This window comes from Methylocaldum szegediense (assembly GCF_949769195.1).
In the GTDB taxonomy this organism is placed as follows: Bacteria; Pseudomonadota; Gammaproteobacteria; order Methylococcales; family Methylococcaceae; genus Methylocaldum; species Methylocaldum szegediense.
Window position 1 is genome coordinate 1,211,100 of the sequence record NZ_OX458333.1, and the last position, 115,343, is coordinate 1,326,442.

Below are 115,343 nucleotides of genomic sequence, written 5' to 3' on the forward strand. Positions count from 1 at the left end.
CAAGGAGGGAGCATTCCCCTAGCGGTTCCCGAGGGGAAACTCCCGAATCCGCCGCGAACGTTGGGTCCAACCGAAGCCCGTTATCGGCAGGGAATCAGAAGAAGCGATGCGGCATCATGGAGACAATCACGTCCATGTTCCCCGTTTCCGCAGTCCCGTTAATGTCAGAAGCCCCGTGAGGAAGAACCACACCGCAGCAGGAAGGGGGACGGGCGACGCCTGTAAGTAGCCGTCAATACTCACGTCGACGTACAAACCTCCCGAGTCATTCGGGCCTAGGACGAACAGCACTGGATCGGATTGAAATGACGTTGCCTGATGATTCGGGCCGACTGCCGAGGCGGTGGCGAACGCGAAGCCCAAATAGGGAGAAACATCCATCCAGCCCGGCAAGGAAAAGTCGTAATCATAGGTCCGGTAGTAATCGAGAAAAATACTGGTGTCCGCAAACTGGCCGCTAGCAGTAGCACTCAGATCGAAGTCCAACGTGACTTCGATGGAATAGCTGTCGCTGCTCAGATTGTTGAACTCGAGACTGAACCATCCGAGGTAGTGAGAGGCGACCGTTCCATCGCTCGCGTTGCCGCTTACTGCAAATGTCCGACTGAAACTGCTTCCGACGCTAATCGGGCCGACGGTTGGATTGTTAGCCGTAACTGCCCCGTCACCTGTGGTCGATACATAGGAATCGGGAGCGCCCGGCTGTTCGAAAGAACCGAGAATCTCAAGTCCTAAGAGGTCGCCAGGATTGCTGAGGTTGGTGATGCTGTTAACGGTATAGGTGACCGTCGCGTAGCTGCTGAAGGCGCTGGCTGCCCAAGCCGTGTGGCCGGAAGACAAACTCGCCAGCGCCAAGATGGCAAATAGCTTTGGGGTCCTGATCTTGATCAGTGACGTCATGGTGGTTTCCTACATTTTAGCGGTCGATGTGGACGGTGAGCCGAGCGTTCAATGAAGGCCCGGCTTACCTCGGTGTAACCCCGGTCGGTATCGGCCCGATTAGGGATCTAGATAATCCTCGAATGGACGAATCGGATCCGGCCGACCGTTTGCGCCGACCGCCGGTATCGTCAAAGTATCGTCCGCGGCCAAACTCGGATGCACGGGATTACCCGCGGCCACCGATTGGTGATCCCCTGTGTGTCCATTGGGAATGAAGATTTCCGGGTGATCGAACGGCGCCCTTTCGTAGCGTACGCGGTCGTCGGTAAAGGTTTTCAAGAAGGCAACCAAGTTGGCGCGATGGGTAGGACTGGGAGCCAAGTTTATGGCGTTCACGAAGGATTGCTTATCCGGATTGTCAACATTGCCGTGACGCGCGTAAAACTCGATTACTTCCTCCAAGGTCGCCATGCTGCCGTTATGCATATAAGGTCCCGTCAGTTCGACGTTACGTAAGCCTGGTATCTTGAAAACCGCTTTCTTGGCCACGGCCAGCTTGGCGGGGGCCGAAACGAGAGCGGCGTTCGCGGCTGCAATGGTAGGAATATAGCTACGGGTTGGGTTGAGGCAGTTTTGATTGCGCAAAACGCCTTCTCTGCTGCCGTCAAGCTCAATTCCGTCGGGTGCGGTAAAGACCGTGGGAACGACGGTATTGACGTTGCCTGCCAATGGCGACAGAAAATCGCAGCTGCGGACGGTATCGATACCGGGGTCGACGATTTCAGAGTAATTGCCCAGTAGGTACTGCACGTACTGATCGGCATACGACAAAGGATTGCCGAAATCGTCGACGCCGCCGACGCCGGGATCCTCATCCGGGTCGCGCACTCCGGTATTGGCGAATCCCATGTCGATCAGGCGTTGACCGCCCGCCATGGTATCGCGGGTTACGAGATTGACATACCGGTTGATACCGGCAGCTGCAGCTCCTCCCATAAAACCCAGAGCATCCGGGCCGTACGGGATCAGGTGATGATCCGGACCGAAAAACTTGCCGGGTGTTGGCGTCACCAACATGCTATTCGTGACTAGCGCGGCGGTCGTCATGGTCGGTCCTCCATGACACAGGTTGCAGTGGTTGCTGAGAAAGGCATTGAATCCATCTTTTAACGCAGCGATTTCCTCCGGCGTTTTGCCCATGCCTTCCCAGGTAGGCTCATGTGTCACTGGGTCACGAGGGGTTAGATCGATCGGCGCCTGATCCGATATCAGCGTGGATTCATAAAGCTGAATCGCTATGCCGAAAAACATGGCAAAGTTGGCTTCCATCTGGTTGTACGGCATTTGCCCAGGCGGTCCGCCGAATGGACCGATGCCGGTGTAAGACCAGAATTTCGGGTTGAACGCCTGCATGATCATGTTCTTGTAAGTGGTGTTCAGACCCGGCTTAAGATTTCCCTCCGAACTGAGGCTGAAGGGCCCCAGAACGCTGTCTTCGTGATGCACTTTCTGATACTGCAAAGGCTGGCGCAGCAATAGTTTTCTTCCGATGTCGGGCCAAGACCGCTCCCTGCAACCCATTTCGGAATCGCTTAAAGGCGGCGCCACCGCCTGCGAGGCGAGTGAGGAGTTTTCCAGGCGCAAGCGTTGCTTGACCACGGTCCGGGCGTTGACTTTTATCCAGACGCCGGCGTCGGGGTCGCGATCGCCCCATGGGCTGCTGCCGTTGAAGATGTTATTAGCGCGACCATCCCAGAAATTCCGGTGGTTGAATACGGCGTTGATGACGGTGGGCGTGTTCCGCGGCTCGACCCGTCTCGTCCGAACGTGGTTGACGTGAAAAGCGGGGTCGTCGCTTGGGATGCACTGGTCGTTGGTTCCGCTGAATGTCGAAGCGCCGGTAAATTTGCCGCTGAACGTGCCGGATGAAGAAACCACATCGTCGGTCGAGAACGCGACTCCGCTTTCCTGATTCAAGGGATCGTTGAACCGGAAAGTCGGGAAGTCCCGGCGAGTCAAAGTGTAATTGGGCCCCCCGGAGCCTGACGGCAGCGCTTCGAACGTCTGACCGGTCGGCTTGCTACTCTTGTCCCCGGGATTGAGCTGGTTCTTGACGCGCCGGTCCGCTCCGGCATGGAAATGACACGAGGCACAGGCCATGCCGTCGCTGCCGACGTTCATATCCCAGAAAAGCGCCTTGCCAAGGGCGATCGCCATGTTTTTATCGACGACTATGGGATCGGGACCGTCCAAAAGACCCGGTACAGGGGGAATGGGTACCTTTTGCAATGGTAAGGGCTCGGGTCCGTGGGCCAAGGCTGAGTGCGCCGCAAACAGGAATCCTCCCAATACGATGTAATCGCTAATTCGCATTTTTCACCTCGAAGAAACCAGCGCCCGGGACCCCCCTCCAAGTTCCGTCGCTCGAAAGGCCTAGCGATGTTCAAAAAAAGCGGGGTAGGGAAGACAATCCCTAACCCCGGCTCGGGTAGCTCGGATGTAGCGAAACGGGATCTGGCGGTGTTTCCTCGGATCCCATTCAATCGCCCTTATTCGGGCTACCCGCTCTTTGTCAAATCAGGCGTTTGCTGCGCCCGCTTTCCGTCTGCCGAGCGATACCAGACCCATTAGCCCGGTACCGAACAGCCAAACCGCGGCGGGAATGGGGACGGCGCTGACGGGAGCGCCCAACACGATGTTGTCGAGCTCCATGGCAAATCGTTTCCCGTCCGCCGGGGTCAGCGGATAGCCCTTGTAATGGATCCAGAAGGCGTTGATATTGTTAAACGCCTCGTCCAGCTCCAACGTGCCGTCGAAGCCGTTGGCGACCGTTTGATAAGCAACCCGGGTGGGATAATTGGTGCCGTCGCCGGATGCGAGGTCCGGATTCAATGCGGTGTTGAAACCGAGGATTTCCCAAACGTCATCGGGACCATTGTCGCGATTCCCAGCCCTGAGGGGGGCGTGGAAATCTAAGGACTGGAGGCTGAACGCGCTGCCGTCGATAGCGCGGATGTAAATGCCCGACGAATCGGCATGGTAGCCGAGCAGGAAACTAAAGTCCTCGGCTTCGTTTTGATGCACATGAGCGATCGGATTGGTCGGATCGGCTACGATGCCGATGGCAAAGCCGTCTTCGTAATAGCATCCATTACCGCCGGCTCCGGGGCAGTTGCCGCCGGCGACGGGCTCGATGTTGGCATGACCGGCATAGGACCCGAAGGCCATGCCTTCGAAATCTATGGTTACGGGATCAACTATAGCGGCGCTAGCGCTGCCGGTAGTCAAGGCCAGCGCCGAAAACGCCAACCCTAAGATTGTTTTTGACGTCGTCATTTAAATCTCCTGTAAACCTGTGGTTGTGAATCCGGTATCTCCGTTCGGCAGAGGCGCACGACTCTCCAGGAACCACGGAATTTCCGGGCGACAAATGCCAAACGGACATTCGGTCCATGGAAGCGCCGATACAGCCGGCTTTAGGCTGAATCAGGCGAGAGTGCCGCCGTGTTTGCTCCTTCTACAGCTACAGCGGTCGACCTCCGGCGCAGTAACGAGCAAATTACATACCACGCACCAGTGCTGCTCGTCGTCTTAGCATCCATTTCACCCAAACACCGTAAACCTCATGATTTGTACGACATTCTCCCGAGCATCGGTCTTGGCCGCACGGTCAGGCGTGGGTGTGGCATTTCAAGCGTTTTGATGCGTGATAAGCCTCAGACAGAAGCATCGGCAGTTCACCCGCGCCGAACAAGCCGACGACGCGTGAAGCCTCCGGTAGGTACGCTGGAGTGTGAATTTGAAAGCAAAAACCGTCCGGTATCGGTGTCGAGGATATGTGCGCGGAACCGATGGCACGGTCCGTGCTGAAACGGGCGACGGTGAACAGTCCGTTACCGGGGATTTACGCACAGAACAATGAAAAGACACCTCTTATCGATTCTTCTGCTGCTCGGGAGCAGCGCATCGGTTCATGCCGTTCAACAAGGAATGTCCGTGCCCGAATGCCCCGCGGTATTACCTGGGAATAGCGAAAAGCTGAATCTCGGAGCTTACCAAGGAAAAGTTTTGCTGATCGATTTCTGGGCCACCTGGTGCCCTCCCTGCAAGAAGTCCATGCCCTTTTTTAACGGATTGCGCAACCAACATCTGAAAGACGGATTCGAAGTCGTCGCCATCAATGTCGACGAGAACACCGAGGACGCTCTGCGATACCTCGAAGCCCACCCCGTGAATTACGTCACGGCGTTCGATTCCTCGGGCGAATGCCCGCGCATATTCGATGTCAAGGCCATGCCGTCCTCGTACCTCGTCGATCGGCAAGGCAAGGTCCGCGTGGTTCATCTTGGCTACCGCGACGAGGATCAGGATTTCCTCCGCAAGCAAGTGAACACGCTCTTGGGAGAGTGAGATGAAGGTCTTCCGGACGCTTCGGTGTTCGCATCTTGGAACACCGATCCTTTTTCTTGTCTTCGGTTTCTGCCAAGGCTGCACCAGCGTGGCTCCGTGGGAAAGGGGTACCTTGGCCAAGGAGCAGATGTCCATTACCCCGGATCCAAATCTGACTCGACTGCGAGACCATATTTTCAGCAGCAAGGAAGCGTCCCAAGGTGGTCACGGCGGCACCGGGGGCGGCTGTGGCTGTAACTGAACCGTTTTCGCCGTCGCTCCGCCGGTTTGTTCGCCGCGCTGCGCCAGCGGGACAGTCCTTCTGCGGGAAAAGGAGGTATCCATCTCGCCTGTCGTATCAGCCTGGTTCAAGCGGTGTCTGCAAGGGAAGGCCGGCCTTCTTGCAGTTCGTCCGACGTCGGCTCGCTCTAGCTCGGCGATTCTTTGTTGGCGACCTTATTCTCACCGTCCTACCGACGAAAAGGACGTGAGCAATGCGTGTCAAAACGGAAAAGCCGAAAGCGTTGCTCGCCCTGACGACTGCCGCTCTCGCTCTACCAGGCATGGATGCTTCCGCTGCGGTCCCGGTCTCCCAAGCGCAGGCAAACGTCCATTTCGGATATTACGAAGAAAGCGATAATCGGATGCAGGTGGAAGTCACTCATGGCGACTTTGTCATTCCGATTTCCGACCGCCTCGAGTTCACCTTCAGCATCGATCGCGATACCTACAGTGGGGCAACGCCGGCGTTCAGCATGCCGGCGACCATGGCGGATCAGCCCAAGTACAAACAAAACGCGGACGGAACCCCTGCTAGCACGCCGACGCCGGCCGATGTTGTTTCGGCTGCCTCAGAAGGCGTTACCGCAGGTGGGTTGACGATCCTCGGAGGACTCAACGCCTTCAAGAAATTCGTGGATACGGGACAAGCCCTAGCGCCGGAAATGGACGCGGCGTTAGAGCGTTGGAAGGTAGAAAACCCGGAGCCTCTCTCTCCGCCATCGCCGCCTACGATTCCCGGAACGGTGACGATCGATTTCGAAGACATGATGTTCGGGTCCTATGCCGGTCATGCCAACATCAAGCCCGTCGCCGACGGCAACGAGCCCGTCGCCGGCGGCAACTGCCCCGGAACCGCCGGTAATGGATGCTATTACGAAGACCGCTTTGCCATCGGCATCGTAGCCGATCCGACCAATCCGATCGCTCATCTGCATCAAAACGAAGCCGAGGACCCTGAGGACCCTGAGAAACCTGATTTCAGGCTTGGCTACCATGCCGATTCGTCGGGCATTTACATCCGCGCTATCGACGGCAGCGCGTTCAGTCTCGATTCCATGGATTTCCTGGCTCCTCTCAGGGCTGGGAATCGCGACAATGGTCCCGATGACGTTTGGGAAATCCTTGGCTTCAACACCGCACTGAATCCGGACCTCGCCTCCGGCGACGGCACCAATTATCCCACCCGGGTCGCCTATCAAACGGTCGCTAACGGCTTCGACGGCCGATTGGAGCTGGACGAGGCGTTTAAGAATATCAACGCCTTCTGGATCCATTTCAAAGGCTATCCGCTGACCCCGACGGACGGGAAACGATTTGCCATGGAGCTCGACAACATCAAGCTCTCCGGGGTCACCCTGCCGACCGAACGAACTCCGGAGCAACAGGCTTGGGATGCTGCGTTAGCAAAGGAAATCCAGCGACTCTTCCGACTCGTCGCCATAGAGCAGTTCCGCTCCGTACTCAACACCATGGTTCCTAAGGGCACTAAAACGGTTCAAAGATTCCAGAGGCAGCCCCGAGAAACTCGGACCATGCCGGTGTTCGGTGCCAAGTATTATTTCGACGATGCAACCCTTGCGGTCTCAGGAGGCTATTCGCACGAACCTGATTTCAAGTCGACCTTCGGCACGATCAATCTAAGCCACGAGTTCAATCAGAAACATACCACCGTGTCCGTCGGTTACAGCTTGACCAGCAATGAGATTACCCGAGGCGTCGTTCATTCGGCGGAGGATGGTCACTCACATAGCGGTGATGATTCGCCCAACTACCCTGATTTGCGCGAGGAGAGCGTTTTCCACGGTTTCAGCGCCAGCATCGCGCAGATCCTGGACAAGAACACCTTGTTTCAGTTTTCCGCTAACTATACCAACCAGAGCGGTTATCTGACCAATCCATATAAGTTCGTATATATACGTGGGGAAATCACGCCCGAGGAATACTATGACCTGTGGCAGGCTAAGGGCAAGATCGACTGGAAATCGATAACCGATCTCGAAGTAGTGGGAATTGAGCTGTTTCGCGAGAGACGTCCGGACGAACGCAATCAATGGTCGTTTTCAGGCCGTTTGAACCGCCATATACCGGCACTGGATGCGTCCTTGCATTTCGATTACCGATACTATTTCGACGACTGGGGCATCGATTCCCATACCTTCGAGTTGAAGTGGTATCAGCCGCTGCCGTTCGGGATCATGGCGATGCCGAGCATCCGTTATTACTCGCAATCACAGGCCGACTTCTTCGCCCCCTATTTCCTTGCGCCGCGAGCCGACGGCTATTATTCGAGCGATTTTCGCCTGTCCGGGTTCGGCGCCTTGAGCGGCGGGATCACGTTCAGCAAGCAGTTCACCAAGGGCATCCGGCTCGAAGCGGGATTCGAGTATTACAGCCACGCAGGGGATTTGAAACTCGGAGGCGGCGGTGCGGGCGACTATGCCGACTTCAATTACTTCCTGGCTCATGCCGGCCTCAATGTCAATCTCTCCGCGCCCGGTTCGTTCGCGAGCGGACATCACGATCACGGCTCGCACCATCACGGGAGTCACATGCCCGCCGGTATCATGGTCGGCCACATGATGGATCAGGCCGACAGTCTCATGGTCGGGTATCGCTATATGTACAGCAATCAGTCAAGAAACATGTTGAACGGTAACGGGACGGTCGGAAACGAGACGCTCATCAGCCGGGCCTGCGGCGATCTCGGATGCCTTTCCCGGCCGAAAGACATGACCATGCACATGCACATGCTGGACGTCATGTACGCGCCGACCGACTGGTTGACTTTAATGGTCATGCCCCAGATCGTCGACATGGATATGGAACTGAAGCAACTGCCGGGGGCTCGGGAAGACGACGGGCACGGCGGCGGGCACAGTAGCGACGGCTTCGGCGATACTTTGATGGTGGCGTTGATCAAACTGTTCGGTACGTCAGGCCATCGCCTCAACCTAGGCTTGGGGCTGAGCGCGCCAACGGGCGACGTCGCCATGACCGTGGACGGCGGGGCGACGGAGGACGGCGAGTTGCTGGATTACGGCATGCAGCTCGGCAGCGGCACCTGGGATTTCAAGCCCAGCTTGACCTATCTCGGACAGGCGGACAAATGGTTCTGGGGCGCGCAGGTGAGCGGCATCAAGCGGCTCGAAGGCAGGAATGAACTAGGTTATGCCTTGGGCGATATGTTCCAGACTACCGCTTGGGGCGGCTATAGCTTTTCGGATTGGCTGTCCGCTTCTGTGCGCGGCGTCTACACCGTTCAGGGCTCGATCCGTGGCCAGTTCAACCGCAAGCATGCGACCAGCGCGTCGGTCGACTTCCCCACCAATTACGGTGGACATTATTGGGATATAGGGTTCGGTCTCAACCTTTCTGTGCCCCACGGCGATTTCGCTGGTCACAGTCTCAGCGTTGAATGGCTGCAGCCGCTGTCGGACGATGTCAATGGTTTCCAGTTGGAGCGTACTGGGACCTTGGCGGTTACCTGGAACTACACATTTTGATGGGCCGGATGGGTTGTCGTCTTGTCGGGGCTGCCAAAGCTCATAGGCCATGCCCATCGTTCGAGACCGAAGTGAGCCCGTTTAGCTTGGTACGTCCTAGGTGGTGCTGGGTATAGGACGTGCCGACGAAGCAAGCGCAGGACTGGGCAAGCCCTTCTGGAAAAGCCTTGAATTCCGACGAAAAGTATTTTCGCTTTCCCTTCAAAGCGATGGGTAGCCCATGCGAAATCCAGCTTTTCGCTGAAACCTTCGCCGAGGCGAAGCGGATTTCAGATTTGGCGATTACCGATGTGCGTCGCTTGGAAGCGCGCTATTCGCGCTATCGGAGCGATAGCCTGTTGTCCGCCATCAATAGGGTTGCCGCCGAAGGCGGTCGGATTACAGTGGATGAGGAAACGGCAGGCTTGCTGAATTATGCAGCGACCTGTTACGAGCAGAGCGACGGACTTTTCGACATCACCTCCGGCATTTTGCGCCGGGCGTGGCGCTTCGAACAGGGTAGTTTGCCGGACGATACCCAGGTGCGCGGCTTGCTTGAGCGGATCGGCTGGCACAAGCTGCGCTGGGAGCCGCCGGTGCTCGAATTTCCGGTACCCGGCATGGAGCTCGATTTCGGCGGGATCGTCAAGGAATACGCGGTCGATCGGGCGGCGGCCTTGTGCCGGAGCGCCGGTGTTCGCCACGGCGTCATCAACTTGGGCGGCGACATCAAGCTGATCGGCGCGCGAGCGGACGGTCATCCATGGCGCGTCGGAATCTCTCATCCGCGAAAAAAAGGTTCGATGATCAGGACGCTGGCCTTGCGCGATGGCGCGGTCGCGAGCAGCGGCGACTATGAGCGCTGCATCGTCGTGGAAGGCGTCCGATTCGGGCATGTGCTGAACCCCAAAACCGGCTGGCCGGTGCGACATCTCGCTGCCGTCAGCGTCGTGGGCGATTTCTGTGTGGTGGCGGGCAGCGCGTCGACCATCGCCATGCTCAAGGAAAAGGACGGTCCCGCCTGGCTCGAAGCCATGGGCTTGCCGCACCTTTGGGTGGATGTCGACGGCAACGTGGGTGGGCCGTTGGCGGCTTCAACTGAGGACTCAAAGTAGAGCGACCATCTCCTGCCGATAAACCTCGGTCAAAGGCCGGTTGGCGTCGGAAAAAGGAATTCCTAACTATCAAGACCGCATTTCTGCAACCGGCCCCTCCTCGCGCGACTTTCACTCCATGAGTGTTATGCCGCTAAACGCTGGGGCAAATACCTCATTTTCCGTGTCGGCGCAGCTTGCAGACGCGTGAAAGCTTTGTGTCATCTCGATAGGCACACTGGCATGACACTTGTTAACTGTCCCTTGCATTCGACCACCATGTCTCTTTTGTGCCGCGGCTGAGAGCGTCCGGGCAGTGAGGCGTGAAGGTTGGCAGCAACCTATCCCAAATTTCAACGTGCGGGAATCCTTATGAAAAAAACCAGACTAGCCAAAGCGATCGCGACGGCCGTTGCCGGCTCGGTGCTCTCCTTAGCAGCTGTTGACGCGGCATCGGCACACACCATGTACAACACTTACAACGCGGGAACCGCTCCTGACGAAGGAGGTACCGACGGCTGGGTCTATGGCGGCCCGAATAACCCGACTTATCCGGTTGCAACGCCCGGGTGGGTCGGAACGGCCAGCCCAACGACGCTGCCGTTCGGTTATTCAGGGCGGGCGGCACTGAATTGGGCGGCGGAACTCCATGCTGCAGGCGACTCGCTGGAAATTTCGAGAGCGGACGCGCTAGCGAGGTACGGCGTTGCTGCGGACATCGATACCGGCAAAGGGGCCTGGCAGGACGCGTCCGCGACCCCGCAAGGTTGGTCGCATAACACCGATATCGGACTATTCAGATCGCATGTCGATGCATACGTCACCCTGAATCTCTCGGGCGTCAACTCGGTCATCGCTAATTTCGGCATCACCATTTTCGAGGGCATGGACCTCGGATTGGACAACGGTACGGAAGACCCGTACTACAGCCATCACGCCGTGTGGAATAAACCGAGCGACCTTCTGGATTTCACCGCCGACAATCCATTCGGAACCACGGGCCTAACTTACCTGACTCATAGTGCAAACGTCGATGCGGTCAATGGTCTGACGTTCTTCGCGGAGGCAGGCAAGATTTATTCGATTTTCCTAGGCGGAAGCGGCGGAAGATCGTGGATGTTGGACAGGGACGAATACGTGCTGACCATAACATCTTCCCCGGTACCCATACCCGCCGCGTTCTGGTTGTTCGGCAGCGCATTGCTCTCACTGAGATTTTTCGGAAAGCGGTTTAAGGACGTTGGCGCCTAACTCGTCAAGAGACGAACACGATACGCTTCGTCGAATGCCCCTGGTTCCGGCTCAGCATCTGCGGGAATACCCGGAGCCGAACTAAGGGAAATAACACAGTGTTTGAGTTCAAATCATAGAAATACTTGCAAATCAAAAACATAGATATGGCACTGTCATTGCTGCCGATTTAGGGTCTTTTCGAATTCCAATTCAGATTCGGATGGACTGCGTGCTACGGGAAACCCGGATATCGATGCCGGAGGAGTGGATGTCGGACCGTAGCGGGACGGAGTGCCTTTTTGCGCCTGCCACCCCCGCCGTGAGGCGGGTTCGGAAAGCCACGGGTCTCGGTGCCCTGAAGTATTCGAGACGGCCGGGCCGCCTCCCTGGGTGATGGGGAGACCGCAATGGCTTCCGCTTTCGTCGGAAGCATTGTGGACATCGCTGCCTATGTGAAACAGAGACAAAACTCCATAGAACAGCATGAGGGAATTGCAATGTCCTATAACAAAAACAAATTAGCAAAGGCGGTAACTACAGCTCTCGCCGGTACCATCCTATCCGTGGGCGCCGTTTCTGCCGAGGCGCATACCATGTACAACACCTTCACCACTACCGATCCTTCGGAGACGGATGGCTGGGTGTATGGCGGCGTAGGAAACCCGTCTTATCCGGTCGCGTCACCCGGATGGGTGGGAACCGAAAGCCCGACCACGTTGCCTTTCGGTTATGCCGGCAAAGCTCATCTCAACTGGGCGGCCGAGCTTCATAACGCGGGCGACTCGCTGGAAATCTCGAGCGCGGACGCGCTAGCGAGGTATGGCGTTACTGTGGAAATCGATACCGGCGCAGGGGCTTGGCAGGATGCCAGCGCAACGCCGACCGGCTGGAAACATCAGACCGATATCGGTTTGATCATGGCGCACGAAACCATGTGGGTGACCCTGAACCCCTCGGTCGTGACGGGGACCGGTTACGACATTCAAAATTTCGGCATCACCGTTTTCACCGGCATGGATACCAATACCGGTAGTTATTCCCACCATGGCGCCTGGAATTGTCCTGAATGTGCGACGCCGAGACCTTACGAAGCCGATAATCCGTTCGGCACAGTTGGTTTGACCTATCTGACGCACGATGGCACCGTCGACGCTGTAAACGGTTTGACCTTTCTGGCCGAGGCGGGTCAGGTTTACTCGATCTACTTGGGTGGGGCCGGCGTCGGGCATTGGGGATCGAATATCGCCGAATACAGGCTGCTGATCAGCACCGCTCCGGTTCCTATTCCCGCCGCCGTTTGGTTGTTCGGCAGCGCGCTGGCCGGCATAGTCACGATCGGATATCGCCGCAAGAACGGCACGCCTAGCCTCGCCTGAGTAAACGCGGCAATGACGGACGCGTCCATCATCTCCTCTAGCATCTAAAACAACCGGGCGAATTGTGTGGAATCACCTATCGCTTTGTGTGTTTTGCCCTGGTCGTGGCGTTTGAATGAGGTTTATATGGCTGATTTAACGTCACTTTTTCGTGGCATGTTTGTTGTTTTGGATGTCAGTGCGAAGTTCGCTGCATGGCGGGCTCGAGTCTGAGCGTGATAGCAAGGATCGGTAAGGATAAGGAGTCGACCGGCACGGAGTGCCCGAAGGACCGTTGTCGGACGGACCGTTATGGGTCCGTTCCAATCGCCACACCCGCCGCGAGGCGGGGTCGGAAAGCTTCGGGTCTCGACGCCGAGAAGCGTTCGAGATGGCCGGGCCGCCTCCCGTGTGATGGGGAGGACTGCGGCGCAGCTCCATTGGCACGGTGAGGCGCCGCGGACATCACTGTTAACGAGTGTTTCGGACGAGACCACTAACAGTGACGGGGACGAATCATAATATGAAAACCACCGTAACAGTACTGGCCTTGATAGGCGCAGTAGGTGGCGCAGTGTCGACTACTTCGGCGCACGCTCACGCCACGTTCAATATCGCGGGTTACGGCGACGGCGCAGCCGGCAGCATCAACGGCAACGATGGTACGCCCGGTACTGATGCCGGCGGGGTCTGGACGAACGGAGGCGTCGGTTATACCGGAGCGCTGCCGGTCATGTGGTACGCCGGAATGCACAGTGCGACCAGCACTCGCACCATCGAAACCGGTACACCGACGTCAGCCAACGGCAACAGCCTACAGCGGCAGATCGCCGATTTTAACGCGAGTAACGATTCGGACCTCCCTACGGACCGAATGCTCCGGGTCGGGGGTTCGTCCTGGTCCGATCCGGCCAACGGCGGACAAGGTTGGGGACATGGTTTGGATTTCGGGCTGATCCATTGGTCCTGCGGCGGAAGTGTGCAGGGCTGTCTCGATGCCGGCATCTCAGGCTTTAAGCTCACTTTGGCAGACGACCTCGCTGATGGCGGCGCTAATCTCAAGCTTGGCTACGCGCTTTACGGCGGTTGGGATAGAGGATCCGAGGCGTTCAGGCATGACACCTTTGTCACCTCGCCGGTCCCGGTAAGCAATCCACTCGGCTCCAACGATCTCACCCTCATTGGTTGGGGGGTGGCATCTGCGGTCGGGGAAACCCTGTCGCAGACATTCGACCTCAATACCCACCACGGCGGCGAGTACACCGTCATCATCGGCGCTTTGGGGGGCGTAGACGGCAACTATCAGCTGACCATAGAACCAGTGGTTCAGCCGGTTCCGATTCCGGCCGCCGTTTGGCTCTTCGGTAGCGCCTTGGTAGGCGTAGTCACTATCGGGTGGCGCGCGCCACGACCGACCGCGACATAGTTGGACGCGCGGAGCTTGAACTCGCCCAGGCGGAACGGCTCCCCGGGCGTACCTGAGCAATTTCTCCGAGGACCAGTCGAAATGCCCCGTTTCATCAGACCACGAGCTGCACTAGTCCAGGGCGGCACAGGCGGCATTTTCGGGCGTTGGCGTTTTTGCCGGGTGTTGCAGCCGTACTTGAACGAAAAACACGAGCGTAACGACAGGATCGTCGAATGCCGGTGGAGTCGGATACCGATACGTCCTTGCGACAGACGCAGCATTACCACCGCATGGGGCCTGGCGGTTGGTGTATCCACCGCCGCGTGGTCGGCATAGCCGTCCGGCAGCTACGCTCGCCCTTAAGATCCGATCCTGGTACAAGTCCGTGAAGAACAAAAAAATTCTTTTCCCGATTGTTTTGGCGCTTCTCGTTGGAAGTGCGATTCCCTATCTCCCGATTACTGGTAGCGACGATTCGGAACCGGCGTGGGCGACCGGCCACGGTGATATCGAAACCCTGAAGCGGATATATGACCGCTGGAAAGCGAACTATGAGGCTAGCGGTGGCGACCGAATCCTGACGATCCCACTGGCCTATTCGAAGGCTCTTTCCGGTGAATTCAGCCGGGCAAGAGGTCGGATGCGGCTAGACCTTTTCGATGGCTGGCTGACCGTCGAAGTCAAAGGGCTCGACGCCGGAGACTACGCGGTCTGGTTGATCGACAACAAGACCGGATGGCCCCGAGCGACGGCAAAAGACAAAGGGAACAACCAGCTGAACCTGGGACAACTTGAGCTAGCCGCCGACGGAAAGCGAGTCTTAAAGACTCGACTCGATGGTCTCGGCATGAGCGGATTCACCCTCGACCTGGTTGCAATTACAAGAGGGGATCGCGAACCCGAAAAAGGCGGTGTGCTGTACGGCACCCCCAGCTTCATGCAACGGCTTTATTACGGGGACAAACCGTGGACTGTGACCCGTGTGGGTAACGTGTCGGAGATTCAGCTGGCTAACGCGGCGAAACCATTCGAATTCCTGCTGCCTAAGATCGCTCATGCCCGCGTAAACGGAATCGATCAAGCCCTCGGAAATAAGACCAAAAAGAAGAAAGAGAGCGATCTGGATGCGGTCCTCGGCGCGCAGATAGCCCGCGGTCGAGAGATTTTCGTGAACGAAACCTTCCGCGGTAACGGACGCACCTGTGCCACCTGTCACCGCCCGGACAACAATCACACGATCGATCCCAAATACATTCTCAAGCTTCCGAAGACGGACCCTCTGTTCGTGGCCGAATACAACCCGGCACTAAGGAACTTGGAGAAACCGGAACTGCTCCGCCAGTTCGGTCTGGTGCTGAGCAATGTGGATGGCTTCGACCGGCCCGGCGTGATGCGCGGTGTGCCTCACACATTGGCGCTGGCGACCTCCATCGGAACCGAGCTTCTGGAAGACGGCGGCGAATTCGCGGAGGACGCGCAATTTGCCAACGCAGTTGGCTGGTCTGGAGACGGCGCACCGGGAGACGGTTCGCTGCGGCTATTTACACAGGGTGCCATCGCCCAGCACATGACCCGGACGCTGAAGCGGGTTCCAGGGGTGGATTTCCGGCTCGCAACCGACGAGGAATTGGACGCGTTGGAGGCCTACCTGTTGTCCCTGGGCCGTAGCGAGGACCTTGTGTTGGCCGATCTGAAGTTTACGTCCCCGCTGGTGGAGCGAGGAAAGCAGTTGTTCGACACCAAGGAGAATCCTGTCGACGCCAACGGCAAACCCATTTTCGGTCAGACCGCCAACTGCAATGGCTGCCATGAAAACGCCGGTGCTAACAGTTCGACGACCAAGAAAAATCCCACCCGTGACACCGGCGTGGAGAATATGCGCGATCAGCCTGCGCGTCTGGTTGACGCGAGCGTTCCCTACGATGGCGGATTTGGCAAGGAGGCGCACCACGCGAGAACAGATTGCGGCCCGGATTATGACCAGCCTTGCTACGGAGACGGGAGGTTCAACACGCCGTCGTTGATCGAAGCGGCCGATACGGCGCCGTTTTTCCACAACAACAGCGTCAGCACCATCGAGGAAGCGGTGGCTTATTACACCACCGATGCTTTCAATCTCTCGCCGGGGTCGTTGACTTCGTCTGGCAAGAACCGGCAGGTCAAGCTCGATTCTTCGCAGGTCGTGGCCGTAGCGATGTTCCTTCGCACTCTCAACGCGCTGGAAAACATACGGAGTTCCAATCGACTGGATCAGCAAGCGCTGGCATTGGGGGATAAAAACGCGACAGAGGTCATTCGGCTGGCCGCAGCCGATACCAAGGATGCCATCGAAGTTCTGACGGAGGGCGTTCTGATCGTATATCCCGAAGCCGTGAATTACCTCCGTCAGGCATTGAAGCTTGAGAGGAAGGCCGCCTCCGGACGTGCCTGGGGTCAACGCAACGAACTGTTAGCTAGAGCGATCCAGCTAAAGGAAAAAGCGCGCGACTCGATGGTTACCCGGCCAGAGGAAGGCATCTCTGTGGCAGCGGCGGGCCACGCGCCCTCTCGGGAGCGGAAGAAGTAGGGTACGAGCACGTGTGTTCGGCACACCGTTCCAATATTAGCAAGGAGTAGGGCGCGATGGTTGTAGGCCGGTGCGTTCTGCATCCTGCATGTGAGGGATCCTGGCACGAGACGGACACAGTTCTTTGTCTGTGGCCGTCATCCCTGGATTTTGTTTGGGGCTGTGCGTTGCTCACCCCATCCCTGGGGTTCGCCCCATGGGCCCGCCTGTGGCGGTCCAAAACCGTTCCCGACGGTTTTGTGCTCACCCCATCCCTGGGGTTCGCCCTACGGGCCCGCCTATGGCGGTCCAAAACTGCGCTCGACCGGTTTTACCTATCCAAGGTTCTGCCCGTGTGGCGGCTTGGCGACAGAGTTTGGAGCAGGTGGGCCGAATGTTCTTTCTTGAGATAGGCAGGTAAGGAAAACGTTTAATCACAGCCTCTAAGCGGCGAAGGAAAGGTTGATCGTGAAAAAAGTAGCGTTAATCACTGGCACAACCGGGCAGGACGGGGCGTATTTGGCGGAGTTTCTGCTGGAGAAGGGCTATGAGGTGCACGGCCTCAAGCGCCGGGCCTCGCTGTTCAACACGGACCGTATCGACCACCTATACCAGGACCCGCATGTCGAAGGCCGTTCCTTCATACTCCACTACGGCGATCTGACCGATGCGACCAACCTGATCCGCGTGGTACAGCAGGTCCAGCCTGACGAGATCTACAACCTCGGCGCGCAGAGCCATGTGCAAGTCTCGTTCGAAACCCCGCTGTATACCGCAGATACGGATGCACTCGGCACGCTGCGGTTATTAGAAGCGATCCGCATTCTCGGATTGGCGGAGAAGACTCGGTTTTACCAAGCTTCCACTTCGGAACTGTACGGCAAAGTCCAGGAAATCCCGCAGACTGAAACCACACCGTTCTACCCGCGCTCACCGTACGCTGCGGCGAAACTCTACGCCTACTGGATCACCGTCAACTATCGCGAGGCTTATGGCCTGTATGCGTGCAACGGAATCCTGTTCAACCACGAGTCGCCTCTGCGCGGAGAGACTTTCGTCAGCCGAAAGATCACCCGGGGATTGTGCCGAATCAAGCTCGGCCTGCAGGACCGCCTGTATCTTGGCAACCTGGACGCGAAACGCGACTGGGGCCATGCCAGGGACTATGTCGAAATGCAATGGCTTATGCTGCAACAGGAGGCTCCGGACGACTATGTCATCGCGACAGGCGTTCAGTACAGCGTGCGCGACTTCGTGACGCTCGCCGCAGCAGAACTCGGAATTGATTTGGTATGGAAGGGAAGCGGGTTAGGCGAACGAGGCATCGACGCCGCGACCGGCCGAACCCTGGTGGCAGTCGATCCGCGGTATTTCCGGCCGACGGAAGTCGACACCCTGCTCGGTGATCCGAGCAAGGCACGGGAGAAGCTTGGCTGGAAACCTCGTATCAGCTTCGAGAATCTGGTCAAGGAAATGGTCCGAGAAGATCTGAAGGAAGCGGAACGCGATGCCTTGTGTCATAAAGCCGGTTACCGGGTGTTGGGGTACCATGAATAAACACGCCAAGATCTATGTTGCGGGGCACCGCGGGTTAGTCGGCTCGGCCTTGGTTCGGGCCTTAACCACCAAGGGCTATTCCAGGCTTGTCACCCGCACTCGGCAGGAACTCGATCTCACCGAGCAAGCCGCCGTTGAGCACTTCTTCAAAACGGAACGGCCGGACGTCGTGATCGACGCAGCCGCCAGAGTGGGCGGTATTCACGCGAACAGTGCTTATCCGGCGGAATTCATTCGCGACAACCTGTCGATGCAAACCCATCTCGTCGACAGTGCTTACCGAAGCGGTGTCAAGAAGTTCGTTTTTCTCGGCTCGTCCTGCATTTACCCCAAACACGCGCCGCAGCCCCTAAAGGAAGACTATCTGCTCACCGGCCCTTTGGAGCCGACCAACGAATGGTATGCGGTGGCCAAGATCGCAGGTATCAAGCTGTGTCAGGCCTACCGGCGGCAATACGGATTCGACGCTATTTCCCTGATGCCGACCAATCTCTACGGATCGGGCGACAACTTCAGCCTGGAAAACTCACACGTGCTGCCGGCACTCATCCGAAAATTCCACGAGGCCAAGTGGGCGGGAGCGAAATCGGTGACCGTTTGGGGCACAGGCACTCCGCGCCGGGAATTTCTGCACGTGGACGACCTCGCGGAGGCGGTGGTGTTTCTGATGGAAAACTACTCGGCGGAGGACATCATCAATGTCGGAGTCGGGGAGGACATCAGTATTCGCGAACTGGCGGAGACCATTCGGGAAATCGTGGGTTTCGAAGGCGACTTGGTATTTGACCCGGAAAAACCGGACGGAACACCTCGGAAGCTGTTAGACGTTTCGAAGCTCCACTCGCTAGGCTGGCGGGCGCGTATACCGTTGAGACAGGGAATCGAAGAAACGTATCGCTGGTTCTTGGCACATCAAAACGAGTTTCGGAGATAGAAGCGCAAGGTAAGTCGAATCTGCTTGACGCGAAGGCACACCGCCGGACCGGGCGTAAAGGAGACAACCGCGGTTTTGTGTACTTACCGATGCATACTTAGGAAGCAACTGACGACATGACTTCGAATTTTCCGCGCGCTGAACATTCTTCGCGTCCGAGTCTATCCGGGGATTCCCGAGGAATCAGGGACCGTATCTCCACCTGCGGGAATGCCGGATGATCAAGAAGATATTTTCACTGGCGCGCTATTCGTTTCTCACGGGTGTCGGCATATTGCTGGGCTTCGTGCGGGAATTGGTGGTCTCGTCCCATTTCGGTCTCAGCAAGGAACTCGACGTCTACATCGCGATGGGAGGCTTCTTTCTGTTTTTAGGGCCGCAGGTCGGAAATGCCCTGGAAATGGTGTTTATCTCGAAGACGGCTCAGCTCGACACTGCTGCAAAACTCACGCAACGCTTGATGCAGGGTCTGAGGGTGATGCTCGTGGTGGACGTGGCTGTGGTGGGCATCCTCCTCAGCACAGCGAGCTATCTGGTTGCCTGGATTTTTCCTGGTTTCTCGGAAGAGCAACGCGAACTGGGAGTGGCATTTGTGGCCCATTTATGTTTGGCCATCGTGTTCGCAAACCTAGCAGGGCTGATTCGGGCTAGCCTGAACATCATGCGTCGTTTTAGCCCTGGTTTGATTGCCGGTTCCATCGTTTCTGTATTCAGCATTGCGACAGTGGTTGTTTACGGTGATCGCTATGGTGTACGAGCACTGTTGTACGGGTTCATATGCGGCCATGCCGCGGTGCTCGTTTTGAACACGGTGATGTTCTTACGCTTTGCTGATTTCAGCTACCGGGGTAATAAGGAACAGCGTTCGAGATTACCTTCGTTTTGGGGACCTGTTTTTCTGGTGCTACTGCTCGAGGCGTTTTTCCAGGCACGTAGCATGACTGAGCGAGGGTTTGCTTCCACTCTTGAAACCGGCACCGTATCGGCTTTTTTCTATGCCTCGACGCTGATTACTCTTCCTGTGTCCTTGGTTGTCACGCCGTTATCGACGGTGCTGTATCCGCGTTTGGCGGAAGCGTTCGCTGAGGATCGTCGACGTGGTTACAGTATGCTCAAGCGTTACGGCGGAGGACTGTTCGTCTTCGCCGTCATTATCGCGCTGATTATTTCAGTAGCGTCCGAAGAAATCGTCAAAGTGGTTTTTCTGCGCGGTCGTTTTACTCCGGATGATGCTTCTAGGACCGCACATATTCTTTCAATTGTCAGCCTTAATTTGCCTTTGCTGAGCGTAACGCGATTAATTCGCTACTCGCTGTACTCAATGTCGAACTATACGGCTCCCTGTGTTGCCCAGGTTATCGGCTGGTTGATGATGGCGTCGGCCGGAATGGTGCTGCTACCGAGATACGGTATAGACGGACTGGCGTACTCGTCTGTATTGGCTTGTGGGTCAGTCGGTTTGGCCTTGTTCGCGTCCTTACATTTGAGTTTCCTGAAGTATGACGGTCGTCAACGCGTTGTCGAAACAGCCTGATAGGCCACGGTCGTGGGTCAGCATCATTTTCGGGCTATGGTGCGGCACACTGTATTCCGTAGTGATCGGGAGCAAGCTGTTGCTTCCCGGTGAGGGTGAGAGCACATCTCAGATTGCCGCGCTGGTCGCCGCTATTGTTTGGCCTCTAGGTTACTTCTTATTCAGTCGTAATCGTTCAGTGGCGGCGAGAATTCGTGGTGACTTTCTGGCGGCGCTCTATGTGTTCTCATTATTTTGTTTATTGTCATGTTTCAATAGCCCGATTGCCTTGAAATCAATTGCGTATACCGGACTCACGCTCGTCGGTGTTTGGATCGCCGTTCAATTCATTTTCCGCATGGAGGCGAGACAGTTTGAAACGGGCCTGAAAATCTATGCCCTAATCAATATTCCGGTCCTAGTAAGTTTTGCCGCCTACGACTACGTACCAGGCGTTCGACTGGGCCTGGGCAAAGACATTCTCAATCCGAACGCCATTGCTATGGTTTCCTTTTCCGCTGCGCTGTCCACAATGGCTTTTCGCAACTGGTTGACACGTTATGCATTAATGGCACCTGTGTTCGTAATACTCTACCTAACAGGTTCACGTGCTTCTACAGTTGCTACGTTGATCGGCTTGTCGATCATTGCTTACGAGCGCACGCGATTGAGTACTTGGAAGACAAAGGTTTTCATGTTTTTAACTCTATCGGTGGCACTATCCGCCATTTTGTTTAATTGGGAGACGGTATGGTCGTCGGTAAAGGATTTCTTACAACTGGAAAGCCGCGATCGAGGGTTCGAGTCGGGCGCTTCAGGACGGACGGTAGTGTGGAACGCAACTTGGGAGCTTTTTTGGGATAACCCTGTTCTAGGAATTGGCTTTCGTGCCCACGAAGTTTTGCTGGGCATTTCTTCTCACAACGGCTATCTCGCGATGCTGGCAGAAATAGGTCTTATAGGTTTCGTCGCCGTGATCTATATCATTTTGATTGGCGTTTTTCTACTCTGGCGGAAAGTACGTCACACGGAGTTAACTTTCAGTCATAGCATATTGTTCGGACTAAGCTGTGGCTACCTATTTCTCGCGATGTTCGAAAGGTTCTTGATCAATGTAGGTAATCCAACCTCTCTGTTATTCCTCATTGCTACACTGATGTCTGCAAAGGTAACGTCCAGACAACGTATCTCTCTGGTGAGGCATGCGAATGTTTCTATTAGGCAACCTGGATTAAAAGGGTTGAAATATACGAGCATGTAATGAATCAAGACCGAAGCCATTATTGCGATCGATAAAACTGCGCGATTAACCTGAATAAGATAACGAGCGAATCTGCTTATCTAAAAATCGTATCGCCTTCCGGAATTTACGTCTAATACCTTTGTATCCTCTACCGTCACAGCACTTACTTCGTTTTCTCGTTCATTTGTGAATTGGGCAACTAGTTGCGTGTATACGACAAGGAGAATGTGTTGAAATAAGGCGATAAAAATTTCATTATTTAAAGAAGGAGTCAATATCGTCTAGGGCAGTTTTCCGGAGATATTTTTCTTATTTCTTTTCTAGGCGGATTGAAGTGAAAAATTTAACTTTCAGAAGTGTTCTTGTTTCACTACTTTCGCGCAACTACCCAAGGACATATATGACGATTAGTTATATTTATAATAGAAGAAGGGTGCCAAGCTTCACTCGCCCGAAAGACCTTAGCGAAAAAATCATCGCGCGCATGTTGAGCCGGGAGATGGAGCAATATTCTCATCTTGCAGACAAATATAAGGTTCGAAAGTTCGTCGAGGAAAAGGGATTAGGACACCTTTTGCCTAAGTTATTTGGAGTTTGGACTGATCCAAGTGAAATAGACTTTAATATGTTGCCAGATAAATTTGTTCTAAAAACCAATAATGGCTGCGGATACAATATCTTTTGCTTGGATAAAAATAAACTAGATGTAACGGCAGCCTGCTCGCAATTGAGAAAATGGCTTCGCTCAGATTACAATCACGTCGAAACACATTATAAACTTATCGAGCCGCGTATCATATGCGAGGAGTTTATTCCGGGTGATCGGGCGGTTTTCCCCGTCGATTATAAATTTATGTGTTTTCATGGCGAGCCCCATTGTATTTTGGTGTGTACAAATAGGGCGGAGAATGTGAAGCTAACAACAATGGATCTTGAATGGACGAGGCTTGATTATCTGACGTCAGCCTATACGCATGATACGGTGATTGAAAAGCCTCGTAATCTCGAATCTATGATAGCGTATGCATCAAGGTTATCCGAGGGCCTAGACTTCGTTAGAGTCGACCTATACGACGTTGGTGAAAAAGTATATTTCGGTGAATTAACATTTACCCCACAAAAAGGGATTATGAGTTATTTTTCAAATCGAGCAATAAGAATTATGGGTGGGCTTATGTAATTAGGTATGGCGAAAAGAATTGTTATGGGGAGGACTGTCAAGAGCTATGTCGTATTTCTTTTGCTTGTTATATATGGCATTTTAAATTCGAAAACGTCCTGCGCGGAGTTCGAAGTATTTGATGCTACTCTTTATTTAGGTAAACCGAAATATCTTGCTCCCGGGATTAAGCCAATTCGAGTGGTTTATAGAAGTGAGATATGGGAGCAGCGGGATCCAGGGGAGCTTCCAGATCCTGCGATGATAAAAAAAATCATGGAGCGGATGAGCGATAAGGATGTGCCTATTGTAATTGATATTGAACACTGGCCGTTAACGGGAAAGAATGATAGGGGGGTTCAGGAGAATCTTGGTAAGTATAAAAAAATAGTTTCTTGGTTCAGAGAGTTTGCGCCGCAGGCGAAAATCGGCTTTTATGGACGTGTTCCGATTGGGGATTACTGGCGCGCTATAGATGGAAGAAGAAAGGGCGAGTTTGAACAATGGAAGGCGGAGAATACACGTGCCCAATCTCTCGCAGACGCCGTCGACGCTCTTTATCCATCACTCTATACGTTCTATAGGGATCGAGAAGGGTGGGTGAGGTATGCAAAGGCACAAATTGCTGAGGCCCGCAGGCTCGCAAAAGGAAAGCCAGTTTATGTGTTTCTTTGGCCGCAATATCACGAATCGAATCGTATTTTAGGATTGAAGTATATTGCTCCAGACTATTGGAAACTCCAACTAGAAACAGCAAGACAGTATGCAGATGGGGTAGTGATTTGGGGAGGGTATAAGCAGAAGTGGGATTGGAACGCGAAGTGGTATGTCGTAACAAAACAGTTTGTGGAGAATTTGCGGGCCACGGAGAAATCTCGATAAGGGATGGTTGGGTGGGCTGGATGCTGAGCTTAGGTTGAGGGAATCGGCAGTGGTTTTGATTTGCGAGGGGGAACGTGAGAGGTCGGTTTCGATTCGTCCAGATGGCGAGCGTCCGAGTTTGCTACGAGTGCAGTGTAAAAGACGGGGCAAGCTGGGAGAACGTCTGTGTCGCCCGGGGAGGTCGGTGATGCGTGTCGCGATTTGTCAGCCTCGCGTTGCGAAGTATCGAGTTCCCGTTTTTGAGCGCCTGGGTGGAATCCCTGGCATCGAGCTTAGTGTGTTCGCCGGGAAAAGTTCAAATGTACTTGAAGGCGTCGAGTCGGGAGCGAATTTTCGCTTCGTGCCGGCGCCTGTCATCAACCGAAGGATGGGCCCGGTTGAATACCGATACCAGGCCGCTCAAATACAAGTCGTGAAATCCGGTCGTTTTGACGCCGTGATACTGCCCTGGGATTCTCATTATTTGTCGCTGGGGCCGGCGATCTTTGCGGGTCGATTATGCGGGGTTCCGGTTTTGCTCTGGGGACACGGTTATTCCAAGAAGGGAATGGGGTTTCGTGACAGCCTGCGCAATTTTTATGGCAAGCGCGCCAACGCGGTACTGCTTTATTCTCAGACGGTTGCCCAGCGACTGGTACGAGAGAGTCGATTTCAAGGGGAGCGTGTTTTCGTGGCTCAGAATGCCATTGACCAAGCTCCAATTCAGGCAGCAAGGGATACATGGAGTAGGGAAACGGCACGCTTAGCATCGTTTCGTCGGGAACACGAATTAGACCCACAGTTTACCGTGGCATTCGTGTCACGCTTGCTTCCGGACAATCGAATTGAACTCTTGGTCGAGGCTTTTGCGTTGGTTCGCCGGGAACAGCCGAACGCCAAGCTGGTGATTATAGGAGACGGACCCTGTCGTCGTGACCTCGAGTCATTGGCACTTCGGCTTCATCTCGGCAATTCCGTTATCTTTGCCGGAGCAATCTTCGATGAAAACAATATTGCACCCTGGCTCCTGAGCTCGACGGTATTTGTCTATCCCAGGAATATCGGCCTGAGCTTAATGCATGCTTTCGGTTACGGTCTACCCGTAATCACCAGCGATAATCTCGCTTCCCACAACCCAGAAATAGAGGCGCTTGTAGCTGGCGAAAATGGCCTTTTATACGAGGACGGCAATGTCGAAGATATGGCTCGAAAAATTTTGACCGTCTTCAGAAATCCCAATCTAAGAGCCTCTATGGCTGAGAAAGCTCTGCGCCAAGTGCATGAGGTTTATACAGTGGAACGCATGGTCGACGGTTTTCTGGAAATTCTCGATTTCGCAAAGCATTGTCGAAAAAAAAAGAATGAAATATGAGGACTCGGTCGAGACGTCTGAGGTTTTCTGCACGCTTTTCAAAAAATCGCGGCAGCCACATAAGACCGGAGCTAAGAAACGACTCGGTGACGGTGGATTTATGGAATTGGCCGAGTAAAGAGTGGAGAAACGCGGCCCAAAATTAAACGAATATTTCAATATGAAAATAATTCAAGTTGTATCCGGAATCGATAATCTGGCTGCGGGCCCTTCGTATACCGTACCGCGACTATGCGAGATTTTGGGTGAAAAGAATTGCCATGTAGAGCTTCATACCCTCGAACCGTTACCTAAATCGCTCGGTACAGCCGGTTACGAGATTCAGGCGTATCGAAGAACGAGGTTACCAATCATGGGTCGATTCGGCTTATCGCCTGCGATGGTATCAGGTTTGACGCGGGCGGCAGGATCGGCAGATATCGTTCACAACCATGGCTTGTGGCTTTTGCCCAATCTGTACGCTTACCAGGTGGCCCGCAATAAGCGGATCCGTTTTGTGGTTTCTCCTCGCGGGATGCTGTCGTCATGGGCACTAGCGCACTCGAAATGGAAAAAGCGCTTGGTATGGCACTGGAAGCAACAACGGGCGCTGGGAGCAGCGGCATGTTTTCACGCTACGGCGGAAAGCGAGCTGGAGGATATTCGTCGCTTGGGTTTTTCAGCTCCCGTAGCGGTAATACCTAACGGCGTAGACGTGCCCAAAGCTCAGCGGAAGCCTTCGCAAGGCTTGCGAAGATTACTGTTCCTCGCCCGAATCCATAAGAAAAAAGGCGTGGACATTTTGCTCAACGCGTGGCGCCGCCTGGAAGAGCGTCATCCACACTGGGAATTGACCATAGCCGGTCCTGACGACGGGGGCTACTTAGACGGCATGAAACAATTGGCGGCTGCTCTTCAGCTCAGGAGAGTCGAATTCACCGGACCGGTGTACGGTGAGCAGAAGAGCAGCTTGCTACAGTCGTCGGATCTCTATGTGTTACCGACGCACTCCGAAAATTTCGGAATGACCGTTGCGGAGGCATTGGCCCACGGGGTTCCTGCGGTCGTTACTAAGGGCGCGCCCTGGCAGGGACTCGAAGACCACCGGTGCGGCTGGTGGATCGATTTGAGCGTGGATTCTCTTGCCGCCTGCCTCGACCAGGCGATGAGGAAAGGCGATCGGGAGCTTCGCGCTATGGGTGAGCGCGGGCGAACTTGGATGCTGCGGCAATATTCGTGGTCGTCCGTTGCCGAGAAAATGGAGCGTACCTATGCGTGGCTAGTCTACGGAGGGGACCGACCCGCGTGGGTAAGTTGTACATAAAAGCATGGCGCTCAGACTCGGTTAACTCGAACCTTCCGTGTATTCGTACTCATTGCAACCAGTCACTTTCCAGCGGCACCGTTCATTATGTCGAGCTCTGTTGTTTTTGTTCGCCGTTCTAGCCCCCACTCGCTGAAAAATCGCGCGTTACGAGCGCTATGGGGTTGGGTGTGGCTGCTATTGTTCCGTCCGAGCCCCAGAACGTTCCATGCATGGCGGCGGGTCTTGCTGAGGCTGTTTGGGGCTCGTATCGGCAGAGGGGTTTACGTGTATCCCTCCGCCAAAATTTGGGCGCCGTGGAATCTCGAGATGGAGGACTACAGTTGCCTGGGAGATCACGTGGATTGCTATTGCGTGGACAAGATTCGGCTCGGTGCGTATTCCACTGTCAGTCAATATAGCTATCTATGCAGTGCCAGCCACGATTACACGCGGGTCGACTTGCCTTTGATAACCGCGCCAATATCGGTCGGAGCGGGGGCTTGGATAACCGCGGACGCCTTTGTAGGGCCGGGCGTGGTCATCGGCGAAGGTGCGATTGTCGGGGTCCGGTCTACCGTGCTGAAGGATGTCGAACCGTGGACGGTCGTTGCGGGGACCCCGGCTCGGAAAATCAAGGATCGACTGGTGCAAAAGTGATGTGTTTTACAGTCGTTGGAAGCCGGCGTTTCGGCCGCCGCGAGCGAGTTTTGCAACCGTGGCACACGCGAGTGTTTCAACCTCACGGAACCGCATTTCGCCCGTGCCGTGCAACAACAAAAGGAAAAGCGCGCGATTAGGAATGCGAAATGGCTAACCATAAGATTATTTTCGTCAATCGATACTTTTATCCCGATCATTCTGCCACCAGCCAGATGCTGAGCGATCTTGCATTCGACCTCGCGCGCGCGGGCTATTCGGTCAGTGTCGTTACGGGTCGTCAGCTTTACGACCGTCCCGATGCAGCGTTATCGGAAAACGAAAGCGTAGGTGGCGTCAAGATTTTGCGAATCTGGACCACGCGCTTCGGTCGAGGGGGATTGCTTGGGCGCGCTGTGGATTACGCGAGTTTTTATCTGTCAGCGTTTTCGATGCTGTTGCGGTTGACAGCCAGCGGCGATGTGATCGTAGCCAAGACCGACCCGCCGCTGATCTCGGTGGTCTGCGGGTTGGTCGCGCTCATACGCGGCGCCGTATCGGTGAACTGGATTCAGGATCTGTTCCCGGAAGTGGCGGCGGAACTCGATGTGAAAGCGATAGGACCGATTATTCCCTTAGCGCGCTGGCTGCGGAACTGGTCTCTGCGGAGGGCTGCATGCAATGTGGTGCTTGGGGACTTGATGGCGGAAAGACTAGCGAAAGAGAAGATCGGGATGGAAGGTATACGAGTCATTCCGAATTGGGCCGACGGCGATCAGATCAAACCCGTGGCGCCGGAAGGTAACAAACTGCGCCGCGAATGGGGGCTCGAAAATAAGTTTGTTGTCGGTTACTCCGGGAATCTCGGGCGGGCACATGAGTTCTACACCATTCTTCGGGCAGCGGAGATTCTTCGTGACCGTGACGACTGCGTCGCGTTTCTCTTTATCGGCGGCGGTGCCCAACGCGCTGCCTTGGAGCAATGGATCGACACCCATGGCCTGACGAACGTACTGTTCCGGCCGTATCAGCCGAAAGAAATGCTCGGATTGAGTTTGAGCGTTCCGGATGCGCATCTCGTTTGCCTCAAGCCTGGCCTCGAGGGACTGATCGTTCCGAGCAAGTTTTACGGCATCGCGGCAGTTGGCCGGCCCACGTTGTTCGTGGGCGATCCCCATGGCGAGATTCCGAGAGTGCTGAATACAGTGAATTGCGGGTACACCGTTTCCGCCGGAGATTCGGAGGGGTTGGTTCGGTATATAGAGGTCTTGAAGTCCAATCCGGATATTTGTCGAGCGATGGGACAGAGGGCGAGAGCTGAATTCGAGCGGCGCTTCAGTCGTGTCGGGGCCGTTGCGGCCTGGAAAGATCTACTGGAGTCTCTCGGATTTGCGGCCCCGCCCGAACATATCGGTTCAGATTTTTCGACGACTTTTTGACTCTGGGGCGATCAATTCTAAGGTATTTCGATAAACGGTTCGGCGGCCACGCTAACAGTTTTTGTTGCCGAGTGTCTCGGCTCGCTTGGTAGGGTATCGATTTTTCTCATCGGGTCGATTTTCGCCGCGAGGGATGTAACTTTCTTCTTAGCTTAAAGAGATCAAGAACTTTTTTATTACTCGTTAAATATGTTTGAGTTGCTTTCGTTCCCGCTTTTCGTTCGGGAGCCTTTATTGAAGCTCACGCCTATCGATTCACCTGCGGTTTCGGGAAGGCAAAGCTTTTCGGCGCCAACGGAAGGAGCCGTTTGCGATTGGGGAAGAAGCAAAGGCGTAATAAGCCCTCAATAGATAAGGCCGGATCTAATGATTGCAACAGACTCGAAAACTGAATTGTGGGATATTGGGCTTAAGTTTTGGGGATGGTTCGGCTTATTAATCGGGATATCGGTATTTATATTTTTTGACGGGCTTAAACTCGTCTTTGGAAATTGGACGACAAGCGAGGAGTACAGTCACGGTCTTCTGATTCCCTTCATCACCGCTTTCCTAATCTGGCAGAAAAAAAACGAGATTGCCCGGCTGCCGTTCGAGGGATCGTGGGCGGGCGTCGGTGTCGTTGCCTTGGGGGTGGGGCTTTATTTTCTGGGCGAATTGGCGACGCTCTACATCATTGTTCAGTATGCCTTCTTGGTGGTTTTGTTCGGTCTGGTGCTCGCGGTGACAGGGACCAAGATATTCAGGCAGATTTGGATACCGCTGTTCTTTTTGTTTTTCGCGATTCCTTTGCCGAATTTTCTCTATCAGGGGCTATCGAGCAAACTTCAGCTCCTTTCCTCGGCACTCGGCGTCTCGTTCATCCGCGCCTGCGATATCAGTGTTTATCTCGAAGGCAATGTTATCGACCTTGGTTCGTACAAGCTTCAGGTGGTGGAGGCCTGCAACGGACTGCGTTACCTCTTTCCCCTGATGAGTCTCGCGTTCATGTGCGCCTATTTCTTCAAGGGGGCGTTGTGGAAAAGGGCGGTGATCTTTTTATCGAGTATTCCGATCACGATTCTGATGAACAGTTTTCGCATCGGTATCATCGGCGTCATGGTCGAGTACTGGGGACAGTCGATGGCGGAAGGGTTTCTGCACGATTTCGAGGGCTGGGTGATCTTCATGGCTTGCACGGGGTTGTTGGTAGGGGAAATGTGGCTGCTGGCTCGTATCGGGCGGGAGCCGCGTCCCCTTTTGGAAGTGTTCGGTTTGGTGTTTCCGGCGCCGTCCCCCAAGGATGCACTGTTCCGGGAGCGCAGCCTTCCGCGTCAATATTGGCCGGTGCTTGGATTGTTGGTAGCGGCCTTGGCGGGTGCCCAACTCCTGCAGCATCGGGAAGAAATCGTCCCGTCCCGTGCCGAGTTCGTTGATTTCCCCATGCATCTAGCCGATTGGACAGGTCGGCGCGAGACCTTGGAGCAGCACTATATCGATGCACTCAAATTCGACGACTACATTCTGGCCAACTACGTCCGCGATGGGGGGATCCCGGTCAATTTTTACTCGGCTTACTACGCGTCCCAGCGCAAAGGCGAGTCGATACATTCTCCTCGCTCCTGCATCCCGGGCGGCGGCTGGGAGATTAAATCACTGGAGACAGTGGACGCAGACGTTCCTGGCGAGGGCGGACACCCGCTCCGAATCAACCGCCTAGTCATTCAGAAAGGCGAGGATCGTCAGTTGGTTTATTACTGGTTTCAACAGCGAGGGCGCAATTTGACCAATGAATATGCCGTGAAATGGTACCTATTCTGGGATGCACTGACGCGCAATCGTACCGACGGTGCCCTGATCAGGCTCACGACCTATCTTCCCCAAGGTGCGGATATCGCAACTGGCATCGAGCGGCTCGACGCCTTCCTGAGAGTCCTCAAGCCGCAATTGGACCGCTATATCGCGGACTAAGCGCATGGGCTCGATTTCGCCGAAAGGATATCGATAGGCTCTTATGCAACTTTTCGTGCTGTTTTTGACCACGTTGTTTTTGGCCATGGTGCTTGTGGCCGGGCTGATCAAGCTGTCGGCGCCGCTAGGCCTAGTCGACGTGCCTGATGCGCGGAAGGTTCATGCATCCACGATTCCGCGGGTGGGCGGGATCGGCATGGTGGTTGCGACGATCGTCGCGCTGCTTTTGGAGTTCGAACTCGATGCCCAGTTCCGGGAGTGTCTCCTCGGAGTGGGCATCCTTACCGTTTTCGGGCTGCTGGACGATCGTTACGACTTGAATTACAAAATCAAGTTTCTCGGACAGTTCCTGGCGGTGTTGGTGGTGGTCGTCTTCGGCGATATCGTGATCCGCCGGCTATGTTTCCAAGATTGCGGAACTTTGCCCGACGCCGTGGCTTATCCGCTGACGGTATTCTTTCTTCTCGGCGTGACAAATGCGATGAATCTAGCCGACGGTTTGGATGGACTCGCGGCAGGAATCAGCATTCTGAGTCTTGCATGTATCGCGTTTCTTGCCGACTTGGCGGAAGGCTATCAGATGGTCGGCGCGGCCGTAGCCATCGTGGGGGCAATCCTGGGCTTTCTGCGCTACAACACCCATCCCGCCATCGTGTTCATGGGAGACACGGGCAGCCAGTTTCTCGGTTTCTCGGCAGGCGTTCTCGCCGTTTTGCTCACACAGAAGGTCAACACGGCCCTGAGCGGTTCTTTGCCATTGCTGATCTTAGGATTGCCGATCATCGACACCCTGCTTGTGATGGGCCACCGGATACTTCGGGGTGTATCGCCGTTCAAGCCGGACCGCAATCACGTCCATCACAAGCTGCTGTCGTTGGGGTTCGACCATTACGAAGCGGTGTTGGCGACCTATGTGTTCCAGGCGTTGTGCATTCTGCTGGCCTATTTTCTGCGATACGAATCGGATCTCCTGATTATGGCGGTCTATCTGGCGCTGTTTGCGCTGATTGCAGTGTTTTTTCCATTGGCAAACGCATTCCATTGGCGTCTACGCAACGCCGACCTCGACCGAGTTTCATTCCTTACCCGAAAATTGAATTTGGTTTTGGAGAGAGCATGGCTCGATAAGGGAGCCTATCAGATCGTCCGCTTCGCTGTGCCTTTATTCCTGGTAATAACAGCCATGACGACGAGGATGGAGGATCCGGACGAGATTGCTGTGTTTGCGGCAGGAGTTCTCGTGTCTTGGGTAGTTTGGGTTGGCGCCCGCCTTCCCGGAGCCGGCTTCGTCGAGCGAGTGGCCGTTTATTCGAGTGTGATCATGGTGGTTTATCTTGCACAGACAGCAGGTTTTGAGCATTCGGAGGCGGCTCGCTGGTTCAATTACCTTATCATCGTGCTGGCAGTCGTCGTGGGGGTAGGCGTTCGATTCTCCGGCCGTTACTTCAGTCTGACACCCTCAGACTTCCTGGTCATGTTCGTATTGCTGGCAGCGGCTAACTTGCCGGTCTTCAATCAGATCAATTACGCTAAGATCGCGGCCCAATCTGCGATTCTTATGTACGGTATCGAATACATCCTTCGACGTGGCAACGGAACCGTATGGGCGGTACGGAGCGGAGGAATTCTCGCTCTAATTGCGCTCGCCCGTTGGGTGGTTGTGTGAGCTTGGTTTCTTCCAACGCATGACGAACGCGGTTCGATCGTGCAAACCACCAACAGGCCTTTGACTGAGCTCAGCACAGGTCCCTCACCAGCCTCACCACACACCCTGCGCAACCCATCGATGCGAGGTTGCTCGCTGGGCCACGGTTTGACGCTCTAACTCGCCCTAGGAAAATCAATTCCTTGTTGAAAGCGATCTGGAATTGTTCGTCAGCGTTGCTAAAGCAATTTGGGCCAGGTTGTTCCATTGGTCGCGTGCCCAGTAGTCGAGATAACGCCTGAACTGGCGCTGGGTCGAAAGAACCGGGAACGCATCGGCGTCGAGCAGGCGGAGCATTTCTTCGCAGTATTTCCGGATGTCCCTTTCCGCCTGGGCGGTCCGGAATCGCTGCCCCCCGTAGGCAACCCCCAGCAGCGAAAGTTCCGCGAGCGTGGCCAGTATGTAGGCGCGCTGTTCACCGGTCGCATTGCAGAGCTGCCATTCGGAGAACAGGCGGGCGGTTTCCCACCACAGGCCGTAGTCCTTCGCAAGCGAATTCCAGGTTTCAGGGGTGTCAGCGAGAATCGGCGTAGCCAACATCGAGAGATATTGAGTGATCAACCAGGGATTGTATGGTTCGACTTCCAGCGCTTCGCGATAGAGATCGCGAGAAGACTCATACGCTTTCCTGCCTTCCATCCGTTTCTCGTGAGCCGCTTCGTCATCTCCGGTATCGCTATTGGCGATGAGGAAATAGGCGATGCCGATGCGCTTTTCGCTGGCCGCAGCCATTCCGAGACGTTCTGCCTTCGTCCTGGGCAATTTCTCAGTGATGGGTTCCGCGCACCAAGCCTTAAGTTCGGTGCGGATCGAAGCGCACAAATCTTTCAATTCTTCGTCGCGCCGAACGGGATTGCGCATTGCGGAAGACTTCCGGCCATCCGCGTTGACACCGACCAGTTCGTCGATGCGGTCGAATTTTACGTCTAGCCGTCTGCGGATGCGTTCGTCGCGGAAAGCCTCCACCTGCTGCTCGAAATTCCAAGGCACAGTGGCGTAGCAGACGATGCTGGCCCAATCATGGGTGCCGGGCGAATCGGTGCGCAGCCGCTGGCGCAGATCGTAGAGCACCCAGCGCGGATCATCGCCCCTTAGGAGTCCGCTGTATATGATTTCCGCGGCGATAGAGGAGGCCCGCATCCAAAGCGGGAATTGCGAAGCGAAGACCCAGGGAATACCGGCCGCATGCAGCTCGTGGGCAATGCTACCACCGGGTGTCAGTACAGAATTGATATTGCCAGAGTCGCAGGTCGCAAGGGTGACGACACTGGGGCGAGACTTGGTATTGCCGGAGGCGTCCCGCGCCGTGAGCACGATTGCCAGGCGTTCGCCGTCGACCACATCGATTAGGTCGGGATCGGCATCGCTGCACAGCAGGACGCCGTAGCGGCGGTCTACGGCTTCGAAGAGCGGTGCACCATGGGCCAGGATGTGTACGTGCGTGTACGGAGTGGTGCTGCAAGCCTCGCGAATCTGCTCCAGACTGGCATTGGGCAGCACTGTCAGGATTTTTTTGACTTCAGCAATGCGCTCTTCGTCGGTGTCCTTGATTTTGACCCAGGGCTCGATCGCGCGCCGCAGAGCTTCCAAATGGTCTTGCGCAGGTACTTCCGGAATGTCGCCAGGCGAAGCGAATGCAAACAGGATGCGCGGCGGGCGATTCCACTCGACCGGCAGCGGCCGGCCACGCCTGACCTCACGGGTTATCACGATCGGGGTGCGCGACTGCAGAAACAAGGGTGAGCCAGAGCCAGGGAACCCATCGGGCGCGATGGCCGTTTCGAAAGGCACCATGCCCAGTTCGAATGCAGATAGCGAAAGCCGTAGGTGCACCAGTTTTCCGCCATCGCCTCGCGGATCGGAAAGTTCCGACAGTAGCGACGGAATCTGCCCGAGTACTTTGCCGATCGCCTCGCCCATTTCCCGCACTTCGGCTTCCCGCTGCGTTGGGGAAACGGTCGTTCCGTCGATTTCGTAGCGCAAGCGCTCCAGCCGATTGAGCAGTTGTCGCTGCTCGAATGGCATGTACACGGTTGTCGGACCGTCGGCCCCGCATAGCGCGAGGTACGGGGTCAGTGGTGATAGTAATTGATTGTGGGCAGGGCCTGGCCGTAGCAGCTCGAGCTTGACGTTGTGGATATCCTTCATATCACGGCCTCGCGAACTGTTTGATAACCTTGGGCGCGTCGCTGCCGTCGCCCTCGACGTGGGTCAGGCGGCCTACGGTTTTGCCATCTTCCAGCGTGATCGACACCGCGCTGGTCTGATCCAGCACGAATGGTTCGCCACCGAACATCGCATTATCAATGGCCGCCATCGTGCCGTCCGTAAGCACTTCATAGACCGGCTTGAAGGACGCCGTGTCCTTGAGCATAGCCTCAGTGAACCGCATCAGGCGGATCCAGGTTCCACAGTTGAAGTAATAGCGCGAACCGCCCATGTCGATAGCGCGTTCGAGATGGGTGTGGCCGTTGACGATAAAATCGGTGGAAGCACCTACCGAAGCCGTGACCTGCTTGTAGGTGTCGTCCTGGTTGGTGATATCGAAGGTCTTGTCCTCGGCCAGCCAATCCTTCAGCGCCCGCCGCAGTGCTTCATCCTTGCCGACCCCGTTGATCCAGCCGGTGAGGCGGTCCCAGATCAGTCCGCCGGTGCCGAGAGTCTGGTTCGGCGGTGTCACGGGAGCACCGCGATGTCGGAAATTTTTCTCGGCGGCTAGCAGCATGTCGTCGGCATTCCGGGTGCCAGGAGAAGCACCAAACCTTAGGCCAGCGGCAACATTGGGTCCCAGCAACTGATCGACCGTGACGGCGGGTGCGCCGGTCTCCTCGCGGGGCCGGAATCCTTCCGCCGACAAGCGTTGGTCGACTTGTTTGCTACCTTTTTGCCGCTCGCCCAGGATGGACAGCAAATTGTTGATTTTGACCACCTGGGATGGATCGAGTACCACCAGCGTGCCGACGGCGGCAGAAGTTTCGGGTTTCAGCAGATCGATCCACGCGTAACGGCGCTTCACGTCGTTCATGACCTCCTTGACCATGCGGGTGCCGGCGTTCGGATACCATTCCTTTGGATCGAGCGTAAGGCCCGCATTCAAGCGGCGCGCGACGCGCGCCAGGTCCTCGTAACGGTTGTAGTTCCAGGCGTCGACCTCATTGCCGTGGGTGCAGAACACGCGGGTGTTGCCAACCAAGCAAGTGTAGCCGGCACCGGTGGTGGAAAACTCGATTCGCGCCCGGGCGTCGAGATCTTCACCCGCGAGCCGGGACTGAATCAGCCGTTGCACAGGAGGAAAGGACACTTCGATATCGTGGTTGCCGATGACGATCACCAGCGTGCGGCCTTTCGTCTTTACGAAATCCGCAAGAGCGTCCCAAATGCCGGAAAAAGATGGGTCGTTCATGATCCGCGTCAGGGTGGCGGTCGCCTCGTCGACCGCGACGTAGCCCCGGATGTCTTCAGCCAGGGTGTCGAACACGTCGCCGTTCAGGACCAGCGCGACGCGCCCGCCGGGGCGCTGGGCCGCCACCCATCGAATATAGTTGGCGAGACGGGCCGTTTTGCCCAGAATCTGGAAACCGGGCTTTCCGCCCATGTGGATATCGGAGATGACATGCACCTCGTCGTAAGCCGGGAACTCGCTCATGTTCCTTTCCCCCCACAAGAGTCCGAAGTGTTGGTAGGACTGCCGTCGCCGATGATAAGCCCAAAGCGACGGTTTCATAAAGGTACCCCATGGCATCGTAGCGGGACGCTGGCTGGACAGTTATCGGGCGCCTATTCGGGGACAATCGCCGATCGCTTCGGATCCAAAGAAAAGCGGGGTGTTAACGGACTCTGTAACAAAAATAGCCATAAACCCCGTTGCTCGGCGCCAAAGCGGTTGGTGCAACACCGCTTCGCTCTTCGTTGTAAGAATTGATGACCTCGAAAACCCTCCAGAATAGGCCGCCTACCTTAATCTCTCATCCAGAACTTTCGAGCATGACTCGCAAGCTCGCGAAGGCAGGTCAGGATGGAAGGCCGAACGATAAGGTGCGAGTGGATAAACAGACCAAATCGCTGTGAGCGGTTTTGAGCAGCCGGAGGCTGGTCCACAGGGCGGACACCAAGGCTGGAGTCCGCAATAGCAATTGGCGTCTGTCGAGGACGCTGACGACCCAAACCGAGATGACCAACCGAGCGCTGATCTCGTTGCGTGATCAGTGGATGGATGCCCATGGTTGTGCGTATATCGTTATATACTCCCTTCTCGTGAACCGCCCGGTGTGTACCCGCATGCCGTGGTTGTGCGGGGACTGGGGGTAAGACTCCCGGTTACCAGATTATGCCGACTGCCACAGCCTATCATTGGACCACTCCTTGGGTATTTGCTCAGCCACGAAATCTTTGGTTTGGAGCGTTTTAACTGCGAATGTATTTGCCAGGTAGAAATCGTGTTACTGCATCTGTGAAGATTGGAAGCAAACGCTCAATTTCCGAGAGCCCATCACATCACCCGAACAAGATCGGGAAGGCCGGATTTCAATTCTCTTTTTTTATCAGCTGGTCGCGCTCTCCAACTCGTCGGCTATTCCTATGCCTCGTCAAGGTGCATTACCGTCCAAGGATATGCGTTTCCGCAGTTGAAACAGTTTGAAGGGGCGTAATCGTTGGAAAAGCCGATAACGACGGAGACATGGTAGTAACCGCGTAGGCTGGTCCGCCTTGCCGGACAGTGTCCTCTTGACGGAAGGGTTAGGCATCGTTTCTGCGGACAGAACTTCCCGCCGAACGAACGTATTGAAGTCTTAGGACCAACTGCTGCATTCGGCCTCCCAAAGGGAACGTAGATAGGGATATTGACTGAACTGTTTGCACATTGAGTTTTTGATGGATGCCCAAAACGACTTCGGTAATACATGCCAAAAGATGAGCACTCGTGAATTCCGGTAGTGGTAAGCCTCTTCAAACAGGTTGAGGTAAGCAACTGCTAGGCAATGGCCTATCGGAGGTGATTTGGCTGCATCGTATGTTGAGCCGGAAAGGGTTTGGTGAGCTCCCGCAGTGTCTCCGAACTCGAAGAGGAGTGATTGCCACCTCGAATAAATTTGATTCAAACGGAGGCTCGCATCGAGACTAGCGTAGCGACCAAACCCAATAGACTCAAAAGGCCAAGAATGCTGATGAAAAGTTGCACTGACTGAAGAGGACACTCAAGCAGTTCTTTGTGAAGCCGGTGTAAGAACTCGTCCAAGAAGGAACTGTTTATATGAGTCTCCCTTCGATTTGCGATGCAGAACGTGAAGTCGACGCCTAAAAGGCACCGAACATTACGCTATGTGCGGGGTATAAACTGATTTCGCTTTTAAGAACCGCCCAAATCTCAAGGCTTTATCGTCTGTCTTTAACGGGTCGGTCGTCGTTGGTTTTATACACCGACCCATCTGGTCGAACAAGCCGATTCGAGCGTACAGTAGAGACGTAAACGCTCTAGCCGGCGGTGTTAGGAATCGAACGGTCCTGGCTGGAGAATGTGACGCGGGACAAGAAGCCCCCCTGCGTTTCCCACCTTTCTCATCGAGTGTGAACTCCCAGACCGCATGCTGCTCGAGATCAGCTACGGTAAGCTCGCAGTCGTGCTTGCGAATACGCGAATAGCTCATGGCCGACGCCTAACCGCGCCGTTAACCCGGAGCGCGCGAATGAATTGTTAGGCTATGGACTTCTAGCTACGAACTGCCGCTTCGATTTCGGCAATGTCGATCTTCTTTTGCTTCATCATCGCCGAGATCGCCTTGGTCGACACACTCTTGTCGGCACTCAAGGTCAACTCTGTCAGCCGCCTCGGGAAAACCTGCCAGGACACCCCATAGCGGTCCTTGAGCCAGCCACAGCGGCCTTCCTCGCCGCCATTTGCGGTTAACGCTGTCCAAAGCCTATCGGTCTCCGCCTGATCATCCGTCTCAACCGAAATCGACACGGCCTCGGTTAGGGTGAACATCGGGCCTGCATCGAGGATCTGATACGGCACCCCGCCTAGCGTGAAGTTGATTAGCCAAGAAGTGCCATCTCCGGAGATGTCGAAGACCTCCTCCACCCGACTTCCCGGAATCAGAGAACAGTAAAACTCTGCGGCCTCACGACCGCGACCGTCATGGAACCAGAGGCAGGTACGTATAGAACTGCTCATCGCGTTGCTCCCGGTGTAAGTAGGTTGAAATAGCGACTTTGTGCGGGCTAAGGTCGTCGTTAACCCGGAACACGTGTTTCGGCGCGATCGGTCAAACGGCTTGTTATGCTCGGCCACCTCGGTTGAAGGACAGATTTTGTTGTTTCATAGCAGCCGAAGCAAACGAATACATAGATCATCAAATAGTCGGCGAGATCGACCTCGTCATCGACCGAATCGAACTGACCATAAAACGTCATCGCCTTCCGGCAGCGACATCGTGGCGTCGCATTACCCCGAATCCAGGCGGGCTCGCCGCTGAGCTGGCTAGCCGTATCGATGTGCTCGTCAGTGTAATGGAAACCGATTGCGGCCGATGCTTTTTCTAACAGAGATTTCAATTCGGAGCGAAGTCGGGAAGTTACATTGATCCATCCTCTCGCAGCGTAACGCCCGTGCTTAGGCGCGGCTTAAAGTGGCTGAGCGAGGACCATCACTTGGAGCGAACGGTTGGACGATACTGTTTGGGCTCCACAACCAGCCATAGAATCGCGTCGTACGGCAACTGTGGACCATTTGTGGAAGAGTGAAGGAGTCAGACATTTATTATTTGATTTCCGCTTCTTTGGTTTCAGTACGGAGTTGCGTCTGAGAAATAAATCTAAGGCAAATAACGAAAGCCTGACCCCTTTACACACAAGCTTTCACTCCACCACCAAGGACGATGGCCACAAGAAATATGGGCCGAACCGCTTGCTCATTCTGAACTCTCCGCCCACGGCCTTGCCCGACTCAGTGAGGTAGTACTTTCCCTCTTTCAGTTCGAGGTGACCAACGGCAATCAGCCTATCGAGGAGATCTTGCGTTCCAAGCCCCAGCTTCTTGGCCAGTTTTGAGGACGTAAGTTTGTCCGAATCCGACCCTTCCTCCCCTTCCGATCCCGCAGAAGGATTTTCTTCCTTGGTGACTTTTTCCAAGGACATTCGGACTTCGTCGCTGATACGGATAATACGTTGAGCCTCTTCGTAGGCTTCTCGGTACAGCTCCACATCTTCAGAACGACTAAGCGCAACCCCCATCTCGTTGTTATTGACCTGGCTAAATTCGTAAAGATTGAGGCTGGTGATGATGCAGCTTTCTTCGTTCAGATAACACTTAGCATGGAGGTTCTTGCAAAAGCTTGTGCGAACATAGGTTAGCTCACGAAGCCAATTAATTTCTTCCGGCTGCAGCTCGTTCTTGCCGTAAACGATCCGAACATCGATTTTCAGCCGATTCTTGTCTTGCAGCAGTTCCTTGATCCGGTCGTTCAGTTTCAAAAATGGACTGATAAGAATGAGGCGATCCGATGCATTCTTTATCAATTCTTCAAGGAAATAGTTCGTGGCGCTGGTATTCAGAAATTTGGCCAAGGGTGAAGCCTCCGATTCTTGGTGGAACGTAGGGTAAAGGTACGAATCCTTCTCTTACAAGCTAACGACTTGCGTAACCGGCCGCCGGAGCGCGAAGCGCGCAGGGAACCCGCCAGCCCCGCTGGCGGGTGGTCCGGTTCACGCAATGGTTATGCATCTACTCCCCACCGAAGGTAAATGTGAACCTCCGACCGCCCAAGTCACCGTAACCGGTTCCTCGCGTTCCAGTCGAAACGAATTGAAATGGTCCTGACCGCCCGTCATCGCACTTAAAGACCCCTTCACCGTTTCGGCGCGTGACATAAACGAAGTTTCCAGTACATTTGACCCCGGCAGTCGAAACTATTGTGAGATCGCCGCCGCCATCCATATATCCAGTTGCCACGCCAGTGAATGACTCATTTGTTCCTTGAACTTGACCTCTAACGGGAAGCGTCATACTGCAACCCGAAGCAAGAAAGGTGGCTCCTACCGTAACGTACAAAACAGCTTTTTTCACAATCACCATCTCCACCGATTATCAGATGCATAACGCCGCAGTTCAGCGGCGGCGCGCTGCCGCGTGGCGTCGCCGCGATGCTGTATGACCGTCCGCTGCAACTGCTTGTTAGGCGCCGTCGTATTTTTCATTCCATTCGATGAATTCTGAGAGTGTCCGCGCTCTTAACAGTCGCGCTCCATGATTGATAAACGCCCTGACATCCAATGCCGCTCGCCAGTGTTTACGAGCCTGGACTCCATAGAGGTATAAGTATGGCCGATACCAATCATGCCGCCCATCTCTTGGCGTTCTCTGCTCCGACGAACATTTGTCATAGTTCATGCGTCGGGCGTGAAGAATCTTATTGCAGGCTTCTCGGAGTCCAAGCGGTTCCGAACCGCCGTCTAGTTCCAGCGTTCCGCAGATAAATGGATTTCGCTCATCGCGATCCGCTTCTGACTCGTCATCCAGAATGCGTAACACGATCGCAGACTGCAGTAGCACACGGCTTACTTCGTCTTTGAAAAATTCCTTCGGGAGATCCGGAATATATTCGTCTTCAGACGCGTTCCCGTTTGTCTCCCGGCCCACGAGATGACGACTCGCCTCGAAGTAGCACGCCAGCCGATAGAGATCGAGCCGGATCTGCTTAAGATCCAGCGCATGGCCCTTCAAGAAGTGCGGGTTATCTTCCTCGGACATGTCCGCTCACGCTGTCGCTGGAAAAGGCGCCTAACGCCTGAGTTAAGCCGCGCCACGAAGTGGCGTCGGCTTGAATGAATTGTTAGCTGGCACTCCGCGGCTGCCGTCGAGCAGAAGTGCCTGTCCTTGCAATCCAACCTCAGGCATAGAGAATTCTCGAAGGCACGACGGTTCTAGCCGCCTGCGAAGTAGCGTTAGTAAGTACGCCTCTTAATTTCGGCATCAACGCAAGTTGATGCGACGTATGACTCCATGGCCCTGCGCAGCCGCGACTGAGCATCCTCAATAGCTTGATTGGCTGCGGCCTCATCTCCAACGCGTTGATATTCTTGCGCGGCCGAGATGGCCGTCAAGGTGTCTTTAGCGTGCACGTAAGCTTCTGACCTAAAACTCACTCTATCAAGCCAAAGCCCAATCCGTGTCGAGCCATAGATCCCTCGAATTCGATAGTTCGGACTGCTTCTGCAAAACTGAGCATCGTACATGGCTGAGGAGAACTTCCCACCGGGCAGTTCGATGTCTTCAATTCTGCTTGATCTATAAAACTCCAGCGCAAAAAGCCATGCGTACACGAGCAATACGATTACCCCGAATAATTTAAACAAGGCGCCAATACCGGAGATCCACTCTTTCGGTGTAAGGCTGTTTGTATCTCGCTCGCTCATGTCTTCCTCGCGATCATCGAAAGTGCCAGCTAACGCCTGAATTAAGCCGCGCCGCGAAGCGGTGTCGGCTTGAATGAATTGTTAGGCAGCGACTGGCCGAGACGCCATGCTGCCACAACCCGATTGAACTGGCCGGAGTGTGCCACAAACCTGGCCGATGTGTTGACGCTTGACCCGCGATGCTTCTGGCGTGAACTGTCCCACAGACGGAGTGCAGCCCGCTCTGAGGCTGCACGGAGTCTGTGGCCGAGGCTTTGAATGCAACTGCGATCAATCTCCAGTTTCCCGAACCCGAACAGCAAAAACTTTGGTCCAGCGCTGCCTAACGCCTGAGTTAAGCCGGGCCGATTTGCGGCCTTGGGCAAGTGAAACTTGCAAGAACTTGCACGAGGCCGCGAAGCGGGCTCGGCTTGAACGAATTGTTATGCGCGTGGGGCTAAGGGCTTTTCTGTAAAAGGTGATCAAATGAAGTTGTCAGCTCTGCGACTTTCGGCTCCAGCTTGCCAGTCGAGACATTGTATTCATTGATGATTTTGCAATGAGCAACACCCAGAAGTGTGCGGTTTGAGAAGTTGGGTCCAGGGCCATCATATAGACCTGCCCAATGCTCCCAACCATAGTCCCTCTTGCCGCCAGATACATACCGTGAACTGACGCGGCCATCAAGGCGTTTGCTAATTTCCGCATAGCAGGCTGACGAAGCCTCATACGGTACCTTGAAGTATCGGTCATACCACATCAGCGAAACTATGGCGCCCGTAAGAGCGCCTAGCATTAGCAACACAATGCTGAAAATCACTGAACGCTTATTGACGGTCATAGGTGCCCCCGAAAGTGTGATCACGAAATATTGCTGGTGAGCGCATAACGCCCAAGCTCAGCCGAGGAAGGCCGCATAGCGGCCTGATGTCGGCTGGAGCGTCGTGTTAGATGCTTTCGCTGAGCTTCTCTTGTGCATAATGAAGCATTTCCTCTTGCCTTCTCTGCTCAGCAAGGCGACCGTATTCTTCTGCTCGCTTCTGATGTTCTTCAGTGAATGGCCTGGAGTAAAGATCTGCAAAAAACCCTTCAAGCCAGCGTCCTACGGCATCAAATGACAGGTCATTCTGATAGGCGCGTTTGAACACATGATTCATTAAGCGTGCTGAGCGGTAGCCAAGCGGCTTCTCCTCTATCACCCTCTTAAAGAGCCACAGAACGGCGTCAATCGCTTGAATTCCCGCGCTTTCGTGGGCGCTACTTACTCTAAACTCACTTCCTTCTACGCGCCGAAGAGTATATTTTTCACCCATGGTCCAAGTTATGACGTCCGGCGCAGCATTCTTGTAGAGTTCATGCCAATCCCGAAGTGTTCCTTGAAACTGGCTTTGACGATCATGGACGATTTCAACGACCTTTCTCTTCCATAGCTTTGAGCGCTGTTCGATTCCGTCCAACAAGTTCGGAAACACTGCCAAGTTTGGCAAATGCCCAAGCCTAGCAGCTTTAGAGTTTGTGTGGATGTATATGGCTTCAGGGTTTTGCGTGGCCCAATCAATGGCCTCTGTTATTAGCTGACGTGATCTCTGATCGGGTAAGTCAATGACGTTTTCTCTCAGCTCCTGAAGCGACTCAATAAATATCTCATACGCTCTTTGCTCGCGCTTCTCCAAGATAGATTCCCAAAATTTCTTCGCGGTATCTTCGGTTAGTATTGAAGCAACCTTAAATACTAACAACAGGCGCATAGGCCGCATGTTATAGACGTGCCACGGGACAGCCTTGTTTTCGAATGAGTCAAATAGAGTATCGACAAACTTTGTCGCAGCCAAATACCTTTTTTCTATGCGAGACACAAAAAATCTGGCATCACTTCGTTTGAAGAGAGCGAGAAGTTCCCCGGCGACCTGTTCTATGCGATCAATGCCTATGACATTGGCGTGCAACTCGGTTTCACCGACGATCCGTGCGATTCGAGCAACCTCCTTCTTATGCACCAAGTCAAAATTTGTTTTTGTTATTAGGGCCGCTGTCATAAAAACGGGCTGCTCTGGATCGAAGATGTTCGGCCCCGTATTTCCTGTTTCGTCAACGTATGCGTACATGGCTCGTTTTCCGACATCTAACATGAAGTAGATCCCCTAAAAGGCGCCTTATCTTACGCCACTTGTGGGGTATAAACCGATTTTGCTGTCAGGAACCGCCCAGATTTCAAGGCTTTGCTATCTTTAGCAGGGTCGGTCGCCGTTGGTTTTATACACCTGTCCATTATGCCGAGCAAGCCGAAATTATTGGATCAAGTGCGGGACAAAATCCGCGTCAAACATTACAGCCTGCGCACGGAAGACGCTTACGTCCAGTGGATCAAACGATTCATACTATTCCATGGCAAACGCCACCCGAAGGATATGTCCGCACCGGAAGTCGAAGCCTTTCTTTCTCATCTGGCGACGCAGCGAAATGTGGCAGCATCCACTCAGTCGCAGGCGCTTTCGGCGATTTTATTCCTTTACCGAGAGGTGTTAGGGATCGAACTGCCCTGGTTGGAGAACGTGACACGGGCCAAAAAGCCCCAGCGTTTACCCGTGGTGCTGACGGTACAGGAAGTCAAAAGCGTGCTCGCCCATTTGGATGGGCGCAATTGGGTTATGGCCAGTTTGTTGTATGGCTCTGGCCTCCGTCTGATGGAGTGTGTGCGGCTGCGGGTCAAGGATGTGGATTTCGCGATGCGCCAGATCGTCGTGCGCGACGGCAAAGGCGCGAAGGATCGGGTTACGATGCTGCCGGATTCACCGGTAGAACCACTCAAGCACTATTTGGAGAAGGTGAAGGCCGTACATGAAAAGGACTTGCACGAGGGGTTTGGCGAGGTGTATCTACCGTTTGCCCTGGAACGCAAATATCCCAACGCGGGGCGCGAATGGGGGTGGCAGTACGTCTTCCCCGCCAGCCAACGCTCGATCGACCCGCTTTCCGGCAAGGAGCGGCGGCATCATCTCGATGAGAAAGTCTTGCAGCGCGCCGTCAGGACCGCAGTTCGCGAAGCGGGGCTGACGAAGCCGGCTTCTTGCCATACGCTGCGTCACTCGTTCGCGACACATCTGCTGCAGTCCGGCTACGACATCAGGACAGTTCAGGAACTCTTGGGCCATAAGGATGTGCAGACCACGATGATCTACACCCATGTGCTGAACCGGGGTGGGCGAGGGGTGGTCAGTCCCTTGGATCGGATCTGAGGGCAAGACGGCTTCCGCTTTTTTGATTTGCCGACACGGCAGTTCGATGTATCGGAGCGGGGCAAAGGAGCCGAATTTTAGGACGCTATGGAACTGTGCGTAAAGAGAAAAGCCCTATTCGAAACGCCCTCACCCCAATCGTCTCCCAGCGAGATGGGGATTCTCAGAGCTTTCTTAACGCCTCAATGCGCCTCATCCCAATTCGACCCGATCCCCACATCCACCACTAAAGGCACCGCAAGCTGAGCCGCGCGGCACATGCGGTTGCCGATCTCGCGGGCAGCCTCGTCCACATAATCCTCTGCCACTTCGAACACGAGTTCATCGTGTACTTGCATGATCATGCACACCGGGGCGCGGGATTCCTGAATCCAGGCGTCGACCGCGATCATGGCGCGCTTGATGATATCGGCCGCGGTGCCTTGCATCGGGGCATTGATGGCGGTGCGCTCCGCATACTGGCGGCGCTGGGCGTTGCGGGAGTTGATTTCCGGAATGTAGAGGCGGCGGCCGAACAAGGTCTCCACATAGCCTTTTTCTCGCGCCATATCGCGGGTTCTTTCCATGTAACCTTTGACGTCGGGATAACGGGCGAAATAAAGATCGATGTAGCGTTGCGCGACACTAGTGGGAATGCCGAGCTGTTTTCCGAGGCCGAAGGCGGACATGCCGTAGATGAGGCCGAAATTGATCGCCTTGGCGGAACGGCGCTGGTCGGGTGTGACCTGGGCCTGCGGCACGCCGAACACTTCGGCGGCGGTGAAGCGGTGGACGTCGGTGTTGTCGTGGAAGGCGGCGCGGAGGCTGGCGTCGCCCGAAATATGCGCCATGATCCTGAGCTCGATCTGTGAATAATCGGCGGCGAGGATCTTGCGTCCGGGGGGGGCGATGAAGGCTTGGCGGATGCGGCGGCCTTCCTCGGTGCGCACCGGGATGTTCTGTAGGTTGGGATCGGAGGACGAAAGCCGTCCGGTGGCGGCCACGGCTTGATGATACGAGGTATGGACGCGCCCGGTGCGGGGGTTGATCTGCTCCGCGAGCTTATCGGTGTAGGTGGACTTGAGTTTGGCAACGGAGCGGTAATCTAGGATCAGCCGTGGCAATTCGAAGCTTTCGGCCAGTTCCTGCAGCACCGATTCGTCGGTGGATGGCTGACCAGTCGGTGTTTTCTTGACGACCGGCAGGTTCAGCTTGTCATAAAGGATGGTCTGGATCTGCTTGGGCGATCCTAGGTTGAACTGGCAGCCGGCTGCTTTGCAGGCTTCCTGTTCGATCTCCAGCATGCGCTTTTCGAGTTCCCGGCTGTGTTGAGCCAGCTTGACCGCGTCCACCAGAACGCCGGTGCATTCCATGCGGGACAGGACCGGAAGCAGGGGAATCTCGATACTTTCGTAGAGGGTTTTGAGCGAAGCTTCCGCCTCAAGCTTAGGCCAAAGGTGATGGTGCAGACGCAGGGTGATGTCGGCGTCTTCCGCCGCGTATTCGGTAGCGCTTTCGATGCTGACCTGCTGGAAAGGAATCTGTTTCGCGCCTTTTCCGGTTACGTCTTCGTAATGGATGGTGCGGTGATTGAGATAGAGTTCGGCCAGGGAGTCCATGTCGTGCCGGGTGGCGGTGCTGTTGAGCACATAGGATTCCAGCATGGTGTCGTGGCGGATGCCGGTCAGCGAGACGCCGTGATTGGCGAGAACGTTGGCGTCGTATTTGAGATTCTGTCCGATCTTAGGGCGCTTCGGATCTTCCAGCAAAGGCCGAAGCTTTTCCAAAACATAGTCGCGGCTGAGCTGCGCGGGCGCGCCGGGATAGTCGTGAGCCACCGGGACGTAGACTGCTTCGCCCGGTTCCACCGCGAAAGAGAGCCCCACGATTTCGGCTCGGCTGTAATCTAGGTTGGTGGTTTCGGTGTCGAAAGCGAAGTAGTCCGCGGCTTCCAGTTTCTTGAGCCAGCGCTCCAGCTCGTCCTCGCTCAAGATCGTTTGATAATTGCCTTTCGTTACCCCTTGAGGAGCGGCAGCGGCCGGTTTCTCAACGGTATTCGCACCATCCATCTGCCGGAGCCAAGAGTTGAATTCGAGACGGACCAGGATTTCCCGAAGGGTGGCGTGATCAGGTTCGGCTCGCTTCAAATCGTCCGGACCGATCGATAGTTCCACGTCGCATTTAATGGTGGCCAACTGGCGCGACAGGGGAATTTGATCGAGATGGGCACGGAGGTGCTCACCGACCTTGCCGCCGATCTCGTCGGCATGCGCGACGATAGCGTCGAGCGAGCCGTATTGGGTCAGCCATTTTGCCGCGGTTTTCGGTCCTACCTTGGGAATGCCGGGAATGTTGTCCGAGGTATCGCCCACCAAGGCCAGATAGTCGACGATGCGTTCGGGCGGCACGCCGAACTTGGTTTTCACGCCCTCGACGTCGAGGCGGGTGTCGAACATGGTGTTTTCCAGTATCACCCGGTCGTTGACCAGTTGCGCCATGTCCTTGTCGCCGGTGGAAATGACGACCGAATACCCTTGCTCGACCGCTTTCATCGTAAGAGTTCCGATGACGTCGTCGGCCTCTACGCCCGGCTCGATCAGCAAGGGCAGCCCCAGCGCCCGAATGATGTCGTGCAGAGGCTGAATCTGCGCCCGAAGTTCATCCGGCATCGGCGGTCTATGTGCTTTGTAATGTTCGAAAAGGTCGTCGCGGAACGTTTTTCCGGGCGCGTCGAATACGACCGCGATATGGCAAGTCTCATACTCTCCGATCAGCTTGCGCAGCATATTGGCGACGCCTAGTACCGCGCCGGTCGGTTCACCTCGCGAGTTATTGAGAGGCGGTAGGGCGTGAAACGCGCGGTAGAGGAACGAGGAACCGTCGACGAGGACGAGTCTTTTTTCGTTTGGCTCGGGCATGAGGATTATTGGCTAGGGCGGAATGAAAGCGCCATTTTAGCAGTACGCCGGCGTTTACCGAGTCCCGCGATAGACAATGGTTCGGTTTCTGCCTGCTTTCTTGGCTTCGTATAGCGCGCTGTCCGCGCGCTCTATCAAATCCCGCCAGGAACGTATTGGCGACCCGGCGGGTTCTAGGGACGCGGCTCCGAGGCTGATGGTCACTCGAATTTCGTCTTCGTCGCGGATGACGGCCGTGGCCTCGACGGCGCGCCGTAATTTTTCGGCTGTCATCCCGGCTTGTTCGGCGTCGCTATCCGGCAGAGCGACCGCAAATTCTTCCCCCCCGTACCGGCTGAAAATATCGCTGTTTCGCAGGCGGCTCTTTACGATATTGGCGACGTGCAGCAAGACCTGGTCTCCGGTTTGGTGACCATAGGTGTCGTTGATACGCTTGAAGTGATCGATATCGAACAGAATGATGGCCAATTTGGTCGGCAAGAGCAGACTGCGATGGCACTTTTGTTCGAGGTATTCCAGGAAGAATCGCTTGTTGTGGATTTGCAGCACGGGGTCGAGGCTGGCCTGCTTATGTAACTCCTCGTGGTAGTGGAGTTCCGGGCTGTTTTTGGCGATGAACTTGAAGATCGTGTTTCCGATCGTGATCAGATCCTGGTCGCGCAGGACACAGGTCACGCGCCTCTCGGAATTGACGAAAGTTCCGTTGGTACTGTTCTGGTCGATGATGATGAAGGTCGACGCCTCTCTTTTGATGACTGCGTGCTGCCGTGAAACGCAACTTTCCTCAATTTGGACATCCGCATTCTTAGAACGGCCGAGGACTATCTCGTCCTTATCAAGTACGACCCGCCTTCCGACCTGAGGGCCGCGTATCATAATCAAGCAAGCCTCCAAACCGTTCTCGCCGTACTTCCAGTGAAACCATGGCGTGCCGGGCGGTATGGTGGTTTCTTCCTTCGGCGTCTTCTTTACCATATTCCTCTCAAACAATATGGCTTTTCTTCGCTCGACTGGACCTCAATTCAAGAAATGAGTCAATAGATTTTCATTCAAGCCATTTCGACAGATTCAGGAGAGCCTGCGACAGCCCCGTCGATGATCGGAACTTCCTTTTAAAAGAATAGAGATCTTTCGGTGCATCGGACGGGCAATGTCGAGAAGGCTTCAGCTTGCCCCTCCGGAAGCCAAATGTGAAAATACCCCATCCACTCGGACCGGACTCGGAAAAAACCGGGAAATGTAAAAATAAGTTGAGACTATCCAACTCGATTTTAGTCGGAACGTTTCAAGCGTTCCGTTTTTTGCTTAAAGAGAGCCATCGCCTATGAATGAAAGCTGGATTGCGCCTTCGATTTTGTCTGCCGATTTTGCCCGCCTCGGTGAAGAAGTCGTAAACGTTTTGAACGCCGGTGCGGACATTGTCCATTTCGATGTCATGGACAACCATTATGTCCCCAATCTCACTATCGGTCCTTTGGTGTGCGAGGCGCTTCGGAAGTACGGAGTTACCGCGCCCATCGACGTGCACCTGATGGTCAAGCCGGTGGATCGGATTATCCCGGATTTCGCGAAGGCCGGTGCTACTTATATCACGTTTCACCCGGAAGCGTCCGAGCATGTGGATCGCACGCTTCAGCTCATCAAGGACTCGGGCTGCAAGACGGGGCTGGTGTTCAATCCAGCGACGCCGCTCAATTACTTGGATCATGTGATGGAGAAATTAGACATGATCCTGCTCATGTCCGTGAACCCCGGTTTCGGCGGTCAATCCTTCATTCCGTACGTGCTGGACAAGTTGCGTGAGACCAAGCGGCGTATCGAGGCCAGCGGGCGCAACATCCGCCTGGAGATCGACGGCGGGGTGAAAGTGGACAACATCCGCGAGATCGCCGCGGCGGGGGCGGACACGTTCGTCGCAGGGTCGGCCATTTTCGGTGCGGGCAAGGAGAGTGACCCGAACCGTTACGACTCGATTGTGCGTGCCTTGCGGGAAGAGATAGCTAAGGCTCGCGCCGTTTGATGCTGGTACACACGCCGGATCTCGTCGCTTTCGACCTGGACGGTACGCTCGTCGACAGCTTACCGGATCTGGCCGATGCCATTGATGCCGTGCTGGGGCGTCTGGGGTTGCCCTCGGCAGGCGAGCCGCGGGTGAGACGTTGGATCGGCAACGGCGTGAATATGTTGGTGAAGCGTGCGCTGACCGGCGAACTTTGGCCGCAGGACAACCCGCCGCCATTCGACGAGGCTTTGACGATGTTCATGGATTTGTACGAGGCGAACGTTTGCAATCGAAGCCGCTTGTTTCCTGGCGTCGCTGAAGCGTTGAAGCAGCTCAAGGCGGTGGGTTTTCGCCTGGCGTGTGTTACCAATAAGCATTCGAGGTTTACCCGTCCCCTGCTAGACCGTCTGGGCGTGCTGCAGGACATGGACTTCGTCGGCTGTGGCGATGAGTTCGAGAAGCTCAAGCCCGATCCGTATCCTTTGCTGAAAACCGCCGAGTTTTTCGGAATCGAACCTTCCCGCGGTCTGATGGTCGGAGACTCCGTCAACGATGTGAAAGCCGCGCGGGCGGCAGGATTTATGGTCGTCTGCGTGCCTTACGGCTATCACGGCGGCAATGGCGTCGAATGTCTCAAGCCGGATGCCGTTGTTTCCTCTCTGACCGAGTTGCCCGCTTTGTTCAAGAAAGCTGCGTGAGCACCATGGATCGATCCGTTCTGAAAGAGCGATGGCGTCGCTGAACCCGCCTCGAACATAGAGGGTCGAGCCCGAAGGCTTTGACCCGATCAACCGCCTGTTGGGTTATGCTTCGCTAACCCGCTCTACCTGAATGGATGAAGCATCATGACGCCCGAACGATTTCAGCAGTACGCCGATCAAGGCTACAACCGCATTCCACTCGCCCGCGAGGTGCTAGCGGACCTCGATACGCCCTTGAGCGCGTATCTCAAACTGGCCGACGCGCCTTATTCCTATCTGTTCGAGTCCGTACACGGGGGCGAACAGTGGGGGCGTTATTCCATCATCGGTCTGCCGTGCCGCACCGTGATCCGGGTGTGCGGTAACGACATCATGGTCGAGAAGGACGGACACATCGTCGAAGCCGACCGCGTCGACAACCCACTCGACTGGATCCGGCGCTACGGTGCGGGTTTCAAAGTCCCGCAGATCGAAGGGTTGCCTCGCTTTACCGGCGGGCTGGTCGGCTATTTCGGGTATGAGACAATTCACTACATCGAGCCCCAGTTGCATTGCGAGAAGCCCGATCCGATAGGAGTTCCGGACATCCTGCTGATGGTGTCCGAGGAAGTGCTGGTTTTCGACAATCTTTCGGGCAAGCTGCTGGTTCTGACGCATGTCGACCCGGCCGAACCGAACGCCTACTATCAGGCGCAGGATCGGCTGGACATGCTGATCCAAGGCCTTCGGCAGAACCGTTTGCCGGGCAACCGAGGGCAGGGAACTCAAAAACAGGTCGATGAAAGCGACTTTGTTTCCGGCTTCACCCAAGAGGGTTTCGAAAACGCAGTGCGGAGGGTGAAGGAATACATCGTCGAAGGCGACGTGATGCAGGTGGTTCTTTCCCAGCGTCTCTCGATTCCGTATTCCGCTTCGCCCATGGATTTATACCGCGCCTTGCGCTGTCTGAATCCCTCGCCTTACATGTTTCACCTGAATCTCGGGGATTTTTACGTGGTCGGTTCTTCGCCTGAAATCCTGGTGCGCGTCGAGGACGAGACCATCACAGTCCGACCGATCGCCGGCACGCGGCGGCGGGGCAAGACTCCCGAAGAGGACCTGGCACTAGAGCGTGAACTTTTGGCCGATCCAAAGGAAATCGCCGAACACCTGATGCTGATCGATCTCGGCCGAAACGATACCGGGCGGGTGGCGGAGACCGGCAGCGTCCGCGTCACCGACAAAATGATCATCGAGCGCTATTCCCACGTCATGCATATCGTGTCCAACGTCACCGGCCGCCTGGCCAAGGGTAAGGACGCTTACGACGTACTTGCCGCGACGTTCCCGGCAGGAACCGTCAGCGGCGCGCCCAAGATCAGAGCCATGGAAATCATCGCCGAGCTGGAACCGGTCAAACGCGGGATTTATTCCGGTGCCGTCGGTTACATCGGCTGGTCCGGAAACCTGGATACGGCCATCGCGATTCGCACCGCCGTTATCCGAGACGGGATCCTGCATATCCAGGCGGGAGCGGGTGTGGTGTACGATTCCGTTCCCCGCAACGAATGGGAAGAGACTCTCAATAAAGGGCGCGCGGTGTTTCGAGCGGTCGCCATGGCCGAAGCCGGGCTCGAGGGAGGGCGCAGCTTATGAGATCCCGCGTCTTGATGATCGACAACTACGACTCGTTTACTTACAACCTAGTCCAGTATCTGGCGGAATTGGGCGCCGAGGTGGAAGTGGTGCGCAACGACCAGATCGACGTCGAAGAGATCGAAGACTTCGCTCCGGACAAGATCGTCATTTCGCCGGGACCTTGTACGCCGAAAGAGGCGGGCATCTCGGTGGATACGATTCGCCGTTATGCGGGCAAGTATCCCATCTTGGGCGTTTGTCTCGGGCATCAGAGCATCGGTTACGCGTTCGGCGGCAAGATCGTTCACGCCAAGAGCATCATGCACGGCAAGTGCTCCATGGTGCACCATAGGAATCAGGGGGTGTTTCGCGGTCTCAACAATCCGTTCCAGGCAACTCGTTACCATTCCCTAGTGATCGAGCAGGAAACCCTTCCGGATTGCCTAGAAGTTACCGCCTGGACCGAGGATCGGGACGGCAAGATCGAGGAAATCATGGGCGTAAGGCACAAGCAGCTCGCCATCGAAGGCGTGCAGTTCCATCCGGAATCCATCCTCACGGAGCAGGGCCACGACCTGCTGCGAAATTTTTTGAACCAGTGAGGGCTCTCGATGGAAATGCCAGGCGTCCTGCAGACTTTGCTAGATAGAAAGGATCTAGATGCATCACAGATGCGCAAGGTCATGCGGACCATCATGAGCGGCGGTGCCACGCCGGCGCAAATCGGAGCCTTTCTGGTCGCGCTTCGCGCCAAGGGCGAGAGCGTGGAAGAAGTGGTGGTGGCAGCCCAGGTGCTGCGGGAAATGGCCACCAAGGTGCCGGTCAAGGGCGATCATCTGATCGATACCTGCGGAACCGGCGGCGATGCCAACCACACATTCAATATCAGTACCACGGCAGCATTCGTGGTCGCGGCGGCCGGCGGCCAGGTGGCTAAGCACGGCAACCGCTCGGTTTCCAGCCGTTCCGGAAGCGCCGACGTATTGGAGGCGGCAGGCATCAATCTCGATCTCACGCCGGATCAGGTCAAGGATTGTATCGAACGGATCGGGTTGGGATTCCTCTTCGCCCAGCGCCATCATGGCGCTATGAAGTATGCCATCGGCCCGCGCCGGGAAATCGGCGTGCGGACCCTGTTCAATCTGCTCGGCCCGCTAACCAATCCCGCCGGCGCGCCTAATCAATTGGTGGGCGTCTTCTCCGAAACCTGGGTGGAACCTCTCGCCGAAGTGCTTAAACAGTTGGGCAGCCAGCATGTACTCGTGGTGCACGCCGAGGACGGCCTCGACGAAATCAGCATCGGCGCTCCCACTCGGGTCGCGGAACTCAAGGAGGGTCGCATTACCAGCTATACACTTACGCCGGAACAATTCGGCATCGAGCGGGCTCCTTTAAAAGAACTGAAGGTCGATACCGCCGCCGCGAGTCTAAAGATGATGCTGAGCGTACTTAACCGGGAACCGGGGCCGGCCCGGGACATTACCGTTCTCAACGCAGGAGCCGCGATTTACGCGGCCAATCTGGTGGACAGCCTGGAAGCGGGCGTCGAGCGTGCCAAGGCGGCTATCGACGACGGTTCCGCCCGGCGAAAGTTGGACGCCTTGATCGAATTCAGCCAATCTATTGCCACTCATGAATAATCCCCCCGATATCCTGCAAAAGATTCTAGCCCGCAAAGCGGAGGAGGTCGCCGAACGGCGGTCGCGCACACCGCTGGAGGAACTCCGGCGATTGGTGGAGGAGGCCGATGCTCCCCGCGGTTTCGTCCGAGCTTTACGTAACAAGGTCGAAAGCGGTTCGGCCGCGGTGATTGCCGAAATCAAGAAGGCTTCGCCCAGCAAAGGCGTGATGCGGCCGGATTTCCATCCGGCGGACATTGCCCGCAGCTATGCCGACCACGGAGCAGCTTGTCTGTCGGTGTTGACCGACCGGGATTTCTTCCAGGGCTCCGAAGCAAATTTGCAAGAGGCGCGTAGTGCGTGTTCGCTGCCCGTATTGCGGAAAGATTTCCTAATCGATCCGTACCAGGTGTTCGAGGCCCGCGCGATCGGTGCGGATTGTATCCTGCTGATCGCCGCCGCCCTGAGCGACGGAGCCATGCGGGAACTCTCTGATATCGCTATCGGTCTCGGTATGGATGTGCTCGTGGAGGTACACGATGCGTCCGAGCTGGAACGTGCTTTGCGCCTCGATTTACCGCTAGTCGGTATCAACAACCGGAATCTTCGCACCTTCGAGACCCGCCTTAGCACGACGCTCGATCTACTGGAACGGATTCCTGGCGATCGACTGGTCGTGACTGAGAGCGGGATTCATACGCCGGAAGACGTAGCCCTCATGCGCGGCTATGGCGTCCATACGTTTTTGGTCGGTGAAGCGTTCATGACCGCCGAGGATCCTGGCCTTCGTCTGCAAGCCTTGTTTGCTTCGAACTGAGGTGGACTCGAAACCTCGGAAGACGGTGAGTTTGACAAGCGTGCGATGGGCGAAGGTCGATCGGCCGCGCCCACCATTTCCGGGCTGCGAGATTCGTTGCGCTTGGGCCAATCGATATGCATTGAGCCCGCCGAGAGGATAACATCATGCTCCCCCACCTAGACGATCTCGCGACACTCGTTAAAGCGGCGGCTAGGGAGGAACTATTGCCCAGGTTCGCCGGAACCGAGCGTCTATTCAAAGCCGACGGCAGTGTCGTCACCGAAGCGGATTTCGCCGTACAAAAGAGGCTAACAGCACGATTGCAAGAGCGTTATCCGGAGTTCGCTCTGTTGAGCGAGGAAATGGACGCACTGCGGCAGCAAGAACTACTGGAACAGGATAATGCCGGGCTCTGGTGTCTGGATCCTTTGGACGGAACCAGCAACTTCACTGCAGGCTTGCCATTTTTCACCATCTCGCTGGCGCTGCTCATCGAACATAAGCCGGTTTTGGGCATCGTCTACGATCCAATCCGCGACGAATGCTTCACTGCCCAGCGCGACCTTGGAGCCTGGTTGAACGGCGTCCGGCTCAGGGTTCCCTCCGTCGATTTGCCGTTGCGGCGCTGCTTGGCGGTTGTGGATTTCAAACGCCTGGGGCCGTTGGCGGCGAAGCTGGCGGTACGCCCGCCTTACAGCTCGCAGCGCAATCTGGGTTCGGTGGCCTTGGAGTGGTGCTGGCTGGCGGCCGGCCGATTCCACGTTTATCTGCACGGCAAGCAAAAGCTCTGGGACTATGCTGCGGGCGCACTGATCCTGTCCGAAGCTGGGGGACGAGCCGAGACCCTGCGAGGCGAACCCATCTTCAGTATCGAGCTACAGCCCCGTTCAGTAGTCGCCGCCGGCGATAGGCGCCTGTTCGACGAATGGAAGACCTGGTTGACCGAATGTTCGGACGGCATCGGTTCTCCATGAGGTTCTCGGCATAGCCGATCTGAAGGAAACGAGTGAGAGAGGCAAGTAGGGTATCGGTAGACCAATTGGAGGTTTCTCAGTTCGTGGGGTCCGGACGTTTGCGGTGCGGTTGGAAGCGGCCTTTTGAAAAGACAGGAACGGACTGGTCGGCAAAGGCTGTCGGATGGATGAGACCTATGGCGAGAATGGGATCAATACCGCCGGGATCAAAACCTTAGCATTCATTGGACGATCAAATGGTATGTCCGATCGACGCTGATCTTGCAACCGTTTTGTGGACACCCGTTCTTATTAAGCAGCCATTCGAGACCGGCATCCGCTTCGCGACCCGAGAATGGCCTACGCCCTAACCCTCAGTATCCGTCAGTCTCGGCGCACCGTAGTGCCCTTATGCGCGTCGAAATGTCTGCGGATGGCTCGTCTAGACGTTTGGTTTCGGCCTTCCTTTCACTCGCTCGCGGCCGCTTCCAGGCGTCATAACTTCGGCGTCGCACCTGCAGCACCCGGCACACATGGCTTTAACCGAAAAGCGTCCTTCTTGCGACTTGATCCACGCGTACCTCACCGCGACTCCTCTTGGCAAAGCCTGTCCTGAGCGAGCCGAAGGGTACGCTGCGGCCTTTTTTAAGATCGCTATTTCCTCTTCACGCTGAGCTAGCAACCTCCGCCGCTTGCTCGGCCTGCACCTTATCCGCTCCAGCGTACTGGCGATGACGGGCCAGTCAGTTGTGAATCAGCTATCACCTGCGCCAACTCCCGTGCTACCGCTGTCACGCTATGCCCAATAAGCACTCGCTTGACCGCGTGTTCCTTAAATTCCGCCATATACCGCCGACGGCTCTGTTCTTCTTTCGAACTCACTGAACACCTCAAAGGGCTTAGCCCTCATTAACGGGGTGTCCATCGAAGCGTAGCAAGATCAACATGCCCTGGTCGGTCAGCCGATGCCCGATTTAGCTCAGCAGAAGAACTGGCAAACTCCGGCGCATGATAAATGTCCAACACGCGTGCCCGCTCCTGGATACTTAGCTTGTTCGAAGGCTCGTATCCAGATTTTCCTGGTTCTGGGTCAGTAATGGGTCTACGTGAGTTAACCGGTATGCTACTGATTGGAGCTCAGCCAGGATAGCATCACGGTAATTTACCTGCCGGCTTATTCGTCGGAATTGAGTCCGGATGGGCTTTTGAACAGTGGGCTGAAGGGGTTCTGCATTTGGGCTTGGCCGCGATGAATAAAACCAACTTAAAGGCAAGGCCTGGTCCCCGTTAGTTGGTTACAAAACCAACTGGATCACATTCGCCGACATTTCAGATACCGCAAAGATCGTTTATGCAACTGGCACAACATTCTGCATTAGCTGTCGAGCAAATAGCTGCCTTGGAACGGCTAAAAAGCCGATTGCGAAATCGCATTGTTTCGGTGTTGCTGGATATGGTGCGATCATTGCCATGAAAAGGGGGGCAACCGGATGGCGATTGATGACGATGATGTCGTGTCGCGCTTTTCGGAATTCCTGAGAAGACACGAGGAGCGGAATGGAAACCGTGTGAATGTAGGCGGCGACACGCAGCGCAATCGTCAGCCAAAGAAGATCTTTCGAGGGCATGGACTTTGCATAATCGGCTGTTTTTCGGCCAAACGAGAAGGGGGTTGAATACGTGAGTGAAGGTATTCCTATGTGCCGAGCCACGTGGTATTCGGACCGTTCGTTACTTGCCAGCGATGCTGGCCGCGACCAGAGTTCGGGATGGCCTGAGTCAATTGGGAGGAGTCTTGCTTCGCTCCGCCTGCTTTTAGTTCTTGGTTGGATTGGCTTTCTTCCTGCTTGCGCGTGGTCGCCTTTCCGGTACGAGGCGCCGAAAGCTCCGGTCGAGCCTTTGGTCGAAGATATCGAGCGCAACCGGTTTGTGTTGGGAAAAGACGACAGCATTGTCGGCCAACTGGCGACAGTAAAGATTAAAGAGGGAGATTCTCTTCCAGATGTAGCCCGACACTTTAGTCTCGGGCTGGAAAGCATCGGTGACGCCAATCCCGACCTTGATCTCTGGGCACCGCAGCCGGGCAGTCGGGTCTTACTGCCGATGCAGTTCGTTCTTCCGGACGCTCCGCGCAAGGGCATTGTCGTCAATCTCGCTGCGATGCGCCTGTTTTATTTCCCGCCGAAGAAAAAGGGAGAAGTGCTCACTTATCCGGTCGGCATCGGGCGTGAAGGCCGATCGACGCCGATCGGCGACATGGTGGTCGAGCGAAAGGCGAAACATCCGACCTGGTACGTTCCGGCTTCCATCCGTAAGGACCATGAGCGGAAGGGCGATCCGCTTCCGGCGGTCGTGCCGCCCGGCCCCGATAATCCCTTGGGCGACTATGCCATGTATCTCAGTCGTCCAAGTTATTTGATTCACGGCACCAACAAGCCGTACGGCATTGGACTTCGCGCAAGCAACGGCTGCGTCCGTCTCTACCCAGAAAATATCGAGACGCTCTACAAGGAAGTGCCGGTCAAGACGCCGGTACGCATCGTCAATCAGCCTTATTTGCTAGGATGGCGCGATGGCGAGCTTTTTCTGGAAGCGCATCGGCCTCACGAAGAACTCAATGCGAAGCAGCTCAGGAAGAATCTGATTGCCGCGCTCCAGAAGATCGAAAAGAAACAGGGGCGAAAACTGGACTGGCCCAAGATCGAGCGGGTCCTGAGCGAGGCCCGCGGTGTTCCGATACCGGTTTTTGAGAACAGCGAGACTTTCGATGATCTTGTTAGAAAGGCCGTGGCTCTAAAATACCCAGACGAGTGGTACGGTCAGCCGAAACCGCCGCCGATGACCGAGAGCGGCTGGTACATCACGGCCTTGGAGTCCGGCGACGAGTTGAGCGCGAAGCGTCTGGCGGCGGTGCTGAATCATCAGGGGCCCCAGATTCCCGCGCGAGTAGTGGCTTTGCAAAACGGCCGCTTCAAGGTCATCGCGGGTCCCTTCAAGGACAGTAAGTCAACCAAGGCCGCAGCGAAGCGGATGAAGATCGACTTGGACATCACGGGCGATATCGTTTCGCCGAAAGAGCGGTTGAGTCTCAAATAGGACTCTTCCGCGCAGCACCGTATGAGGCCGAGGTCATGATGGTTCATAAGCGCAACGCTTGGGGTTCATCTGCGTCCACGGGTTCGCGTAGGTCGACCGTAGGTGTGGTTTGAGTTCGTTTTTAACATGCGCCGGACCGTTTCGTACAACTCCGTCTGGGGCATTTCCAACTTGACCTGAGACTCGGCCAAGAGCCGCAAGGTCGAGTGGGGCTTGCCCTCCGGCGGCGAACAGGCCAGTGCGGCCTACCGGGCTTCCTGAGCGCCAGCCAGCCGCCAGAGATACACGCGTTCGCTTGGCTTGGGTACCAGGACCGGCAGACCTTGTTCCACGAACCGCTGCCGTAGCCGTTCCACCGTGCGAACGTGGACATTCAAGGCCTGGGCAATATCGTCGGTGCGGCGAGGCCCGCTCTCGGCTTCATCGGCCTGCAAAAGGATGCGGGCACGGGCGAGTTTTCGCGCTTCGTTCTTGCCCTTGCTGACCAACTCTTCCAATTCGCGCCGCTCCTTAGCGGTCAGCGTCACGCGATATGACTTCGCCATCTTCGCCTCCTGACGCAAGAGCCCCGCGGTGATTCGGGATTTCGGCGGAAAGCCTATCCGCGTTGGTTCGAGAAATCCTTCGACAGTCCTGCCCAGAGCTGTAGTCGAAGGATCTGTCTTTGAGCCCAGTCGCCCAGCTTAGGGAAGAAACGCTGATCGGGCGGGACTCTTATTGGGGATTGGCCATCTGTTCGTCTCCGGTCTGCTCCTCAGAGCGGACGTCTTCGTTATCTTGCACGATGAAACTGCCGGGAATCATGCCCATCCAGCAGCTCCAGGGAATCACACCGGTTTGCTGTGGTGTGAATTCGATGGTTTGGCGACCTTTGACCACGTCGAATTCGAGTCCCAGGGAGGGAACGATGATGCGATGGTTGCAATAGTTCAGTTCCTTGCCTTCGATGATCCATTTCACCGGAACGCCTTTTTTCAGTACGAACGTGTCCGGCTTGAAGCCCCGCTTGTTCACATCCATGCGGATGGTTTGATGCCCGGATTCGGTGACATCGCCGCTTTTGGCCAAGTCTTCCAGGTACGCCGTCGCGCGCGCGGCCAGGGTACGGAAATCGTAGCCGGATCCGCTCATGATCAGTCCCCGGTTCAGCATGATGAGGCCCAAGGCCATCACCAGAAAGGCGGACGCCTTCAAGAGCCCTCGGGTTGCCTGGGCGGAAATCAGGCTGGTCAGCACGCCGAAGCCGAGCAGGATCGGTAAGGTGCCCAGCCCGAAGATGAAAAGGAGCTTGGCGCCTTCGACGAAGCTGCCGGTACCGGCGGCCATGATGTACATGGCCTGGAGCGGACCGCAGGCGATCATCAGCCCGTTGAGCAGCCCGATCAGGAAAGGGCTCTTGCTGTGTTGCGTCTTGCCATAGACGAAGCGGTTCAAGAAAGCCGGTACACGGATGCGGATGCGGCGGAGGCTCTTGAACCAGTCCAGCATGTTGAGCCCAAACAGGATTAGGAAGATGCCGGCGGCGATGGCGGCGTAGCCGCGCATTTCCGGAGTAAAGGCGATGAATGACCCGAGCAGCCCGAACAGCCCCCCGATCAAGGCGTACGACAGAGTTTTGCCAACCCCGTAAAGGACGTGAGAGAACACCAGGGAGCGTTTGCCGGATACGGCGGCGCTCGCGGTATAGCCGACCACGAAAGCGCCGCACATGCCGACACAATGGAATCCGGTTACGAAGCCGATCAGAAACAAAAGACCGTAGCTCATGCTTCGGTCGAATTGGGGTAGGTGCATGCGTTCAGCGAGCTGATCGCCAAGAGTCAGGATTGCGACAATGGCGGCAAGCGCGAGCAGGGCGATCAGCAGTCGTCCGAACGCGCGAAGCTTCGAACGACCACCTATAGGCGATGGCGAGCACTGATAGCCTTGGCTGTCGATGGCTCCGACGATTTGCTTTGGGTCGGTTCGTGCGGGATCGAAGGTGATGGTAGCGGTTCCGGCTACAAAGTCGGCTTTGACGCTGCGAACACCGGAGATTTGTGCCACCGCTTGTTCGATCGTCGTTTCGCATCCCTGGCAGTGCATGCCGCCGACGCGGAATTTCTGGGTTATTATCGCCATCCAATCGTTACCTGTCGGGGAAATTCAGCCCATCGCCCGCGGAGACGGGTATGTGAGTATATTAGCGGATTTTGATGGTCAGGCTATATGTCGCGTCTCGTGTGATTATTTACCGAGAAAGAGTTATGCTCTGTTTGAAGCCCGGAGCCTTCTCCAGGAGATATTCGGTCCGTCCAAGTGAGGTTCCTCTCCATGCAGATTCGTCTTCATAAAAATGCCCGTACCACCCCGGCGGTTCGGCAGGCCATTCAAGCGTCCACGTTGAGCGAGCGCGCCTTGGCCCAAAAGTACGGCGTCAGCCGGACGACCGTCCGCAAGTGGAAACGCCGCTCCTCGGTCGAAGATGCCTCACACCGGCCCCACACCCTCAGGACCACGCTCACGCCCGCCCAGGAAGCCATCGTGGTCTATCTCCGTCAATCCCTGCTCCTCCCCTTGGATGATCTCCTGGCCGTAACCCGAGAGTTTCTCAATCCCGACGTGTCCCGTTCCGGACTGGACCGCTGCCTGCGCCGCCACGGGGTGGCCTCCCTCAAGGCCCTGCTCCCCCCTGCGGAGAAGACCACGTTCAAGCCTTTCAAGGTCTACGAGCCCGGCTTCCTTCACGTGGATGTCAAGTACTTGCCGGCTATTGACGGCGAACCTCGCCGATACCTGTTCGTCGCGATCGACCGCGCCACCCGCTGGGTGTATGTCGCCCTCAAGCCCAACCGCACCGCCTTAAGCGCAAAGGCCTTCCTCAAAGCGGTGATTCAAGCCGCGCCTTTCCGCATCCAGAAATGTCTGACCGACAACGGCTCGGAGTTCACCGACCGTTTCTTGACCCGAACTCGCCAGCCCTCCGGGACGCATGAGTTTGACCGCCTCTGTACTGAACAAGGCATCGAACATCGCCTGATTCCGCCGGGCCGGCCCCAAACGAATGGCCTGGTGGAACGCTTCAATGGCCGCATCGAGGAGGTGTTGCAAACCCATCACTTCGATTCAACCGCCGATCTGGAAACGACCTTGCACCGCTATGTCGACCTGTACAATCATCACATTCCTCAACGGGCCTTAGGCCATCTCACCCCGATTCAGGCGCTCAAAAACTGGCAAACGTCCCATCCCCATCTCTTTCGCAAGAGGGTTCACAATCTTGCGGAACTTGACAGCTATACCGGTGTTTCGATTAGATGCCGTCGTCGAACCGAGTACGCTGGTTAGAGTCTATCTCAACGGATTATTGGCCTTAAGCCCTTGGACTTCTCTAGGACAGCCTCTTCGAGGCGGGGCGCAGGGCCAGCGAGGATAGGCCCTTACGATGGACGCGGTAAGCTAGAAACTCTTTGTTTTCGGCGACGGCGGATCAAGCAAAAAAAGGCCATCCGGCAATCTGTGTTCAAAATGCGTCTGGGAACGCCTGTTGATCGTCAATCTTCACGCCTGAATTCGCCCTCTATCGTGTGCCGGGTTCGGTGTGTCGTTTTTTGGGCTGGGTAAGAAACACCGGTTTCGAGAATGCGTTGCGCGAGCCTTTTTCGGGTGGCCGGCAGCAGGCAGAACAAGGCGAGCATGTCACTGACGAAGCCGGGTATCAGGAGCAGCAGCCCTCCAGCGGCAATCAAGCTCGCCTCGATCATCTCGCGGGCTGGCAACTCACCTCGCGCTAGAGCTTGTTGGACGCGGAACCAAGTGCTCCAACCCTGTATCCTTAACAGATACGTACCCAGCGCCGCGGCACCCAGCAGCAAGATGAAGGTGAGCAGGAAACCGAGCGAACCGACGAGTTTAATCAACACATAAATCTCTAGAATCGGTAAGCTCAATAGGACGAGCAATAACCATTGACCAATGTTCATTAAGTCCTCATACGTTTAGAATTCCGATTGATTCTGTGCTTTTTGCCATGTCTACCGAGTACTGTCTAGTTTTGTGCACTTGTCCGGACGCGAAAACCGCTGAGACGCTGGCTGCAGATGTGGTTGCGGAACGCCTGGCGACCTGCGTCAACATCGTTCCCGGACTGACATCCGTTTATCCCTGGGAAGGCAAGATAGAAACCGCCCAGGAACATCTTCTCTTAATGAAGACCGAAACGGCTGCTTTCGAAGCCTTGGAAGTTTTCGTGCGCGAAAAACACCCGTACGAACTTCCCGAGGTTATTGCGGTCCCTGTACTGCGAGGTTCGACCGCATACCTTGATTGGATCAGCGAATGGTTGCACCGAAAATCCTAATCGATCATCCGGGCGATCCATCCCGGATAGGCGTTCATATACTGAACTTCCTTTTACAGAGTACGTTTGCTATGCCGCAGTTCCGCCAATTTGTTCTTCGGCTGTCATTTATCTTTTTTTCAGTGTGGACGGGCATGGTTTGGGCCATCAGCGGTGACGAGCTGCTGCCGCCCGAACAAGCGTTCCGGGTATCCGCAAGAGGCGAAGGTAATGAGGTCCTGATCGGATTCGATGTCGCCGACGGCTATTATCTGTACCGGCAGAAATTCAAGTTCGCCTCCAAGACTCCCGGCATCGATCTGGGCGAGCCGGTTTTTCCACCGGGTGAAATTAAGCATGATGAATTTTTCGGCGAAATGGAAATCTACCGTCGGCACGTCGATATCCGGCTTCCGGTGGAGCGGCGCGACGGCGCCGGCGAGGTCCTAGCTCTCGAGGTGACATCCCAGGGCTGTGCCGATGCCGGGGTGTGCTATCCGCCGCACAGGCAGACAGTGAACGTGGCTTGGCCTACGGGTGGCGCGAACGGAGGCAAGAACGACTCGCTCGCAAAATTGGCGGAGGCGTTCAAATCGCTGGGGATCAAGACTCAGCCCGTTGATTTGCTGCCGCCGGACGAAGCTTTCCGTTTTTTTGCCGAGGTAAAGGATCCCCAAACGCTGTGGGTCAGTTGGCAAATTGCCGATGGGTATTATCTCTACCGCGAGAAATTCAATCTGGCCGTGATCGAGCCAGCCGGCGTAAAGCTCGGCCGCTATGAGATTCCCCGCGGCGAACCCAAGCACGATGAGGAGTTCGGTGCGGTAGAAGTGTTCCACGAGGAAGTCGGTTTCCCCGTACCCTTGTCGCGGGCCGACGGCCAACCGGTCAGTATTCAATTGCAGGCGAACTACCAGGGCTGTGCCGAGAAAGGCGTATGCTACCCGCCCATGCAGAAAACGGTGAGCCTTGATTTGCCGGCCGGAGGGGTGGGAACGTCGACGTCGGCAGCGAGTCCTCCCGAGCCGGTGTCGGAGCAGGACCGAATCGCTTTCGAGCTACAAAACGGTTCGGTATGGGGCACGGTTCTCAGCTTTCTGGGATTCGGACTGTTGCTGGCGTTCACCCCTTGTGTTTTTCCGATGATCCCGATTCTGTCTGGGATCATCGTCGGCAACGGTCACACGATCACGACGGGTCGAGCTTTCATGCTGTCGCTCAGTTACGTGCTGGCGTCGGCCCTGGCCTATACCGTCTTCGGCGTTTTGGCCGGCCTTTTTGGCAGCAATCTCCAGATGCTGTTCCAAAAACCCGAGGTCATCGTCGCGTTCAGCGCCGTGTTCGTGCTGTTGGCCTTGTCCATGTTCGGCGTCTACACGCTGCAGATGCCAGCGTTCATCCAATCCCGCGTGGTTGCCCTCAGCAACCGCCAGCGTGGCGGTACCCTGACGGGGGCGGCGATCATGGGAGCGCTTTCGGCCTTGATCGTAGGACCTTGCGTGGCAGCGCCCCTGGCCGGCGCTCTGATCTACATCGGCCAGACCGGCGATGCCGTGCTCGGCGGCGTGGCTCTGTTCGCGTTGGGATTGGGGATGGGGATTCCCTTGCTGATCATCGGTGCATCCGCCGGGAAACTGCTGCCCAAGGCCGGAACCTGGATGAATGCAGTCAAGGCCGCTTTCGGCGTGGGACTTCTGGCGATCGCCGTTTGGTTGCTCGAACGCATTCTCCCTGCCGCCGTATCTATGTTCCTGTGGGCGCTATTGCTGATCATTCCGGCGATCTACCTAGGAGCCCTGGATGCTCTGCCTCATCCAGCTTCGGGCTGGCGCAGACTGTGGAAGGGCGTAGGTATCGTGATGCTCACTTACGGTGTGTTGCTGTTGATCGGAGTCGCTTCGAACAGCACCGACCCGCTACAGCCGTTGCGAGACATATATCCGACGACCGCCACGGCGTCGCCGCAGTCGACTGAGTTCAGGAAGGTCAGGACGCTTGATGAGCTGAACGCGCAAGTAGCCGCGGCGGAGATGGCCGGAAAGTGGGTGATGCTGGATTTCTATGCCGATTGGTGCATCTCGTGTAAGGAAATGGAGCGTTATACCTTCGCCGACCCCAAGGTTCAGAATGCGCTCGCTGATGTCATTTTGCTGCAGGCGGATGTCACACAAAATTCCGCGGATGATCAAGCGCTTCTCAATCATTTCGGCCTTATCGGACCACCGGCGACTTTGTTCTTCGGGCCGGACCGGGAGGAGCGGAAAGCGTTCCGTGTGGTCGGTTACATGAACGCAGACGAATTTGTGGGACATGTGCAAAGGGTGTTGCAGTGAATTCGTCGAAGCTCCTATATGGATTGCTCGCGTTAGCCGCGTTGCTTCTGGGCATTCTTGCCCAGCGCTGGATGAGCGGAGAACCGAGCGCACCACCGAATGGCGCTTCTGTAGACTCCGTTTCGCTCAGGGATCTGGACGGCAATCCGCGCGATATCGCCGAGTGGAAAGGGAAGGTTCTCGTACTCAATTTCTGGGCGACCTGGTGCGCGCCGTGCCGAGAAGAGATGCCGGAGTTTACCCGCTTGCAAACCGAATTGGGCGGCAAAGGCGTTCAATTTGTCGGTATCGCCATTGACGAGTCCGAAGCCGTTCAAGACTTTTTAAAAGAGACGCCGGTTAATTATCCGATCTTGCTCGGTGACGAACGCGCCGTTGCCTGGGCGGAGAGGCTTGGAAACCGGCTCGGCGTCTTGCCGTTTTCCGTCGTTTTCAATCGCGACGGCCAGTTGGTGGACGCCCATATCGGACCGTTCTCGCGAGAGCAGCTCACCGAGGTTCTCAAACCGCTCGTTCATTGACCTTCTCGTCAAAATGCGCTAACTGCGTCGAACGTAAGCGAAATTCCTCATTTGTGGACAGATTTTGTGGGTTTCGGCAAAATAGCCGCGGCTTTTCGGCTTCTGCGTCATCGGAAACAAGTCCGTCCTCTTAATATGGCAAACATTCTTGTGCTTAACGGCCCGAATCTCAACTTGCTTGGGGTTCGCGAGCCTGGGCTTTATGGCAGTCAGTCGCTCGGCGATATCGAGTCTGCTTTAGACGCGAAGGCCCGAGCGCTGGGCTGTCATCTGGATTTCTTCCAGAGTAATGCCGAGCACGAGCTCATCGGGCGTATCCATCAGGCGTTCAGGGAATCTGTAGACTTCATACTCATCAATCCGGGTGCGTTCACGCATACCAGCATTGCGCTACGCGATGCGTTTCTCGCGACCCGTATTCCTTTTATCGAAGTCCATTTATCGAACATCCATGCACGCGAGCCGTTCCGTAAACATTCCTATTTGTCCGATATCGCCAAAGGCGTCATCTGCGGATTCGGCGGACTCGGTTATGAACTCGCCTTGAATGCCGCCTTAAAAATCCTAGAAGCGGGCTAAACCATGGATATTAGAAAAATAAAGAAGCTCATCGAAATGATTGAAGAGTCGGGTATTGCCGAGATTGAGATTCGTGAAGGGGAGGAGTCGGTACGTATCAGCCGGTACAGCAGCGTTGCAGCGCAACCGGTGCAAGTCGTACCGGCAGCTGCGCCGGCCCCGGCAGTGTCACAGCCCACGGCACCCGAGTCGGTCGATTCGACCGCTGATAAATTGACGGGGCATATCGTGCGATCGCCCATGGTCGGCACGTTTTACCGTTCGCCATCGCCGGGAGCGAAACCGTTCGTGGAGGTCGGACAGCGGGTGGAAGTAGGCGATACGCTCTGCATTATCGAGGCGATGAAAATCTTAAATCAAATTGAGGCCGACAAGGCCGGTGTGATTGCCAAGGTGCTGGTGGAAAACGCCCAACCGGTGGAATACAACCAACCCTTGTTCATCATCGAGTAAGGGCCTAACGGCGTTGTCTGTTATTCGCCCGACCCACCAGGTGTTTGTTCATGCTCGGTAAAGTTCTTATCGCCAATCGGGGCGAGATTGCCCTGCGTATTCTTCGTGCTTGCCGCGAACTCGGCATCAAAGTTGTGGCTGTACATTCCGAGGCCGATAGGGATCTCAAGCACGTGCGGCTGGCCGACGAGTCCGTATGTATCGGTCCGGCTCCCTCGAAAGAAAGCTATCTGAATGTTCCGGCTATCATTAGCGCGGCCGAAGTCACCGACTCGGTGGCCATCCATCCAGGCTATGGTTTTCTGTCCGAAAACGCCGATTTCGCCGAGAAGGTGATTCAAAGCGGTTTCGTTTTCATAGGCCCTCGTCCGGAAACCATACGCCTCATGGGAGACAAGGTGTCGGCCATCGAGGCGATGAAAAAAGCCGGCATCCCATGCTTGCCGGGTTCGGATGGTCCTTTGAGCGAAAATCACGACGAGAATCTAAAGATCGCCCGCCGCATCGGATTTCCGGTCATTATCAAAGCCGCAGGCGGCGGCGGCGGACGCGGCATGCGGGTGGTCCACAGCGAGGCTAATCTGCCGAGCGCTATCACGCTGACCCGCGGGGAGGCTGCGGCAGCCTTCGGTAACGATACGGTTTATATGGAGAAATACCTGGAAAATCCTCGGCATATCGAATTCCAGGTGATTGCCGACAGTCATGGGAACGTGATTCATCTGGGCGAACGCGATTGCTCCACTCAGCGCCGGCATCAGAAAGTCATCGAAGAAGCGCCCGCGCCCGGCATTACCGAGGAACAGCGCCGCGAGATGGGAGAGCGCTGCGTCAAGGCCTGTCAGGAAATTGGCTATCTCGGAGCCGGGACTTTCGAGTTTCTTTACCAGGACGGCCAGTTCTATTTCATCGAGATGAATACCCGCGTTCAAGTGGAGCATCCGGTGACGGAAATGGTGACGGGCTTCGATATCGTGAAGGAGCAGCTTCGCATCGCTGCTGGCGAGACCTTGTCGATCCGGCAGGAGGATGTTCAACTGCGGGGCCACGCCATCGAGTGTCGGATCAATGCCGAAGATCCTCAGAGTTTCATCCCTAGTCCCGGCGTAATCGAGCAGTTCCATATGCCCGGAGGCCCGGGGATCCGGGTCGAGACGCATATCTATAACGGCTATCGGGTGCCGCCCTATTACGACTCCATGATCGGCAAGCTCATCGCCCATGGCGAGACGCGCAGCGGGGCTATTGCGCGTGCCCGCATGGCGCTTCAGGAAATGGTCATCGGCGGCATCAAATGCAATATTCCGTTGTTGCTCGACATCATCAACGACACAGCCTTTAATGCCGGCGGACAGAACATCCATTATTTGGAGCGTAAGCTCGGATTGAAACATTGATGTGGCGTCAGCTGGCGATTACGGTGGACGAATCCTGGGCGGAGCCGGTTTCCGATTTTCTGGCGAACCTCGGTGCCGTTGCCGTCAGCTTCGAAGATGCCGGCGACCAACCTCTGTTCGAGCCCAAACCGGGAGAAACGCCAGTTTGGCGGCAGACTAGAGTCATCGGATTGTTCGATGCGGACGCCGATACCGATCAAGTTCGGGATGCGATTGCGAACGAATTCGGCGAGCGGGTGTTGCAGTGTCAGCTCGAGAATTTGGAAGATCGCGCATGGGAACGTGCCTGGCTTGACCATTTTCGACCGATGCGCTTTGGTCGGAGACTCTGGATCTGCCCGACCGGTTTCGAGCCTCCAGAACCGCAAGCCGTCAACGTGGTGCTTGATCCGGGCCTTGCTTTCGGAACCGGCACGCATCCCACGACCGCACTTTGCCTCGAATGGTTGGACGGTCAGGATTTGCAGGGTAAGACCGTGATCGACTACGGCTGCGGTTCAGGAATTCTTGCGGTGGCTGCATTGAAGCTGGGCGCGGTGAAAGCCTACGGAGTGGACATCGATCCTCAGGCGCTCACGGCGTCGGAGGAAAACGCGCGCAAGAACGGGGTGCAGGCCGACTTGGTGCTCGCCTACCCGGGCGAGATGGGGGCTGTTCGGGCCGGGGTTCTGGTAGCTAATATCCTGGCTAACCCATTGATCGAATTGGCAGCGGAGATTAGCGAAAAGGTCCTTCCGGGCGGGCGTTTGGCGTTATCTGGGATCTTGGCGGCGCAAGTCGAAAGCGTTCGCGCGGCCTACGTTTCGCAGTTCGATTTCTCTTCCCCTGAGCTCCGCGAGGAATGGGCGCTGCTCACGGGCATAAAGCGTCGAGGTTGAAGCGTGTTTACCCGCTGCCCCGAGTGTAAAACCGCATATCGCATCAGCGTTGGTCAATTGCGTGCCGGACGTGGCGAAGCGCTATGTGAGCGTTGCAATATCGTTTTCAACGCCTTGGTGTCCCTGGGACATGCGGTGAAAGACACGATTCCTGAAGATGCACCTCAGATAAGGCCGCCACCTTTAGGAGATCGGGACGCAGTACTCCTGCCGAAGTTCGAGCCAAAGCTGCCCGAGAAATCGGGAAGTGAAGGCGAGGAATTGGCCTTTGGCGCACAGGCGTTCGAGCAGGAAGGGAAGGGGAGCGATGCGAAAGGAAGCGAGGGGCTGTCTTCGGTAGCGCCGGAGACCTGGTGGGGGTTAGGCGTCTTCGGATTGACGACTCTTTTGATCGTCCAACTAATCGTATTCGAAGGCGACAGAATGGTGCAGAGTGCCCGAATGCGTCCCTGGCTGGATATGGTCTGCAAGACCGTTGATTGTCAGTTGCCGCCTTATAAAGATTTGCGCCGAATCCAGATTTTCGATCGGGCTTTACGGCCGGACTCGACGCGCGACGATGCTTTAGAGTTCCAACTCGTATTCGCGAACCAGTCCGACCTGCCGCAGATGCTCCCCAATTTGAAGCTGGTGCTCACCGAACTTAACGGAACCCCGGTCGCGGAGAGGATATTCGCGCCTGCAGAATATCTCCCCGAAGGGGAAACCGTTTCGCTGATGCCGGTCGGCAAACCGTTCGAAATCCGCCTGCTTTTGTCTAAACCGAGTCGTGACGTAGGCGGCTTCACATTCGAGTTACAGTGATTCGGTCTTTCAAACCCTGGCTACGGTTGCCGACTCATGTCGGATTTGTTTACAGCTTTACAGCATCCGGTCAGCCTTCGTTAACGGTAACAGGATAAGCCAGTTGACGGGTTCAGGAAGGGCAAACACCTATTGATTCCGTTTGTGGTGAGCCCTTCGCCCTTTGGGCCCCTCGACAAGCTCAGGCTTGTGGGACGCTCTCCTGGGCTTATCGAAGGGCGTGAATAGAAATCATTCGATCAAAACCGAAGCGTAATGCTTACCCAAAGGTCTCGCAGCGGCGATGAGCCGAGGAAGGGCATGGCAAGCGGACCCCGTTCATTGCAGGGTCACCGCGCCGCAAGCGAGATCAACCAATCGTCGTTCGACTAAGCCTGCCGAAAGTCGGCTCAGAGACATCGCAAGGGCAAACCGGAATCACGAGCCTTTTCCTAAAGATTTCGCGATCGTCTCGAGACCAGTCCTAAGCCGGCGATGGCCGAGCCGAACAGCCAGACCGCGCCGGGAACCGGAACGGGGGTCGGCGCTACTTCTGGGCCGTCGCCGCCGCCGAAATAACCGCTTGTGATCGTTTTGCCATTGGTCTTCCCGGCACCCGAGAAATCCGCTACGTGAGCCGCATACCAGGCATTTCCTTCCCCAGCGGTTCCACTGGAGGGTCCATGATAGGAGTCGGGCGTATCTCCGTTAATGCCGGTGATGCTGAAGGTCAGCGGGTCCTGGCGATCGTTTCCTGGTCCGCTCACGACCACATCGAATCTGCCGAAACCGTTTAACCGTCGATTGAAATCGACCGTCCAGCCGTTAGGCAGATTGCTGATGTTGCTGGACGAAAGGTTGGATACGCCATTGTCGACTACATTGAATCCGAATGCCTGGATGCCGAAGTTGGACAGCTCATGACCAGCGAAAGGCCCGCCCGAATCGTTCAGCGCGTCGACAGTAAAGGTAATATCATCGCCCGATGCCTGGGTTGTCACGGTCAGATAGTTCTTACCGTCGGTAAAGGGCGGTTGATTGATATTCGTTTGATCCAGGAAAAAGGAAGCTGCCTCGGATTGGCTCGTCACAACCAATGCCGCTCCCAAATAAAGCGGTGCGAGTCTCATGATTCCCTCCTTGAAAGTCAGTTCTGCGAATTCGGTCAGATACAGACCGGATCTATCCGCACTACCCCTAATCCCGGTTCCGAGCGGGATCCCGTAAAAATGTTGACGCGGATGGATTGTAAGAGTTCCGAACTGTGAGCAAAGGCTTACGTTCCGTCTCACAGTTGCAACGGATTTCTTCGAAGCATTGAGAGAGCGGGAAGTCGGCTTTAACGGCTGTGGTTCACATTCTGCGGGAAAAGGTGACTGAACGAAGGCGAAGCGATTGAGCGTTGCATGCGGTTCGAAACCACAGCCGATTCGCGTTTGAGGCGGGCAAATCTTCCTTGGAGCGTCTAAAGTTCTTGGCTTATTCTATCCGGCGAGCACACGACATTCCTTTGTGTCGGGGTTCCAAACCCGGATTACTTAATATAAGTAAGCCTTATAACGTTAATCATAACAACTGAATTTTTTTTATGAATGGAACAGCTTATAGTTCCGAGTTGTGAAAGGACAACACGATTCCGCGGTCCAAGTAGGACCAGAGAATATTCCTGAGAATAATCCACAGATGTGGTAGGAGGTAGATATGGCTGTAAAGACCTATAACGCGGGCGTAAAAGAATACCGCGAGACCTATTGGATGCCGGATTACACCCCCAAGGACACCGATATCCTGGCTGTCTTTAAGGTTACGCCCCAGCCTGGCGTGCCTCGCGAGGAAGCGGCAGCGGCGGTCGCTGCGGAATCGTCCACCGGCACCTGGACTACGGTTTGGACCGATCTCTTGACCGACCTTGACTATTACAAGGGACGCGCCTACCGCATCGAAGACGTTCCGGGCAGCGATGAACAGTTCTACGCTTTCGTTGCCTATCCGATTGACCTGTTCGAGGAAGGATCGGTCGTCAATGTTTTCACGTCTCTGGTCGGCAACGTGTTCGGCTTTAAGGCGATCCGTGGACTGCGTCTGGAGGACGTGCGCTTCCCGATCGCTTATGTGATGACCTGCGGCGGTCCGCCTCACGGTATCCAGGTCGAGCGTGACATCCTGAACAAGTACGGCCGTCCGCTCTTGGGCTGCACCATCAAGCCGAAGCTGGGCCTGTCCGCGAAAAATTACGGCCGCGCGGTTTACGAGTGCTTGCGCGGCGGTCTGGATTTCACTAAGGACGACGAGAATGTGAACAGCCAGCCGTTCATGCGCTGGAAGCAACGCTTCGACTTCGTCATGGAGGCTGTTCATAAGGCGGAACGTGAAACCGGCGAACGAAAGGGGCATTACCTGAACGTGACCGCTCCGACTCCGGAAGAGATGTATAAGCGCGCGGAGTATGCCAAGGAGATCGGGGCGCCGATCATCATGCACGATTACATTACGGGAGGATTCTGCGCCAATACCGGCCTTGCCAACTGGTGCCGCGAAAACGGCGTTCTCCTGCATATCCACCGTGCGATGCACGCCGTGATCGACCGCAACCCGAACCACGGTATTCATTTCCGAGTGCTCGCTAAGATCCTGAGACTGTCAGGCGGCGATCATCTGCACACCGGTACCGTTGTCGGCAAGCTGGAGGGCGATCGGGCCGCCACCTTAGGTTGGATCGATTTGCTCCGCGAGCGTTACATCAAGGAGGACCGCAGCCGCGGTATTTTCTTCGATCAGGATTGGGGCGCCATGCCGGGCGTTTTCGCGGTCGCTTCGGGCGGTATCCATGTTTGGCATATGCCGGCGCTGTTGTCGATTTTCGGTGATGATGCCGTGTTCCAATTCGGCGGTGGCACCCTTGGCCATCCGTGGGGCAACGCAGCGGGCGCAGCAGCCAATCGCGTCGCGCTAGAAGCTTGCGTCGAAGCCCGTAACGAAGGCCGCCAACTCGAAAGAGAAGGAAAAGAGATTTTGATGTCTGCCGCGAAGAACAGCCCGGAGCTCAAGGCCGCGTTGGAAACCTGGAAGGAAATCAAGTTCGAGTTCGACACGGTCGATAAGCTCGATGTGGCGCACAAGTGATCGCCCGCATCCGTTGGAAGCGATACTGTCGACGAGCTGAACGGCGCTAGAAAGCGGTCCCCTCCAAGCGGGAGGGGATCTCACAAGTGGTCAATAAACGAGGATTGAAACAACCATGAGCGAGATCCAAGATTACAAATCCAGCCTGGGTGATGTTTCGAGCCGGAAATTCGAAACGTTTTCCTATTTGCCGCCGATGGATGCCGCCAAGATTAGGAAGCAGGTGGAATATATCGTCAGTAACGGTTGGAATCCGGCTATCGAGCACACGGAACCGGAAAACGCCTTCGATCACTACTGGTACATGTGGAAACTGCCGATGTTCGGCGAAACCGATGTGGACCGCATACTGGCTGAAGCAGAAGCTTGCCATAAGGCGCATCCCAACCATCATGTGCGACTGATCGGTTACGACAACTACAAGCAGTCGCAAGGTACCGCCATGGTGATTTATCGGGGCCCGATCAAAGCCTAGGCTCCACCGGCCTGGCTTTGAAAGCCCCGCTCTGTGCACCAGGCCGGGGCTTTTTTGTGGACGAGCGATCGCCGGGATTCAAGGGTCGAGACGTGGACTCAAACACGCGACTCGTTCAACCAGACGTCCCACCCCGGGAAGAGAGTTAAGCAATGACGAGTGCGGATCAATATTTGATCAAAGAACAACCATATTACCGCCCGGTCGGCAATGAAATCGAGTTGTTCGAAGCCGCCTACGCTGCGCGGATGCCGGTCATGCTGAAAGGTCCGACCGGCTGCGGCAAGACCCGCTTTATCGAGTTCATGGCCTGGAAGCTGAAGCGTCCGTTGATTACGGTCGCTTGCAACGAAGATATGACGGCCTCGGACCTGGTCGGGCGGTTCCTACTCGACGTCACTGGCACGCGCTGGCAGGATGGGCCTTTGACCACAGCGGCCCGGATCGGCGCGATTTGTTACCTCGACGAGGTGGTCGAAGCGCGTCAAGACACGACAGTAGTCATACATCCCCTGACCGATCATCGCAGGACCTTGCCCCTCGACAAGAAAGGCGAGTTGGTGCATGCCCATCCCGATTTTCAGTTGGTGATTTCCTACAATCCGGGTTACCAGAATCTTCTCAAGGATTTGAAGCAATCTACCAAGCAACGCTTCGGCGCCTTGGATTTCAATTACCCGAACACTGAAGTGGAAACCGAGGTGATCATCCATGAAACCGGCGTCGATGCGAAAGTCGCCGAAAAGCTGGTACAGATCGCCCACCGCGCACGCAATCTCAAGGGGCATGGTTTGGACGAGGGAATTTCGACGCGTCTCCTGGTGTACGCAGGACAGCTCATTGCCAAGGGTGTCGAACCGAGGGCGGCATGCCAGATGACCTTGGTGCGTCCTCTGACCGACGATCCGGACATGCGGGATACCTTAGACGCAGCGGTCGCGACCTTTTTCTAACGAAGGCGGAGTTGCGTTGGTCGATACGGTTTGACGCCATGAATCCTACCGATGCAGGGTCGACTACCTTTGTCGAGGTAGGGCCCGCGCCAAACCGGGAACATGCGCCCACCGCCGTGCACTACCTGAATAACGAGCCATGAGTGTCAATTTGGAGGACTATCGCGAGCACCTGGAGCGGATCGAGCCACATATCAAAGACACGCTGGAAGCCAGCTTCCATGAAGCGGCTAGGGTCATGTCGCCGAGCGGTTTGCGTCAGTATATCGAGGGCGCTCGCGCGCTTTCTGAACTCGGGCGCGGGTCGGAACTAGTCCTTTCCTATATTCAAGAAATGCCTCTGGTTGCCAAGGAGGTGGGCGACGAAATCATTCCTGATGTGGTCACCTCGGTGATGAAGCTCGCCTCCATGGTCAGCGGAGGCGTGATCGCTGCACTGTTCGACAGCCTGCCCACGGCAGCCCGGAGGCTGGGCGACGCCGACTTGGTACGCCAATATCTGGCCTTGGTGCATCAGCTTTCGGCGAAAGCGCCGCGCGGCTTGCGCCCCATGCTTCAGCACGTGGACCAACTCTTCGACAAGTTGACCCTGGGCGGACTACGCCGCTGGGCGCTCTGGGGGGCTCAGGCGCACGGGCGCGATTTCGAAAGCCAGGTCAAATATTTCGGACTCGAAACGCCGGACAGTCTAGCGGTGCTGCAGAAGGAGCGCCGCGGCACGCTGTTCGTCGATACCCAACGCAAGCTGAATTTCTATTTGCGTGCCTTGTGGGGCCGCGATTTCCGTTTGCGTCCGACGGCCGGCGATTATGAAACACGCCAAGGACTCAAGCCGTTCATCGAGTTTCCGGTCATCTACTTGCCAGATGCTTACGACGATCACCGAGGTGTTTCGGGGAAGGAGATGTATCGTGCGGCCAGTGCCCATGCCGCGGCGCATCTGGTCTATAGCCGCAACGCGATCTCGGCCGAAGGGCTGAATCCGGTGCACATGTTCCTGATCGGTCTGATCGAGGATGCCCGTGTCGAACAGCAGGCCATCCGGGAGTTTCCCGGGTTGAAACAGCTCTGGCTTCCGTTGCACGCGGCCGGCGTGGACAGCTTGGAACCTCGAGATCCGGTCGTATCGTTCCTGGAGCGACTCGCCCGCGCATTGCTCGATAAGGAGTTCGAAACGGGCGATCCGCTGATCCGAGAGACCGTGTCGGCCTTCTCGGAGGCGTTTTCGGTTCGTCCCCACGACACCCAGCTCAGTTGGGATTTGGGCGTCACGCTGTACAACCAAATCAAGGATCGAATGGCTATCCCGTCGCTGAGAGTCCTGGAGGAAATCGATATCCCATATCGGGATGACAACCGTTTTATCTGGTCATTCGCCGAGCGCTTGTGGGAACAGGCGGACTACGTACCGGCCAGCGAGCGTCAGGTGCGTAGGAAGGTTTCGGTGATGGAAATGGTCAACGAGGTCGACTGCGAGTTGGTGGGGGACGACGCCCAAGAGATCTGGACCTTGGAGACGCCGTTCTATCTGGATCAGGAAGGCTGCACCATCAACGAACTGGAAGGCAAGGAGCCGGTCAGTGACCCCTATCATTACCCCGAATGGGATTACCAAGCGCAATTGCACCGGCCTAATTGGGCGACTGTGCTGGAAAAGCGGCAACCGAAGGGCGAGCGAGAGCTAATCGACCGAATCCTGGTCGAATACAAACCGGTCGCGAGTCGCCTCAAGCATATCATCGACGCTTTGCAGCCGCGTGGTTTACTGCGCCAAAGGCGGCAGGAAGAGGGCGATGATATCGACCTCGACGCCGCCATTCGTGCCATGATCGATATTCGCATGGGCGAGATGCCGGACCCGCGTATCAACATCCGGTATCTTCGTAAGACGCGGGATTTGGCAGTGCTAGTGTTGCTCGATCTTTCGGAGTCGACCAACGAGATTCTGCCGGGATCGGATCGGCCCGTCATTCAGCTCGCGCGGGAGGCGACGACCTTGCTGGCTTGGGCTATCGACGGCATCGGGGATCCCTTTGCCATACACGGGTTCGCTTCGGACGGACGGCACGATGTGCAGTATTTCCGCTTCAAGGACTTCGACCAGCCTTTCGACGATCAGGCGAAGGCACGATTGGCGGGCATGCAGGGAGCGCTTTCGACGCGGATGGGAGCGGCGTTACGCCACGCGGGACGGTTTCTGTTACGTCAGCCACAGCAAAAAAAGCTGCTGTTGTTGGTATCGGACGGCGAGCCGGCGGACATCGACGAGCGCGATCCGCAGTATCTTAGATTCGATACCAAGAAAGCGGTGGAGGAACTCTCGACCGTTGGCGTAATCAGCTATTGCCTCACGCTGGATCCCGAAGCGGATGAGTATGTGTCTAGAATCTTCGGACCCAACCGCTATACCGTATTGGATCACGTGCAGCGGTTACCGGAGCGTTTGCCAATGCTATTTGCCAGTTTGACCGGTCAGCCTCGGTAAGAGAACACTGATTCCAGATGCGGGATCGATGCGGAGGAAGAGGGCAGAGATCCGAGCAGAGACATCGTGGGAGTCGGCCGATAAGCCGGGTTCAGTCGTGGACAGTCATTCATCTAGGACGCGCGTCACCGCGCGTCTCGAGCGACCTACCCGGGAGCCGTGCGGGCCACACGTTAGGGGTTACCCCCAATGCTCCCCTATTTGGTCTTGCTCCAGGCGGGGTTTACCCTGCCACTTCCGTTACCGGAAGCGCGGTGCGCTCTTACCGCACCTTTTCACCCTTACCGCAGTCCGGAGACCACGGCGGTATATTTTCTGTGGCACTTTCCGTAGGCTTGCGCCTCCCAGGCGTTACCTGGCGCCTTGCCCTATGGAGCCCGGACTTTCCTCTCCCCGCGTCCAAAACGCGGGCAGCGACTGTCTAGCCAACTCCCGATCATATTGTATTAAAAGCACGGTCCGCTAGCCAGTGAGCGAAAGGTTACACCTTCACTTTTTGAGTGGCAAAAAACGGGTGTTTATTGATTTAAGTCAAAACGATAAGGATGGGCTGCGCTAGTATTTCGATCACCTGAGAACGCTAAGTTGATTTACCTCCAACTCCTCTTTGGTCGACCAACTGATGCAGCTTTCTCCGGGTTAGCAACATTGCGTTTTAAGACCTCTTTATCCTCTGGGATGTTGTTCGGGGCCGAAGCTTTGCAAAGGCCCCTCTTTTTTATGCAGTTTTTTTGAAACACACCTGTAACCAAAATTACGCCATTCGACGCTGTTTTTCCTTCCCGTTCAAAAACTCTGTGCGTTGAGCCACTCAGGTATTTGTGTTCTAATACGAACGATTTACCTACGTCTTAGGGAAACGCCGAGCATATATCTCGCTGCGCATAGCTTTCGATTTGAGGCGCGAAGTTACAAACTCGTGAACTCTCTCGGCGCGCCTTAAGCCGAAACGAAACATCTTAGCACTCCCTCTCCGAATTTTCTTCGAGCCCATTGCAGGAATGCGAGAGGGATTGGTTTGGCCGTTAATTTGTGCGATCCACAGGCGTATATCCATATGCTAATCAGAATAAAGAAAGGCTTGAATCTGCCGATCACTGGGGAGCCCGAGCAAACGATACACAACGACGGCAACGTCGTTAAATCCGTAGCGCTACTGGGGTTGGATTATGTCGGGTTGAAGCCCTCGATGCACGTTTCGGAGGGCGATCGGGTCAGGCTGGGTGACACGCTGTTTTCGGATAAGCAGTATCCCAAAGTGTTGTTCACTTCGCCCGGCTGCGGAGTGGTCAAGGCGATCAATCGCGGCGCCAAACGTGTACTTCAATCCGTGGTCATCGAATTGGACGGCGATGACAGTGTTCAATTTCAGTCCTATGAACAATCGGAACTCGCCAATCTGACCACGGAGCAGGTCAAAGAGAACCTGCTGGCTTCTGGCTTGTGGACATCGCTCAGAACCCGCCCCTATAGCAAGGTTCCGAATCCCGACACGACGCCGCACTCGATTTTTGTGACGGCGATCGACACCAATCCTCTGGCGGCACGGCCGGAGGTCATCATCCAAGAGCGGGTTCAGGATTTCAAGAACGGCTTGACTGTCATTTCCAAGCTCACCGAAGGAAAGATCTATGTCTGCACCAGCCCGAATTCATCCTTGCCTTCCGGTGAAGGCGGCAGGTTCGAGATTTCCGAGTTCGAGGGACCGCATCCCGCTGGTCTTGTAGGCACCCATATTCATTTTCTCGATCCGGTAAGCGCCACGAAAACGGTGTGGCATCTGGATTATCAATCTGTGATCGCGATTGGTAGCCTGTTCACCACCGGCCAACTGAACGTAGAGCGTGTGATCTCTCTCGCCGGACCCATGGTCAAGCGTCCGCGGCTGATTCGCACCCGGCTCGGAGCTAACCTGAGCGATCTGGTACAGGACGAACTCGTACCGGACAAGGAAGTAAGGGTCATCTCGGGTTCCGTGCTCAGTGGCCAAAAAGCCGAAGGCTGGTCGGATTATCTCGGGCGCTATCACAATCAAGTCAGCGTCATCGAGGAAGGGCGGCAAAGAGATTTCATGGGCTGGGTCGTTCCGGACCGAGGCAAGTACTCCTTCTTGAACGTGCTCTTGTCGAGCCTCCCCAAAGAACGGGGGCGCAAGTTCCCCTTCACGAGCGCCAAATACGGCAGTGCCAGAGCGATCGTGCCGGTCGGCGTTTACGAAGATGTCGTGCCGCTGGACATTTTGCCGACACAGTTGCTGCGCTCGCTGGTAGTAGGTGATACCGACATGGCGCAGGCTCTAGGGTGTCTTGAGCTGGACGAAGAAGACCTGTCGCTGTGCACCTTCGTCGATCCCGGCAAGCACGACTTCGGTCCGGTGCTTCGCAAGAATCTTACCCAAATTGAGAAGGAAGGCTAATGTCTCGTACTAGGCAATTCTTAGACAAGATACATCCGTACTTCGCGCCCGGCGGTCGGCTGGAGAAGCTCTATCCCATCTACGAGATGGTCGATACGTTTCTCTACAGTCCATCGGACGTAACCAGCGGGGCAGTTCATGTCCGCGACGCGGTCGATCTGAAGCGGGTCATGACATACGTTTGGATCGCGGCTCTGCCATGTTTGCTGATGGCACTGGTAAACACCGGTTATCAGGCCAACGCGGCCATGGAGAGCATGGGGTTGACGTCAATCCCCGGTTGGCGCGGCGCGATCATGGACATATTCGGGTACAACCCGTACAACCCGATTTCCGTTTTGATCCACGGGGCCTTGTACTTCTTTCCAATCTACATCGTGACGATCGTCGTCGGCGGCTTGTGGGAAGTCTTGTTCGCCGTCGTCCGTAAGCACGATGTCAACGAAGGCTTCTTCGTAACGTCCATTCTCTATGCCTTGACACTTCCACCCAATACGCCTTTGTGGCAGGTGGCGATCGGGATTTCGTTCGGTGTCGTGATCGGTAAGGAAATTTTCGGCGGTACCGGCAAGAATTTCTTGAACCCGGCTCTCACCGGGCGCGCATTCTTGTACTTTGCCTATCCGGCATCGATGTCGGGCGACGCGGTATGGACCGCGGTGGATGGATTCACCGGCGCTACGGCTCTAGGCCTGGGTGCGATAGGAGGGCTCGAGGAGATCAAGGCGGCGGGTATTTCCTGGTGGCAGACTTTCATCGGTTTCGAACAGGGCTCGCTGGGTGAAACTTCGACCTTGGCCTGTTTAATCGGTGCCGCCTTCTTGATCTACACCCGCATCGCCTCATGGCGGATCATGGCCGGCGTTCTGGTCGGGATGATCGCGACATCCACCCTGCTCAACATCATCGGCAGCGATTCCAATGCCATGTTCGGACTGCCTTGGTACTGGCATTTAACTCTGGGCGGTTTCGCCTTCGGAACCGTGTACATGGCTACCGATCCAGTCAGTGCGGCGCAAACCAACGTCGGGCGGTGGATTTTCGGCATTTTGATCGGCTTCATGACCGTGCTGATCCGTGTCGTCAACCCGGCTTTCCCGGAAGGCATCATGTTGGCCATCTTGTTCGCCAATGTGTTCGCGCCGCTGATCGACTACGCCGTAATTAAAGCGAATATCACTAGAAGGGTTAGACGCCATGCCTAATTCAGCAAATCCCAACACGGCGGGGACGCAGGTGTCCGATAAAATCGCCGTCTACATAGAGAAAGCGAACGAGTACGCGCAGAAAGTCCTGGCGCTGCCGAACGACAGTTTCCAGAAAACGGTTGCGATCGCGTTGGCCTTGTGCCTGGTCGGAGCGGTCCTCGTATCGGGTTCTGCCGTTGCGCTCAAGCCGCTGCAGGAAACCAATAAGTCCAAGGACGAAAGAGTCAATATTCTCGAGGTCGCCGGTCTGTTGGAAGAAGGAACCAACGTCGAGGAGGCTTTCAAGAATATCGAGCCGAAGATTGTCGATCTGGCGACCGGCGAGTACGTCGATTCGATCGACCCGAAAACCTTCGATCAGCGCAAGGCGGCCAAGGATCCGGCCATGAGCGAAGCCATTCCTCCGGAGAAGGATATCGCCAATATCAAGCGCAAGCCCAAGTACGCCAAGGTTTACTTGGTTAAGGAAGACGGCCAATTGAAGTCCATTATCTTGCCGGTGAGCGGCTACGGACTCTGGTCGACCATGTATGGTTTCATCGCGCTCGAAGCCGACGCGCAGACGGTGATCGGCCTCAATTTGTACGACCAGGCGGAAACGCCCGGCCTGGGTGGCGAGGTGGTTAATCCGAAATGGAAGGCGCTCTGGAAGGGCAAGAAGGTTTACAACTTTACGGGTAAGGAATTGCTCGAAGAGAACGGAAAAAAGATCGAAGTCGGTGAAGTCGCATTAGGCCTGGTCAAGGGCACCGTCGATCCGTCCAAGCCAGGTTCGGAATACCAAGTGGACGCACTGGCAGGCGCGACGCTCACGAGCCGCGGCGTCAGCAACTTGATCAGCTATTGGATGGGCAAGGATGGCTTCGGACTTTACCTGGCAAAGCTTAGGTCTCAGAGGGGTTAAGCCGATGAACTTTAATGAAGAGCACAAAAAGGTTCTTGTCGAACCGTTAGTCGATAACAACCCCATCACCCTTCAGGTGTTAGGGATTTGTTCCGCTTTGGCGGTGACATCGCAGCTGTCGACCGCGCTGATCATGAGCCTCGCGTTGACCTCGGTCACCGCCTGCTCGAGTGCCGGCATCGCATTCATCCGCAATCATATTCCGAGCAGCATTCGCATCATCGTGCAGATGGTGATCATCGCCTCGTTGGTGATCGTGGTGGATCAGATCCTCAAGGCGTTCGCTTACGAGATCAGCAAGAAGCTGTCGGTGTTCGTGGGCCTGATCATCACCAACTGCATCGTCATGGGCCGCGCGGAAGCCTATGCGATGAAAAACCCGCCGTGGGAAAGTTTTCTCGACGGGGTAGGAAACGGTCTCGGCTACAGCCTGATCCTGATTACCGTCGCTACCGTCCGCGAGTTGTTCGGTTCCGGCAAACTGCTGGGGATCGAGGTGCTGCCGCTTCTCAAAGACGGCGGCTGGTACGTCCCGAACGGCTTGCTGCTGCTCCCGCCGAGTGCCTTCTTCCTGATCGGACTGCTGATCTGGGCGGTGCGCACCTGGAAACCGCAACAGGTTGAAAAGGCTGATTTCGCCATTATGCCGGCTCACGGGGAGGCACACTGATGGAAGCCTACATCAATCTGTTCATCAAGTCGGTTTTCATCGAGAACATGGCGCTCGCCTTTTTCTTGGGGATGTGCACGTTTATCGCCGTCTCCAAGAAAATCGAAACCGCAGTCGGTCTCGGCATCGCCGTTACCATCGTTCAGACGCTCACGGTTCCGGCCAACAATCTCATCTATTCCTATCTGCTGAAAGAGGGCGCACTCTCCTGGGCGGGTCTGGAAAACGTCGACTTAAGCTTCATCGCTTTGATGGCGTGTATCGGCGTGATCGCGGCGATCGTGCAGATCCTCGAAATGGTGCTCGATCGCTTTTTTCCGGCGCTTTATAACGCGCTCGGTATTTTCCTGCCGCTCATCACGGTGAACTGCGCCATCCTCGCCGGCAGTCTGTTCATGATCGAACGCGACTACAACTTCACCGAGAGCGTGGTTTACGGCGTTGGCAGCGGCTTCGGCTGGGCCCTTGCAATCACCGCCATGGCGGGCGTGCGCGAAAAGCTGAAATACAGCGACGTGCCGCCGGGGCTCCGTGGTCTGGGTATTACTTTCATCACGGCCGGTTTGATGGCGATGGGTTTTATGGCCTTTTCGGGCATTCAACTGTGAGGGGCAGGGTATAAGACAATGTTGGAAATCATCCTAGGCGTATTGTTTTTTACCCTGATCGTCATCGCCCTGGTCTTCGTGATCCTCGGCGCGAAATCGAAACTGGTCGCGTCCGGCAACGTCGATATCGTCATCAACGGTGAGAGGACCGTCAGTGTTCCCATCGGCGGCAAGCTGCTGACTGCGTTGGCCGACAACAATCTGTTCGTGTCGTCGGCTTGCGGCGGTGGCGGGACCTGTGCCCAGTGCCGGGTGAAAGTGTTCGAAGGTGGCGGTGACATTCTGCCGACCGAGCTTTCGCACATCACCAAGCGTGAGGCTGCGGAGGGAGACCGTCTGGCTTGCCAGGTCACGGTCAAGCAGAACATGAAGATCCAGGTTCCGGACGAAGTCTTTGGTGTGAAGAAGTGGGTGGCCACTGTCCGTTCGAACCGCAACGTGGCAAGCTTCATCAAGGAATTGGTGCTGGAATTGCCAAAAGGCGAGCACATCGATTTCCGCGCCGGCGGCTACATTCAGATCGAGTGTCCGCCGTACCATGTCAAATTCACGGACTTCGATATCGACGAGCGTTTCCGTGACGAATGGGACCGGTACAACCTGTGGCAGTACGAGTCTATCGTCAAGACACCGGCTGTTCGTGCCTATTCCATGGCGAATTACCCGGAAGAGAACGAGATCATCATGCTCAACGTGCGTATCGCTACGCCGCCGCCGGGAACCAAGGGTATTCCGCCGGGTGTGATGTCGTCCTATATCTTCAGCCTGAAACCAGGCGACAAGGTGACCGTTTCCGGGCCGTTCGGCGAGTTCTTCGCCCGTGACACCGACAACGAAATGGTCTTTGTCGGCGGCGGTGCCGGTATGGCCCCGATGCGCTCACACATTTTCGACCAGCTTCTAAGGTTGAAGACCAAACGGAAGATGACCTTCTGGTACGGTGCTCGCAGCTTGCGGGAAGCGTTCTATGTGGACGAGTTCAACAAGCTTCAGGAAGAGTATCCGAACTTCAAATGGTATCTCGCTCTTTCCGAACCGAAACCGGAGGACAATTGGACCGGGTACGTCGGCTTCATCCACAGCGTTCTGTACGAGAACTACCTGAAGAACCACCCGGCACCCGAAGATTGTGAATACTATCTTTGCGGACCGCCTATGATGAACACCGCCGTAATCAAGATGCTGGAAGATATTGGCGTCGAGAGGGAAAACATCATGCTGGACGATTTCGGCGGTTAATTCATTCGCTGTTCTCGGAAAGAGAGGGCGGGAGGCGTTCCATGACGCCCCCGCTTTTCTTTTTCCGAAAACGTAGTAAAGTCGACGAACATAGTTTGAGGTAAAGTTCTCCGACGCAATCGTCGGCGGGCTCTTGCCCCTAGATCATCTTTACCGAATTAGGCGAGGCGAACGATGACATTGTTTCTGATTACTTTTGCGGTGATGGCTGCCGTTGTTTTCTTTATGGCGATCGGCGTCATGTTCGGGCGGGGCTCCATCAAGGGCACCTGCGGAGGCGTGAACAACGGCGAATGCATCTGCGCGCAGAAATGCGAAAAACGGCGAAAGCTGGAAGCCATGGCGGAAAACTCTTGACCGATCGGCACCTCAATCCCCCCAATCTGGTAGCGATAAACTGCCGACCATCTTTTCTCGCAGATAGCGATGTGTCGGATGGCGATCAATACTTTGGCGATCGACGTTCTCCTGTCGGACGGATAGATCGCCAAGGACCATTCGGCACATGTCGTCTTGTTGTTCCCTCTATTGGTACGATTACGAAACCTTCGGGACCGATCCCCGGCGGGACCGACCGGCGCAATTCGCGGGAATTCGAACCGATCTGGAACTGAATCCGATCGGCGAACCTGTAACTCTTTTCTGCAAGCCGGCGCGTGACGTACTGCCCGTACCCGAAGCCTGCCTGATTACGGGCATAACGCCGCAAATGGCCGCCGAACGGGGTCTCAAGGAGGCGGAATTCATAACCAGGATTCACGAGCAGTTCTCAGTGCCGGGGACCTGCGTCGCTGGCTATAACAACATTCGCTTCGACGACGAAGTGACCCGGCACTGTCTTTACCGCAACTTGTTCGACCCTTACGAGCGAGAATGGCGCAACGGTAATTCCCGCTGGGATATCATCGATATGTTGCGCTTGACTCGAGCACTCCGGCCGGAGGGCATCGAATGGCCGGTTGACGGATCGGGCAAACCCAGTCTGCGATTGGAGGCGCTTACAGTCGCCAACGGCATTCAACACGAGAACGCGCACGATGCCTTGGCCGATGTTCGCGCTACCATTGCGGTAGCGCGCTTAGTGCGCGAGCGCCAGCCCAAACTTTTCAACTTCGTTTTTGCCAACCGGGGCAAGCGAGAGGCTTTCGAATTGCTGCGCTTCGGCGCTATGCAGCCGGTTCTGCATGTTTCGGAGAAATATGCTTCCGACCGATATTGTCTCGCGGTCGTGGTCGCGCTCGCGAGACATCCTCGAAATCCGAATGGGGTAGTCGTTTACGACCTTTCCGTCGATCCCACGCCGCTCATCGATTTGAATGCAGAAGATCTCCGGGAGCGGCTGTTTACCCCAGCCTCGAAACTCCCGCCCGGCGTCGAACGCATCGCGCTGAAAACGGTGCATCTGAACAAATGCCCGGTTATCGCGCCGCTAACGGCCCTGCGGTCTCAGGATACGGAGCGGCTGCAAATCGACCTAGACCGCTGCAACCGCCACCTCGACCGACTGAAACGGGAATGGACCTTGCCGAAAAAGATTCGAGAAGCCATGACCTACAATGGCCCGGAGACGGATACCGATGATCCCGATCTCATGTTGTACGACGGCTTCCTGGGAGATGCGGACCGCGCCGTCTTGAAATGGCTGCGTGGTCTCACCCCAGACGAATTGGCTCGGGCGCAGCCGAGCTTCGAGGATGCGCGTCTTCCGGAACTGCTTTTTCGTTACCGGGCCAGAAACTTTCCGGAGACCCTGACACCAGAAGAAACTGCACGCTGGGAAGCGTATCGTATCCGGCGGCTGACGGTCGAGGGATGTGGGGGGAGCATCGTGCTGAACGAGTATCTAGCGCGAATCGAAGCGCTGGAAGCGTCTCCAGACCTATCCGCCAAGGATCGGGAAATCCTCAAGAACCTCAGGGAGTACGCGCGGGAAATTATCTCCTAGCCGACGAGCGATTTGCCTTATACTTCTGGCTTTGTTCATTTGCACCAGGAGAAATTGATGAAAAAACTCTTGTCATTTGTCGCCGCTCTGCCGTTGCTGTGGGCCGGACTGGCAGACGCTCACGGTCCGACCCGTCAGAAAGTTACCGAAACCATCGAAATTAACGCCACGCCGGATGCGGTTTGGGCGCTGGTCGGCGACTGGGGGAATCTTCAGAATTGGTTGCCGGTGGTCGAAAGCACCTCGGCACAAGGCGGAACCGAGAAAGGGGCGACCCGTGAGCTGAAGTTGAAAAGCGGCGGCGTGATCAAGGAGGAACTGAAAAGCTATGATGCTGACAAGATGACCATGCAATACAAAATCACGGAAGTTGACCCGAAGGATCTGCCGGTGGCCAATTACTCATCCACCATCAAAGTCGAACCAAATCCCGCCGGAGGTTCGAAGGTGGAATGGAGCGGCGCGTTTTATCGGAGTTTCATGAACAATAATCCGCCGCCGGATCAAAATGACGAAGCCGCTGTCAACGCAGTTACGAAGATTTACAAGGAAGGGCTTGCGAATCTCAAAGCCGTTGCCGAGAAGAAATAAGATGGCGAGCCTTCTTGATTGGGTAAGTCGGGCGAAAGCGGTGACCTGTGTCACCGCTCTTCTATTTGTCTTTATAGGCGATGTTTTCGCCGAACCCTACGCCTATATCACTAACCAGAAGGACAACAGCGTATCGGTGATCGATACAGCTACCGGAACTGTCGTCAAAGCCGTCAAAGTCGGATCAGAACCCGCCGGTGTCGCCGTCAGCCGGAACGGCGCCAAGATTTGCGTCACCAACCCTGGCAGTAAGGACGTGACCGTTCTGGATGGCCGCACGCAAAATGTGATCGCCACCGTGTCATTGGGTGAAGGGCCTGTGGGTATCGCGGTCGATCCCACCGGGACGCGGGCTTATGTGGCCGATTGGTACGGACACTACCTTTCGGTACTAGACCTCGAAAGCTTGAAGGTTCTGAAGCAAGTTCCGGTAGGGCGTTCTCCTTCCGGTGTCGTGGTGAGTCCGGACGGGACAAAGATCTATGTCGCGAACCGGGACGACGATTCGGTTTCGTTGATCGACGCGGCTGATCTTGAAGTCAAGAAAACCGTCGCCGTCGGCAAGCATCCCTTCGGTATCACCCTGGATGCCAAGGCTGAGCGTCTTTATACCGCCAACGTCGAGAGCAACGATGTCTCCGTGGTCGATGCAGAGGCGATGACGTTGTTGAAGACCATCCGGGTCGGGGATAGGCCGTATGCGGTAGCGATAGGGGCTGGAGGAACCCGCCTGTTCGTGACCAATCAATACGACAACACGGTCTCGGTCATCGCTGTCGACCGCGGCGAAGTCACTGCCACTATCGAGGTCGGCGAGTATCCGGAAGGCATATCCGCCCACCCCGATGGCAAGCATGTCTATGTCGCGAATTGGTTCAGTAACTCCGTTTCCGTCATCGATGCCGAAACCTTGCAGCTGGAGGCCACGATTCCCACCGGTGACGGCAGTCGGGCGTTCGGCGAATTCGTGGCGCAGGCCGTGGAAACCAGCTCGAAGTAGTCATGCTGATCGCCTAGAGCGTGTTATGCACTTTGGAACGATGGGCGGGGCGGCCCGACGGGCGCGAGGATGGCAAAGACGACAAAGTGCAAGCATGCCAAGAGATTTCGCCAGCCGTGCATCGTCGTGGTTCGAGCGCTGGGACCAGGCACTACAGCCGAAGCTGTGCTCCACCACCCACGGTCGGGTAGCACAAATCCTCTTTTGACCTCTGGAGTTGGCCGAGTCCCGCCAAATGCTCTCGTTCAGGCCCGGTAAGAGGCCACGGACGTCCATTCGACGTCCAACAGGTCGCTGATAAGGTTGCTGTGTGCGTCCGGGCCTGCCGAAGCGAGCGGTACAGCCCAGCACATTGTCGACGCGCGACATCGCTCGCTCCGAAAGGATGGCGGGGTACTTCACCTCCTTGCTGCGTTGCTTCCTGCAACTTGTTAATATCAGCCAGCTTCGCGGGTTCGGTTACGGCGTTTCATGGCTGGTGCTCGATGCCCCGTTTGGTTTCCGATTTCTCCATTGACTACCGAGACAGATAGGAAGGTGCATTCATGTCCGACATCGAAATCGCTCAAAAAGCCAAGATGCGGCCGATCATCGATCTTGCCAGAGACCGGTTAGGCATCGCGCCCGAACATCTCGACCCGTATGGCCATTACAAAGCCAAGCTTTCCTTGGACTATATCGACAGCCTCAAAGATCGGCCTAACGGCAAGTTGATCTTGGTCACAGCTATCAGCCCGACACCCGCAGGGGAGGGTAAGACGACCACAACCGTCGGTTTGGGGGATGCGCTGAACCGGCTGGGTAAGAAAACCATGATCTGTCTCAGAGAGCCCGCTTTAGGGCCGTGTTTCGGCGTCAAAGGAGGCGCAGCCGGCGGCGGCTATGCTCAGGTTGTGCCCATGGAGGACATTAATCTCCATTTCACGGGCGATTTTCACGCCATCGGCGTCGCCCACAACCTGCTGTCAGCGATGATCGACAACCACATCCACCACGACAACCGGTTGAACCTCGATCCACGCCGGATTGCCTGGAAGCGTGTTATCGACATGAATGACCGCGCCTTGCGCGACATCGTAATCGGCCTCGGCGGGACGGCGAACGGCTTTGCCCGCGAGGATGGCTTCGACATCATCGCCGCATCGGAAGTGATGGCTATCCTGTGCTTGTCGAACTCGCTTAAAGAGCTGAAGGAGCGGCTCGGGAACATCCTGGTGGGGTACACCCGTTTCGACGACAAGCCGGTTTTCGCGCGCGATCTCAATGCCCACGGTGCTATGGCGGCGCTGTTGAAGGATGCCCTGCGGCCGAATTTGGTCCAGACTCTGGAAAACAACCCAGTTTTCGTCCACGGCGGACCCTTTGCCAATATCGCCCACGGCTGCAACTCGGTGGTCGCCACTAAGGCGGCTTTGAAACTGGCGGATTATGTTGTGACCGAAGCCGGCTTCGGTGCCGATCTGGGCGCGGAGAAATTCATCGACATCAAATGCCGCAAGGCTGGCCTAAAACCGGACGGCGTGGTGCTGGTCGCGACCGTGCGGGCGCTCAAGTCGCATGGCGGCGTGCCGGTGAAGGAACTGCAAAAAGAAAACCTGGAGGCTCTTGATGCTGGCTTCGTCAATCTGGCGCGGCATCTCGACAACGTGCAGCAGCGGTTCGGCCTGCCTTGTGTCGTCGCCATTAATCATTTCACCTCGGACACCGATGCGGAAATTGCGTTGCTCAAGCGCAAGGTTGAGGAAAAAGGATCCAAGGTTATCGTCTGCCGGCATTGGGCCGAGGGTGGGAAAGGCGCGGAAGAGTTGGCGCGGGAGGTTGTCCAAATGGTGGACTCCGGGCAGTCGAACTTCAAATTCCTTTACGAAGAACGTGCGCCGCTCTGGGACAAGATCAAAACCATCGCCACCCAGCTATACGGGGCGTCGGACATCACCGCGGACAGCAAGGTCCGTCAGCAGCTCGATCGGCTGAGCGAGGAATACAGCCACTTCCCGGTATGCATCGCCAAGACGCAGTACTCGTTCTCCAACGATCCGAATCTTAAAGGTGCGCCGTCCGGCCATGTACTCTCCATTCGCGAAGTGCGGCCTTCTCACGGCGCCGAGTTTGTTGTGGCGGTCTGCGGCAGCATGATGACTATGCCGGGACTGCCCAAGGTGCCTGCGGCAGAGGCGATCGACGTGGACGAGAATGGCCGCATCACAGGTTTGTTCTAGGGAAGCTGAGAGCACGTGGATTCTGTTCATGCCCGTCGACATGCCGCATGCCGGAAAAGGCTTTGCTCCTTCGACTTCGCTCAGGACAGGCCCTTCGACAAACTCAGGACAAGCTTATCCCGGCCTACCATTAGCGATAACTTCGGATTGTGTAAGAGATGGAATAAGTCTTGATGAAACCGGCCGAAGACGGGAGGCGGGGGCCTCTCGTCTCGCTTTCGTACGTGTATGTGCGTGGGTTAAGCGCTCATACGTATAAACTTCTTAGAACGTCCCCGCATAAACTCGTTACATCGCCCGGCGATTGGGGAGTTTCCGAAGCACGTGGCGTGAATCGGTTTTGATGCGAGCGGCCGTTCGATGCAGGGCTAACCTGAAAAACCGAGGAGGCACCACGCTTTGAAAACCATCGCCCAGTTTCACAAATTTTTGATCGTTGCTGGCGCGCGCCCGAATTTCATGAAAATCGCGCCCATCATCCGGGAACTTCAGCGAGGTTCGTATCCGCTCGAATACCAGCTCGTCCACACCGGTCAGCATTACGACAAGGAAATGAGCGACGTATTCTTCGAGGAACTGGAGATACCACCCCCGGATTATCATCTGGACGTGGGCAGCGGTTCGCATGCCGAGCAGACGGCGAAAGTGATGGTGCGTTTCGAAGAGATCTGCATGAAGGACCGGCCCGATTTGGTAATGGTCGTGGGCGACGTAAATTCCACGCTGGCTTGCTCGATCGTGGCGAAGAAGCTCGGGATCAAGGTCGCTCACGTCGAGGCGGGGCTACGGAGCCGCGACATGACGATGCCGGAAGAGGTGAACCGCATCGTGACCGACGCAATATCCGACTATTTCTTCGTAACCGAGAAAAGCGGCATAGATAACTTGTTGGCCGAGGGTAAGCCGAACGGCGCCATATTTTTCGTCGGCCACGTGATGATCGACAACCTATTCCACCAGGTGGAGAAGCTGCAACGCCTGCCGGAGAACAGTTTCGAGACCGCGGACTTCAAGCGGCGGCATCCGTCCTACGGCGTGGTTACGCTACATCGCCCGTCCAATGTGGACGATCCGAAAACTCTGGCCGGTATTATCGAAGCGCTGGCGGAGGTGAGTTCCGAGCTGCCGCTGATATTTCCCATCCATCCGCGGACTCAAGCGAACATCCGAAAATTCGGGCTCGAGATTCCCGAGTCCATTGTCACCACCAAGCCTCTGTCCTATATGGAATTTCTGAACCTTTTCAAGGATGCCCGACTGGTTCTGACCGACAGCGGCGGCATTCAGGAAGAGACGACGGCGCTCGGCATTCCTTGCATCACTCTGCGCGAAAACACGGAACGCCCGATTACGGTAGAAGAGGGTACGAATATTCTTGTCGGGTCGGACCCCGTGCGCATCGTCGCGGAAGCTAGGAAAGCGTTGAAGGGCTTGGCTGCGACGGGCAGGAAGCCGGAGCTATGGGACGGAAAGGCGTCGGCTAGGATTCTCGCGACCTTGGCGGATGTTCTGAATAGGGAAGGCACATATTCTTCCTAGGGGTGGGTTTGTTTTCGATAGAGCATCGGACCATCGATAGGAGGCGTTAACGCACAAGTAAACCCTGCGTGGGCCGAACGCGGGTGTCACATTCCGTGTTGCCGGGCGGCGATGCACTTAATGATTGAAGTGCCTACGCCAGTTGACGCAGATCGGCCCGAAATTACGTACGCCAGCAAGGGAAATACGGAGATTTTCTGTGGTACGTAAAGGTTTGAGACTTTTTTCGGCCAGGACGGCATTGTCGATATTCGGCCTTCTCGGCGCTCTCCTTGCGGCTTTTTGTATATCCGCGAAACCGAAGGATGAGGCGCTAGTTTCCTTCGAGGGGTTTTCGGAGACGAGATCCCCTGTCCTCAAGCCCGTTTCCGGCGCGGCGATTGAGCATATCGACGAAGTCGGTTCCGTACTTCGTATCCCGAAGCGGGGGCGCGCCGAGTTAGCCTTGCCCCAATCGTTCTCGTTGCGCAGCGGAACCATTTCTTTTTGGCTGAAACCATCCTGGCAAGACTCAACCGCCTCCCACACCTTGGCCTCCATGGAGTGGGACAAGGGTAGCTATTTGGTCATTTCACAAGGGTGGTGGGAACCAAAGGGCGCCAACCGCTTCTATTTTGTGGTCAGCAACAGGGACAGTTTCCATTGTTCGGCCCCATACCGATTGCAGACGAACACGTGGACCTTGATCACCGCTGTTTGGAAAACCGGAAAGGACGGATTCTGCCGTCTCTATGCCGACGATGAATTAGTAGCGAAGTCGGCGTTTTCCGGTAATCCCGACCGGTTGCCGAAGTCGCCGCTCGTGTTTGGCAGCGATGCCCCGACCCGCCAAGCCGACGGCCGTGAAATGGAAGGTTCGATAAAGGGAATCGTCATTTCTCAATCCGCGCTCACTCACGAACAGATTCACGCCCGATATATCGATGCGATAAGGGAGAAACCCGTGCTTGCAGCCGGAAAATCATACTGGACGGGGAGTGACGATCTTGCATCCCGAAAAGAAAAACATCGTTCCAGTATGGAAACGGGCAGGGAAAATCGAATTATTTTCGATGAAGATATCGGTTGGGCCTTGTCCAGAGACAATACCGATACTGTGCTTCGGCGTATTAAGGATGCCGGGTTCAACGTATACGTGCCTTGCGTATGGCATGGTCGAGGCGCCTATTTTCCTTCGACCAACGCCCACGTCGATACACGGGTGAAGCAGCGGATCGATAAAGGCGATGATCCCTTGCGATATCTGATTACTAAAGCACATTCCATGGGAATCGAAGTCCACCCGTGGTTTACGGTGGCGAAACGAGAGGACGGACGTTATCCGAAGTTCTTCGACGAAGGCACTCCGGAAGGTGCCTATAACGTGCATATTCCGGAGTTTAGAACGTTTATCGTCGATGTGATAACCGACATGGCCAAACGATACACGGTCGATGGCGTCAATCTGGATTATATCCGAACCTTGGGGGTATGTGTTTCCAAGTTTTGTCAGCAGGATTACCAAGAAAAACATCGAAAATCTCTCTTATCGGATACCGGCAAGCAATCCATCGATCCGGATGCGTATGATCGAATACAACGTTGGCAGGATGAGGCAGTATCGGATATCGTCCAGCGTGTATCCGATGGCGTTAGAAGAGCACGTCCTCATACCATCGTCAGTGTAGATGCATACGATGACCCGGACGCTAAGCGACGTCCTCTGGAGGGAAGAAATCCATTTCTTTGGGCAAACCGAGGGTGGGTCGACGTCATATTTCAAATGAATTACACAAAACGCCTGAATGTAGAAAAAACGGAGAAACTGCGACAAAGACTAGACAACAAAAACAAACTCTTCATTCTGTTCGCAAACTATCAAGCCATGGGCCGGAAACAAGTTCCGAAACCTTATGACATCATGGAAGATTACATTCAGGTGATCAGAACGAGATGGCCCGAAACCGGTATCGCGGTTTACCTTTATAAGCATTTGACGGATCAGCAAATACGAAGCCTCCGTCAAGGCGCATTCCGCCGCCAGGCGGTACCGACATGGAAGGCGCAAAGAGGATAAAGGGATGCTTTTTTATGTCGCGGGATTCCTTACAGGTTCGGTTGTTCTATTCTTATTAGCTTTCCCGCCGATCGGTGTTCTGTTGGCACTGATGGCTCGCCCTGTTGTCGATGCGACTTGGAATCATCCGATCGTCGGCAACCTGAGATGGACCGAAGTCATCAGTGTCGTCGTACCTGTTGAAATTCTCCTTTTCATGGCATTAGGCGCTAAATTACGTCAATCCGTTAAAAGATTGCCTCTGTTGAATATCTGGTGTCTGAATCTTTCGGCTACGTTCATTTCATTTTGCCTCATTACGATCGCGCAGGGACCGACAGCCGCCTTTTCTGTGTTCTTCAGACAAATCAATGGGTTCGTCGGATACTATATGGGGCAGGCTTTTTTTCTGGAGGATAAGGGCTTACGTAAATTCCTATTGGCGTTGGTTATGGCAGGCCTGTTTCCATTGGCGATCGGGCTATATCAATTGGTGACCGGAACGCAATGGATTCAAGCCGAAGCAGAAGGATTAACGCGGTATGTCGGGCTTTATCACGACGCTTTTACCATACGCTACTACATGGAGCAATTAATCTTAGCCACCATTTTATATTCGGCCATTTTCGGAAATCGGCGGGTGGTTCTGAATTTTGCCCTTGCGGTACTCGGCATCTGCGCGGTTATCGTGATGTTCAAAGCCTATAGTAAATCGGGAATGCTCACTTTGGCTGCCTGGGTTGCCGTTTGGGCGATTCTTGGAAGGAAATTCCTATTCTTAGGATTTGTTACGATAGGATTGCTGGCGATCGGTATTTATTATCTGCCCGAGATTTCGCGCCAATTGCAACAATTGTTTCATAAGGAAATCGGGGCCATCGAAGGGAATATCGAATTGGAGCGTACGCTGGCAGGCCGTTGGTACGGATGGAAGGAAGTATGGACGTCTTGGAACGAGATCGGAGTATTCGGAAAAACATTCGGGAGTGGCTTGGTAGCCACGGGAGTCCACAACGATTATTTGATGCTTCTGTTGCACGGCGGCCTATTCGCAGTGATGAGTTATTTGGCGTTGCTTTTTACCGTCGGGTACAAACTTATGGGATATGCGCGTAAAAACAGAACGCCGCTGGCCCTTGGAGGGGTGATGGCTTTTTGTATGTGGATGATCGATTCCATTGGTCTTGTCCCTAGCGCGTATCCGGGATATCAATGGTTTGTTTGGGGCATCATTGGGATTTGCTTGAGACGAGCTCAGGAAGAGAGCGTGAGACAAAAGGAGGGTATAGCGAAAGAAGCGGTTCGGGAGCAGCCTTTGGTCGATCTGAAAGGAGCGACCTGAAGCAGGCGATCGAGGGACCGATCATGAAGGAAAAGGCTAGGGCATATTTGAGGGCGATATTTAGGGGGCCGTTAATCACCGTAAGCTGCCAGGGAATCTCCTCTTTATCGAATTTTCTGACAGGCGTTTTTGTGGCGAAGAGCGTTGCCGCCGCCGATTATGGCGTGTATTCGCTTTTTTATGCCGGGCTGATGGTGCTTGCGGGACTTCAGAACTCCGTGATTCTGGAGCCGCTCAGAATATACGGCGTCAAAACCGATAGAAAGGAGACAAGCGCTTATTTTTACAGCCAGTTTCTTCTGCAGTTGATCTTCGGTCTTGTGATGGCCGGCGCCGCAATGGGCGTACTTTCTGTGATGGCGGTGGCCAGCAAGACTTTGGGCGCATTTGCTTTGTGCCTTTTCTTTTTGCAATTGTCCGATTATTTTCGCGTTGTTGCCTTGACGGAATTAGCACTGCGAAGGCTGCTCGTCATCGAGACGACAGGACATGCCGTGCGAATCGTCGGCCTGATACGACTGAGCTTCGACGCATCGCTTACCGTGGAATCAGCCTTGTATTGCATGGCGCTAGGCGGCGCTGCAAGCAGTCTCTTGGCAATCGTCCTCGGCGGTCATCGCAGATCCGGGAGCGGAATAAAAAACATATTAGCGACTGGTGTCCAAAACTGGCGATTCGGGCGGTGGTTCGTGCTCGAAACGCTTGCCTATTCGTCATCGACCTACCTGTATTTCTTCCTCGTCGCGGCGATTATCGATCGAGAATCGGTAGGCGCGTTCAACGCATCGCAAACGTTGGTCAATGCTCTGAATGTCATCCTAATGGGAGGGATCGGGTTTGTGATTCCCATCGCTAGACGCAAATTGGCGGTCGAAGGTTACGAAGCGTGGCGAAAATGGCTATGGCAGAGCGGCTTGACTATTGTGGGCATCGTCTCCGTGATTGCAGTATCTCTTTCCTTGTTTGCGGAACCGGCCTTGGAAACTCTTTTCAAGCCATTTTTCGCCGAGTATGGATATTTGGTTTGGATACTGTCGTTCGGATATGTGCTTCGATCGATCAATAGCGTGCTTCGAGTGGCGTTTCAAACTGCCGAAAAGCCTCAAATCGGATTTTTGTCGAGATTGCTGTCGACGATTGTTACGATCGCAATATCGTATCCGCTGTTGCAGTATTACGGCGTAGCCGGCGCAGCAGTTGGAATAGTGGTGACACAGCTCATTTGGGTTACGGTCTATCTCGTATTCATTTGGCGGGGAGAACTCGGATTCAACAAATTGGGTATGGAGATATGCCAGTCGGGATAAGGCATGACATGGAAAACAGGGGTTCCGTAAATCGTTGGAAAGAAACGACGTCCCTGATCGTGATTGTCACGAATCTTCCAGCCCCTTATCGAATTCCGTTGTTCAACGTCTTGAATGGGGCATTGAGTCGTATCGGATTGTCGTTGCACGTCATTTTCGGCGCAAAATCCGAAGCTAGGCGGCAATGGCATGTCCCGCTGGAAGAGTGCGAGTTTTCCTACACGATTTTGGAGCCACGGGGCGTCAAAGTACCGGGAGCCGAAAGTGTCTCTTTCTTTTACCCAGGATTGGTCAGGACCCTTTATCAGAAACGACCAGTCGCAGTAATCACGGATGGGTTTTCCGTCGCGACGACAAAGCTTTGGTTATTCAAGACCCTATTGCAAACGAAACATTTGATCTGGTCCGGAATTACTGGAATGGAACCGAATGCGAGTCATTTAGCGAGAAGAATCCAGAGGCGGATTTTGACCCGTTCCGCCGATGGCTTTGTGGCTTATGGCAGTAGGGCAAAACGTTTTTTTTTGAAACTGGGAGCGCCCGAAAGCCGGATTTCGATCGCGACGAACACCGTCGATACCCGGTTTTTCGAGATCGAATCGGAACGTTGGAAAAAGAAGATAGGATCTTCGGATGAAAAAGTCTTGTTGTGCGTGTCGAATGTGACGCGCGGAAAAAACATCTCAGGCTTACTGGAGGTAACCCGGCACTTGGCCAACCTGAGACAGGATTTCGTGTTGAAGATCATTGGCGATGGGCCTGAGATGAAACGCTGCCGTCAACTCGTTTCAAGCTTGGGTTTGGAAAGATTCGTTTCCTTCGAAGGTTTTAAACAGAGGGCCGAACTGCCCAAAAATCTGGCCGAAAGTCGATGTCTCGTCTTCCCGACCCACCATGATGTGTGGGGTTTGGTAGTCGTCGAGGCCATGGCGGCCGGTGTTCCCTGCTTTGTGTCGCTCAACGCGGGCGTTGCTGACGATTTGATAAGGCATGGCGAAAATGGCTTCGTGGTGGATTTTTCGGATGCCGAGCGGGTGGCGCGACAAGTCAGTGAATTCCTAGATAACCCCGCCTTGGGGGCGGATATGGCGATCAGAGCGAGGGAGTGCGTGCGGAAGAACGCAAATCTCGATATTTGTGCACAAGGATTCGTTCGGGCTCTGAACCTGGCGGGTGCCGTCAAATACCCACTCATGTCGGGAAATATCTGATTTGGATTTACGACGTAGAGGCGACCGAATTCACCATTACACGTAAAGGAACGTACTCTAGGGATCGTCTCGACCCGCTCCAAGGAATAGGGAGCCACGGATGGAGAATAGGAAAAAAGTCCTAGTAATTGGTCCGTTGCCGCCACCGTTTGCGGGGCCGGAGATGGTCACTCGCGCCATCGTTGAATCGGACGAGCTTAGGCGACGCTTCGAGATCGCGTACCTCAACACGACCGTACGCGCCTCGAACCAGGAGAAGGGGCAACTGGACGTAAGGATGGTGTTCGCGTATGCGTCGTATCTGGTTCGGTTGGGTCGGCGCCTAACCCTGCAAAAGCCCGATTGCATCCTGTATCTGCCGACCTCGGCCACTTTGAAAGGTTGGGTTCGCGATGGCTCAACGCTGCTGCTTGCTTCGCTGCGCGGCTGTAAGACCGTGATCTTGTTTCAGGGCGGGCATTTCCGCTTTTTCTACGAGCGTCTTCCCAAACCGGTGCGAACGATAATCCGGCGACTACTGCAGGGCTGCGATAGGGTGTTAGTGCAAGGCGCGGGTTTGCGGAAGCAGTTCGACGGGATCGTTTCTGCCGAACGAATCGGGGTTCAGCACAACCTGGTTCCGTGGGCGTTCTACCGCCACTTCGAGAATTGTCGGTTCGATAAAGGAACCGATCCTTTGAACGTCTTGTTCGTGGGCCATCTATCGACCGCGAAAGGCTATTGCGACCTGATCCGGGTGATTCCGGATATCGTCCGCAAAACGAACGCTCGGTTTCGGTTCATGGGTACTCGGAAAACAGCGGAACGCAACGTGTTTTTCGATCAAGTGACGGGCAGACGCATTGAACACCTGGACCCGGATGCCCTATACCGAACCTACATCGCCGAAAGAGGATTGGACACGGTGGTCGAATACTTGGGGGACCGCGTTTTCGGCACGCGGAAACTCGAGGTCTTTGCAGAGGCGGACGTGTTCGTGCTTCCCAGCTATTCAGAAGGATTTTCCACCGCGATACTGGAAGCGATGGCGGCGGGCCTTCCCATGGTCGTCACGCGGGTGGGCGTTGTGCCGGAAATCCTGCGGGATGGCGAGCACGCTTTCCTGATCGATCCCGGTGATCTCGACGGCCTTCGCGATCGCCTGCTTCGGCTACTCCGGGACGCCGATTTGCGGAGGCGCATGGGCGAGCGAAACAGAAGTCTTTGCGGAAAAGAATTTGTCGAAGGGATCGTCATCGATCGGCTCGGGTCTCATTTGAGTAAGGTGCTGTCGGAATAATCGCGGCAAGCGCCGCCGATTCCAAGGCGAGCGGAAAGGGAATGAAGCAACTGACGCAAAAACTCAAGGACGGGGTCGTGAGCGTCATCGAGGTGCCGCCGCCGCGCCTAACGCCGGGCATGGTACTGGTCCGCAACCATTTCTCGCTGATCAGCGCCGGTACCGAAGGCAGCACGGTGAGCGCCGCACGCAAAAGCCTCATAGGGAAGGCCAGGGAACGGCCCCAGCAAGTGCGGCAAGTTCTCGAAATCTTCAAACAGCAGGGGCCGACGCAGACCTACCGGGCGGTGATGAAGAAGCTCGATACCTATTCACCCCTGGGCTACAGCAGCGCCGGAGAGGTCATAGAAGTGGGCTCGAACGTCCGCGGGTTCTCCGCGGGCGACCTCGTCGCCTGCGCCGGCGCCGGCTACGCCAATCATGCTGAGATCGTATCGGTTCCCGCCCATCTATGCGTGAAGCTGCCGGCGGGGGCTGATCTGAGTCTTGCTGCCTATAACACGCTCGGAGCGATCGCGCTTCAGGGCATACGTCAGGCCGATCTTCGCCTCGGCGAAACCTGCGTCGTCATCGGATTGGGCCTTTTGGGCCAACTCACCGGGCTCATGCTAAAGGCGTCCGGAATCAAAGTGATAGGCCTGGATATCAACCCCCGGGTCGTGGACATCGCGGCTGGGCATTGCGCGGACCTGGCATTCGACAGCGAGGCGCCGGGGCTTTCGGAAATCGTTGCCGAGCTCACGGATGGCATCGGTGCCGATGCCGTCATCATCACCGCAGCGACGCACAGTCTTCAGCCGATCAATCTTGCGGGACAATTGCTGAGACCGCGCGGTACTGTGGTAGTCGTCGGGGCAGTGCCGACCGGATTCGATCGGGAACCGCACTTCTACCGAAAGGAACTCTCACTCAAGATGTCCTGCTCCTATGGTCCCGGACGTTACGATCCGAATTACGAGGAGAAAGGGCTGGATTACCCAGTGGGCTACGTGAGATGGACCGAAAACCGCAACATGCGGGCTTTTCAATCGCTCGTCCATTCCGGTCGTATCGATCTGTCCTATCTGACCACCCATCGCTTTAAATTGGACGAAGCGCCAGCCGCTTACGATCTGATCCTGAACCGAAACGAAGAGTTTCTCGGCATTCTGCTGGAATACGACGCGGCCGGCGCCCACCCAGAACGGCGCATCGACATGGCGCCACCCAAGCCTCGAAGGGACGAGCCGGCGGGCAGGGGTATTTCCTTCATTGGCGCGGGGAGTTATGCGATGAGTCATCTCCTGCCGAACGTCGCGGCTTGCGACGGCGTGTCACTGGCGGGTGTGGTGACGTCTACCGGAACCAGTTCTCGGACCGTGGCGGAAAAGTTCGGTTTTCGTTTCTGCTCGGCGGACGAAAGGGATGTTCTGGAGGATGAAGCGACGGATACGGTGTTCATCGCCACCCGCCACGATAGCCATGCCGAGTTCGTGCTTAAGGCGCTGGAAAAAGGCAAGCACGTGTTCGTCGAAAAGCCGCTCTGCTTGACGCCGGACGAGCGTGATGCGATTCGGGAGGTCTACGAACGGGCGCAGCTGCAGCCGTCGGCGCCTTTGCTCATGGTGGGATTCAACCGGCGTTACGCGCCGCTCGCGGTTAGGTTGAAAGAGGCGCTGGGGGCAGGGCCTATGTGTCTGATGTACCGGGTCAACGCCGGACCGATTCCACCCGATAGTTGGATCCAGGATGTCGAATTGGGCGGCGGACGGATCGTCGGGGAGATCTGCCATTTCGTGGACCTGATGATCTATCTGACCGAATCCTCGCCGGAAAGCGTTTATGCGGCTGCGATGGCGGACCCCGAGAGGACCGAGGATACGCTCGCCATCACGTTGTCTTTCGTGGACGGCTCGGTAGGCACGATTCTCTATTGCGCCAACGGAGCCAAGAGCCTCGCCAAGGAATATCTGGAGGTTTATCGCGCCGGGATTACCGGAATCCTGCGCGACTTCAGGGAGCTGGAAATCCATGGCTGCGGTAGGCCGAAACGCGAACGGCTGTTCAATCAGGACAAGGGTCAGAAAGAGATGGTCCGGCAGTTCGTCTCCGCGACCCAGGGCCGGGGCGGCCGGGTGATCCCGTTCGCGGACATTCTGGCGAGTACCGATACGACCTTTGCCGTGAAGGAGTCGCTTAGGACACGGAGCGCGGTGCAGATCGATGGTCTTCGCGTTTTTGCTCCAGAGCGTGAGTCCCGGTTTCCCGATTCGCTCCTACCCGCGGAAAGGAGGTCCGACTCCGCATGAGCGTTACGGCTTACGACAAGGTCCGTTGGTACGTCAAACGCTTGAGCGTCATGAGCGGAGCGGAGCTCGGCCATCGTCTGAAAGAATGGCGCCGGGTCCGAAACATGGCCCGAGCATACCGGCGGGGCATTTCTCACTCGCTTCCGCTGCAACCGGCGGAGGTCGGTTTTTGTCGTTCACCGACGCGTCTGTTGCCGGATCTTGATTGGGTGTTCGATCCGGACGAAACCGCCAAGGAAGCGCTGCTCGCCGGCCACTGGCCTGCGCTCGGTTTCGCTTGGTGCTGGAACGGCGATGCCGCTTGGCATCGCGCGCCGGACACCGGAAAGATGTGGCCCAAAATTTTTTTTGGCAACATCGCCTATCGGCAAGGGAATCCCTACGGCGATGCCCGCGTGGTTTGGGAGCCCGCTCGCTTGCAGCAGCTCGTGAGCCTCGCGTTGCTGGCGCTACGGGATGAAGCCCGTGCCGAAAGGGCGCTGGTTTTGCTGGAGACGATGCTGGATTCCTGGGTGCGGGCCAATCCACCCTTGACGGGAATCCACTATGTCTCGGCTATGGAATGCGCGCTGCGCCTGATCGCCGTGTGTCATGCGTTGGATCTGGTGAGACATCGCTTGCGCGCTCCGGAATCGACCTGGCGAGACCTTCTGAAACTCGTTTTCTCCCACGCTTTCCTGATCGCCCAAAGGCCGTCGCTCCACTCCTCAGCCGGGAATCACACCGTCGCGGAAGCCGTGGGGTTGGTGTACGCCGGAATCTTGTTCCCGGAACATGCCGATGCAGCCCGATGGCTGGCGCAGGGACTCGGAATCCTGCAAGAGGAGGCGGAGCGGCAAGTGCTGCCGGACGGGGGCGGAATCGAGCAGTCCTTCTGGTACCAGCTTTTTGTCGTCGATTTGCTCGGTCTGGCGCAAGCACTGCTCGAACACCATCGGCGTTCGGTGCCACGCGTTCTGTCCGATGCCGTGCGCCGAGGCCGCCGTTTCCTGAGCGCTATGGCGGACGGTCCCGAGAGTTTGCCCCGCGTGGGGGACAGCGACGACGGCTACGCTCTATCTCCTCATCTACGCATCAGCTGGAATGGGCCAGCGCCCGCGGAAAACCCGGCAGTTTTTCCGGATGCGGGATATACGCTCGTCAGGACACACGGCCGAAAGCCGGTCCGGCTGGTCTTCGACCATGGCCCGCTCGGCATGCCGCCGGCCTGCGGGCACGGCCATGCCGATGCCTTGTCGCTGCATGTGACGGTCTGCGGGCGCGAGCTTCTGATCGATCCTAACACGTATACCTACACCGGCGATCCCGCCTGGCGGCACTGGTTTCGGAGCACGGCCGCCCACAACACAGTGCGCGTCGACGGCCGGGATCAGGCTCGGCAGGAAACGGCCTTCCAATGGTCGCATGCCCCCAAAGCCTCGCTGGTCACCTTTCGTCGCGACGACAGCGGGAGAATTTTCTTGTTGGCGCGGCATGATGGTTACCGCAGCAGAGACGTTATCCATTGGCGCGCGGTGGCTTTCGACGGGTCGGACCATCTGTTGGTCCTGGATTATCTTGCGGGGCAGGGACATCACCTCGCCGAATTGTTCTGGCATCTCGGTGTGGATGCCGAGCCCGTCGAAGCGGGATTCGTCCTGCGCGATGGCGATATGGTCGGTAGTCTGGAGGTTGCAGGAGGAGCCGTAACTCTGCACTACGGAGAAACGGCGCCTATGCTCGGCTGGCGTTCTCCGCGCTACGGCGTCCGGGTACCGGCGAACGCCATCCGGGTCCGTTATGCCGACCGGTTTCCCCACCAATTTCGGACGGCGTTCTCGTTCAGCAGTGCCGAACGCGAAGCCATCACCGCTTTGGAAGCGTTTCTGGATCGCGAGTTGGCTTGTTATCCCATTTTTCGAACAAACAGGAAATATCTTCGATGGTAGGCCGGGATAAGGCGAAGCCGTTCCCGGCATGCGGGATATGTATGAGCGCCGGAAACGCTAACGCCCTTCGTCTTCGCTCAGGACATGCTTATTCCGGCCTACATGTGCTGGATCGCGAGTTGGCTCATTACAGGGAAGGAAGGTTATGGATAACCAGAGAATCGATATTTTCGGCGTACCCGTAGATGCAGTCGATTTCCCCCGGGCGCTCGAGACCGTAGGCAAGCTTCTTGAAGGAGACCACGCCGGGTTCATCGCTGCCGTCAATCCGGAAAAGATCATGCGCGCGCGCGACGATGTCCGGCTACTCGAGGCCTTAAACAGCGCGAAGCTGCTTATTCCGGACGGTATCGGCGTGGTCTGGGCGGCACGCTGGCTCGGCCTGGGGCGTCTCAGCCGTGTGGCGGGCGCAGACCTGATGCCCGCGATCTGCGAGATCGGTGCGGCCCAGGGTAGAAAGGTCTTTTTGTACGGGGCTAGCCCGGACGTGAACGGAAAAGTGGCTCGCATTCTTCCCGAGCGGTATCCGGGGCTTCGTGTTGTCGGACATCAGCACGGCTATGTGCGCGAACCCGATATGCCCAAACTCGTGGCCGACATCAATGCCTCGCAGGCCGAAATCCTGTTCGTCGCCTTGGGAAGTCCCCGGCAGGAACTCTGGATGAGGCGGTACGTGCCGGAGCTCGCAGTGAAAGTCTGCCAGGGGGTGGGCGGCAGTTTCGATGTGATCGCCGGAAAGGTTCGGCGCGCGCCGCCGTTGTTCCAGCGCATGCACCTCGAATGGTTTTACCGCCTGGCACAGGAGCCTCGAAGACTTTCCCGCCAAGCCGAGTTGCCTAAATTCGCATGGCGCGTGGTGCGCATGAAATGGTCGAATCGGGTCGGCACGGCGCTGCGCTGACGCGGCGGCGTAGAGGACCGAACATGGTTCGAAATGTGGCGAGAGAAGCCCGGTCTGCGTCGAACCCGCACGCGTCAGGCCGGTTTTGGCTGAAAATCGCCGTGCTCGGCATCTTGATCCTGGTGATCTTTTTCGATGCCTTGGCCTATACCGTGAACATTTGGCTGAGCAGCGAAGAATACAGCCACGGCATCCTTGTTCCTTTCGTTACGGCTTTCCTGATTTGGCAAAGAAAGAACGATATCGCGGCTGCGAACTGGGTTGGCTACCCGCCCGGTTTGGGGTTGGTCGCTTTAGGGTTGGCGTTTTTCTTTCTGGGCGAATTCAGCGCGCTGTTCATCATCGAGCAGTACGCCTTTCTGATCGTGCTGTTCGGTACGGTTCTCGCGATTTTCGGGCCCGAGGTATTCAACTTGATCCGGGTTCCGCTGTTCTTTCTGTTCTTTGCGATTCCGCTGCCGAACTTCATTTATCAGGGCCTGTCCTCGAAGCTGCAGCTCCTGTCATCACAACTCGGAGTCGGCTTGATTCGACTCTGTGACATCAGCGTGTACCTGGAAGGAAACGTGATCGACCTCGGGGCTTACAAGCTGCAGGTCGTGGAAGCGTGTAGCGGGCTTCGATACCTGTTTCCGCTCATGGGTCTCTCGTTCATTTGCGCTTATTTGTTCAAGGCGGCGTTCTGGAAGCGTGCGGTCGTTTTTTTATCGAGCGTTCCTATCGCGGTGCTGATGAACGGCCTGCGCGTGGGGCTCATCGGGGTGCTCGTCGAGTATCAGGGGCGATCGATGGCGGAGGGCTTTCTGCACGATTTCGAAGGCTGGGCTGTTTTCATGGCTTGCACCGCCATTCTGATCGCGGAGATCGGCTTGCTGGCGCGGATCGGCGGGGACCGGCGGCCGCTTCGTGAGGTGTTCGGCATCGTCCTTCCGGGACCGCCGACCGGAGCGCCGTACCGGACAGCGAGAACGCCACGGGAATTCTGGGCGGTCGGGGGCATGCTGGCGCTCGCGGCCGGTTTGTCGCTGTCCTTGCAGCAGCGGGAGGAATCGATTCCGCCTCGAGCGCCTTTCGCCGAGTTCCCGATGGTAATGGACGCTTGGCAGGGGCATCGCCTGATCATGGATCCGCACTACGTCGACGCATTGAAATTCGACGATTACATCCTGGCCGATTTCCGCAGAGGCGACGCGCCTCCGGTCAATCTCTACACGGCCTACTACGCTTCCCAGCGCAAGGGGGAATCGGTGCACTCGCCGCGCTCCTGCATACCGGGTGGCGGATGGGAGATCAAATCCCTGGAAACGGTATCGGTGCCAGGTATCCAGCTGTACGGCGATGAGCTCAGGGTCAACCGAGTTCTGATCCAGAAGGGCGATGACAGGCAATTGGTTTACTACTGGTTTCAACAACGCGGCAGAACCATGACCAACGAGTATCTCGTCAAGTGGTATCTGTTCTGGGACGCGCTGACGCGGAATCGTAGCGACGGCGCCCTAGTGCGTCTTACCACCCGGGCGCCGGAGGGAGAGAGCCAGGCGGAGACGGAAGCACGTCTGGTCGGTTTTCTCGGCTCGCTGGTGCCGCGATTGGACCGGCATATCGCCAAATAGGACTCGGGGGCGATGCGGATCGCAGGTTTATGGTTCATTTTGTCGTCTTCCTCACCGCTCTATTCGTCACGATGGTACTGGTCGCGATGTTCATGCGGCTGGCGCCCCGCTTGGGGTTCGTGGACCTGCCGGACGGGCGCAAGATTCACCGCGCGGCGATTCCCCGGATCGGCGGCATCGGCATGGTCATCGGCGCGGTCGTTTCGGTGCTGGTTTGGCTCGATTTGAGCCGAAGCTGCGAGATGTTTCTGTACGGCGTCGGCGTGATCGCCGCTTTCGGCCTGTGGGACGACCGCGTCGATCTCGATTACCGCATCAAATTCGCCGGGCAACTCTTGGCGATTGCCGTGGTGGTCGGGCTCGGCGGGCTGGCAGTCGAGCGTTTGCCCGGGTTCGAAAACAGCGAGATACCCTGGCTGGTTTCCTATCCTTTGACCGTTTTTTTTCTGCTCGGAGCGACCAACGCCACCAATCTGGCGGACGGGCTGGACGGCCTCGCCGCCGGTCTTAGCCTTCTCAGCCTCGCCTGCATCGCGTTTCTGGCCGATCTCGCGGAAGGCGATGAACTGGTTTTCATCAGTCTCGCGATCATCGGCGCGACGCTCGGCTTTCTCCGCTACAACACCCACCCGGCCATGGTGTTCATGGGCGACACCGGCAGCCAGTTTCTCGGTTTCAGCCTGGGCGTGCTGGCGCTGATGCTGACCGAGCATGTGAACACGGCAGTCACGCCGGGACTCGCCCTGCCGATCCTGGGACTGCCCATCATCGACACTCTGATGGTGATGGGGCAACGGATCGCCGAAGGCCGCTCACCGTTCAAGCCCGACAAGAATCATTTTCATCATAAGCTGCTGGCCTTGGGATTCGATCAATACGAAGCGGTACTGGCCATATACGCCATTCAGTCCCTCTTCGTGATCTCCGCTTATCTGCTGAGGTACGAGTCGCTTTGGCTGATCGCCGCGCTCTATCTCGGTCTGAGCGCGGCGATCGTCCTGTTTTATCCGCTCGCGCGAATCACGGGCTGGCGCTTGCGTCGCGGCGTGTCACCGTTAACCGGCTTTCTGAAACGTCTTCGCGACCGAGTGAGGCTCGACGAAATCCCAGGTCGGATATTGAGCCTGCTCATTACCGGATTCTTGATCACCGGCAGCGTGACGGCCAAGGAGTTGGCGCCCGACATCAGGTATTTCGTCGCCGTGAGTCTCTCGACGTGGCTGGCCGCCCGCCTCTTGCGGCTGTCGATCGCCCGATGGATCGAGCGCTTCGTGATTTATGCCTGCGTCATCCTGGTAATTTATTCGATCGAGCTTTCCGCCATCATGGAACGACACGCTTGGCACCAGGGGCTGAAATATTTCTTCCTGGTCTTGGCGGGCGTCACCGCCGTGGGCGTGCGTTTCGCGAGACCCGATTACTTTTCCGTCACACCGTCCGATTTTCTGGTCCTAGCGATCTTGCTGGCAGCGGCCAACCTGCCGGTCTTCGACGAGGTGAACTTCGCCAAACTGGCGATTCAATCGGCGGTGGTGCTTTACGGTGCGGAATTCGTCCTTAGGAAGCGCAGCGCCGCTGCCCTTGCGATATCCGTGGGGGCGATGGCGGCCTTCGTGATCGTCGGGATCAAGACGTTTTAGGGAAGCTCTGAACAAGTGGATTCCGTTTCCGCCAAGCCTGGTTTGCCGTAGGAGCGTGACGAAAAGACTCCGGCCTTGAGTGCTCTTACCCTCCACGGCTCGAAATTACGCCTCGATTTTATGGACCCGGTTCCAAATGCCGTCCACCCAGGACTTGTCGACCCTGAGGTCACCTTGCATCAACCAGTCGACGATGGCTCGACCCACGTCGGGATAAGAGACCTGTGTGGCTCGACTTTGTTGCAACCAGACCTCGATCGTGTGGCCGTCCAAGCTTTGCATCACTTGTCCGAGTTGCAGGACCTCCAGGGCGAGCGCGTTGGAGAGTTGTTCCATCTGACCGCGCAGCGGCTTCACCAGAAGCTTCTTGCCGAGATGGAGCGCCTCGCTGGTCAATTCGAATCCGGAGTTGCAAATGACCCCGGCAGCCTCGGCGAAGTCGCGCTGAAATCCCTTGCGGGAAAGCGGCTTGATCTGGATGTGTCCGGGCCGTGGATGGCGTTCATCCGCCATAGTCGAGCTGTAGATGTGGAACTGGTGGTGGCGGAACGGTTTCAACAACCGTACGACCTGGTTCACGTCTTCGAAGGGTAGGTAAACGACGATCTTGTCCGGCTGGACCTCGGCCGGTTCGAACTCGGTCTCGATGATGGGCGGGAGAATGGGATGGTGGAAATGATGCCAGTGCACGCCCAAAGCGACCGTGACCGGGGCGAAATACCGAAGTACCAGGCGTCCCAGAATATCCGCCCCCGCTTTGGGGATGTCGTAGGCGAACGCATACTGATGGCCGATGCCGACGGTCTTGATGCCTTGGAGGCGTGCGGCCCAGGCGGTGACCGGCTCGAAATCGCTGATGACGACGTCGTATGGGCTCAAGTCCAGTGTCTTGACGTCGCGGACGAAGGTCGCGAGATTGTTGCGGAAGGCGGTTTTGAGGTAACGCATACCGCCGGCCTTGGTTTCGAAGGTGAGTCCGGCACGCCATTGGTAGTCGCCGAAGATATCCATTTCGAACAGCTTTTCCCAAGGGCGGCCGGTAAACAAGTAAGTGACCTCGGCTCCGGCCTCCTTGAGCTTGGGCGCGAGCACTCGTGCTCGGGTGATGTGGCCATTGCCGGTAGCCTGAACGCCATAGAACACTTTCACGTAAGCTGGATCTCTAAACTCAAGAAAGACAATAGGATTCCCATCGGCGCGCCGACCAGCGTGCCGGTGGGGGATTGGACGCCGAGCACGACTCGCGCCATGTCCATTGGCACCGGTGAGGTGATCGCGAGAGGCGCGAGGGCCTCGCAAAAAACTCAGCAAGATTGCCGCGAAGAACGCCGCCGAGGTGTGGTCGGACGGAATGACGAAGCTCGGGATGTTTGGGCTCGGTCTGAGGCGGATTGCGGCGGCACAGATTTTTGAGGAAGAAATAAAGTGGCCGTTCGATCGCGAAAACCGCTAGCGGACAGGCTAGCAAAGCCAATTCGGCGGGCTTTCCGTTTAAGGTCAGGGCTAATCCGGGGATCAGGTACAAGTGACAGTCGCTGTTGTAGGACACGCGTTGCGCGCCGCTTACCAGGATGCGTTGGGATCTCCGTCGTGTAACCCAGAGGAACAGATCGACGTCGTAGGTTTTTGTCGCCTGCATTAGCTTCATGGCACGCTGATCTCCTGTGCTTGTTGCAACACGTTAGCTGGGATGGATGACGGTTCCGTGACGAAAAAATGAAGAAATGATGACGATGCTCGGAAATCAGGAAGATCGCTGCCACCATGCCGCCGAACGCGGTCCATTCTTGGGAATGCGGGCGAGATAACGCTCGAACTGTAGGGCGCAGTCGCGCCAGGAATATTGGAGAGCGTATCGGCGGCAGTCTTCGGGGTCGAGTTGCAGTGCCTCGGTAATCGCTTTCTTGAGGTATTCGTCCAGACAGCCGACCCGCCGGCTCAAGATCACGTCCTTGGGACCTTCCACCGGAAATGCCGCCACCGGAACACCGGATGCCAGTGCCTCCAGCATGACCAGACCGAAGGTGTCGGTCCGGCTAGGAAAAACGAAGACGTCGGCGGCCGCGAGATAGCGTGCCAGTTCCTCTCCGTACTTGTAACCGACGAAGTGTACCTCGGGGTACTTGCGTTCCAGTTCCTGCCGTTGCGGCCCGTCGCCGACGACGTACTTGGTACCGGGTATATCCAGTTCGAGGAACGCCTCAATGTTCTTTTCGATGGCCACCCGCCCGACGTAGAGCATCACCGGGTGGGCATCCGGGAGAAAGTCTTTGCTTCGGGGACGGAATAATTCCGTGTCCACGCCGCGCGACCACAAGACCGGATTCTTGAAGCCCCGTGCCTTCAGTTCTTCCAGCAAGGCAGGGGTCGCCGCCATCACGCGTACGCTCTCGCTGTGAAACCAGCGTAAATAGGCATAGCCGACCGAGAGCGGCAGACCGGTGCGAAGGTGAATGTACTCGGCGAAGCGGGTATGGAAAGAACTCGTGAAAGGAAGCCCGCGCTGCTTGCAATAACGCCGGGCGGTCAGTCCGAGCGGGCCTTCCGTGGCGATGTGAATGGCGTCGGGTTCGAAGCGGTCGAGCCGGGTGCGGAGTTTCGGTCCGCAGCCCAGCGCCAGCCGGATTTCGGGATAACCTGGACAGGGCCAGTTTCGAAACAGGTCCGGCGTAAAGGTTTCGACTGAGTGTCCGATGGCGTTCAATTCATTGCAGACCGCGCGGAGCGTGGTGACGACGCCGTTAGTTTGTGGTAGCCAGGCGTCCGTTATCAGCGCGAGTTTCAAGCGCGGAGTCCTCCAGGAGTTGGGTGCTTTCTTCCAGCCAGCGGATGACGGACAGTGCTCCGGCATGGCTTTCCACCAGAGCCGTGCAACTTTCCACCCAATCGCCGCAGTTTCCGTACAGTGTGCCGTGCTCGGTCGTTCGAATGGTGGCGTGATGGATATGGCCGCAAATCACGCCGTCCAGATTCTGTTCATGGGCCTCGTGGATCAGTACCCGTTCGAAATCGAAGATGAAGTTCACCGCATTCTTCACTTTGTGCTTGACGTAGGCCGACATCGACCAGTACGGAAAACCGAGAATGCGGCGGACATGATTGAACCAGCGGTTAACCTCGATCAGAAAGTCGTAGGCACCGCTGCCCAAAACCGCCAGCCAGCGGCTGGAGCAGACCACGCCGTCGAACTCGTCGCCATGCAGCACCAGAAGCCGGCGTCCGGTCGCCGTCTCGTGGACCGCGCTGGCGTGGATCTCGATGCCGTTGAACACCGTGCCGATATAGCCGCGGAAGATTTCGTCGTGGTTGCCCGGAATGTAAATCACCCGTGTGCCCCGAGCCGCCATCGCCATGACGGTGCGGACGATCTCGTTGTGCAGGCGGGGCCAGTAAACACCGCTCTTGAGCTTCCAGAAATCGATGATATCGCCCACCAGATAAAGGCGTTCGCATTCGATGTGCCGCAGAAAATCGAGGAGATATTCATCCTTGCAGCCCCTCGTCCCTAGATGTACGTCGGAAATCCAAACGGTACGGTATTTAAGCTTCATGGATTGCCCTTGCAGCGGTTGAAACGAGCGAAGACCTAAATTCGCGCTTCTTAAAAGCGCCGTGACGAAGCGGTTACGAAGTCATGATGCCCAGCCAGCGTGACGGAGCCTCGGCACCCAGCGCGGTAGCGATCTGGCGACGAGTGGTCTGCGCCAACTCGTTCGGTCCTGGTCCAGGAGGAACGGTAGGGCAATAGCGCAAATCAAGATCGATCCGATCGAGCTTGAGGATGCCGAGGAGGTGCGGTAGAAACGCGTCATCCCCGACAAACGGAGCGCACCGCGCCGCTTCGCCCTCATAACGTAGAGCGACCGCCTGGACGCGGACTCTCGCCCGCTGCGCAGGGAGGAACAGCTTGCCGTGGAAGCGCAGCACCCGGTTGCCCGTGGAAGTTGTGCCTTCCGGGAACAACACGAGCCGTTTGCCCTGACGTAACTGCCATACCATCCGCTCGGCCACGACTGCGCTCTGCGCGGCATCGCCTCGTTGAACGAAGAGCGTGCCGATTCGTTTCGCGAGATAGCCGAGAACGGGCCAGTCGGCGACTTCACGTTTGGCGATGAACAAACAGGGGCCTTGCGCGCCGATAGCGATGATGTCCAGCCAAGAAACGTGGTTGGCGACGATCAACCCGGCGAGCGGATCGGGCCGACCGTGGATGTGGAGACGCAGATTGAGAATCCGGCAAACGGCGCGATTCCAGGTCACCATGATGGCATCGTTCCATTGGGTTGCCCGCCTCCCCGCCAGAAAGATCCGCGCTGCCGGCATGAGCACGCTGACGGCTACGATGCCTGCCGCGAACATGGCGGCGACCGCCAGAACCCTAAACCACTGCCGCCAGCGCTGCACACGCATTTTCCTGCTTGCTGGCGATGAAGCGCTTCTCGTAGCGGGTCTGCATACGGGAAAGGTCCAGCAGGATGAATACATCCATGACGCCGAAGTCCTCGTCCCAGAAAGGCTCGCCCAGGACCCAGCAGCCCAGCCTCAGATAGGCCCGCAACAGAGGAGGAATGCCGCTTTCGTCCTGAACGCAGCGCTTATGTTCGGGCACCGGATTTCTTGCTTTTACCATCAGTTCGGCCGGGCCGAACTGGCTCGGCTCGATCCGGCGGTAAACCGCGTCGACCGCGAAGCCGCGAGGTCCCGGCGGGATGCTGGCGCAGCCCATCAAATAATTGAAACGACCGTTGTAGACATAGTCCGCCAGTCCATTCCACAAGGTCCCTAGAACCACGCTGCCGCGATGGGACGGATCGACGCAGGTGCGGCCGATTTCGAGAAAACGTCCGGGCAGAGCCAGAACCCTGTCGAGATGGAATTCACTCTCGGAATAAAACCGCCCCAGCCGCGCTGCCTGAAGATCGCTCAGCAGACGGGTACAGGCGACGATCTTTCCGGTTTGGCTATCGCGTACCAACAAGTGGTCGCAGTAGTCGTCGATCTCGTCATCATCGAGACCCTCGATCCTGGAGTGCAGGCGAGCTCCCATCTCTTCGACGAACACGTGGTAGCGCAGGGCTTGGGTCGCGCGGATGGTCGCCGTATCGTGGGCAATTTCGGAGACGTAGCGGCGAGGGCGGGACGAGAGAGAAATGGCGTCTTGTACTGACATGCAAGCCTTCCGTCTGTGCTTCGATGGAGCGGCACTTTACGGAAGCGGTATGACACCAATATTGCGGTTGGGTGACGAATGGATGACAGCAGTTGGGGATGGAGGGCGTTATGGCGGGGTGTCGAAGTTCGCGTTTTATCCCAGTCTCGGATGAATCCTAGGGAAACCTGTTCATGACGGCCCCGGAGGTGCGAGCGAAAAGCTTCCTGCGGTATTTCATGCTGTCCCAAAGGACGTGAAACCGCCCGCAGACGTTCATTACCGATTTGTAACCAAACCTTAACGGCTTTGACATCCTGCCTCGGCATCATGTGACCGGGTTAAAGGCTCAGCGAGCGTTAACCCCTGAAAACTCAATGGAAAAAACCCGTTCCTATTACAAATTTAAGAGGGAGACACTCATGAACAAATCACAAACGGCCACGTTAGCGGACCGAGTTCCTTTCGATCAGCTATCCATTCAACCCGTCATTAGCCGACGGGATTTTGTAAAAGGCAGCGCGGCTGTTGCCGCGTCGACTGCTTTCGCGGCACTGTCGAATCGCGTCAGCGCGGCGCCGTTACCTTTTTCGGATGACTATGGGCCGCTACAAGTGACCAACTGCAAAGCGACCGGGTTGCCGCTGTTGGCGTTGCCGGAAGGTTTCGAATATATCTCGTTTGGCTGGACAGGACAGCCGCAGAGCGACGGAACGATTACGAACTCGCTCCATGACGGCATGGCGGTAGTCGCCGCGCGCGGAAACACGATCGCATTGGTAAGAAATCATGAAGTCGGCAGCACCTCGGGCCGCAAAACCCATCCTGTCGGCAATCGCGGGGTTTATAACCCGGCGCAAGGCGGCGGCACGAGCACTTTGCTGTTCGATATCATCAAAGGCGAGTTCGTATCGTCCTATAACAGCCTCGGCGGCACGATCCGCAATTGTGCCGGCGGCCCCACGCCATGGGGTACTTGGCTGTCATGCGAAGAGACTTTTCACAACTGGGGGGTCGGCAATCAAGGCTTCAATCACGGCTATGTGTTCGAAGTGCCCGGCTTCGGCATTTCGGACGGCAAGCCGATCCGGGAAATGGGCCGTTTTTCGCACGAAGCGGCGGCGGTCGATCCGGCAACCGGCTTCGTCTACCTAACCGAAGACACTGGCACATCCGGTTTCTACAAGTTCGAGCCTGAAGGTAGCTGGGGCGATCTGAAAGCCGGCGGCACCTTGTATGCGATGGTATTGAACAACACGCCCCGCTTGGACACCCGATTCGCCACCCAGGGTACCGTTTGGGACGTAACCTGGCAGGAAATTCCCGATCCCGATGCCAAGAGCGAACAATGCTTCGCACAAGCGAACCATGCCGCGATCATATCCCGTGGAGAAGGCTGCTGGTACGACCACGGCAAGATTTATTTCTGCGCGACTGACGGCGGCCCGGCCCGCCTGGGACAGATTTTTTGCTACGACCCGCGTGCGGAAACCTGCACATTGATCTTCAATTCGCCCGACGGCAGCGCCGTCAACGGTCCCGACAATATCGCGGTAAGCCCCAGGGGCTCGATCCTGATGTGCGAGGACGGCAGCTCAAACCCCAAACGCTTGGTCGGGTTAACCCAAACCGGCCAGACATTCACCTTCGCGGAAAACCGGATGGCCTTTCAGTCCGGTTGGATCGACGCGATCGATGCGGCTTATCCCGGAACCAAGGCAGGCTTCCTTTCCAGTCCTACCGGCGATTTCCGAGGCAACGAATGGGCCGGCGCAACATTTCACGGACGCTGGCTGTTCGTCAATATCCAGACGCCGGGCGTTACGTTCGCCATTACCGGTCCTTGGGAAAACGGCGCTCTGTAAGCGAAGTTAGGGGAATCGCCAGCAATGCGATTCCCTTCTCGATAGCGTTCCACTTGAGAGGAGTTTAATGATGAATCCGTTTCTTGGCGTAGCGAGTCTTGTCGCGTTACTGGCGGGTGCCTCGGTGTCCAGTGCAAGCATTATCGGCGACGTCACCGGCGGCGGCGTGTTTTCGGATGACGTCTCGACTGCGGACGGTTGGGTTCTGAACAGTTCCGCGGGCAACGGTGTGGATTTCTGGACGCTGACAATCGACACACCCAGCTATCTGAGCGTGACGGTCGACGCCGAAATCGATTTCGGCATCAGCGTGTATCGAGGCGCGGTTTCCGATTCAATCGGCTTTGCCTTCGACAATGCCGCCAGCTTCGAAGACCCCGTGACTTTCGAATTCGGTACTTTCATTGCCGGTACCCCGAATCTCGGTTTCGCCGGCAGCAGCCTGGAAGACATATTCTTATCGACCTCCGGTATCTATACGATCGCGGTCGGTGGTTCCGATTTCGGGTTTGCCGCACCTTATCCATATGACTTGGCGGTCAATGTTTCGGCCGTCCCGCTTCCTTCTACAGCATGGCTGTTTTTTTCCGGACTGGCAGGTTTCCGAGGTTGGGCCAAGAGGCGCACTACAGCCTAGACAGGGGGTATTTGGCAGCCATCGACCGGGTGCCCGATCGTCCGCTCATTGCGGCAAATGCTCCCGGTCATGATGCTGCAACAATTGGCTGCTTTTATGTATGCACGTTCACAATGCACCGGAGGATTGCGCGATGGGTTTAAGTATCTGGCAACTGTTGTTGGTCGCGGTTTTATTCCTGCTGATGTTCGGCCGGGGCAAGATACCCGCTCTGATGTCGGATCTGGCAGCAGGTATCAAGAGCTTTAAGGCCGGTCTAAGGGAGGACGAACCTGAAAGAACCGCGGCATCGAATCAGTTCGATCATCCCAAAACCGTATCAAAGTCGGCCACATCGACAAACGATTAACCAGGTTTGGCATATGTTCGATTTAGGATGGACGGAACTGGTTTTTTGCGGTGTATTGGCTTTGATCTTGGTCGGACCGAAGGACTTGCCCAAGCTGATGCGTTTAATCGGGGGTATCGTTAGACGCATAAAATCGTTATACCGCGACGTGCAAATGGGCCTCGGAACCCTGGAAAAGGAGATTGATCTCGCCAGCGGAGCCGATACTACGGAATCGTGGGTCGGCTACGTACCGGAGGAAATACGCAAGCTGCCGGAATATCTTCCCGAAAACTATGTTCCCGGTACTATGAGCGCCGAGGAGCATGCCAAACGACGCGAGAAATACGAACTTAAATTGCAAGAATTAAAGCAATTGGCCGCGGAGCGAAGAGCCGCCTCGGAAGCGCCCAAATAATATTTTGTATGTCCGCGCTCACCGCGTTTCCCATCCAGCCGTTCAGTAGATCCCTGACCAATGAGCGAAGAATTAGATCTGTCGAAAGCCCCTTTACTCACGCATTTGATCGAACTCCGCAGAAGGCTGATTTA

At 56.1% G+C, this 115,343-nt stretch carries 94 protein-coding genes, 1 other RNA gene and 2 riboswitches (1 of these 97 only partly in view); of the genes, 68 read left to right on the plus strand and 27 right to left on the minus strand.

What is annotated here, in order from left to right:
- Positions 1 to 126 precede the first annotated feature (126 nt).
- The 3 genes from QEN43_RS05100 to QEN43_RS05110 all read right to left on the minus strand — a co-directional run bounded on the left by QEN43_RS05100 (position 127) and on the right by QEN43_RS05110 (position 4,218).
- The gene (locus QEN43_RS05100) at positions 127 to 900 is read right to left on the minus strand and encodes a VPLPA-CTERM sorting domain-containing protein (protein ID WP_026608966.1); all 774 of its coding nucleotides are present in this window, start codon (positions 898 to 900) and stop codon (positions 127 to 129) included.
- 99 nt (positions 901 to 999) lie between these two features.
- On the minus strand, positions 1,000 to 3,255 hold the full coding sequence (locus QEN43_RS05105) for a cytochrome c peroxidase (protein WP_026608967.1): 2,256 nt from the start codon (positions 3,253 to 3,255) through the stop codon (positions 1,000 to 1,002).
- 204 nt (positions 3,256 to 3,459) lie between these two features.
- The gene (locus QEN43_RS05110; protein ID WP_317963766.1) at positions 3,460 to 4,218 is read right to left on the minus strand and encodes a VPLPA-CTERM sorting domain-containing protein; all 759 of its coding nucleotides are present in this window, start codon (positions 4,216 to 4,218) and stop codon (positions 3,460 to 3,462) included.
- Between the two features lie 582 nt (positions 4,219 to 4,800).
- Between QEN43_RS05110 and QEN43_RS05115 the strand changes: the two genes are divergently transcribed.
- The 20 genes from QEN43_RS05115 to QEN43_RS05210 all read left to right on the plus strand — a co-directional run bounded on the left by QEN43_RS05115 (position 4,801) and on the right by QEN43_RS05210 (position 32,282).
- Entirely contained in the window at positions 4,801 to 5,292 is a 492-nt protein-coding gene (locus QEN43_RS05115) for a TlpA family protein disulfide reductase (RefSeq protein WP_317963767.1), read from the plus strand.
- 1 nt (position 5,293) lies between these two features.
- Positions 5,294 to 5,533, plus strand: coding sequence for a DUF4266 domain-containing protein (locus QEN43_RS05120; RefSeq protein ID WP_317963768.1), 240 nt, complete (start codon positions 5,294 to 5,296; stop codon positions 5,531 to 5,533).
- A gap of 232 nt (positions 5,534 to 5,765) precedes the next feature.
- Positions 5,766 to 9,056 carry a DUF3570 domain-containing protein gene (locus QEN43_RS05125; RefSeq protein ID WP_317963769.1) on the plus strand — a complete coding sequence of 1,097 codons (3,291 nt, stop codon included), beginning with the start codon at positions 5,766 to 5,768 and terminating at the stop codon, positions 9,054 to 9,056.
- Between the two features lie 209 nt (positions 9,057 to 9,265).
- Positions 9,266 to 10,150 carry an FAD:protein FMN transferase gene (locus QEN43_RS05130; protein ID WP_036268385.1) on the plus strand — a complete coding sequence of 295 codons (885 nt, stop codon included), beginning with the start codon at positions 9,266 to 9,268 and terminating at the stop codon, positions 10,148 to 10,150.
- Between the two features lie 351 nt (positions 10,151 to 10,501).
- The gene (locus QEN43_RS05135) at positions 10,502 to 11,380 is read left to right on the plus strand and encodes a hypothetical protein (protein ID WP_026608972.1); all 879 of its coding nucleotides are present in this window, start codon (positions 10,502 to 10,504) and stop codon (positions 11,378 to 11,380) included.
- A gap of 279 nt (positions 11,381 to 11,659) precedes the next feature.
- Positions 11,660 to 11,748, plus strand: a riboswitch (cyclic di-GMP riboswitch).
- 111 nt (positions 11,749 to 11,859) lie between these two features.
- The gene (locus QEN43_RS05140) at positions 11,860 to 12,738 is read left to right on the plus strand and encodes a VPLPA-CTERM sorting domain-containing protein (RefSeq protein ID WP_317963770.1); all 879 of its coding nucleotides are present in this window, start codon (positions 11,860 to 11,862) and stop codon (positions 12,736 to 12,738) included.
- Between the two features lie 298 nt (positions 12,739 to 13,036).
- Positions 13,037 to 13,125: riboswitch (cyclic di-GMP riboswitch) on the plus strand.
- Between the two features lie 115 nt (positions 13,126 to 13,240).
- Positions 13,241 to 14,143, plus strand: a complete 903-nt coding sequence (locus QEN43_RS05145) for a hypothetical protein (protein ID WP_317963771.1) — start codon at positions 13,241 to 13,243, stop codon at positions 14,141 to 14,143.
- A gap of 367 nt (positions 14,144 to 14,510) precedes the next feature.
- Positions 14,511 to 16,691 (plus strand): hypothetical protein, encoded by a 2,181-nt coding sequence (locus QEN43_RS05150; protein ID WP_317963772.1) that lies wholly within the window; start codon positions 14,511 to 14,513, stop codon positions 16,689 to 16,691.
- A gap of 444 nt (positions 16,692 to 17,135) precedes the next feature.
- Positions 17,136 to 18,227, plus strand: a complete 1,092-nt coding sequence (gmd, locus tag QEN43_RS05155; protein WP_026608975.1) for a GDP-mannose 4,6-dehydratase — start codon at positions 17,136 to 17,138, stop codon at positions 18,225 to 18,227.
- Complete coding sequence (gene fcl / locus QEN43_RS05160) at positions 18,220 to 19,161, plus strand: GDP-L-fucose synthase (RefSeq protein ID WP_317963773.1); 942 nt, start codon at positions 18,220 to 18,222, stop codon at positions 19,159 to 19,161. Before gmd ends, fcl begins: the two co-directional genes overlap by 8 nt.
- 217 nt (positions 19,162 to 19,378) lie before the next feature.
- Complete coding sequence (locus QEN43_RS05165) at positions 19,379 to 20,695, plus strand: lipid II flippase MurJ (RefSeq protein WP_317963774.1); 1,317 nt, start codon at positions 19,379 to 19,381, stop codon at positions 20,693 to 20,695.
- Positions 20,661 to 21,935 carry an O-antigen ligase family protein gene (locus QEN43_RS05170; protein ID WP_317963775.1) on the plus strand — a complete coding sequence of 425 codons (1,275 nt, stop codon included), beginning with the start codon at positions 20,661 to 20,663 and terminating at the stop codon, positions 21,933 to 21,935. Before QEN43_RS05165 ends, QEN43_RS05170 begins: the two co-directional genes overlap by 35 nt.
- Positions 21,936 to 22,317: 382 nt before the next feature.
- A complete protein-coding gene (locus QEN43_RS05175; RefSeq protein WP_317963776.1) occupies positions 22,318 to 23,097 on the plus strand; it encodes an ATP-grasp fold amidoligase family protein in 780 nt (259 codons plus the stop codon).
- Between the two features lie 6 nt (positions 23,098 to 23,103).
- Positions 23,104 to 23,958: a hypothetical protein gene (locus tag QEN43_RS05180; RefSeq protein ID WP_317963777.1), complete on the plus strand. Its 855-nt coding sequence runs from the start codon at positions 23,104 to 23,106 to the stop codon at positions 23,956 to 23,958.
- Positions 23,959 to 24,145: 187 nt separating this feature from the next.
- Positions 24,146 to 25,309, plus strand: coding sequence for a glycosyltransferase family 4 protein (locus QEN43_RS05185; protein WP_317963778.1), 1,164 nt, complete (start codon positions 24,146 to 24,148; stop codon positions 25,307 to 25,309).
- A gap of 160 nt (positions 25,310 to 25,469) precedes the next feature.
- A complete protein-coding gene (locus tag QEN43_RS05190; protein ID WP_317963779.1) occupies positions 25,470 to 26,612 on the plus strand; it encodes a glycosyltransferase in 1,143 nt (380 codons plus the stop codon).
- Positions 26,613 to 26,921: 309 nt separating this feature from the next.
- A complete protein-coding gene (locus QEN43_RS05195) occupies positions 26,922 to 27,251 on the plus strand; it encodes a putative colanic acid biosynthesis acetyltransferase (protein ID WP_202901065.1) in 330 nt (109 codons plus the stop codon).
- A gap of 149 nt (positions 27,252 to 27,400) precedes the next feature.
- Positions 27,401 to 28,669 (plus strand): glycosyltransferase family 4 protein, encoded by a 1,269-nt coding sequence (locus tag QEN43_RS05200; RefSeq protein ID WP_051331392.1) that lies wholly within the window; start codon positions 27,401 to 27,403, stop codon positions 28,667 to 28,669.
- A 366-nt stretch (positions 28,670 to 29,035) separates the two neighbouring features.
- Positions 29,036 to 30,616: a VPLPA-CTERM-specific exosortase XrtD gene (xrtD, locus tag QEN43_RS05205; protein ID WP_051331393.1), complete on the plus strand. Its 1,581-nt coding sequence runs from the start codon at positions 29,036 to 29,038 to the stop codon at positions 30,614 to 30,616.
- A gap of 43 nt (positions 30,617 to 30,659) precedes the next feature.
- Positions 30,660 to 32,282 (plus strand): MraY family glycosyltransferase, encoded by a 1,623-nt coding sequence (locus QEN43_RS05210; protein ID WP_317963780.1) that lies wholly within the window; start codon positions 30,660 to 30,662, stop codon positions 32,280 to 32,282.
- A gap of 174 nt (positions 32,283 to 32,456) precedes the next feature.
- Here QEN43_RS05210 and QEN43_RS05215 read toward each other — a convergent pair whose 3' ends face one another.
- The 9 genes from QEN43_RS05215 to QEN43_RS05250 all read right to left on the minus strand — a co-directional run bounded on the left by QEN43_RS05215 (position 32,457) and on the right by QEN43_RS05250 (position 43,816).
- Positions 32,457 to 34,469, minus strand: coding sequence for a CHAT domain-containing protein (locus QEN43_RS05215; RefSeq protein ID WP_317963781.1), 2,013 nt, complete (start codon positions 34,467 to 34,469; stop codon positions 32,457 to 32,459).
- A 1-nt stretch (position 34,470) separates the two neighbouring features.
- The gene (locus tag QEN43_RS05220) at positions 34,471 to 35,967 is read right to left on the minus strand and encodes a metallophosphoesterase (protein WP_317963782.1); all 1,497 of its coding nucleotides are present in this window, start codon (positions 35,965 to 35,967) and stop codon (positions 34,471 to 34,473) included.
- A 930-nt stretch (positions 35,968 to 36,897) separates the two neighbouring features.
- Complete coding sequence (locus tag QEN43_RS21695; protein ID WP_396662440.1) at positions 36,898 to 37,224, minus strand: DUF2321 domain-containing protein; 327 nt, start codon at positions 37,222 to 37,224, stop codon at positions 36,898 to 36,900.
- A gap of 804 nt (positions 37,225 to 38,028) precedes the next feature.
- The gene (locus QEN43_RS05225; RefSeq protein WP_317963783.1) at positions 38,029 to 38,493 is read right to left on the minus strand and encodes a VOC family protein; all 465 of its coding nucleotides are present in this window, start codon (positions 38,491 to 38,493) and stop codon (positions 38,029 to 38,031) included.
- A 683-nt stretch (positions 38,494 to 39,176) separates the two neighbouring features.
- Entirely contained in the window at positions 39,177 to 39,884 is a 708-nt protein-coding gene (locus QEN43_RS05230; RefSeq protein WP_317963784.1) for a phospholipase D family protein, read from the minus strand.
- Positions 39,885 to 40,491: 607 nt separating this feature from the next.
- On the minus strand, positions 40,492 to 41,067 hold the full coding sequence (locus QEN43_RS05235; RefSeq protein WP_317963785.1) for a hypothetical protein: 576 nt from the start codon (positions 41,065 to 41,067) through the stop codon (positions 40,492 to 40,494).
- Between the two features lie 194 nt (positions 41,068 to 41,261).
- On the minus strand, positions 41,262 to 41,732 hold the full coding sequence (locus QEN43_RS05240; RefSeq protein WP_317963786.1) for a hypothetical protein: 471 nt from the start codon (positions 41,730 to 41,732) through the stop codon (positions 41,262 to 41,264).
- A gap of 436 nt (positions 41,733 to 42,168) precedes the next feature.
- Positions 42,169 to 42,552: a hypothetical protein gene (locus tag QEN43_RS05245; protein WP_317963787.1), complete on the minus strand. Its 384-nt coding sequence runs from the start codon at positions 42,550 to 42,552 to the stop codon at positions 42,169 to 42,171.
- Positions 42,553 to 42,658: 106 nt separating this feature from the next.
- Entirely contained in the window at positions 42,659 to 43,816 is a 1,158-nt protein-coding gene (locus tag QEN43_RS05250) for a DUF3800 domain-containing protein (protein WP_317963788.1), read from the minus strand.
- A gap of 165 nt (positions 43,817 to 43,981) precedes the next feature.
- Between QEN43_RS05250 and QEN43_RS05255 the strand changes: the two genes are divergently transcribed.
- Positions 43,982 to 44,947: an integron integrase gene (locus QEN43_RS05255; protein ID WP_119629835.1), complete on the plus strand. Its 966-nt coding sequence runs from the start codon at positions 43,982 to 43,984 to the stop codon at positions 44,945 to 44,947.
- A 182-nt stretch (positions 44,948 to 45,129) separates the two neighbouring features.
- Here QEN43_RS05255 and polA read toward each other — a convergent pair whose 3' ends face one another.
- Positions 45,130 to 47,844: a DNA polymerase I gene (polA, locus tag QEN43_RS05260; protein WP_036267724.1), complete on the minus strand. Its 2,715-nt coding sequence runs from the start codon at positions 47,842 to 47,844 to the stop codon at positions 45,130 to 45,132.
- Positions 47,845 to 47,898: 54 nt separating this feature from the next.
- Entirely contained in the window at positions 47,899 to 48,819 is a 921-nt protein-coding gene (locus tag QEN43_RS05265) for a GGDEF domain-containing protein (protein WP_051331395.1), read from the minus strand.
- A gap of 349 nt (positions 48,820 to 49,168) precedes the next feature.
- Here QEN43_RS05265 and rpe point away from each other — a divergent pair, with 349 nt between their 5' ends.
- The 7 genes from rpe to QEN43_RS05300 all read left to right on the plus strand — a co-directional run bounded on the left by rpe (position 49,169) and on the right by QEN43_RS05300 (position 55,556).
- Positions 49,169 to 49,864, plus strand: a complete 696-nt coding sequence (gene rpe / locus QEN43_RS05270) for a ribulose-phosphate 3-epimerase (protein ID WP_026608991.1) — start codon at positions 49,169 to 49,171, stop codon at positions 49,862 to 49,864.
- Positions 49,864 to 50,544, plus strand: coding sequence for a phosphoglycolate phosphatase (locus QEN43_RS05275; RefSeq protein ID WP_026608992.1), 681 nt, complete (start codon positions 49,864 to 49,866; stop codon positions 50,542 to 50,544). Before rpe ends, QEN43_RS05275 begins: the two co-directional genes overlap by 1 nt.
- A gap of 147 nt (positions 50,545 to 50,691) precedes the next feature.
- Positions 50,692 to 52,182: an anthranilate synthase component I gene (trpE, locus tag QEN43_RS05280; protein ID WP_026608993.1), complete on the plus strand. Its 1,491-nt coding sequence runs from the start codon at positions 50,692 to 50,694 to the stop codon at positions 52,180 to 52,182.
- The gene (locus QEN43_RS05285) at positions 52,179 to 52,766 is read left to right on the plus strand and encodes an anthranilate synthase component II (protein WP_026608994.1); all 588 of its coding nucleotides are present in this window, start codon (positions 52,179 to 52,181) and stop codon (positions 52,764 to 52,766) included. Before trpE ends, QEN43_RS05285 begins: the two co-directional genes overlap by 4 nt.
- A 9-nt stretch (positions 52,767 to 52,775) precedes the next feature.
- The gene (gene trpD, locus QEN43_RS05290; RefSeq protein ID WP_026608995.1) at positions 52,776 to 53,804 is read left to right on the plus strand and encodes an anthranilate phosphoribosyltransferase; all 1,029 of its coding nucleotides are present in this window, start codon (positions 52,776 to 52,778) and stop codon (positions 53,802 to 53,804) included.
- Positions 53,797 to 54,600, plus strand: a complete 804-nt coding sequence (trpC, locus tag QEN43_RS05295; protein WP_026608996.1) for an indole-3-glycerol phosphate synthase TrpC — start codon at positions 53,797 to 53,799, stop codon at positions 54,598 to 54,600. Before trpD ends, trpC begins: the two co-directional genes overlap by 8 nt.
- 146 nt (positions 54,601 to 54,746) lie before the next feature.
- Complete coding sequence (locus QEN43_RS05300) at positions 54,747 to 55,556, plus strand: inositol monophosphatase family protein (RefSeq protein ID WP_026608997.1); 810 nt, start codon at positions 54,747 to 54,749, stop codon at positions 55,554 to 55,556.
- Positions 55,557 to 56,884: 1,328 nt separating this feature from the next.
- On the opposite strand, the gene QEN43_RS05305 is transcribed toward QEN43_RS05300, so the two are convergent.
- Positions 56,885 to 57,163 carry a hypothetical protein gene (locus tag QEN43_RS05305; RefSeq protein ID WP_026608998.1) on the minus strand — a complete coding sequence of 93 codons (279 nt, stop codon included), beginning with the start codon at positions 57,161 to 57,163 and terminating at the stop codon, positions 56,885 to 56,887.
- Positions 57,164 to 57,434: 271 nt separating this feature from the next.
- On the opposite strand from QEN43_RS05305, the gene QEN43_RS05310 reads away from it, so the two are divergent.
- Positions 57,435 to 58,631 carry a L,D-transpeptidase family protein gene (locus QEN43_RS05310; RefSeq protein WP_202901067.1) on the plus strand — a complete coding sequence of 399 codons (1,197 nt, stop codon included), beginning with the start codon at positions 57,435 to 57,437 and terminating at the stop codon, positions 58,629 to 58,631.
- Between the two features lie 245 nt (positions 58,632 to 58,876).
- On the opposite strand, the gene QEN43_RS05315 is transcribed toward QEN43_RS05310, so the two are convergent.
- Entirely contained in the window at positions 58,877 to 59,176 is a 300-nt protein-coding gene (locus tag QEN43_RS05315) for a helix-turn-helix domain-containing protein (RefSeq protein ID WP_156912629.1), read from the minus strand.
- A gap of 169 nt (positions 59,177 to 59,345) precedes the next feature.
- Positions 59,346 to 60,752, minus strand: coding sequence for an urease accessory protein UreH domain-containing protein (locus QEN43_RS05320; protein WP_317963789.1), 1,407 nt, complete (start codon positions 60,750 to 60,752; stop codon positions 59,346 to 59,348).
- 192 nt (positions 60,753 to 60,944) lie between these two features.
- Between QEN43_RS05320 and QEN43_RS05325 the strand changes: the two genes are divergently transcribed.
- Positions 60,945 to 61,958 carry an IS481 family transposase gene (locus tag QEN43_RS05325; RefSeq protein WP_317963790.1) on the plus strand — a complete coding sequence of 338 codons (1,014 nt, stop codon included), beginning with the start codon at positions 60,945 to 60,947 and terminating at the stop codon, positions 61,956 to 61,958.
- 206 nt (positions 61,959 to 62,164) lie between these two features.
- Here QEN43_RS05325 and QEN43_RS05330 read toward each other — a convergent pair whose 3' ends face one another.
- On the minus strand, positions 62,165 to 62,593 hold the full coding sequence (locus QEN43_RS05330) for an FxsA family protein (RefSeq protein WP_026609000.1): 429 nt from the start codon (positions 62,591 to 62,593) through the stop codon (positions 62,165 to 62,167).
- Positions 62,594 to 62,640: 47 nt separating this feature from the next.
- Here QEN43_RS05330 and cutA point away from each other — a divergent pair, with 47 nt between their 5' ends.
- The 8 genes from cutA to QEN43_RS05370 all read left to right on the plus strand — a co-directional run bounded on the left by cutA (position 62,641) and on the right by QEN43_RS05370 (position 69,914).
- Positions 62,641 to 62,970: a divalent-cation tolerance protein CutA gene (cutA, locus tag QEN43_RS05335; RefSeq protein WP_026609001.1), complete on the plus strand. Its 330-nt coding sequence runs from the start codon at positions 62,641 to 62,643 to the stop codon at positions 62,968 to 62,970.
- Positions 62,971 to 63,104: 134 nt separating this feature from the next.
- A complete protein-coding gene (dsbD, locus tag QEN43_RS05340) occupies positions 63,105 to 65,282 on the plus strand; it encodes a protein-disulfide reductase DsbD (RefSeq protein ID WP_235726506.1) in 2,178 nt (725 codons plus the stop codon).
- The gene (locus QEN43_RS05345) at positions 65,279 to 65,803 is read left to right on the plus strand and encodes a TlpA family protein disulfide reductase (protein WP_026609003.1); all 525 of its coding nucleotides are present in this window, start codon (positions 65,279 to 65,281) and stop codon (positions 65,801 to 65,803) included. Before dsbD ends, QEN43_RS05345 begins: the two co-directional genes overlap by 4 nt.
- A 135-nt stretch (positions 65,804 to 65,938) precedes the next feature.
- On the plus strand, positions 65,939 to 66,382 hold the full coding sequence (gene aroQ / locus QEN43_RS05350; RefSeq protein ID WP_026609004.1) for a type II 3-dehydroquinate dehydratase: 444 nt from the start codon (positions 65,939 to 65,941) through the stop codon (positions 66,380 to 66,382).
- A 3-nt stretch (positions 66,383 to 66,385) separates the two neighbouring features.
- Positions 66,386 to 66,835 (plus strand): acetyl-CoA carboxylase biotin carboxyl carrier protein, encoded by a 450-nt coding sequence (gene accB, locus QEN43_RS05355; RefSeq protein ID WP_026609005.1) that lies wholly within the window; start codon positions 66,386 to 66,388, stop codon positions 66,833 to 66,835.
- A gap of 50 nt (positions 66,836 to 66,885) precedes the next feature.
- A complete protein-coding gene (gene accC, locus QEN43_RS05360) occupies positions 66,886 to 68,232 on the plus strand; it encodes an acetyl-CoA carboxylase biotin carboxylase subunit (RefSeq protein ID WP_026609006.1) in 1,347 nt (448 codons plus the stop codon).
- Positions 68,232 to 69,110, plus strand: coding sequence for a 50S ribosomal protein L11 methyltransferase (gene prmA / locus QEN43_RS05365; protein ID WP_156912630.1), 879 nt, complete (start codon positions 68,232 to 68,234; stop codon positions 69,108 to 69,110). Before accC ends, prmA begins: the two co-directional genes overlap by 1 nt.
- A gap of 3 nt (positions 69,111 to 69,113) precedes the next feature.
- Positions 69,114 to 69,914: a zinc-ribbon and DUF3426 domain-containing protein gene (locus tag QEN43_RS05370; RefSeq protein ID WP_026609008.1), complete on the plus strand. Its 801-nt coding sequence runs from the start codon at positions 69,114 to 69,116 to the stop codon at positions 69,912 to 69,914.
- A 431-nt stretch (positions 69,915 to 70,345) separates the two neighbouring features.
- Here QEN43_RS05370 and QEN43_RS05375 read toward each other — a convergent pair whose 3' ends face one another.
- Complete coding sequence (locus QEN43_RS05375; RefSeq protein ID WP_026609009.1) at positions 70,346 to 71,023, minus strand: VPLPA-CTERM sorting domain-containing protein; 678 nt, start codon at positions 71,021 to 71,023, stop codon at positions 70,346 to 70,348.
- Positions 71,024 to 71,594: 571 nt separating this feature from the next.
- Between QEN43_RS05375 and QEN43_RS05380 the strand changes: the two genes are divergently transcribed.
- The 4 genes from QEN43_RS05380 to QEN43_RS05395 all read left to right on the plus strand — a co-directional run bounded on the left by QEN43_RS05380 (position 71,595) and on the right by QEN43_RS05395 (position 76,929).
- Positions 71,595 to 73,016: a form I ribulose bisphosphate carboxylase large subunit gene (locus QEN43_RS05380; RefSeq protein ID WP_026609010.1), complete on the plus strand. Its 1,422-nt coding sequence runs from the start codon at positions 71,595 to 71,597 to the stop codon at positions 73,014 to 73,016.
- Positions 73,017 to 73,131: 115 nt separating this feature from the next.
- Positions 73,132 to 73,491, plus strand: a complete 360-nt coding sequence (locus tag QEN43_RS05385; RefSeq protein WP_026609011.1) for a ribulose bisphosphate carboxylase small subunit — start codon at positions 73,132 to 73,134, stop codon at positions 73,489 to 73,491.
- Between the two features lie 152 nt (positions 73,492 to 73,643).
- On the plus strand, positions 73,644 to 74,444 hold the full coding sequence (locus QEN43_RS05390; RefSeq protein WP_026609012.1) for a CbbQ/NirQ/NorQ/GpvN family protein: 801 nt from the start codon (positions 73,644 to 73,646) through the stop codon (positions 74,442 to 74,444).
- 139 nt (positions 74,445 to 74,583) lie between these two features.
- Complete coding sequence (locus QEN43_RS05395) at positions 74,584 to 76,929, plus strand: nitric oxide reductase activation protein NorD (protein WP_317963791.1); 2,346 nt, start codon at positions 74,584 to 74,586, stop codon at positions 76,927 to 76,929.
- A 65-nt stretch (positions 76,930 to 76,994) separates the two neighbouring features.
- On the opposite strand, the gene rnpB is transcribed toward QEN43_RS05395, so the two are convergent.
- Positions 76,995 to 77,362, minus strand: an RNA gene (gene rnpB / locus QEN43_RS05400) — RNase P RNA component class A.
- 624 nt (positions 77,363 to 77,986) lie between these two features.
- Between rnpB and QEN43_RS05405 the strand changes: the two genes are divergently transcribed.
- The 6 genes from QEN43_RS05405 to nqrF are packed head-to-tail and all read left to right on the plus strand — an operon-like array spanning position 77,987 to position 83,974.
- A complete protein-coding gene (locus QEN43_RS05405) occupies positions 77,987 to 79,345 on the plus strand; it encodes a Na(+)-translocating NADH-quinone reductase subunit A (RefSeq protein ID WP_026609021.1) in 1,359 nt (452 codons plus the stop codon).
- Positions 79,345 to 80,550, plus strand: coding sequence for an NADH:ubiquinone reductase (Na(+)-transporting) subunit B (locus QEN43_RS05410; RefSeq protein ID WP_026609022.1), 1,206 nt, complete (start codon positions 79,345 to 79,347; stop codon positions 80,548 to 80,550). The genes QEN43_RS05405 and QEN43_RS05410 overlap by 1 nt, the downstream gene beginning before the upstream one ends.
- Positions 80,543 to 81,457 (plus strand): Na(+)-translocating NADH-quinone reductase subunit C, encoded by a 915-nt coding sequence (locus tag QEN43_RS05415; RefSeq protein WP_051331399.1) that lies wholly within the window; start codon positions 80,543 to 80,545, stop codon positions 81,455 to 81,457. The genes QEN43_RS05410 and QEN43_RS05415 overlap by 8 nt, the downstream gene beginning before the upstream one ends.
- Positions 81,458 to 81,461: 4 nt before the next feature.
- The gene (locus tag QEN43_RS05420) at positions 81,462 to 82,127 is read left to right on the plus strand and encodes an NADH:ubiquinone reductase (Na(+)-transporting) subunit D (protein ID WP_026609024.1); all 666 of its coding nucleotides are present in this window, start codon (positions 81,462 to 81,464) and stop codon (positions 82,125 to 82,127) included.
- Complete coding sequence (gene nqrE / locus QEN43_RS05425; RefSeq protein ID WP_026609025.1) at positions 82,127 to 82,735, plus strand: NADH:ubiquinone reductase (Na(+)-transporting) subunit E; 609 nt, start codon at positions 82,127 to 82,129, stop codon at positions 82,733 to 82,735. Before QEN43_RS05420 ends, nqrE begins: the two co-directional genes overlap by 1 nt.
- Before the next feature lie 18 nt (positions 82,736 to 82,753).
- Entirely contained in the window at positions 82,754 to 83,974 is a 1,221-nt protein-coding gene (nqrF, locus tag QEN43_RS05430) for an NADH:ubiquinone reductase (Na(+)-transporting) subunit F (RefSeq protein ID WP_026609026.1), read from the plus strand.
- A gap of 158 nt (positions 83,975 to 84,132) precedes the next feature.
- On the opposite strand, the gene QEN43_RS05435 is transcribed toward nqrF, so the two are convergent.
- Positions 84,133 to 84,465 (minus strand): hypothetical protein, encoded by a 333-nt coding sequence (locus tag QEN43_RS05435; RefSeq protein WP_156912632.1) that lies wholly within the window; start codon positions 84,463 to 84,465, stop codon positions 84,133 to 84,135.
- A gap of 14 nt (positions 84,466 to 84,479) precedes the next feature.
- Here QEN43_RS05435 and sbcB point away from each other — a divergent pair, with 14 nt between their 5' ends.
- The 15 genes from sbcB (at position 84,480) to QEN43_RS05510 (ending at position 106,812) form a co-directional block, all read left to right on the plus strand.
- Entirely contained in the window at positions 84,480 to 85,919 is a 1,440-nt protein-coding gene (sbcB, locus tag QEN43_RS05440) for an exodeoxyribonuclease I (protein ID WP_026609028.1), read from the plus strand.
- A gap of 57 nt (positions 85,920 to 85,976) precedes the next feature.
- A complete protein-coding gene (locus tag QEN43_RS05445) occupies positions 85,977 to 86,510 on the plus strand; it encodes an SRPBCC family protein (RefSeq protein ID WP_026609029.1) in 534 nt (177 codons plus the stop codon).
- A gap of 1 nt (position 86,511) precedes the next feature.
- Complete coding sequence (locus QEN43_RS05450; RefSeq protein ID WP_026609030.1) at positions 86,512 to 87,510, plus strand: YncE family protein; 999 nt, start codon at positions 86,512 to 86,514, stop codon at positions 87,508 to 87,510.
- A 545-nt stretch (positions 87,511 to 88,055) separates the two neighbouring features.
- Positions 88,056 to 89,729 (plus strand): formate--tetrahydrofolate ligase, encoded by a 1,674-nt coding sequence (locus QEN43_RS05455; protein WP_026609031.1) that lies wholly within the window; start codon positions 88,056 to 88,058, stop codon positions 89,727 to 89,729.
- Between the two features lie 399 nt (positions 89,730 to 90,128).
- Positions 90,129 to 91,268 carry a non-hydrolyzing UDP-N-acetylglucosamine 2-epimerase gene (gene wecB / locus QEN43_RS05460; RefSeq protein WP_235726508.1) on the plus strand — a complete coding sequence of 380 codons (1,140 nt, stop codon included), beginning with the start codon at positions 90,129 to 90,131 and terminating at the stop codon, positions 91,266 to 91,268.
- A 199-nt stretch (positions 91,269 to 91,467) separates the two neighbouring features.
- Positions 91,468 to 93,324: a family 10 glycosylhydrolase gene (locus tag QEN43_RS05465; RefSeq protein ID WP_026609032.1), complete on the plus strand. Its 1,857-nt coding sequence runs from the start codon at positions 91,468 to 91,470 to the stop codon at positions 93,322 to 93,324.
- Positions 93,325 to 93,328: 4 nt separating this feature from the next.
- A complete protein-coding gene (locus tag QEN43_RS05470; protein WP_026609033.1) occupies positions 93,329 to 94,645 on the plus strand; it encodes an O-antigen ligase family protein in 1,317 nt (438 codons plus the stop codon).
- A gap of 131 nt (positions 94,646 to 94,776) precedes the next feature.
- Positions 94,777 to 95,952 (plus strand): lipopolysaccharide biosynthesis protein, encoded by a 1,176-nt coding sequence (locus QEN43_RS05475; RefSeq protein WP_026609034.1) that lies wholly within the window; start codon positions 94,777 to 94,779, stop codon positions 95,950 to 95,952.
- 8 nt (positions 95,953 to 95,960) lie between these two features.
- Complete coding sequence (locus QEN43_RS05480; protein WP_026609035.1) at positions 95,961 to 97,163, plus strand: glycosyltransferase family 4 protein; 1,203 nt, start codon at positions 95,961 to 95,963, stop codon at positions 97,161 to 97,163.
- 100 nt (positions 97,164 to 97,263) lie between these two features.
- Positions 97,264 to 98,442 carry a glycosyltransferase family 4 protein gene (locus tag QEN43_RS05485; protein WP_084161598.1) on the plus strand — a complete coding sequence of 393 codons (1,179 nt, stop codon included), beginning with the start codon at positions 97,264 to 97,266 and terminating at the stop codon, positions 98,440 to 98,442.
- Positions 98,443 to 98,483: 41 nt separating this feature from the next.
- Positions 98,484 to 100,730 (plus strand): bi-domain-containing oxidoreductase, encoded by a 2,247-nt coding sequence (locus QEN43_RS05490; RefSeq protein ID WP_317963792.1) that lies wholly within the window; start codon positions 98,484 to 98,486, stop codon positions 100,728 to 100,730.
- On the plus strand, positions 100,727 to 102,658 hold the full coding sequence (locus QEN43_RS05495; protein ID WP_026609037.1) for an alginate lyase family protein: 1,932 nt from the start codon (positions 100,727 to 100,729) through the stop codon (positions 102,656 to 102,658). The genes QEN43_RS05490 and QEN43_RS05495 overlap by 4 nt, the downstream gene beginning before the upstream one ends.
- A gap of 145 nt (positions 102,659 to 102,803) precedes the next feature.
- A complete protein-coding gene (locus QEN43_RS05500; protein ID WP_026609038.1) occupies positions 102,804 to 103,559 on the plus strand; it encodes a WecB/TagA/CpsF family glycosyltransferase in 756 nt (251 codons plus the stop codon).
- 23 nt (positions 103,560 to 103,582) lie between these two features.
- Positions 103,583 to 105,172 carry a VPLPA-CTERM-specific exosortase XrtD gene (gene xrtD, locus QEN43_RS05505; protein ID WP_051331650.1) on the plus strand — a complete coding sequence of 530 codons (1,590 nt, stop codon included), beginning with the start codon at positions 103,583 to 103,585 and terminating at the stop codon, positions 105,170 to 105,172.
- A gap of 29 nt (positions 105,173 to 105,201) precedes the next feature.
- Complete coding sequence (locus QEN43_RS05510; protein WP_051331401.1) at positions 105,202 to 106,812, plus strand: glycosyltransferase family 4 protein; 1,611 nt, start codon at positions 105,202 to 105,204, stop codon at positions 106,810 to 106,812.
- A 105-nt stretch (positions 106,813 to 106,917) separates the two neighbouring features.
- Here the strand turns inward: QEN43_RS05510 and QEN43_RS05515 are convergent, their stop codons facing one another.
- From QEN43_RS05515 to QEN43_RS05540, 6 genes are all read right to left on the minus strand, one after another.
- Positions 106,918 to 107,961: an MJ1255/VC2487 family glycosyltransferase gene (locus tag QEN43_RS05515; protein ID WP_026609039.1), complete on the minus strand. Its 1,044-nt coding sequence runs from the start codon at positions 107,959 to 107,961 to the stop codon at positions 106,918 to 106,920.
- Between the two features lie 19 nt (positions 107,962 to 107,980).
- Positions 107,981 to 108,460 carry a hypothetical protein gene (locus QEN43_RS05520; RefSeq protein WP_317963793.1) on the minus strand — a complete coding sequence of 160 codons (480 nt, stop codon included), beginning with the start codon at positions 108,458 to 108,460 and terminating at the stop codon, positions 107,981 to 107,983.
- 96 nt (positions 108,461 to 108,556) lie between these two features.
- Positions 108,557 to 109,597 (minus strand): glycosyltransferase family 4 protein, encoded by a 1,041-nt coding sequence (locus QEN43_RS05525; protein WP_317963794.1) that lies wholly within the window; start codon positions 109,595 to 109,597, stop codon positions 108,557 to 108,559.
- Positions 109,554 to 110,363, minus strand: a complete 810-nt coding sequence (locus tag QEN43_RS05530; protein ID WP_026609041.1) for a UDP-2,3-diacylglucosamine diphosphatase — start codon at positions 110,361 to 110,363, stop codon at positions 109,554 to 109,556. The genes QEN43_RS05525 and QEN43_RS05530 overlap by 44 nt, the downstream gene beginning before the upstream one ends.
- Positions 110,364 to 110,436: 73 nt before the next feature.
- Positions 110,437 to 111,222: a lysophospholipid acyltransferase family protein gene (locus QEN43_RS05535; protein WP_317963795.1), complete on the minus strand. Its 786-nt coding sequence runs from the start codon at positions 111,220 to 111,222 to the stop codon at positions 110,437 to 110,439.
- Complete coding sequence (locus QEN43_RS05540) at positions 111,191 to 111,982, minus strand: GNAT family N-acetyltransferase (protein ID WP_317963796.1); 792 nt, start codon at positions 111,980 to 111,982, stop codon at positions 111,191 to 111,193. The genes QEN43_RS05535 and QEN43_RS05540 overlap by 32 nt, the downstream gene beginning before the upstream one ends.
- Before the next feature lie 401 nt (positions 111,983 to 112,383).
- Between QEN43_RS05540 and QEN43_RS05545 the strand changes: the two genes are divergently transcribed.
- The 5 genes from QEN43_RS05545 to tatC all read left to right on the plus strand — a co-directional run.
- Positions 112,384 to 113,826 (plus strand): alkaline phosphatase PhoX, encoded by a 1,443-nt coding sequence (locus tag QEN43_RS05545; RefSeq protein WP_317963797.1) that lies wholly within the window; start codon positions 112,384 to 112,386, stop codon positions 113,824 to 113,826.
- Positions 113,827 to 113,896: 70 nt separating this feature from the next.
- Positions 113,897 to 114,463 carry a hypothetical protein gene (locus tag QEN43_RS05550; protein ID WP_026609044.1) on the plus strand — a complete coding sequence of 189 codons (567 nt, stop codon included), beginning with the start codon at positions 113,897 to 113,899 and terminating at the stop codon, positions 114,461 to 114,463.
- 133 nt (positions 114,464 to 114,596) lie between these two features.
- Positions 114,597 to 114,812 carry a twin-arginine translocase TatA/TatE family subunit gene (gene tatA, locus QEN43_RS05555; RefSeq protein WP_026609045.1) on the plus strand — a complete coding sequence of 72 codons (216 nt, stop codon included), beginning with the start codon at positions 114,597 to 114,599 and terminating at the stop codon, positions 114,810 to 114,812.
- 13 nt (positions 114,813 to 114,825) lie between these two features.
- Positions 114,826 to 115,209 (plus strand): Sec-independent protein translocase subunit TatA/TatB, encoded by a 384-nt coding sequence (locus QEN43_RS05560; RefSeq protein ID WP_026609046.1) that lies wholly within the window; start codon positions 114,826 to 114,828, stop codon positions 115,207 to 115,209.
- A 60-nt stretch (positions 115,210 to 115,269) separates the two neighbouring features.
- On the plus strand, positions 115,270 to 115,343 hold the 5' portion of the coding sequence (tatC, locus tag QEN43_RS05565) for a twin-arginine translocase subunit TatC (RefSeq protein ID WP_317963798.1). It continues 712 nt past the right edge of the window; 74 of the gene's 786 nt are visible here — the first part of the coding sequence; the start codon lies at positions 115,270 to 115,272; its stop codon lies beyond the right edge, outside the window.

Bases quoted from the DNA above. Each gene is read 5' to 3' on its own strand.
- QEN43_RS05405 (WP_026609021.1), top strand. From the start codon at position 77,987: ATGCTAATCAGAATAAAGAAAGGCTTGAATCTGCCGATCACTGGGGAG.
- QEN43_RS05200 (WP_051331392.1), top strand. From the start codon at position 27,401: ATGGCTAACCATAAGATTATTTTCGTCAATCGATACTTTTATCCCGAT.
- QEN43_RS05170 (WP_317963775.1), top strand. From the start codon at position 20,661: ATGACGGTCGTCAACGCGTTGTCGAAACAGCCTGATAGGCCACGGTCG.
- QEN43_RS05220 (WP_317963782.1), bottom strand. From the start codon at position 35,967: ATGAGCGAGTTCCCGGCTTACGACGAGGTGCATGTCATCTCCGATATC.
- fcl (WP_317963773.1), top strand. From the start codon at position 18,220: ATGAATAAACACGCCAAGATCTATGTTGCGGGGCACCGCGGGTTAGTC.
- QEN43_RS05535 (WP_317963795.1), bottom strand. From the start codon at position 111,222: ATGCGTGTGCAGCGCTGGCGGCAGTGGTTTAGGGTTCTGGCGGTCGCC.
- QEN43_RS05325 (WP_317963790.1), top strand. From the start codon at position 60,945: ATGCAGATTCGTCTTCATAAAAATGCCCGTACCACCCCGGCGGTTCGG.
- QEN43_RS05315 (WP_156912629.1), bottom strand. From the start codon at position 59,176: ATGGCGAAGTCATATCGCGTGACGCTGACCGCTAAGGAGCGGCGCGAA.
- sbcB (WP_026609028.1), top strand. From the start codon at position 84,480: ATGTCGTCTTGTTGTTCCCTCTATTGGTACGATTACGAAACCTTCGGG.
- QEN43_RS05500 (WP_026609038.1), top strand. From the start codon at position 102,804: ATGGATAACCAGAGAATCGATATTTTCGGCGTACCCGTAGATGCAGTC.
- QEN43_RS05215 (WP_317963781.1), bottom strand. From the start codon at position 34,469: ATGAAGGATATCCACAACGTCAAGCTCGAGCTGCTACGGCCAGGCCCT.
- QEN43_RS05415 (WP_051331399.1), top strand. From the start codon at position 80,543: ATGCCTAATTCAGCAAATCCCAACACGGCGGGGACGCAGGTGTCCGAT.
- QEN43_RS05275 (WP_026608992.1), top strand. From the start codon at position 49,864: ATGCTGGTACACACGCCGGATCTCGTCGCTTTCGACCTGGACGGTACG.
- QEN43_RS05545 (WP_317963797.1), top strand. From the start codon at position 112,384: ATGAACAAATCACAAACGGCCACGTTAGCGGACCGAGTTCCTTTCGAT.
- trpD (WP_026608995.1), top strand. From the start codon at position 52,776: ATGGAAATGCCAGGCGTCCTGCAGACTTTGCTAGATAGAAAGGATCTA.
- QEN43_RS05470 (WP_026609033.1), top strand. From the start codon at position 93,329: ATGCTTTTTTATGTCGCGGGATTCCTTACAGGTTCGGTTGTTCTATTC.
- QEN43_RS05320 (WP_317963789.1), bottom strand. From the start codon at position 60,752: ATGGCGATAATAACCCAGAAATTCCGCGTCGGCGGCATGCACTGCCAG.
- QEN43_RS05450 (WP_026609030.1), top strand. From the start codon at position 86,512: ATGGCGAGCCTTCTTGATTGGGTAAGTCGGGCGAAAGCGGTGACCTGT.
- QEN43_RS05115 (WP_317963767.1), top strand. From the start codon at position 4,801: ATGAAAAGACACCTCTTATCGATTCTTCTGCTGCTCGGGAGCAGCGCA.
- QEN43_RS05250 (WP_317963788.1), bottom strand. From the start codon at position 43,816: ATGTACGCATACGTTGACGAAACAGGAAATACGGGGCCGAACATCTTC.
- QEN43_RS05105 (WP_026608967.1), bottom strand. From the start codon at position 3,255: ATGCGAATTAGCGATTACATCGTATTGGGAGGATTCCTGTTTGCGGCG.
- QEN43_RS05490 (WP_317963792.1), top strand. From the start codon at position 98,484: ATGAAGCAACTGACGCAAAAACTCAAGGACGGGGTCGTGAGCGTCATC.
- trpE (WP_026608993.1), top strand. From the start codon at position 50,692: ATGACGCCCGAACGATTTCAGCAGTACGCCGATCAAGGCTACAACCGC.
- trpC (WP_026608996.1), top strand. From the start codon at position 53,797: ATGAATAATCCCCCCGATATCCTGCAAAAGATTCTAGCCCGCAAAGCG.
- QEN43_RS05385 (WP_026609011.1), top strand. From the start codon at position 73,132: ATGAGCGAGATCCAAGATTACAAATCCAGCCTGGGTGATGTTTCGAGC.
- QEN43_RS05135 (WP_026608972.1), top strand. From the start codon at position 10,502: ATGAAAAAAACCAGACTAGCCAAAGCGATCGCGACGGCCGTTGCCGGC.
- nqrE (WP_026609025.1), top strand. From the start codon at position 82,127: ATGGAAGCCTACATCAATCTGTTCATCAAGTCGGTTTTCATCGAGAAC.
- QEN43_RS05455 (WP_026609031.1), top strand. From the start codon at position 88,056: ATGTCCGACATCGAAATCGCTCAAAAAGCCAAGATGCGGCCGATCATC.
- QEN43_RS05540 (WP_317963796.1), bottom strand. From the start codon at position 111,982: ATGTCAGTACAAGACGCCATTTCTCTCTCGTCCCGCCCTCGCCGCTAC.
- QEN43_RS05300 (WP_026608997.1), top strand. From the start codon at position 54,747: ATGCTCCCCCACCTAGACGATCTCGCGACACTCGTTAAAGCGGCGGCT.
- rpe (WP_026608991.1), top strand. From the start codon at position 49,169: ATGAATGAAAGCTGGATTGCGCCTTCGATTTTGTCTGCCGATTTTGCC.
- QEN43_RS21695 (WP_396662440.1), bottom strand. From the start codon at position 37,224: ATGTATTACCGAAGTCGTTTTGGGCATCCATCAAAAACTCAATGTGCA.
- QEN43_RS05235 (WP_317963785.1), bottom strand. From the start codon at position 41,067: ATGTCCGAGGAAGATAACCCGCACTTCTTGAAGGGCCATGCGCTGGAT.
- QEN43_RS05195 (WP_202901065.1), top strand. From the start codon at position 26,922: ATGGAGGACTACAGTTGCCTGGGAGATCACGTGGATTGCTATTGCGTG.
- QEN43_RS05485 (WP_084161598.1), top strand. From the start codon at position 97,264: ATGGAGAATAGGAAAAAAGTCCTAGTAATTGGTCCGTTGCCGCCACCG.
- QEN43_RS05550 (WP_026609044.1), top strand. From the start codon at position 113,897: ATGAATCCGTTTCTTGGCGTAGCGAGTCTTGTCGCGTTACTGGCGGGT.
- QEN43_RS05380 (WP_026609010.1), top strand. From the start codon at position 71,595: ATGGCTGTAAAGACCTATAACGCGGGCGTAAAAGAATACCGCGAGACC.
- accC (WP_026609006.1), top strand. From the start codon at position 66,886: ATGCTCGGTAAAGTTCTTATCGCCAATCGGGGCGAGATTGCCCTGCGT.
- QEN43_RS05305 (WP_026608998.1), bottom strand. From the start codon at position 57,163: ATGCCCTCGAAAGATCTTCTTTGGCTGACGATTGCGCTGCGTGTCGCC.
- QEN43_RS05130 (WP_036268385.1), top strand. From the start codon at position 9,266: ATGGGTAGCCCATGCGAAATCCAGCTTTTCGCTGAAACCTTCGCCGAG.
- QEN43_RS05420 (WP_026609024.1), top strand. From the start codon at position 81,462: ATGAACTTTAATGAAGAGCACAAAAAGGTTCTTGTCGAACCGTTAGTC.
- QEN43_RS05390 (WP_026609012.1), top strand. From the start codon at position 73,644: ATGACGAGTGCGGATCAATATTTGATCAAAGAACAACCATATTACCGC.
- QEN43_RS05245 (WP_317963787.1), bottom strand. From the start codon at position 42,552: ATGACCGTCAATAAGCGTTCAGTGATTTTCAGCATTGTGTTGCTAATG.
- QEN43_RS05510 (WP_051331401.1), top strand. From the start codon at position 105,202: ATGGTTCATTTTGTCGTCTTCCTCACCGCTCTATTCGTCACGATGGTA.
- QEN43_RS05530 (WP_026609041.1), bottom strand. From the start codon at position 110,363: ATGAAGCTTAAATACCGTACCGTTTGGATTTCCGACGTACATCTAGGG.
- QEN43_RS05165 (WP_317963774.1), top strand. From the start codon at position 19,379: ATGATCAAGAAGATATTTTCACTGGCGCGCTATTCGTTTCTCACGGGT.
- QEN43_RS05255 (WP_119629835.1), top strand. From the start codon at position 43,982: ATGCCGAGCAAGCCGAAATTATTGGATCAAGTGCGGGACAAAATCCGC.
- QEN43_RS05480 (WP_026609035.1), top strand. From the start codon at position 95,961: ATGGAAAACAGGGGTTCCGTAAATCGTTGGAAAGAAACGACGTCCCTG.
- aroQ (WP_026609004.1), top strand. From the start codon at position 65,939: ATGGCAAACATTCTTGTGCTTAACGGCCCGAATCTCAACTTGCTTGGG.
- QEN43_RS05120 (WP_317963768.1), top strand. From the start codon at position 5,294: ATGAAGGTCTTCCGGACGCTTCGGTGTTCGCATCTTGGAACACCGATC.
- QEN43_RS05330 (WP_026609000.1), bottom strand. From the start codon at position 62,593: ATGAACATTGGTCAATGGTTATTGCTCGTCCTATTGAGCTTACCGATT.
- xrtD (WP_051331650.1), top strand. From the start codon at position 103,583: ATGGTTCGAAATGTGGCGAGAGAAGCCCGGTCTGCGTCGAACCCGCAC.
- QEN43_RS05175 (WP_317963776.1), top strand. From the start codon at position 22,318: ATGACGATTAGTTATATTTATAATAGAAGAAGGGTGCCAAGCTTCACT.
- cutA (WP_026609001.1), top strand. From the start codon at position 62,641: ATGTCTACCGAGTACTGTCTAGTTTTGTGCACTTGTCCGGACGCGAAA.
- nqrF (WP_026609026.1), top strand. From the start codon at position 82,754: ATGTTGGAAATCATCCTAGGCGTATTGTTTTTTACCCTGATCGTCATC.
- QEN43_RS05210 (WP_317963780.1), top strand. From the start codon at position 30,660: ATGCAACTTTTCGTGCTGTTTTTGACCACGTTGTTTTTGGCCATGGTG.
- QEN43_RS05190 (WP_317963779.1), top strand. From the start codon at position 25,470: ATGAAAATAATTCAAGTTGTATCCGGAATCGATAATCTGGCTGCGGGC.
- accB (WP_026609005.1), top strand. From the start codon at position 66,386: ATGGATATTAGAAAAATAAAGAAGCTCATCGAAATGATTGAAGAGTCG.
- QEN43_RS05560 (WP_026609046.1), top strand. From the start codon at position 114,826: ATGTTCGATTTAGGATGGACGGAACTGGTTTTTTGCGGTGTATTGGCT.
- QEN43_RS05395 (WP_317963791.1), top strand. From the start codon at position 74,584: ATGAGTGTCAATTTGGAGGACTATCGCGAGCACCTGGAGCGGATCGAG.
- tatA (WP_026609045.1), top strand. From the start codon at position 114,597: ATGGGTTTAAGTATCTGGCAACTGTTGTTGGTCGCGGTTTTATTCCTG.
- QEN43_RS05520 (WP_317963793.1), bottom strand. From the start codon at position 108,460: ATGAAGCTAATGCAGGCGACAAAAACCTACGACGTCGATCTGTTCCTC.
- QEN43_RS05125 (WP_317963769.1), top strand. From the start codon at position 5,766: ATGCGTGTCAAAACGGAAAAGCCGAAAGCGTTGCTCGCCCTGACGACT.
- dsbD (WP_235726506.1), top strand. From the start codon at position 63,105: ATGGTTTGGGCCATCAGCGGTGACGAGCTGCTGCCGCCCGAACAAGCG.
- QEN43_RS05185 (WP_317963778.1), top strand. From the start codon at position 24,146: ATGCGTGTCGCGATTTGTCAGCCTCGCGTTGCGAAGTATCGAGTTCCC.
- QEN43_RS05495 (WP_026609037.1), top strand. From the start codon at position 100,727: ATGAGCGTTACGGCTTACGACAAGGTCCGTTGGTACGTCAAACGCTTG.
- QEN43_RS05285 (WP_026608994.1), top strand. From the start codon at position 52,179: ATGAGATCCCGCGTCTTGATGATCGACAACTACGACTCGTTTACTTAC.
- QEN43_RS05145 (WP_317963771.1), top strand. From the start codon at position 13,241: ATGAAAACCACCGTAACAGTACTGGCCTTGATAGGCGCAGTAGGTGGC.
- QEN43_RS05100 (WP_026608966.1), bottom strand. From the start codon at position 900: ATGACGTCACTGATCAAGATCAGGACCCCAAAGCTATTTGCCATCTTG.
- QEN43_RS05240 (WP_317963786.1), bottom strand. From the start codon at position 41,732: ATGAGCGAGCGAGATACAAACAGCCTTACACCGAAAGAGTGGATCTCC.
- xrtD (WP_051331393.1), top strand. From the start codon at position 29,036: ATGATTGCAACAGACTCGAAAACTGAATTGTGGGATATTGGGCTTAAG.
- QEN43_RS05140 (WP_317963770.1), top strand. From the start codon at position 11,860: ATGTCCTATAACAAAAACAAATTAGCAAAGGCGGTAACTACAGCTCTC.
- prmA (WP_156912630.1), top strand. From the start codon at position 68,232: ATGTGGCGTCAGCTGGCGATTACGGTGGACGAATCCTGGGCGGAGCCG.
- QEN43_RS05110 (WP_317963766.1), bottom strand. From the start codon at position 4,218: ATGACGACGTCAAAAACAATCTTAGGGTTGGCGTTTTCGGCGCTGGCC.
- QEN43_RS05410 (WP_026609022.1), top strand. From the start codon at position 79,345: ATGTCTCGTACTAGGCAATTCTTAGACAAGATACATCCGTACTTCGCG.
- polA (WP_036267724.1), bottom strand. From the start codon at position 47,844: ATGCCCGAGCCAAACGAAAAAAGACTCGTCCTCGTCGACGGTTCCTCG.
- QEN43_RS05265 (WP_051331395.1), bottom strand. From the start codon at position 48,819: ATGGTAAAGAAGACGCCGAAGGAAGAAACCACCATACCGCCCGGCACG.
- QEN43_RS05445 (WP_026609029.1), top strand. From the start codon at position 85,977: ATGAAAAAACTCTTGTCATTTGTCGCCGCTCTGCCGTTGCTGTGGGCC.
- QEN43_RS05375 (WP_026609009.1), bottom strand. From the start codon at position 71,023: ATGAGACTCGCACCGCTTTATTTGGGAGCGGCATTGGTTGTGACGAGC.
- QEN43_RS05180 (WP_317963777.1), top strand. From the start codon at position 23,104: ATGGCGAAAAGAATTGTTATGGGGAGGACTGTCAAGAGCTATGTCGTA.
- QEN43_RS05225 (WP_317963783.1), bottom strand. From the start codon at position 38,493: ATGAGCAGTTCTATACGTACCTGCCTCTGGTTCCATGACGGTCGCGGT.